This is a genomic window from Mesorhizobium sp. M0159, assembly GCF_040322295.1.
GTDB lineage: Bacteria > Pseudomonadota > Alphaproteobacteria > Rhizobiales > Rhizobiaceae > Mesorhizobium.
Genome location: NZ_JAMYTF010000009.1, coordinates 1 through 109576, shown reverse-complemented (window position 1 = coordinate 109576; position 109576 = coordinate 1). Strand labels below are relative to the sequence as shown.

111 protein-coding genes, 1 tRNA gene, 2 pseudogenes and 1 riboswitch are annotated in these 109576 nt (G+C 63.3%); of the genes and pseudogenes, 63 read left to right on the top strand and 51 right to left on the bottom strand.

Going from position 1 to position 109576, the window contains the following annotated elements; translation table 11 throughout:
* The first annotated feature begins 557 nt into the window (after positions 1–557).
* From NKJ32_RS12560 to NKJ32_RS12550, 3 genes are read left to right on the top strand one after another with little or no spacing between them, the layout of a single operon-like run.
* On the top strand, positions 558–1349 hold the full coding sequence (locus NKJ32_RS12560; protein WP_352754586.1) for a DUF3108 domain-containing protein: 792 nt from the start codon (positions 558–560) through the stop codon (positions 1347–1349).
* Between the two features lie 41 nt (positions 1350–1390).
* Entirely contained in the window at positions 1391–2278 is an 888-nt protein-coding gene (yddG, locus tag NKJ32_RS12555; RefSeq protein ID WP_352646686.1) for an aromatic amino acid exporter YddG, read from the top strand.
* Positions 2275–2946 carry a lysoplasmalogenase family protein gene (locus tag NKJ32_RS12550; RefSeq protein ID WP_352754585.1) on the top strand — a complete coding sequence of 224 codons (672 nt, stop codon included), beginning with the start codon at positions 2275–2277 and terminating at the stop codon, positions 2944–2946. The genes yddG and NKJ32_RS12550 overlap by 4 nt, the downstream gene beginning before the upstream one ends.
* Positions 2947–3277: 331 nt before the next feature.
* Here NKJ32_RS12550 and NKJ32_RS12545 read toward each other — a convergent pair whose 3' ends face one another.
* The 3 genes from NKJ32_RS12545 to gloB are packed head-to-tail and all read right to left on the bottom strand — an operon-like array spanning position 3278 to position 4788.
* On the bottom strand, positions 3278–3568 hold the full coding sequence (locus NKJ32_RS12545) for a hypothetical protein (RefSeq protein WP_352827690.1): 291 nt from the start codon (positions 3566–3568) through the stop codon (positions 3278–3280).
* A 5-nt stretch (positions 3569–3573) separates the two neighbouring features.
* Positions 3574–3999 (bottom strand): cupin domain-containing protein, encoded by a 426-nt coding sequence (locus NKJ32_RS12540; RefSeq protein ID WP_352754583.1) that lies wholly within the window; start codon positions 3997–3999, stop codon positions 3574–3576.
* A gap of 21 nt (positions 4000–4020) precedes the next feature.
* Positions 4021–4788, bottom strand: coding sequence for a hydroxyacylglutathione hydrolase (gene gloB / locus NKJ32_RS12535; RefSeq protein WP_352451211.1), 768 nt, complete (start codon positions 4786–4788; stop codon positions 4021–4023).
* 98 nt (positions 4789–4886) lie between these two features.
* Here gloB and NKJ32_RS12530 point away from each other — a divergent pair, with 98 nt between their 5' ends.
* From NKJ32_RS12530 to NKJ32_RS12520, 3 genes are all read left to right on the top strand, one after another.
* On the top strand, positions 4887–5669 hold the full coding sequence (locus NKJ32_RS12530; protein ID WP_352646682.1) for a class I SAM-dependent methyltransferase: 783 nt from the start codon (positions 4887–4889) through the stop codon (positions 5667–5669).
* 117 nt (positions 5670–5786) lie between these two features.
* Positions 5787–7619 carry an ABC transporter ATP-binding protein/permease gene (locus NKJ32_RS12525; RefSeq protein ID WP_352827687.1) on the top strand — a complete coding sequence of 611 codons (1833 nt, stop codon included), beginning with the start codon at positions 5787–5789 and terminating at the stop codon, positions 7617–7619.
* Between the two features lie 76 nt (positions 7620–7695).
* Positions 7696–8502: a DUF1194 domain-containing protein gene (locus NKJ32_RS12520; protein ID WP_352634047.1), complete on the top strand. Its 807-nt coding sequence runs from the start codon at positions 7696–7698 to the stop codon at positions 8500–8502.
* 18 nt (positions 8503–8520) lie between these two features.
* Here NKJ32_RS12520 and NKJ32_RS12515 read toward each other — a convergent pair whose 3' ends face one another.
* A complete protein-coding gene (locus NKJ32_RS12515; RefSeq protein WP_352754581.1) occupies positions 8521–9546 on the bottom strand; it encodes an RNA polymerase subunit sigma-70 in 1026 nt (341 codons plus the stop codon).
* Between the two features lie 42 nt (positions 9547–9588).
* Positions 9589–10335, bottom strand: a complete 747-nt coding sequence (locus tag NKJ32_RS12510; RefSeq protein ID WP_352452472.1) for an SDR family NAD(P)-dependent oxidoreductase — start codon at positions 10333–10335, stop codon at positions 9589–9591.
* Between the two features lie 234 nt (positions 10336–10569).
* On the opposite strand from NKJ32_RS12510, the gene NKJ32_RS12505 reads away from it, so the two are divergent.
* Positions 10570–10890 carry a DUF1330 domain-containing protein gene (locus NKJ32_RS12505; protein ID WP_352754579.1) on the top strand — a complete coding sequence of 107 codons (321 nt, stop codon included), beginning with the start codon at positions 10570–10572 and terminating at the stop codon, positions 10888–10890.
* A gap of 85 nt (positions 10891–10975) precedes the next feature.
* On the opposite strand, the gene NKJ32_RS12500 is transcribed toward NKJ32_RS12505, so the two are convergent.
* The 3 genes from NKJ32_RS12500 to metX form a co-directional block, all read right to left on the bottom strand.
* A complete protein-coding gene (locus NKJ32_RS12500) occupies positions 10976–11323 on the bottom strand; it encodes a hypothetical protein (protein ID WP_352471436.1) in 348 nt (115 codons plus the stop codon).
* Between the two features lie 130 nt (positions 11324–11453).
* Positions 11454–12068, bottom strand: a complete 615-nt coding sequence (gene metW, locus NKJ32_RS12495) for a methionine biosynthesis protein MetW (protein WP_352570637.1) — start codon at positions 12066–12068, stop codon at positions 11454–11456.
* A gap of 115 nt (positions 12069–12183) precedes the next feature.
* Complete coding sequence (gene metX / locus NKJ32_RS12490; RefSeq protein WP_352570574.1) at positions 12184–13353, bottom strand: homoserine O-acetyltransferase MetX; 1170 nt, start codon at positions 13351–13353, stop codon at positions 12184–12186.
* Positions 13354–13429: 76 nt separating this feature from the next.
* Positions 13430–13507: riboswitch (SAM riboswitch) on the bottom strand.
* A 139-nt stretch (positions 13508–13646) separates the two neighbouring features.
* Here metX and hisC point away from each other — a divergent pair.
* Both hisC and NKJ32_RS12480 read left to right on the top strand, forming a co-directional pair.
* Positions 13647–14756: a histidinol-phosphate transaminase gene (gene hisC, locus NKJ32_RS12485; RefSeq protein ID WP_352754578.1), complete on the top strand. Its 1110-nt coding sequence runs from the start codon at positions 13647–13649 to the stop codon at positions 14754–14756.
* A gap of 6 nt (positions 14757–14762) precedes the next feature.
* On the top strand, positions 14763–15698 hold the full coding sequence (locus tag NKJ32_RS12480; protein ID WP_352754575.1) for a prephenate/arogenate dehydrogenase family protein: 936 nt from the start codon (positions 14763–14765) through the stop codon (positions 15696–15698).
* Between the two features lie 134 nt (positions 15699–15832).
* Here the strand turns inward: NKJ32_RS12480 and NKJ32_RS12475 are convergent, their stop codons facing one another.
* A complete protein-coding gene (locus tag NKJ32_RS12475; protein ID WP_352570572.1) occupies positions 15833–16834 on the bottom strand; it encodes a DUF2125 domain-containing protein in 1002 nt (333 codons plus the stop codon).
* 113 nt (positions 16835–16947) lie between these two features.
* On the opposite strand from NKJ32_RS12475, the gene NKJ32_RS12470 reads away from it, so the two are divergent.
* Positions 16948–17481: a gamma-glutamylcyclotransferase gene (locus tag NKJ32_RS12470; protein WP_023677914.1), complete on the top strand. Its 534-nt coding sequence runs from the start codon at positions 16948–16950 to the stop codon at positions 17479–17481.
* Positions 17482–17500: 19 nt separating this feature from the next.
* Here NKJ32_RS12470 and NKJ32_RS12465 read toward each other — a convergent pair whose 3' ends face one another.
* A complete protein-coding gene (locus tag NKJ32_RS12465; RefSeq protein ID WP_352456700.1) occupies positions 17501–18481 on the bottom strand; it encodes a quinone oxidoreductase family protein in 981 nt (326 codons plus the stop codon).
* A 344-nt stretch (positions 18482–18825) separates the two neighbouring features.
* Here NKJ32_RS12465 and NKJ32_RS12460 point away from each other — a divergent pair, with 344 nt between their 5' ends.
* Both NKJ32_RS12460 and NKJ32_RS12455 read left to right on the top strand, forming a co-directional pair.
* Complete coding sequence (locus tag NKJ32_RS12460) at positions 18826–19773, top strand: aldo/keto reductase (protein WP_352827682.1); 948 nt, start codon at positions 18826–18828, stop codon at positions 19771–19773.
* A 78-nt stretch (positions 19774–19851) separates the two neighbouring features.
* Positions 19852–20472: a LysE family transporter gene (locus NKJ32_RS12455; protein WP_352456698.1), complete on the top strand. Its 621-nt coding sequence runs from the start codon at positions 19852–19854 to the stop codon at positions 20470–20472.
* A gap of 27 nt (positions 20473–20499) precedes the next feature.
* Here the strand turns inward: NKJ32_RS12455 and NKJ32_RS12450 are convergent, their stop codons facing one another.
* Both NKJ32_RS12450 and NKJ32_RS12445 read right to left on the bottom strand, forming a co-directional pair.
* Positions 20500–21300 carry a lysophospholipid acyltransferase family protein gene (locus NKJ32_RS12450; protein ID WP_352456697.1) on the bottom strand — a complete coding sequence of 267 codons (801 nt, stop codon included), beginning with the start codon at positions 21298–21300 and terminating at the stop codon, positions 20500–20502.
* Positions 21301–21407: 107 nt separating this feature from the next.
* Complete coding sequence (locus NKJ32_RS12445) at positions 21408–22316, bottom strand: LysR family transcriptional regulator (RefSeq protein ID WP_352827680.1); 909 nt, start codon at positions 22314–22316, stop codon at positions 21408–21410.
* Between the two features lie 131 nt (positions 22317–22447).
* Between NKJ32_RS12445 and NKJ32_RS12440 the strand changes: the two genes are divergently transcribed.
* The gene (locus NKJ32_RS12440; RefSeq protein ID WP_352570568.1) at positions 22448–23068 is read left to right on the top strand and encodes a pyridoxamine 5'-phosphate oxidase family protein; all 621 of its coding nucleotides are present in this window, start codon (positions 22448–22450) and stop codon (positions 23066–23068) included.
* Positions 23069–23083: 15 nt separating this feature from the next.
* On the opposite strand, the gene NKJ32_RS12435 is transcribed toward NKJ32_RS12440, so the two are convergent.
* From NKJ32_RS12435 to ftsE, 3 genes are all read right to left on the bottom strand, one after another.
* Positions 23084–23848, bottom strand: a complete 765-nt coding sequence (locus NKJ32_RS12435) for a YdcF family protein (RefSeq protein ID WP_352570567.1) — start codon at positions 23846–23848, stop codon at positions 23084–23086.
* 88 nt (positions 23849–23936) lie between these two features.
* The gene (locus tag NKJ32_RS12430; RefSeq protein WP_352456695.1) at positions 23937–24920 is read right to left on the bottom strand and encodes a cell division protein FtsX; all 984 of its coding nucleotides are present in this window, start codon (positions 24918–24920) and stop codon (positions 23937–23939) included.
* A complete protein-coding gene (gene ftsE, locus NKJ32_RS12425) occupies positions 24913–25572 on the bottom strand; it encodes a cell division ATP-binding protein FtsE (protein ID WP_023677923.1) in 660 nt (219 codons plus the stop codon). The genes NKJ32_RS12430 and ftsE overlap by 8 nt, the downstream gene beginning before the upstream one ends.
* Before the next feature lie 236 nt (positions 25573–25808).
* On the opposite strand from ftsE, the gene NKJ32_RS12420 reads away from it, so the two are divergent.
* From NKJ32_RS12420 to NKJ32_RS12410, 3 genes are all read left to right on the top strand, one after another.
* A complete protein-coding gene (locus tag NKJ32_RS12420; RefSeq protein ID WP_352456694.1) occupies positions 25809–26099 on the top strand; it encodes a hypothetical protein in 291 nt (96 codons plus the stop codon).
* A 184-nt stretch (positions 26100–26283) separates the two neighbouring features.
* A complete protein-coding gene (hpt, locus tag NKJ32_RS12415) occupies positions 26284–26826 on the top strand; it encodes a hypoxanthine phosphoribosyltransferase (RefSeq protein ID WP_254816654.1) in 543 nt (180 codons plus the stop codon).
* 197 nt (positions 26827–27023) lie between these two features.
* Positions 27024–27395 carry a response regulator gene (locus NKJ32_RS12410; protein WP_023677925.1) on the top strand — a complete coding sequence of 124 codons (372 nt, stop codon included), beginning with the start codon at positions 27024–27026 and terminating at the stop codon, positions 27393–27395.
* Positions 27396–27414: 19 nt separating this feature from the next.
* On the opposite strand, the gene NKJ32_RS12405 is transcribed toward NKJ32_RS12410, so the two are convergent.
* Positions 27415–28365, bottom strand: a complete 951-nt coding sequence (locus NKJ32_RS12405) for a DMT family transporter (protein ID WP_352696777.1) — start codon at positions 28363–28365, stop codon at positions 27415–27417.
* A 190-nt stretch (positions 28366–28555) separates the two neighbouring features.
* Here NKJ32_RS12405 and NKJ32_RS12400 point away from each other — a divergent pair, with 190 nt between their 5' ends.
* Complete coding sequence (locus NKJ32_RS12400) at positions 28556–29446, top strand: LysR substrate-binding domain-containing protein (protein ID WP_352827675.1); 891 nt, start codon at positions 28556–28558, stop codon at positions 29444–29446.
* A gap of 72 nt (positions 29447–29518) precedes the next feature.
* Here NKJ32_RS12400 and NKJ32_RS12395 read toward each other — a convergent pair whose 3' ends face one another.
* Complete coding sequence (locus NKJ32_RS12395; protein WP_352754572.1) at positions 29519–32134, bottom strand: TIGR02302 family protein; 2616 nt, start codon at positions 32132–32134, stop codon at positions 29519–29521.
* 210 nt (positions 32135–32344) lie between these two features.
* A complete protein-coding gene (locus NKJ32_RS12390) occupies positions 32345–33286 on the bottom strand; it encodes a threonine/serine dehydratase (protein WP_352646663.1) in 942 nt (313 codons plus the stop codon).
* Positions 33287–33349: 63 nt separating this feature from the next.
* On the opposite strand from NKJ32_RS12390, the gene NKJ32_RS12385 reads away from it, so the two are divergent.
* Positions 33350–33652, top strand: a complete 303-nt coding sequence (locus NKJ32_RS12385) for an ArsR/SmtB family transcription factor (RefSeq protein ID WP_352646661.1) — start codon at positions 33350–33352, stop codon at positions 33650–33652.
* Between the two features lie 10 nt (positions 33653–33662).
* Here NKJ32_RS12385 and lysA read toward each other — a convergent pair whose 3' ends face one another.
* From lysA to argH, 3 genes are all read right to left on the bottom strand, one after another.
* Positions 33663–34931: a diaminopimelate decarboxylase gene (gene lysA / locus NKJ32_RS12380; RefSeq protein ID WP_352646658.1), complete on the bottom strand. Its 1269-nt coding sequence runs from the start codon at positions 34929–34931 to the stop codon at positions 33663–33665.
* A gap of 15 nt (positions 34932–34946) precedes the next feature.
* Entirely contained in the window at positions 34947–35153 is a 207-nt protein-coding gene (locus NKJ32_RS12375; protein ID WP_023677931.1) for a hypothetical protein, read from the bottom strand.
* A gap of 71 nt (positions 35154–35224) precedes the next feature.
* Positions 35225–36625: an argininosuccinate lyase gene (gene argH / locus NKJ32_RS12370; RefSeq protein ID WP_352570557.1), complete on the bottom strand. Its 1401-nt coding sequence runs from the start codon at positions 36623–36625 to the stop codon at positions 35225–35227.
* 35 nt (positions 36626–36660) lie between these two features.
* Here argH and tlpA point away from each other — a divergent pair, with 35 nt between their 5' ends.
* Complete coding sequence (gene tlpA, locus NKJ32_RS12365) at positions 36661–37344, top strand: thiol:disulfide interchange protein TlpA (protein ID WP_023677933.1); 684 nt, start codon at positions 36661–36663, stop codon at positions 37342–37344.
* A 2-nt stretch (positions 37345–37346) separates the two neighbouring features.
* Here the strand turns inward: tlpA and NKJ32_RS12360 are convergent, their stop codons facing one another.
* Positions 37347–39779: a bifunctional diguanylate cyclase/phosphodiesterase gene (locus tag NKJ32_RS12360; protein WP_352827671.1), complete on the bottom strand. Its 2433-nt coding sequence runs from the start codon at positions 39777–39779 to the stop codon at positions 37347–37349.
* Positions 39780–40077: 298 nt separating this feature from the next.
* Here NKJ32_RS12360 and ugpB point away from each other — a divergent pair, with 298 nt between their 5' ends.
* From ugpB to ugpC, 4 genes are all read left to right on the top strand, one after another.
* Positions 40078–41388, top strand: coding sequence for a sn-glycerol-3-phosphate ABC transporter substrate-binding protein UgpB (gene ugpB / locus NKJ32_RS12355; protein ID WP_352754570.1), 1311 nt, complete (start codon positions 40078–40080; stop codon positions 41386–41388).
* An 81-nt stretch (positions 41389–41469) separates the two neighbouring features.
* The gene (gene ugpA, locus NKJ32_RS12350; protein WP_352754709.1) at positions 41470–42354 is read left to right on the top strand and encodes a sn-glycerol-3-phosphate ABC transporter permease UgpA; all 885 of its coding nucleotides are present in this window, start codon (positions 41470–41472) and stop codon (positions 42352–42354) included.
* Positions 42355–42362: 8 nt separating this feature from the next.
* Positions 42363–43211 (top strand): sn-glycerol-3-phosphate ABC transporter permease UgpE, encoded by an 849-nt coding sequence (ugpE, locus tag NKJ32_RS12345; protein ID WP_352827668.1) that lies wholly within the window; start codon positions 42363–42365, stop codon positions 43209–43211.
* A 7-nt stretch (positions 43212–43218) separates the two neighbouring features.
* Positions 43219–44286 (top strand): sn-glycerol-3-phosphate ABC transporter ATP-binding protein UgpC, encoded by a 1068-nt coding sequence (ugpC, locus tag NKJ32_RS12340; protein ID WP_352452447.1) that lies wholly within the window; start codon positions 43219–43221, stop codon positions 44284–44286.
* Between the two features lie 22 nt (positions 44287–44308).
* Here the strand turns inward: ugpC and NKJ32_RS12335 are convergent, their stop codons facing one another.
* The 3 genes from NKJ32_RS12335 to NKJ32_RS12325 form a co-directional block, all read right to left on the bottom strand.
* Positions 44309–45391, bottom strand: a complete 1083-nt coding sequence (locus NKJ32_RS12335; RefSeq protein WP_352577204.1) for an ABC transporter ATP-binding protein — start codon at positions 45389–45391, stop codon at positions 44309–44311.
* On the bottom strand, positions 45388–46971 hold the full coding sequence (locus NKJ32_RS12330; RefSeq protein ID WP_352577202.1) for an ABC transporter permease: 1584 nt from the start codon (positions 46969–46971) through the stop codon (positions 45388–45390). Before NKJ32_RS12330 ends, NKJ32_RS12335 begins: the two co-directional genes overlap by 4 nt.
* 169 nt (positions 46972–47140) lie before the next feature.
* On the bottom strand, positions 47141–48148 hold the full coding sequence (locus tag NKJ32_RS12325; protein WP_352754708.1) for an iron ABC transporter substrate-binding protein: 1008 nt from the start codon (positions 48146–48148) through the stop codon (positions 47141–47143).
* Positions 48149–48350: 202 nt separating this feature from the next.
* Between NKJ32_RS12325 and NKJ32_RS12320 the strand changes: the two genes are divergently transcribed.
* Together NKJ32_RS12320 and NKJ32_RS12315 are read left to right on the top strand one after the other, a co-directional pair.
* Positions 48351–48893, top strand: coding sequence for a sigma-70 family RNA polymerase sigma factor (locus NKJ32_RS12320; RefSeq protein ID WP_352570551.1), 543 nt, complete (start codon positions 48351–48353; stop codon positions 48891–48893).
* A 1-nt stretch (position 48894) separates the two neighbouring features.
* Positions 48895–49533 (top strand): NrsF family protein, encoded by a 639-nt coding sequence (locus NKJ32_RS12315; protein ID WP_352570550.1) that lies wholly within the window; start codon positions 48895–48897, stop codon positions 49531–49533.
* An 8-nt stretch (positions 49534–49541) separates the two neighbouring features.
* Here NKJ32_RS12315 and NKJ32_RS12310 read toward each other — a convergent pair whose 3' ends face one another.
* From NKJ32_RS12310 to NKJ32_RS12280, 7 genes are all read right to left on the bottom strand, one after another.
* Positions 49542–50420, bottom strand: a complete 879-nt coding sequence (locus NKJ32_RS12310; RefSeq protein ID WP_352570549.1) for a 3-hydroxybutyryl-CoA dehydrogenase — start codon at positions 50418–50420, stop codon at positions 49542–49544.
* A 114-nt stretch (positions 50421–50534) separates the two neighbouring features.
* Entirely contained in the window at positions 50535–51464 is a 930-nt protein-coding gene (locus tag NKJ32_RS12305) for an electron transfer flavoprotein subunit alpha/FixB family protein (RefSeq protein WP_023677946.1), read from the bottom strand.
* Between the two features lie 155 nt (positions 51465–51619).
* Entirely contained in the window at positions 51620–52369 is a 750-nt protein-coding gene (locus tag NKJ32_RS12300) for an electron transfer flavoprotein subunit beta/FixA family protein (RefSeq protein WP_023677947.1), read from the bottom strand.
* Between the two features lie 208 nt (positions 52370–52577).
* A complete protein-coding gene (locus NKJ32_RS12295; protein WP_352570548.1) occupies positions 52578–53381 on the bottom strand; it encodes a rhomboid family intramembrane serine protease in 804 nt (267 codons plus the stop codon).
* A gap of 25 nt (positions 53382–53406) precedes the next feature.
* Complete coding sequence (locus tag NKJ32_RS12290) at positions 53407–53988, bottom strand: cob(I)yrinic acid a,c-diamide adenosyltransferase (RefSeq protein WP_023677949.1); 582 nt, start codon at positions 53986–53988, stop codon at positions 53407–53409.
* Between the two features lie 29 nt (positions 53989–54017).
* Positions 54018–54209 (bottom strand): twin transmembrane helix small protein, encoded by a 192-nt coding sequence (locus tag NKJ32_RS12285; RefSeq protein WP_023677950.1) that lies wholly within the window; start codon positions 54207–54209, stop codon positions 54018–54020.
* A 24-nt stretch (positions 54210–54233) separates the two neighbouring features.
* A complete protein-coding gene (locus tag NKJ32_RS12280) occupies positions 54234–55100 on the bottom strand; it encodes an SDR family oxidoreductase (RefSeq protein ID WP_352827664.1) in 867 nt (288 codons plus the stop codon).
* A 57-nt stretch (positions 55101–55157) separates the two neighbouring features.
* Here NKJ32_RS12280 and NKJ32_RS12275 point away from each other — a divergent pair, with 57 nt between their 5' ends.
* Entirely contained in the window at positions 55158–56012 is an 855-nt protein-coding gene (locus tag NKJ32_RS12275) for a YihY/virulence factor BrkB family protein (protein ID WP_031212039.1), read from the top strand.
* Here the strand turns inward: NKJ32_RS12275 and NKJ32_RS12270 are convergent.
* Both NKJ32_RS12270 and gluQRS read right to left on the bottom strand, forming a co-directional pair.
* Complete coding sequence (locus NKJ32_RS12270) at positions 55979–56869, bottom strand: DMT family transporter (protein WP_352570546.1); 891 nt, start codon at positions 56867–56869, stop codon at positions 55979–55981. The genes NKJ32_RS12275 and NKJ32_RS12270 overlap by 34 nt on opposite strands.
* A 149-nt stretch (positions 56870–57018) precedes the next feature.
* Positions 57019–57894: a tRNA glutamyl-Q(34) synthetase GluQRS gene (gene gluQRS, locus NKJ32_RS12265; protein ID WP_352570545.1), complete on the bottom strand. Its 876-nt coding sequence runs from the start codon at positions 57892–57894 to the stop codon at positions 57019–57021.
* A gap of 122 nt (positions 57895–58016) precedes the next feature.
* On the opposite strand from gluQRS, the gene NKJ32_RS12260 reads away from it, so the two are divergent.
* Entirely contained in the window at positions 58017–58658 is a 642-nt protein-coding gene (locus NKJ32_RS12260) for a DNA-3-methyladenine glycosylase family protein (RefSeq protein WP_023677955.1), read from the top strand.
* A 129-nt stretch (positions 58659–58787) separates the two neighbouring features.
* Entirely contained in the window at positions 58788–59345 is a 558-nt protein-coding gene (locus NKJ32_RS12255; RefSeq protein ID WP_023677956.1) for an HNH endonuclease, read from the top strand.
* A gap of 151 nt (positions 59346–59496) precedes the next feature.
* Here NKJ32_RS12255 and NKJ32_RS12250 read toward each other — a convergent pair whose 3' ends face one another.
* Both NKJ32_RS12250 and NKJ32_RS12245 read right to left on the bottom strand, forming a co-directional pair.
* A complete protein-coding gene (locus tag NKJ32_RS12250; RefSeq protein WP_352570543.1) occupies positions 59497–60015 on the bottom strand; it encodes a disulfide bond formation protein B in 519 nt (172 codons plus the stop codon).
* 29 nt (positions 60016–60044) lie between these two features.
* Positions 60045–60632: a YqaA family protein gene (locus NKJ32_RS12245; protein WP_352570542.1), complete on the bottom strand. Its 588-nt coding sequence runs from the start codon at positions 60630–60632 to the stop codon at positions 60045–60047.
* A 378-nt stretch (positions 60633–61010) separates the two neighbouring features.
* Between NKJ32_RS12245 and NKJ32_RS12240 the strand changes: the two genes are divergently transcribed.
* From NKJ32_RS12240 to NKJ32_RS12230, 3 genes are all read left to right on the top strand, one after another.
* A complete protein-coding gene (locus NKJ32_RS12240) occupies positions 61011–62870 on the top strand; it encodes an ABC transporter ATP-binding protein (protein ID WP_352570540.1) in 1860 nt (619 codons plus the stop codon).
* Between the two features lie 126 nt (positions 62871–62996).
* The gene (locus NKJ32_RS12235; RefSeq protein ID WP_352570539.1) at positions 62997–63770 is read left to right on the top strand and encodes a CPBP family glutamic-type intramembrane protease; all 774 of its coding nucleotides are present in this window, start codon (positions 62997–62999) and stop codon (positions 63768–63770) included.
* 158 nt (positions 63771–63928) lie between these two features.
* Positions 63929–64013, top strand: a tRNA-Leu gene (locus NKJ32_RS12230).
* Between the two features lie 378 nt (positions 64014–64391).
* Here the strand turns inward: NKJ32_RS12230 and NKJ32_RS12225 are convergent.
* Complete coding sequence (locus tag NKJ32_RS12225; protein ID WP_352827660.1) at positions 64392–64823, bottom strand: winged helix-turn-helix transcriptional regulator; 432 nt, start codon at positions 64821–64823, stop codon at positions 64392–64394.
* Positions 64824–64973: 150 nt separating this feature from the next.
* Between NKJ32_RS12225 and NKJ32_RS12220 the strand changes: the two genes are divergently transcribed.
* Together NKJ32_RS12220 and NKJ32_RS12215 are read left to right on the top strand one after the other, a co-directional pair.
* Positions 64974–65792, top strand: coding sequence for an antibiotic biosynthesis monooxygenase (locus NKJ32_RS12220; RefSeq protein ID WP_352827657.1), 819 nt, complete (start codon positions 64974–64976; stop codon positions 65790–65792).
* A gap of 149 nt (positions 65793–65941) precedes the next feature.
* Positions 65942–66679 carry an SDR family NAD(P)-dependent oxidoreductase gene (locus tag NKJ32_RS12215; protein WP_245274743.1) on the top strand — a complete coding sequence of 246 codons (738 nt, stop codon included), beginning with the start codon at positions 65942–65944 and terminating at the stop codon, positions 66677–66679.
* A 95-nt stretch (positions 66680–66774) separates the two neighbouring features.
* Here NKJ32_RS12215 and NKJ32_RS12210 read toward each other — a convergent pair whose 3' ends face one another.
* From NKJ32_RS12210 to NKJ32_RS12190, 5 genes are all read right to left on the bottom strand, one after another.
* The gene (locus NKJ32_RS12210; RefSeq protein WP_352646633.1) at positions 66775–66981 is read right to left on the bottom strand and encodes a sugar phosphorylase; all 207 of its coding nucleotides are present in this window, start codon (positions 66979–66981) and stop codon (positions 66775–66777) included.
* Positions 66982–67163: 182 nt separating this feature from the next.
* Positions 67164–67640: a hypothetical protein gene (locus tag NKJ32_RS12205; protein ID WP_352621674.1), complete on the bottom strand. Its 477-nt coding sequence runs from the start codon at positions 67638–67640 to the stop codon at positions 67164–67166.
* 205 nt (positions 67641–67845) lie between these two features.
* Positions 67846–68454 carry a hypothetical protein gene (locus tag NKJ32_RS12200; RefSeq protein ID WP_352827654.1) on the bottom strand — a complete coding sequence of 203 codons (609 nt, stop codon included), beginning with the start codon at positions 68452–68454 and terminating at the stop codon, positions 67846–67848.
* Between the two features lie 209 nt (positions 68455–68663).
* On the bottom strand, positions 68664–69944 hold the full coding sequence (locus tag NKJ32_RS12195; protein ID WP_352827652.1) for a GNAT family N-acetyltransferase: 1281 nt from the start codon (positions 69942–69944) through the stop codon (positions 68664–68666).
* A complete protein-coding gene (locus NKJ32_RS12190) occupies positions 69944–71344 on the bottom strand; it encodes a lipopolysaccharide biosynthesis protein (protein ID WP_352827650.1) in 1401 nt (466 codons plus the stop codon). The genes NKJ32_RS12195 and NKJ32_RS12190 overlap by 1 nt, the downstream gene beginning before the upstream one ends.
* Before the next feature lie 269 nt (positions 71345–71613).
* Between NKJ32_RS12190 and NKJ32_RS12185 the strand changes: the two genes are divergently transcribed.
* The 4 genes and pseudogenes from NKJ32_RS12185 to NKJ32_RS12170 all read left to right on the top strand — a co-directional run bounded on the left by NKJ32_RS12185 (position 71614) and on the right by NKJ32_RS12170 (position 73189).
* Positions 71614–71799: a hypothetical protein gene (locus tag NKJ32_RS12185; protein ID WP_352456662.1), complete on the top strand. Its 186-nt coding sequence runs from the start codon at positions 71614–71616 to the stop codon at positions 71797–71799.
* 53 nt (positions 71800–71852) lie between these two features.
* A pseudogene (locus NKJ32_RS12180) lies at positions 71853–72010 on the top strand (IS1380-like element ISCARN79 family transposase); the annotation flags it as partial.
* 48 nt (positions 72011–72058) lie between these two features.
* Complete coding sequence (locus NKJ32_RS12175) at positions 72059–72214, top strand: hypothetical protein (RefSeq protein WP_352456661.1); 156 nt, start codon at positions 72059–72061, stop codon at positions 72212–72214.
* 24 nt (positions 72215–72238) lie between these two features.
* The gene (locus NKJ32_RS12170) at positions 72239–73189 is read left to right on the top strand and encodes a 2-hydroxyacid dehydrogenase (RefSeq protein WP_352456660.1); all 951 of its coding nucleotides are present in this window, start codon (positions 72239–72241) and stop codon (positions 73187–73189) included.
* Between the two features lie 287 nt (positions 73190–73476).
* Here NKJ32_RS12170 and secA read toward each other — a convergent pair whose 3' ends face one another.
* Positions 73477–76209, bottom strand: coding sequence for a preprotein translocase subunit SecA (secA, locus tag NKJ32_RS12165; RefSeq protein WP_023677972.1), 2733 nt, complete (start codon positions 76207–76209; stop codon positions 73477–73479).
* Positions 76210–76461: 252 nt separating this feature from the next.
* Here secA and NKJ32_RS12160 point away from each other — a divergent pair, with 252 nt between their 5' ends.
* Complete coding sequence (locus tag NKJ32_RS12160; RefSeq protein WP_352456658.1) at positions 76462–77379, top strand: peptidylprolyl isomerase; 918 nt, start codon at positions 76462–76464, stop codon at positions 77377–77379.
* Positions 77380–77422: 43 nt separating this feature from the next.
* Here the strand turns inward: NKJ32_RS12160 and NKJ32_RS12155 are convergent, their stop codons facing one another.
* Positions 77423–78079 (bottom strand): TetR/AcrR family transcriptional regulator, encoded by a 657-nt coding sequence (locus NKJ32_RS12155; RefSeq protein WP_352754707.1) that lies wholly within the window; start codon positions 78077–78079, stop codon positions 77423–77425.
* A 110-nt stretch (positions 78080–78189) separates the two neighbouring features.
* Here NKJ32_RS12155 and NKJ32_RS12150 point away from each other — a divergent pair, with 110 nt between their 5' ends.
* Positions 78190–78426, top strand: a complete 237-nt coding sequence (locus NKJ32_RS12150; RefSeq protein WP_352456657.1) for a putative antibiotic biosynthesis monooxygenase — start codon at positions 78190–78192, stop codon at positions 78424–78426.
* A gap of 3 nt (positions 78427–78429) precedes the next feature.
* Here NKJ32_RS12150 and NKJ32_RS12145 read toward each other — a convergent pair whose 3' ends face one another.
* Complete coding sequence (locus tag NKJ32_RS12145) at positions 78430–79656, bottom strand: caspase family protein (RefSeq protein WP_352827646.1); 1227 nt, start codon at positions 79654–79656, stop codon at positions 78430–78432.
* 179 nt (positions 79657–79835) lie between these two features.
* On the opposite strand from NKJ32_RS12145, the gene argJ reads away from it, so the two are divergent.
* The 7 genes and pseudogenes from argJ (at position 79836) to NKJ32_RS12110 (ending at position 84222) form a co-directional block, all read left to right on the top strand.
* Complete coding sequence (gene argJ / locus NKJ32_RS12140; RefSeq protein ID WP_352570526.1) at positions 79836–81077, top strand: bifunctional glutamate N-acetyltransferase/amino-acid acetyltransferase ArgJ; 1242 nt, start codon at positions 79836–79838, stop codon at positions 81075–81077.
* Positions 81077–81856 carry a GNAT family N-acetyltransferase gene (locus tag NKJ32_RS12135; protein ID WP_352682992.1) on the top strand — a complete coding sequence of 260 codons (780 nt, stop codon included), beginning with the start codon at positions 81077–81079 and terminating at the stop codon, positions 81854–81856. Before argJ ends, NKJ32_RS12135 begins: the two co-directional genes overlap by 1 nt.
* Positions 81853–82275, top strand: a complete 423-nt coding sequence (locus tag NKJ32_RS12130) for a (deoxy)nucleoside triphosphate pyrophosphohydrolase (protein WP_023677979.1) — start codon at positions 81853–81855, stop codon at positions 82273–82275. Before NKJ32_RS12135 ends, NKJ32_RS12130 begins: the two co-directional genes overlap by 4 nt.
* A gap of 127 nt (positions 82276–82402) precedes the next feature.
* On the top strand, positions 82403–82708 hold the full coding sequence (locus NKJ32_RS12125) for a hypothetical protein (protein WP_023677980.1): 306 nt from the start codon (positions 82403–82405) through the stop codon (positions 82706–82708).
* A gap of 113 nt (positions 82709–82821) precedes the next feature.
* Positions 82822–83573, top strand: a pseudogene (locus tag NKJ32_RS12120) (IS5 family transposase).
* A gap of 11 nt (positions 83574–83584) precedes the next feature.
* Positions 83585–83899 (top strand): DUF6678 family protein, encoded by a 315-nt coding sequence (locus tag NKJ32_RS12115; protein WP_352646616.1) that lies wholly within the window; start codon positions 83585–83587, stop codon positions 83897–83899.
* Positions 83900–84042: 143 nt separating this feature from the next.
* The gene (locus tag NKJ32_RS12110; protein ID WP_352453066.1) at positions 84043–84222 is read left to right on the top strand and encodes a Flp family type IVb pilin; all 180 of its coding nucleotides are present in this window, start codon (positions 84043–84045) and stop codon (positions 84220–84222) included.
* Positions 84223–84272: 50 nt separating this feature from the next.
* On the opposite strand, the gene NKJ32_RS12105 is transcribed toward NKJ32_RS12110, so the two are convergent.
* The gene (locus tag NKJ32_RS12105; protein ID WP_352577157.1) at positions 84273–85145 is read right to left on the bottom strand and encodes a methyltransferase domain-containing protein; all 873 of its coding nucleotides are present in this window, start codon (positions 85143–85145) and stop codon (positions 84273–84275) included.
* A gap of 54 nt (positions 85146–85199) precedes the next feature.
* Here NKJ32_RS12105 and NKJ32_RS12100 point away from each other — a divergent pair, with 54 nt between their 5' ends.
* The 4 genes from NKJ32_RS12100 to NKJ32_RS12085 are packed head-to-tail and all read left to right on the top strand — an operon-like array spanning position 85200 to position 87597.
* Positions 85200–86000 carry a ComF family protein gene (locus tag NKJ32_RS12100; protein ID WP_352570523.1) on the top strand — a complete coding sequence of 267 codons (801 nt, stop codon included), beginning with the start codon at positions 85200–85202 and terminating at the stop codon, positions 85998–86000.
* 28 nt (positions 86001–86028) lie between these two features.
* Positions 86029–86298 carry a glutaredoxin 3 gene (gene grxC / locus NKJ32_RS12095; RefSeq protein ID WP_352491813.1) on the top strand — a complete coding sequence of 90 codons (270 nt, stop codon included), beginning with the start codon at positions 86029–86031 and terminating at the stop codon, positions 86296–86298.
* Positions 86299–86308: 10 nt separating this feature from the next.
* Positions 86309–87175, top strand: a complete 867-nt coding sequence (locus NKJ32_RS12090; protein WP_352696737.1) for a carbon-nitrogen hydrolase family protein — start codon at positions 86309–86311, stop codon at positions 87173–87175.
* Positions 87172–87597, top strand: a complete 426-nt coding sequence (locus tag NKJ32_RS12085) for a DUF1178 family protein (protein ID WP_352696735.1) — start codon at positions 87172–87174, stop codon at positions 87595–87597. The genes NKJ32_RS12090 and NKJ32_RS12085 overlap by 4 nt, the downstream gene beginning before the upstream one ends.
* Positions 87598–87711: 114 nt before the next feature.
* Here NKJ32_RS12085 and NKJ32_RS12080 read toward each other — a convergent pair whose 3' ends face one another.
* The gene (locus NKJ32_RS12080) at positions 87712–88512 is read right to left on the bottom strand and encodes an SDR family NAD(P)-dependent oxidoreductase (protein WP_352696733.1); all 801 of its coding nucleotides are present in this window, start codon (positions 88510–88512) and stop codon (positions 87712–87714) included.
* A gap of 179 nt (positions 88513–88691) precedes the next feature.
* Between NKJ32_RS12080 and NKJ32_RS12075 the strand changes: the two genes are divergently transcribed.
* Positions 88692–89912 carry a winged helix-turn-helix domain-containing protein gene (locus NKJ32_RS12075; protein ID WP_352621692.1) on the top strand — a complete coding sequence of 407 codons (1221 nt, stop codon included), beginning with the start codon at positions 88692–88694 and terminating at the stop codon, positions 89910–89912.
* Between the two features lie 9 nt (positions 89913–89921).
* Positions 89922–90575 carry a Vgb family protein gene (locus NKJ32_RS12070; protein ID WP_352621693.1) on the top strand — a complete coding sequence of 218 codons (654 nt, stop codon included), beginning with the start codon at positions 89922–89924 and terminating at the stop codon, positions 90573–90575.
* 62 nt (positions 90576–90637) lie between these two features.
* On the opposite strand, the gene NKJ32_RS12065 is transcribed toward NKJ32_RS12070, so the two are convergent.
* Together NKJ32_RS12065 and NKJ32_RS12060 are read right to left on the bottom strand one after the other, a co-directional pair.
* A complete protein-coding gene (locus tag NKJ32_RS12065; RefSeq protein ID WP_023675145.1) occupies positions 90638–92131 on the bottom strand; it encodes an FAD-dependent monooxygenase in 1494 nt (497 codons plus the stop codon).
* A 69-nt stretch (positions 92132–92200) separates the two neighbouring features.
* Positions 92201–92686, bottom strand: a complete 486-nt coding sequence (locus NKJ32_RS12060; RefSeq protein WP_352542481.1) for a MarR family winged helix-turn-helix transcriptional regulator — start codon at positions 92684–92686, stop codon at positions 92201–92203.
* A gap of 101 nt (positions 92687–92787) precedes the next feature.
* On the opposite strand from NKJ32_RS12060, the gene NKJ32_RS12055 reads away from it, so the two are divergent.
* A complete protein-coding gene (locus NKJ32_RS12055; protein WP_352503215.1) occupies positions 92788–93678 on the top strand; it encodes a DMT family transporter in 891 nt (296 codons plus the stop codon).
* 19 nt (positions 93679–93697) lie between these two features.
* Here the strand turns inward: NKJ32_RS12055 and ubiG are convergent, their stop codons facing one another.
* A complete protein-coding gene (gene ubiG / locus NKJ32_RS12050) occupies positions 93698–94447 on the bottom strand; it encodes a bifunctional 2-polyprenyl-6-hydroxyphenol methylase/3-demethylubiquinol 3-O-methyltransferase UbiG (protein ID WP_023675148.1) in 750 nt (249 codons plus the stop codon).
* A gap of 214 nt (positions 94448–94661) precedes the next feature.
* Here ubiG and NKJ32_RS12045 point away from each other — a divergent pair, with 214 nt between their 5' ends.
* From NKJ32_RS12045 to NKJ32_RS12005, 9 genes are all read left to right on the top strand, one after another.
* On the top strand, positions 94662–95231 hold the full coding sequence (locus NKJ32_RS12045; protein WP_352577137.1) for a putative glycolipid-binding domain-containing protein: 570 nt from the start codon (positions 94662–94664) through the stop codon (positions 95229–95231).
* 198 nt (positions 95232–95429) lie between these two features.
* A complete protein-coding gene (locus NKJ32_RS12040; protein WP_352634310.1) occupies positions 95430–96683 on the top strand; it encodes an aspartate kinase in 1254 nt (417 codons plus the stop codon).
* A gap of 180 nt (positions 96684–96863) precedes the next feature.
* Complete coding sequence (gene ptsP / locus NKJ32_RS12035; RefSeq protein WP_352621697.1) at positions 96864–99134, top strand: phosphoenolpyruvate--protein phosphotransferase; 2271 nt, start codon at positions 96864–96866, stop codon at positions 99132–99134.
* An 8-nt stretch (positions 99135–99142) separates the two neighbouring features.
* A complete protein-coding gene (gene prfA / locus NKJ32_RS12030; RefSeq protein ID WP_352633855.1) occupies positions 99143–100222 on the top strand; it encodes a peptide chain release factor 1 in 1080 nt (359 codons plus the stop codon).
* Positions 100215–101093 (top strand): peptide chain release factor N(5)-glutamine methyltransferase, encoded by an 879-nt coding sequence (gene prmC / locus NKJ32_RS12025; RefSeq protein ID WP_352621700.1) that lies wholly within the window; start codon positions 100215–100217, stop codon positions 101091–101093. Before prfA ends, prmC begins: the two co-directional genes overlap by 8 nt.
* A gap of 331 nt (positions 101094–101424) precedes the next feature.
* Entirely contained in the window at positions 101425–102387 is a 963-nt protein-coding gene (locus NKJ32_RS12020; RefSeq protein WP_352570513.1) for a DUF4167 domain-containing protein, read from the top strand.
* 238 nt (positions 102388–102625) lie between these two features.
* Positions 102626–105232, top strand: a complete 2607-nt coding sequence (clpB, locus tag NKJ32_RS12015) for an ATP-dependent chaperone ClpB (RefSeq protein WP_352646612.1) — start codon at positions 102626–102628, stop codon at positions 105230–105232.
* 145 nt (positions 105233–105377) lie between these two features.
* Positions 105378–105743, top strand: coding sequence for an MmcQ/YjbR family DNA-binding protein (locus NKJ32_RS12010; RefSeq protein ID WP_352646609.1), 366 nt, complete (start codon positions 105378–105380; stop codon positions 105741–105743).
* 237 nt (positions 105744–105980) lie between these two features.
* On the top strand, positions 105981–107462 hold the full coding sequence (locus NKJ32_RS12005; protein ID WP_352577123.1) for a L,D-transpeptidase family protein: 1482 nt from the start codon (positions 105981–105983) through the stop codon (positions 107460–107462).
* A gap of 21 nt (positions 107463–107483) precedes the next feature.
* Here NKJ32_RS12005 and NKJ32_RS12000 read toward each other — a convergent pair whose 3' ends face one another.
* On the bottom strand, positions 107484–108116 hold the full coding sequence (locus tag NKJ32_RS12000) for a TMEM175 family protein (protein ID WP_352646607.1): 633 nt from the start codon (positions 108114–108116) through the stop codon (positions 107484–107486).
* Positions 108117–108284: 168 nt separating this feature from the next.
* On the opposite strand from NKJ32_RS12000, the gene NKJ32_RS11995 reads away from it, so the two are divergent.
* Positions 108285–109576: MFS transporter (locus NKJ32_RS11995; RefSeq protein ID WP_352827637.1), on the top strand; the 1292-nt coding region annotated here is incomplete at its 3' end.

Below are 109576 nucleotides of genomic sequence, written 5' to 3'. Positions count from 1 at the left end.
GCGCGGTTTCGGTCAGGCGGCCTCATGGAAAAAGTTGGCGTTCCATAGTTGCATTTCGCCGAGGCGTCAAGCTTGGGGTTGGTTAGTTCCAAGGGAATCAATCAAAAGATGACCGATGCCGGCGCTGCCCCTCATCCGCCTGCCGGCACCTTCTCCCCGTATAGTGACGGGGAGAAGGGGCTGGGCCGCAGGCTCGGCGCTTTCTGCAACTCCGCAAATTGGCGAAACCCTTTGCAAGGCGACCTTCTCCCCGTCCCTATACGGGGAGAAGTGCCCGGCAGGGCGATGAGGGGCTGCGCAAACCTGTCGCGATTTTCCAGGTGGCCACATTTTGTTCTTGCTTTGTGCCGGCAGCTATGCTACTAATTTCGGTATGGTGCTAATTGGCTCCAACGACCCGCCCGCCGAGGCGGGTTTTTTATTTTGGCCGTCAACCAGCCCCACCGTTGCCTGCCGACGGCGCCTTTCACATTAAGGCCGGAATTCAGCCTATAAGCGGTCGCACAGGGACATGCCAGACCGGAGCCGCCCGTCCGGTCGACAATCAAGGACCCGCCATGCCTCGTTCTTTCCTCCATGCCCTGGTCGTGCTGATGGCCGTCGCGCTGTCGACGACGGTTTCGGCCGCTGAGCCGCAATCCTTCACGGGCGAATATTCGGTGTCGTTCCTCGGCCTCTCCGTGGCCAAGGCGAAATTCTCCAGCCATTACGAGGGCGACACCTATTCGATCGAGGGCAGCGTTTCCGCCGCCGGGCTCGCCACTTTGTTCGACGATACCCGAGGCACGATCTCGTCGAAGGGCAAGATTTCGGGCAAGCAGTTGCAGCCGCAAGCGTTCCACGCCGACTACACGTCCGGCAAGAAGGCATCGATGATCGACATCCAGTTTGCCAACGGCGTCGTCACCTCGACCAAGGTCGTGCCTGAGCCGAAGAAGCGCAATCCCGAGAATTGGATACCGCTGGTCGGCAGCCATCTCGTATCGGTCCTCGATCCGATGGCCGCCACCGTCATCCATGCCGACAGCCTCGACCAGGTCTGCGGGCGCACGGTGAAGCTCTATGACGGCGAAATGCGTGCCGATCTCAAACTGACCTACGAGTCCAAAGGGTCGATCTCGGTGGCCGGCTACAAGGGCGATACGGTCACCTGCAGGCTGGGCTTCGAGCCGGTGGCCGGCTACCGCAAGAACCGCAAGGCGCTGAATTACCTGAAGAAACGCAGCCGCATCATGGTGACGTTTGCACCGGTCGGCCAAAGCGGCGTATATGCGCCGATCCGCGCCACGGTCAGCACGCAAATCGGCCCGTTGACGATCAGCGCGGAGCGGTTCGAAGCAAACGAATAGGCGTGATGGTGCGCCGCCAACGATGGGCAGGGGGCGACGGTATGGCGCGCGCAACACTGATCGGCTTCTCCGCGGTCGCCATGTGGGCGCTGCTGGCGCTGCTTACGGATGCTTCGGGCGCCGTGCCGCCGTTCCTGCTTTCGGCAATCACCTTTACGATCGGCACTTGCGTCGGGCTGGTTGCCCGGCTGTTCATGCCGGCAGCCGATGGCGCCGCGAAGATACCGCGCCAGGTTTGGGTGATCGGCATTGCCGGCCTGTTCGGCTACCACTTCTTCTATTTCACCGCGCTGCGCAATGCGCCGGCCGTCGAGGCCAGCCTGATCGCCTATCTGTGGCCGCTGCTGATCGTGCTGGGGTCGGCGCTGATGCCGGGCGAGCGGCTGGCCTGGAACCACGTCGCCGGCGCGCTGCTCGGCCTTGCCGGCACGGTCCTGATCGTCACCAAGGGCGGCGGGCTTGCCTTCGATGCGCGTTATGCCTTCGGCTACGCCATGGCCGGCGCCTGCGCGGTGTTGTGGTCGTCCTATTCGCTGTTGTCGCGGCGCTTCCCGTCGGTGCCGACCAGCATCGTCACCTGGTTCTGCGCCGCCACCGCGGCACTTTCGCTCATCTGCCATCTATTGCTGGAAGAAACGGTGCTGCCCAACGGCGCCGGCCAGTGGCTGGCCGTGCTCGGCCTCGGTCTGATGCCGGTGGGGGCGGCGTTCTATGCCTGGGACATCGGCGTCAAGCGCGGCAACATCCAGGTGCTGGGGGCGGCGAGCTATGCCGCGCCGCTGCTGTCGACGCTGGTGCTGATATCAGCCGGCTTCGCCGAGCCGTCATGGCGCATCCTCGCCGCTTGCGTGCTGATCACCGGCGGCGCGGCACTGGCGGCGAAATCGCTGTTCCTGCGCAAGAGGGCCACGAGCGAGGCAAACGCATGATGCCGTTTCCCGGCGGCATCGATGCCAATGCCAATGCGACGCTGCTGTTTTCGCTGGCGGCGGCGGTGATTTACGCGTTCAGCCTTGGCATGCCGCCGCGCCTTTCGCGGTCGGCGGCAAGGACATTGGCGGTGGCGATGCTGGCGGTGCTGGTCGCGCAGCAGGGCGGCCCATGGCTGCTCGTCGCCGCGCTCGGCGCCAGTGCCATCGGCGACGCCTTCCTGTCGCGCGACGGCGAGAAGGCATTTCTTGGCGGCACGGCCAGTTTTCTTGCCGCGCACGTGCTTTACGTCGTGCTGTTCCTGCGTGCCGGCGGCGGCCTCGGGCTGCTTTCGGCCGAGCCGTGGCGGGCAGCGATCGTGCTGGCGATGATCGTGTCGGCGCTGGCGATGCTTTTCGCGCTCTGGCGCCGCATCGGCCCGGCCTTGCGTTTGCCGATTGGCATCCATGCCGCGGCGCTGCTTGGCATGGGCATTGCGGCGCTCACCCTGAACAGCGTCGGGGTCGTCGGCGGCGTCGTCCTGCTCATGCTGTCCGACGGGCTGCACGCCGTGGAAAAGTTCCTGCTGCCCGCCATCTCGCCGCACCGCATTTGGGTGCGCCATGCGGTCTGGGCGCTGTATTACGTCGGCCAGCTGGCGATCACGCTGGGTTTCCTGCTGGGCTAGGTATCCAAGGACGCCAAATCACCGCCCCAATGGTCGCATGGCATTGTCGAGGTTGGCGCCGCCCCTCATCCGCCTGCCGGCACCTTCTCCCCGTATAGTGACGGGGAGAAGGGAGCTGGCGGCAGCACCAGCGCCCTTCTCGCAAACGCCGATGATTGGCGAAACCGTCGATGAGAGCGCTCCTCTCCCCGGTCCCTCTACGGGGAGAGGATGCCGGCAGGCAGGTGAGGGGCGGCGCGACGCTGAAAAGTCTTCTCTGCTCCGAAATGAAACAGCGGGCAAGCGAAGCGAACGCCGGATGAGCCGCACATCTTAGACTAGCTACTGTTCACTACCTCAACGTGGAACGCAGTGTCAGGTAAATCATGCATAAGAATCCGCCGAGGGCCACGACAAAAATCATGAAGAGCAAGCGTTTCTGAAGCGTCGGAAGTTGCTTCCATTCCTGAAACGTCATCCAGGACAAGAAGATCAAATAGGCTGCACCGAACACGGACATTAGAAAGAGCGCTACAAAGATGCTCTTCGGATAAATAGGGCGCAACAGAAGGCCTGCTATACCAATCGCGACGTAAGCGGCAATGAGCGCCTTGTTCCGCGCAGGAAGCCGATGATCATTCATGTCAATCATACTCCAGGCAGCCAGCCTGGTTCGGCGAGTTCGAAGGCGGCGAAATCGAAACCCGGCGCCACGGTGCAGCCGACCAGCGTCCATTCGCCGAGGCTGCGTGCCGACTGCCACCAGCCTGCCGGCACGACGATCTGCGGCCGCTCGCCCGCGGCAAGCGCCGTACCGAGGATCTCCTCGATGACGGGACCGCCTTCCCGATGTATCGACAGCGCCAGCGGCGCACCGTCATAGAAATGCCAGACCTCGGCCGCGTCCTTGACCCGGTGCCAGGCCGACAATTGGTCCTTCTCGAGGAGGAAATAGATCGCCGTCGAATGGCCGCGCGTGCCTGCCGCGCCGTCGCGAAAGGTCTCGGCATACCAGCCGCCTTCCGGATGCGGCTTCAGGCCGAGCAGGGCGATGATTTCGGCGGAACTGGTCACGACCCTAGCTCCTGGTGCCGCTCAGAAATTGTCCTTGCGCTTGCGGATCTCGGCGAACACTTCGGCGTCGGAGGCCTTCTCCAGGCCGAGATGCCTGCGGATCGCCGGATCGTGCCAGCGCAGGAACGGATTGGTCGACAGTTCCTCGCCGATGGTCGTCGGCAGCGTCGGTTTGCCGTCGGCGCGCAGCGCCTCGACCTTGGCGGCGCGCTCTTTCAGCGCCGAATTGGTCGGGTCGACGGTGAGCGCGAAACGGGCATTGGCCAGCGTATACTCATGGCCGCAATAGATAACCGTCTCGGCCGGCAGCGCCGCGAGCTTCTTCAGGGATTCGTACATCACCGGCGGCTTGCATTCGAGCAGCCGCCCACAGCCGAGCGCAAACAGCGTGTCGGCGGCGAAAGCCACTTTCGACGCCGGCAGATGATAGGTGACATGGCCGGCGGTATGGCCGGGTGTGGCGATGACCTCGATCCGTTCGTCGCCGAGATGGACGACCGAGCCTTGCTCGACAGTTTCGTCGATGCCGGGAATCTTTGCCTTTTCGGCTTCCGGCCCGACAATGCGCAGCTTGAAACGCTCCTTCAGCGCCAGATTGGCCTCGACGTGGTCGAGATGGTGGTGAGTGGTCAGGATCATCGTCGGGGTCCAGCCGGTGCGCTTGATCGCCGCCAGGATGGGCGCCTCCTCGGGCGCATCGATGAGCGCCGTCTGACCGCTTTTCGGGTCATGCACCAGCACGCCGAAATTGTCGCTGCGGCACATGAATTGTTCGATCTCGACCGGCATCGCATCTCTCCCTTTATTGCCGCAGACATAGGGCGCCTGCCAGCCGATGTCATCTGCCTTTGTTGAACTTGGACTGCTTCGAAGCTACCGTTCCGCGCATGCATTCAGACATTGTCGATCTCCGTTCGTTTTATTCGACCACGCTCGGCCGCCTGGCCGAACGCTCGATCACCATGGCGCTGTCCTCGATATGGGCCGTCGTGCCCAACGAGCGGCTGGTCGGCCTCGGCTACACCTTGCCGTGGCTGGAGCGCTTCGGCAGCGATGCCGAGCGCGTCTTTGCCTTCATGCCGGCGACGCAGGGCGCGGTGGTCTGGCCGGCGACCGGGCCGACGGCGACCGCGCTGGTCTTCGACGAGGAACTGCCGCTGGTTGATTCCTGCATCGACCGCATGCTCCTCGTCCATTCGCTCGAACATGTCGAGAACCCACGCGAGACGCTGAACGAGATCTGGCGGGTGCTGTCGCCGGCGGGCCGTGTCGTCATCGTCGTGCCCAACCGGCGCGGTGTCTGGGCACGCTTCGAGCATACGCCTTTCGGCAATGGCCGGCCGTTCTCGCGCGGCCAGCTGACCGAATTGCTGCGCGAAGCGAATTTCACGCCGGCGGCGTGGTCCGATGCGCTGTTCTTCCCGCCGTCGCCGCGACGTTTCATGATGCAGTTCCATAATGTGCTGGAACGCGCCGGCCGGCGCTTCTGGCCGATCTTCTCCGGCGTTATCGTCGTCGAGGCGCAGAAGCGGCTCTATCAAGGCGTGCCGGTTGCCCAGCGCGCGTCCCGCCGCGTCTTCGTGCCGGTTCTCTCGCCGCATGGCGCGCCGACGCTTGGCCGGGCTGTCGCGGGCCGAACACCCGGCACCGCCAGGATGACGCGTTCGTGATCCGAGACGTGCTTTTTCACGCCTATCTGACGATATCAGGTTTGCTGTCCGATTGAAGGCCGTGCGGCCGATCCCTATGACCGGTTTGGCATTGCTCCGAATGCAAGGATTTAACCGATGGATGATCGTCCGGATGTCGAGGCCAGCGCCCAGAAGCTTGCCACGTCGATCGAAGCCAGCAGCCTGCGTGAGCAGCTGGCAACAATCAAGATAGCGCTGACCACCTCGCCGGTGCGAAAACAATTGATTTGGGCATCGATCGGCATCGTCGCCGTCATCGTGGCGAGCTCGATCGGGCAGGTTCTGCTCAATCGCTGGAACCAGCCTTTCTACGACGCGCTGGCGCGGCGCGACATGCCGGCTTTCCTGCATCAGCTTCTGGTCTTTGCCGGCATCGCCGGCGGGCTTGTGGTGCTCAATGTCGGCCAGACCTGGCTCGACCAGATGCTCCGCCTGAAGCTGCGCGAGGCGCTGACGCTCGACCTGATCGACGAATGGATGCGGCCGGCGCGTGCCTTCCGGCTGACCCATGCCGGCGCCATCGGCGTCAATCCCGACCAGCGCCTGCAGCAGGATGCCGGGCATCTCTCCGATCTTTCCACCGGTCTTGGCATCGGCCTGCTGCAGTCCTGCATCCTGCTTGCCTCGTTCGTTGGGGTCCTGTGGTCGCTGTCTTCCGGCTTCGTCTTCCACATAGGCGGCCATTCGCTGGCCATACCCGGCTACATGGTCTGGGCGGCGATCCTTTATGCTGGCACCGCCTCCTGGTTGAGCTGGCTGGTCGGGCGACCGTTGATCCGCTTCAACAACGATCGCTATACGCGTGAGGCGGAACTGCGCTCCTCGGTGGTTCGCGTCAACGAGAATGTCGATGCCATCGCGCTGGCGCATGGCGAGGCCGATGCCAGGCGCCGGCTCGAATTCGATCTCGGCACGGTGCTGGGCGCCATGCGGCGCATCTACAGCGCCCAGATCAATCTTTCCTGGGTTACCGACACCTATGGCTGGATCACTGTCGTCGCGCCGATCCTGGTCGCCTCACCGGTCTATTTCGCCGGCGATATCAGCTTTGGCGGCTTGATGATGGCAGTCGGCGCTTTCAACCAGGTCCATTCGTCGCTGCGCTGGTTCATCAACAATATCGGCGGCATCGCCGATTGGCGCGCTACGCTGATGCGGGTCGCCGACTTCCGCATCGCGCTTGGCGACACCGACGCGCTGCACGATACGGAAAGGCGCATTTCGTTCGGCGAAAACCCGGACGGCAGCCTGACATTCGAGAAACTCGAGATCGCCTCGCCGGAGGGATGCACCAAGCTTGCCGAGCCGCATGTCGAAATCCGCGCCGGCGACCGGGTCATGATCACCGGAGATCCGGGCGCCGGCAAGACGCTGTTCTTCCGGGCCATTGCCGGTCTGTGGCCATGGGGCAGCGGACGGATCGGCATGCCGGCCGGAGAAGCGCCGATCTTTGTTCCGCGTACCCCCTATTTCCCGCTCGGCAAGCTGCGCGAGGTGCTCAACCATTCAGACGGCGCGGCGGAGGCGAGCGATGCCGAGATCTCGGAGGTGCTGGCCGATGTCGGGCTGCAACGCCTGTCGTCCTCGCTCGATCGCTCGGCGCGCTGGGAGCGTGAGCTCAGCGACGACGAGCAGCGTCTGCTGGCCTTTGCCAGGCTGGCCTTGCGACGGCCGAAATGGGTGATCATCGACGAGGCGCTGGACGCGTTCGACGGCCCAACGCTGAGGCAAGTGCTGTCGATGCTGGAGAAGCGCCTTCCCGACGCCGCGATCCTCAATATCGGCCGCGGCCAGCACAATGCCCGCTTCTTCCGGCGGGCGTTGACCATCGTCAAGGATGCCGGCCAGCCGCCACTCAAGCCGGCCCGTATCAGGGCAGGTGCCATCGAACCGCCCCCGGTTATCGTTTCGGCTGGCCGAAAGAAATAGAAGGCAAGCTTTATTTCGCCGCGATCGCGGCGAAAAACTGTCGCGATCGTTTCAGATGGGAACGTTCCGATCGGCCATGCTTGACGCTCTCGCCCTGCTCGCCTGCTTTGCCTGCACCCCGGCGGCACCTGCGGCCGCACCGGCCAATGCAATTGCCGTCGATGTCGAGCTGGTGCTGGCCGTCGACATCTCGCAGTCGATGGATGAAAGGGAGTTCGCCCTGCAGCGCGCCGGCTATGTCGCGGCGCTGCGCCACCCCGACTTCATCAACGCCGTGCGTGCCGGCACCTTCGGCCGCATCGCCATCGCCTATTTCGAATGGGCCGGCACCATCCGCGACGATGCGGTCATTGCCTGGCAGGTCGTCGACAGCAAGGAGAGCGCCAACGCTTTCGCCGACAAGATCGCGGCCCGCCCGTTCAGGAGCTTTCGCGGCACCTCGATTTCCGGTGCTGTGGCTTTCGGCGCCGAGCTTTTCAACGGCACGGCCTTCACCGGCAAACGCCGCGTCATCGACGTCTCGGGGGACGGCCCAAACAACACCGGCTTGCCGGTCACAACGGCACGCGATGCGGCGCTGGCGAAGGGCATCGTCATCAACGGGCTGCCGATCCTGATCAGCCCGTCACCCACCTTCAGCCATCTCGACCGGTATTATGCCGAATGCGTTACCGGCGGGCCGGGCTCGTTCGTGCTGCCGATCTATGCTGCTTCCGAATTCGCCACCGCCACTCGCCGCAAACTGATCCTCGAGGTCAGCGGCATCGAGTATCCCAAGCTGGATCCGAGGACGATCCGCATCGACGCACCGATCGACTGCCTGCAAGGCGAGCGCGACCGGCGGTTTTTCTCGGACCCATATTTCCCGGAACTCGACCGATAAGGCTGGCCCAGGGGTAAGCTAGGCTGGTGGCAGGCCGAAGGCCGGGAACAGAGATGGCCCGAGCGGCCCTATGAAGATCGTCAAGGAAGCGATCCCGCCCTCGGCTGCGTCGAACACATGCAGGGAATGGGCCCGCCATTCAGGGCCATCGTGGCTGCGGGAATAAACCCCGACCGCCGGCTGGGCATTGGCCCGGGTGGCCAGCGTGCGGAAGCCGCCAAACCTCGGCCAGACGGTCTCGAAGAAACCGCGGATCGCTTCGCGGCCTTGATACCATTCACGCCAAGGCGGCATTGTATAGATGGCGTCCTCACGCAGCAGCTCGATCAAGCTGTCGAGATTGGCGGCCTGCCAGGCCTGCATGTAGCGTTCGAGCAGCAGGCCTTCTTCGGGGCTGGGCCGTGATCGGCTGGCCGGCCGTCCCTGAGGATAGCGCGCCGCCAGCGTTGCGCGGGCCCGTTGCAACGCGCTGTTGATCGAAGCCGTCGATCCGCCCAGCAAACGCGCCGTCTCGACAGCCGACCATCCGAGGACGTCGGCAAGCAGCAGCGCGGCGCGCTGCCTGGGCGGCAGATCCTGGATCGCCGCGACGAAGGCGAGCTGGACGGCCTCGCGGCTCTCGTAACGGGCTTCCGGACCTGGCTCGCTGCCGGCAACGTCTGGAAGCTCGGCGTCGGGGTAGGGCTCCAGCCAGGCGATGTCGGCTACAGGCCCGCCTATGGCCGCCCCGTGCGAGGGCTGCCGTCCGGGTTCCCGGAGAATGCGACGCGCCCTCGACCTCGCCTTGATGGCGTTGAGGCAAGCGTTGGTCGCGATCATGTAGAGCCAACCGCGAACCGAACCTCGCCCGTCGAACTCCGATCTTGCGCGCCAGGCGCGAAGCAACGCGTCCTGGACGAGGTCGTCGGCCTCGTGCAGCGAACCCATCATGCGATAACAATGCAGCTTGAGCTCGCGGCGATGCGCGGCCGTGACCTTCTCGAAGGCCAGCCGATCGAGGATCGGCTGGCGTGATGGTTCCAGAGGTGGTTGAGCGTCTGTCATGTGGCTTGTGCGGTTACGAGCGAGCGTTGCATTACGCGCCCCTCAGGCGGCCGGGGCAAGCCCGCTACCGCTCACCATGAAGGAACTGCCTTGCGGCTGGCCGGTGGCGAGTGCGACCACCGCCCGTCCGACATCGGCCGGCGTTTGCATGTCGGTCATGGCGGCGATGAAGTCCGCCGGCTGGATGCCCATATAGGCCGCTATGCTGTCGACGCCGGCTTTGCCCACGCCGGTTTCCGGCATGATGCGCATCGGCGCGAGCGCCATGAAGCGCAGGCCGAGGCCAAGCCGGTCGGCCTCCTTCTGGCTATGACCGGCCAGGAACATCTGCATGCGTTTTGCGCCGGCATAGCCGCCGGCGTTCGGTGGTCCGCCGGTCAAAGCCGCGCCGCTGGAGATCAGAACGATCCGGGTCCCCGGTTTGAGCGGACGCCGCAGAGCGGCCCGGCAAAACAGGAACGACGCCTTGACGTCCGTGTCCCAATTTGCCGAGAACGCCTTCCAGTTCTGTTCATGCACCGGCGCAGAAGGGGCCAGCGCACCTGCGCAGATCACCAGTACGTCCGGCTCAAGCGCGGCGAAGACCTTATCCGGGGCGGAGTCCACCGTAGCATCGACCGCGAGCGTCTTCACGCCCGAGACCTCCCAGGCAAATTGCGCCAGGGCCTGTTTTCCGCGGGCGACGGCCAGCACCGTCGCTTTCTCCTTGAGAGCGGCCTCCGCGATCGAGCGGCCGACACCACGGCTGCCTCCGACGACGACGACATTCTGATTTTGCAACGATCCCATGGATCACCTCTCGTTCCCGGCCGCCGGACCATCCAGACGCGCTCATCGATAAGGACAGCGCAGGCGGGTGGAAATCATCGGTGCCAGGCGGAAATATCTTTCAGGTGACGGCAGCCGCGCGTCGCTTTTGTATTCAGTGTCATTACCTCTGGGGTAATCGACCAGCGCACTACGTCTCGGCAAAATGCTCCCATCAAGCCGGTTGTCCGGCCTTCGACCACAAGGAGACACGCCATGACCGCCTACGCCGTCGCCCATATGCGCCAGGTCACGCCGGGGCCGCAGATCGTCGAGTACCTGCACAAGATCGATGCCACGCTGGAACCGTTTGGCGGCCGCTTCGTGGTGCACGGAGGCGAGGTGGAAATCGTTGAAAACACCTGGCCGGGCTATCTCATAGTCATCGAGTTTCCCAACCGGCAGCAGGCACGTGCATGGTACGACTCGCCCGCCTATCAGGAGATATTGCCGCTGCGCACCGGCAATTCCCAGTCCGACGTGGTCTTCGTCGACGGCGTCCAGCACCCCCACAAGGCCACGGACGTGCTTGAATAGGGGGAATGATCGGGTACAACCGGCGTCTATGGTGCCGCCATCTATCTGGCGGCACCGAATTTGGATCGCGTCTGCATCGGCAGCTTCACCGCCCCTGCAGCACCTTGATCGCGTTGGACATGTCGCCATGCGACAATGCAGCCAGGTAATCCGAGTAGTTGATCCTCCCGTTCGCGAAGCCGTTCATCAATCGCGTGCAGAACGTGTGTTCCAATCCGGCATCCGGGACGTTCATGAGCGCGGCGAGGTTTGCCCTTTCAACCTTGCCGAACCGCATCTTGAATTTGGTCATGCACCGCTGGATCGCCTGCCGTTTCAGCGCCGGGCTGCCGCTCAACGCGACTTGTCCATTCTGGAAATCGGTCTTCGACGTCGTGCATCCGGAAATCAAAGTGGCCGACATCAAAGCTGTTGCTAATACTAACGTCTTCATTGCTTCCCCCAAACCAACCCGTTTGAGACCTGTTAAAGCAACAAAGAATGCCGGGCAACTTCATTGGATTGAAAATTGAAAATATGGTTTCTTGCGCAGGTCTGAGGTTCGTTGCTTCTGCCTGTCAAACCTATCGTTTCAGCAGGAATACCGCTTGCTGGCCGAAAAAGTTCCAGAACCACCAAGGCATGGAGAAGCCGATCCGCTGGCCGTTGGCGTCGAGCGCGGTTGCCTTTTCCACCGTCGCGCCAAGCTCGTCGCACAGATTGACGAAGTCGCGAATGGTGCAGAAATGGATGTTGGGCGTGTCGTACCAGGAATAGGGCAGGTCCTTGGTCACCGGCATGCGGCCGTTGAAGAGCAGCGAAAGGCGCACCCGCCAGTGGCCGAAATTCGGGAATGAGACGATGGCGCGGTTGCCGATCCGGAGCAGTTCGTCGAGCACCAGCTTCGGATTGCGGGTCGCCTGCAAGGTCTGCGACAGAACGACGAAGTCGAAACCCTTGTCGGGATAGAATTGGAGATCCTTGTCGGCATCGCCTTGAATAACCGACAGGCCGCGCGCCACGCATTCGTTGACGCCGCGCTGCGACAGTTCCAGGCCGCGACCGTCGACCTTCTTGGTCGCCTGCAGCAATTCGAGCAGCAGGCCGTCGCCGGAACCGACATCCAGCACCCGCGACTGCGGCGGGATGAGATCGGCGACGACTTCGAGGTCGACGCGCTGGGCGCGGTTGACGCTCATGCGTTCGCCTCTTGCCTGACGCATGACCCTGATCCGAAAAGCCTGCAACTTTTCGGGGTCATGCGCTGATGCCTGGCACATGGTCCTGATCCGAACAATCCGCAACTTTTCGGGGTCATGCGCCGAGCCCTCTCGCCCGCGCGGCCGAGGCGATGAAGCCCTTGATGGCGGCGAACAGTTCCGGTTCGTCGAGCAGGAAGGCGTCGTGGCCGCGGTCGGTCTCGATCTCGACGAACGAGACCGAAGCGCCGGCCGCGTTCAGCGCGTGCACGACCGAGCGGCTCTCCTCGGTCGGGAACAGCCAGTCGCTGGTGAACGAAACCAGGCAGAAGCGCGTCTTGGTGCCGGCGAAGGCATCGGCCAACCGGCCGCCATGGTCGGCGGCGAGATCGAAATAGTCCATCGCCCGGGTCATGTAGAGATAGGAGTTGGCATCGAAGCGATCGACGAAGGTCATGCCCTGATGGCGCAGATAGCTCTCGATCTGGAAGTCGGCATCGAAACCGAAGGTCAGGGCTTCGCGGTCCTGCAGGTTGCGGCCGAACTTGCGGTGCAGCGCTGCTTCCGACAGATAGGTGATGTGGGCGGCCATGCGCGCCACCGCCAGCCCCTTTTCCGGCCGCTTGCTGTGCTCGAAATACTTGCCGCCATGCCAGTCCGGGTCGGCCATCACCGCCTGCCTGCCGACCTCGTGGAAAGCGATGTTCTGCGAGGAATGGCGGGCGCCGGTGGCGATCGGCAGCGCCGAGAAGACGCGCTCCGGATAGCTGGAGGCCCATTGCAGCACCTGCATGCCGCCCATCGAGCCGCCAAGCACGCTGAACAGCTGTTCGATGCCGAAATGCTCGACCAGCATCAGCTGCGCCCGCACCATGTCGCGGATGGTGATGATCGGCAGGTCGAGCCCGTAGGGCTTGGCGGTGGCGGGATTGGTCGAGGCGGGGCCGGTGGAGCCGAGACAGCCGCCGATGACGTTTGACGAGATGACGAAGAAACGGTCGGTATCGATGATCTTGCCGGGACCGATCAGCACTTCCCACCAGCCCGGCTTGCCGGTCACCGGATTGGTGTTGGCGACATGCTGGTCGCCGGTCAGCGCATGGCAGACGAGGATGGCGTTGGAGCGCGCGTCGTTGAGCGTGCCATAGGTCTGGTAGGCGATCTGGAACGGCGACAGCAGCGTGCCGGCGTCGAGCTTGAGCGGCTTGTCGGCGCCGAAACGCAACACCGGGCTCGACGGCTGGTCGGCCTCGTTGTTGGTTTTTCGCGCGCGCAAAGCGACCATCACATCTCCTTGCCCGGCCTTCAGTTGTCCACCGGTCTGGGCAACAAAAAACCGGCCATGCCTTCGCAAAGCCGGTTACAAGATGCAAACGGCCCTTTAGCAAGTTGTTTAACGTGGCTGCAAGCCGACCGGCCAAATCACCACGGAACTGTAGCCGTTCTTCTATGACTCGCGCATGGCTTCGTCAACGGCAAGTTCTTGATCCCGAATTGCCGGCCCCTCGACATTCCGGGCCACGGCTTGTATTTCCGCTGCGGCTTCCGGATGGAGGCACTCTCGACGGATTTCATGAAATGAGCCAGACACCGGATCAGACACGTCCAAGGCCCCGCGCCGGCATCATGGACATCGAAGCCTATGTGCCCGGCAAGAGCGCGGCGCCTGAAGGTGTCGCCAAGGTCCATAAATTGTCGGCGAACGAGAACCCGCTCGGTCCTTCGCCAAAGGCGATAGAGGCCGCGCGCGCGGTCGCCGACAAGCTCGCGGTCTATCCCGACGGCAGCGCCAGGCGCCTGAGGGAAGCGATCGCCGAGGTGCACGGGCTCAACCCGGCGAACATCGTCTGCTCCAACGGCTCCGACGAGATTCTGGGCCTGCTGGCGCAGACCTACCTCGCGCCCGGCGACGAAGCCATCATCACCGAACACGGCTTCATGGTCTACAAGATCTACATACAGTCGGCCGGTGCCGTCCCGGTGACGGTCAAGGAGACCGATGAACGCGCCGATATCGATGCGATCCTCGCCGCGGTGACGCCGCGCACCAGGATCATCTTCCTTGCCAATCCAAACAATCCAACCGGCACCTACGTGCCGTTCCAGGAGGTCCGCCGCCTGCATGCCGGCCTGCCGCGAAACGTGCTTCTGGTGCTGGATGCAGCTTACGCCGAATATGTCCGGCGCAACGATTATGAAGCCGGCGTCGAGTTGGTGGGCAGCGCGGAAAACGTGGTCATGACCCGCACTTTCTCCAAATTGGGCCTGGGCGGGGCGCGGATCGGCTGGATGTATGCGCCAATGCACGTCATCGACGCGATCAACCGCGTGCGGGGACCCTTCAACGTCAATGCGACGGCAATCGAGGCCGGCATCGCGGCGATCCGCGACCGTGCCCACATCGAACGCAGCGTCGCGCACAACGAGACCTGGCTGGCCTGGCTGAGCGAGCAATTAAGCGGGCTCGGGCTGCGGGTGACGCCGAGCGTCGGCAATTTCATCCTCATCCACTTTCCCGAGGACAAAAAGCATTCGGCGGCGGCCGCCGACGACTACCTCAGTGCGCGCGGCTACATATTGCGGCGCGTTTCCGGCTACGGTTTTCCGAACGCGCTGCGCATGAGCATCGGCACCGAAGAGGCCAATCGCGGCGTTGTCGCAGCACTCGCGACATTCCTGAAAAGCTAGAACACCATGACCTCACCGATGTTCGAAAAGATCGCGCTGGTCGGCATCGGCCTGATCGGCTCGTCGCTGGCCCGCGTCATCCGCCGCGAGGGACTCGCCGGCCAAGTCGCGATTTCGACGCGCAGCGACGCGACGCTGGCACGGGCGAGCCAACTCGGCCTTGGCGACACCTATACGACGGATGCGAAAGAGGCGGTTCGCGATGCTGATCTGGTTATCGTTTCGGTGCCGGTCGGCTCTTCAGGCACGGTCGCCGCGGAGATCGCGCCGGCGCTGAAGAAGGGCGCCATCCTCACCGATGTCGGCTCGACCAAGGCATCGGTGATCGCGCAGATGCAGCCGCATGTGCCTGATGGCGTGCACTTCATCCCCGGCCATCCTTTGGCCGGCACCGAAAAATCGGGACCGGACGCCGGTTTTGCCGAACTGTTCGAGAACCGCTGGTGCATTTTCACGCCTCTGCCCGGTACCGATCCCGCAGCACTGGAAAAGCTCTCGGAATTCTGGCGCCGCTGCGGCTCCAACATCGACACGATGGACCCGCAGCATCACGACATGACGCTGGCCATCGTTTCGCACCTGCCGCATATCATCGCTTACAACATCGTCGGTACCGCCGACGATCTGGAGTCGGTGACCAAGTCCGAGGTCATCAAATACTCGGCTTCCGGCTTTCGCGACTTCACCCGTCTCGCGGCGTCCGACCCGACCATGTGGCGCGACGTCTGCCTGCACAACAAGGACGCCATTCTCGAAATGCTGGCGCGGTTTTCCGAGGATCTGTCCTCGCTGCAGCGGGCGATCCGCTGGGGCGACGGCGAAAAACTGTTCGACCTGTTCACCCGCACCCGCGCCGTCCGCCGCTCGATCATCGAGGCCGGCCAGGATATCGACGTACCGGATTTCGGTCGCCAGGCAGTCGAACACCCGCCGAGGGGATAAGCCGCGGCAGGCCGATCGCAGGCCAGCCTGGCTTACAGCGGTTCATCGTTTCACAGAAACGCCGAACCGCTCTATCTCTTTGTTTTTGCGCAATTCCGGACGGAAAACCGTTTCACACTTTTCCTGGAGTTGCTCTAGTCGAGCGGCTTGATCTTGCCGAGCGGGATGAAGCCGAGCGAGGCCTTGCCCCTGACGATCTTCAGCGGCATCGACGGCTGGTTGCCGAGCAGCGCCAGTCCGGCAAAGCCGGTTTGGATCTGTTTCTTCTGCTCGGGGATGGCGGTGGCGAGGATTGCCGCCACGGCCTTCGGATCATTGAGCCTGATTGTCAGGTCGGCATTTATGAGACCGTCGTCATCGACCGACAGCGGTCCGGAAACGGTGATGCGCGCGGTTCCGGACGACAGATCGAGCTTGTGGATTTCGGCGGCCTGGCCGCGAAGGCTCTTCGGATTTGCCTTGATCAGTGTCACGCCGTTCTTCAGCGTCAGGTCGCCGCTGCCGTCCAGCGGCGGCAAGACGCGCCCGTCGATGGCCGCCGCGTCGATTTCAAGATCGGTGAAATTGCCGGCATAGTCGATGTCCGGGCCGTTTGGGCGCAATTGTCCCGTGGCGGTTCCGGCGCTGAACAGCGAGACGGGATCGGTGTCGTCTGCCGGATCGGTCTGGCCGGACAGGCCTTCTGTCTGCAGCGAGAGGCGCCTCGGCAGCGGCCAGGACAGCTTCATGTCGGCCCGCAGATCATCCCAGTCGATCCAGAGCGGGGTCATGCCGGGAACTGAGGTCCTGAGCGGCCCCCTGAGCTCGGCGGCAGGCGACAGAAGCCGCGTGATCTGCGTGGCGGCGTTGATCTTGCCTGTCGATGCCGCGACGTTGCGGCTGTCGTCCTCGTAAGCCAGGCTGTCGCAGGAAACGGTGAAGCTGAAGGGATAGCCGCTGACCGCGAGATTGGCGCAGTCGGCCCTGATGCCTTTGTCGTCGAGATCGGCGACCGCCTTGTCGGTCGCGCTCTCGACCAGGTCCGCCAGGTAGAACCAGCCCGCGCTGTAGATGCCGAACAGCACGAGAATGAAAGCGGCAAGCCACAACAGGCGGCGACGTTGGCTGGGCGGCGGGCGCTCGTCACTTGACGTCATGCTGCGGCTTTCGTTAACGCGGGTGGCACGGGCGGGCTGTCGCTTGCGGCAACAACAGGTAGACGGACTGAAACACCACCGGTGGGTGGTTCGTCACAATCAGGCTTGGCGATATGGGCGATTTTTGGGTTTTTGGCTACGGCTCACTGATCTGGCGACCGGGATTCGCGCATGTCGAGACGCGGCGCGCCCGCCTGCATGGCTACCGCCGTTCGCTGTGCGTCTATTCTTTCGTGCATCGCGGCACGCGCGAACGGCCGGGCCTGGTGCTCGGCCTCGACCGCGGCGGCTCCTGCATCGGGCTCGCGTTCCGGGTTCCAGGCGAGCTGCGCAACGAGGTCATTACCTATCTGCGCGAACGCGAGCTGGTCACCAACGTCTATCTCGAACGTGTGCTCAGCGTTCGCCTCGACAAGGGTAAAACGGATGGGGGCGAGACGGTCGACGCCGTCGCCTATGTCGTGGACCGCAGCCATGAGCAATATGCCGGTGCGCTCGACGCAGCCGAGGCGGCGGCCGTCGTCCGCGGCGCCGTCGGCCAGTCGGGGAGGAATGAGGATTACGTGCTCAGCACGCTGGAGCACCTCGAAGCACTGGGTATAAGCGACCACTGGCTGGAAGACGTGACAAGACGGGTCGCGACGTAGCTTCGGTGTCGTGAGCGGGCTACATCCTGAAAATCTGTTTTCCAAGATCGGCGCGATCCAGGCTGTTTGCCACGGCAAGCTTGAACTCGGTCAGCGGGTGGAGACCGCCGACAGGAACGTGGAAGCCGGGCTGGCCGAAGGTGTCGATAATCTCGCGTAGCACAGGCCGGTCGGCTTCGGCCAGCGGCGAAAAGAAATAGCGATAGATATTCGCCCTGATCTCGACGCCGCTCAGCAAGACATCGAAATTGTGCAGCTCGAAGCGCTCGGCACTCATGCCGCCATTGATCACCATCTGCCCGCCGAGCGCCAGGGTGCGGATCAATTCGCCGCTGACAGGTCCGCCGACATTGTCGATAATCCCGTTCAATCCGGCGCCACCGGTGATATCCATCACCGCTTCCCGGATACTTGTCTTCAAGTCCGAAAGGTCAAGAATGGCGCCGACGCCAAGCGTCTTCAGGTCGAAGCTTTGGTGCGAGCGCCGCACAAGCGCGATGACGTTGATGCCGCGTCGTTGGGCGAACTGCATCACCATTGTCGAAATCGACGAATAGCCGGCCGTGACAGCCAGCCACTGGCCAGGCCGCACACGGGAATCCACCAGCAGATCCCACGCGGTAATGGGGTTCACCATCTGCCCGGCGCGTTCGACCGGATAGCCGGCAGGCAACGGGATCAGCCATTCGGCGGGAATCGCCGCGTACTCGGCCCAACTGCCATAATAGCTGAATGCGACAAGCGTGCCCGGTTCCAGCAAAACGTCCGCGCCAACGGCTTCGACGATGCCGGCGCCATGGTTTCCCGCGATCTGCCGGGGAAAATGCGGCTTCTTCGGTTCGGGATAGAGGTTCTGGATAAACAGGAAGTCGCCCGGATTGATCGAGGCCGAGACCATCCTGACCAGCACTTCGCCGTCGCCGATCCGCGGCATCGGCAGGTCGTCCACATAGAGCACGTCGCGCGGCGAGCCGATGGCGTCAAATACAATTGCTTTCATTCCGGTCTCCACAACAAACGATCCGGGGCAAACAGTCCGGGCTTGGCCAGACCGTGCCGAGATTTGCGTCGGCGCCGCGGAACCTATGGCCGGCCGGCAAAGGTCTGAATTGGCAGATTTGACAATCTATGTGCTAAACTTGCCAGATTGTTTCCTCAGAGGGTACTGGTTTGGAAATTCGGGACAGCGTCTTGAAGCCCGACACGGCGCGGCGGGTCGCGGTTTTGTGAAGCGCCGGCGGGCTGGAAAAGAGGCTATGCGTTTGACGTTGCCACGGTGCGACATAGGTTAGCTCGGTCGGCGGCTCCCACCCGCCCCAGCATGAATCACCATGGAGATCAGCCTTGCAGAAACGTCGTCTCGGTCGCACCGACCTATCCATCGCGCCATTGGTTCTGGGCGGCAATGTGTTCGGCTGGACCGCCGATGAGAAAACCTCGTTCGACCTGCTCGACCGCTTTGTCGACGCTGGCCTCAACGCCATCGACACGGCCGATTCCTATTCGCGCTGGATTCCCGGCCACGAGGGCGGCGAATCCGAAACCATTATCGGCAAATGGATGAAAAGCCGCGGCAACCGCGACAAGGTTGTCGTTATCACCAAGGTCGGTTCGGATATGGGGCAGGGCAAGAGGGATCTGTCCGCCGCCTACATCGAAAAGGCCATCGACGCCACGCTGAAGCGGCTGCAGGTCGATACAATCGATCTCTATCTGTCGCACTGGCCTGATCCGGCCACTCCCTATGAGGAAACGCTCGGCGCCTACCAGAAACTGCTCGACAAGGGCAAAATCCGTTATGCCGGCGCTTCCAACCTCGACGCCGCCCAGTTGCGGGCCGCACTCGACGTAGCAAGCCTGCGCGGCCTGCCGCGCTACGAGGTGCTGCAGCCGGAATACAACCTTTACGACCGCTCGTCCTTCGATGGTCCGCTGCGTGATCTGTGCGCGGCCGAGGACATCGGCGTCATCACCTATTTCAGCCTCGCCAAGGGGTTTCTGAGCGGCAAGTACCGCAGCGAGGCCGACCTCGGCAAAAGCCTGTGCGGTGGCGGTGTGAAAGGCTATCTCAACACCCGCGGCATGCGCATTCTCTCAGCGCTCGATGCCGTTTCAGCCAGACATTCGGCCAAGCCAGCGGAAGTGGCGCTTGCCTGGGTCATGGCACGGCCCGGCGTCACCGCTCCGATCGCCAGCGCGACGACGCTCGACCAGCTCGACAGCCTGGTGCGTGCCGCGTCGTTGCAGCTCAGCCCGGACGATATCGCCGAGCTCGACAAGGCCAGCGCATAGCCGCGCACGATCGTTCAAGACCGGCGCCGCTGCCTTGCCCTACCGTCCCTGCATCGTCGCAGGATGCAGGGACGTCGCATGGCCGGACAGGGTCTTCTCGATCAGCAGCTATGGCAGCAATTGCTGGCGCTTGTGCTGGCATCGGCCATCGTTATGGGCAGCCCGGGGCCGGCGACGATAAGTGTCACCGCGATCGGCGCCGCATTCGGCCTGCGCGATTCGCTCCGTTATGCCTCGGGAATCGTTGTCGGGACGGTCCTCGTGCTTTTGGTGGTGGCGACGGGCATCATGGCCGTTCTCACCGCGCTGCCGAAGCTCGCAGCGCTGTTGGCGGTCGCGTCAGCAGCCTACATCCTCTATCTGGCGTTCAAGATAGCGACGGCGCCGCCACTGGCGGCACGCATTGGTGGGGCGGCGCTTCCCACTTTCCTGGGCGGGTTCCTTCTGGCCGTTGCCAATCCGAAAGCCTATGTGGCGATTGCCGCCGTGTTTGCCGGCGCGTCTTCCGGCACCGGCGGTCTTGCTATTTCAGCCAAGCTGGCGGTCCTCGCCTTGATGATTGTTGCCATTCATCTCTTGTGGCTTCTCGCCGGCGCGGCTTTTGCACGTTTGTTGCGCAAACCCTTGGCGTCGCGGATCATCAATCTGGTGTTTGCCGTGACGCTGGTTGCGACGGCCGCGCTGGCTGCCCTGCCATAAGTCTTTGTGGCATCTGAGGCCGTTGTTTCAGCCTTTCAATTCAGGTTTCGCATCCAGCTCACCAAGCCGTTTCATTGCCGTCGGCGGCATCGGCGGCGGGTTCGGCGTCTGCGCCGCCTCGACGAGAAGCTGGTCGCAGGCGGCCTCCGTCTCGCCGATCAGCCGTTGCATAAATTCGTCCTTGCCGAGGCCGGGCGGGATCGGTGGCAGGAAGCGCGCCTTGATCGTGCCGGGATAGCGCAGGAACTTGCGGCGCGGCCAATAGAGGCCGGCGACGTGAGCGACCGGCACCACCGGAATGCCAAGTTGCGCGTAGAGTTCGACGATGCCGTATTTGTAGACCGGTTCGTCGCCCGGCGCCCGGCGGGTGCCCTCGGGATAGATGATCAGCTGGCGCGGATTGCGCGCCAATTCCTGTTTGGTCGCGGCGATCACCGTCTTCAATGCCTTCGAGCGGCTGCCGCGGTCGACAGGAATCATCCGCATCTTCAAAATGTACCAGCCGAAGAACGGGATCCAGGTCAGCTCCCGTTTCAATATGTAAACGGGATCGTCGAGATACGGCAGGAAAGCGATCGTGTCCCAGAAGGACTGGTGCTTCGGCGCCAGGATGAAGGAGCCTTCAGGCAGGTTTTCCTGGCCGGTGATCTCACTTCTGGTGCCGGCGATCTTGTCGTAGAGCCACATGCTGGTGCGCGACCAGAATTTCGGCACGAACCAGGCGCGATGGCGTGGCGACAGGAAATAATACGGGGTCCAGAGGATCATCTGGACGATCAAATTGAGGTAGAAGGCGAGATTGAACGCCAGCGAGCGGAAATACAGCATACAGCATGTGCCCGGTGAGGAGGTGTGCGTTGGTTACACCAAGCGCCGGCAAAAAGGAAACGCTGCGAGGCGGGCGATCGGCCCGGCCTTGCGATGGGCCGTCTTCTTCACGTTTGCCACGCGGCCTGCAGCAGGCGCTGTCTCAGGCGCGGGGCGGCGAAGTCGAGGAATGCGCGCAGCTTCACCGGCAGTAGCCCTTGGCCGGCATGGACGAGGCTCACCGGCCATGGGTCGGGCTCAAACTCTTGCAGCGCCGGGCGCAGCGTACCCGACCGGACTGCGGCGGCGATCTGGTAGGAAAGCAGCCTCGTCACGCCGACGCCGGCAATCGCCGCATCGATCGCTGCCTCAGCGGTGTTGACCCGTAGCCTGGAGCGGACCGGCACGGCGAATTCGGCCTTGCCGGTGGCGAAGGTCCAACTGGCAGCGGTGAGCCCTTCAAAGGTGATGGCACTGTGCGCTGCAAGCTCTTGCGGCGTTTTCGGCGTGCCGTGCTCGGCGAGATAGGCCGGGCTCGCGCAAACGACGCGGCGGATTGAACCCAGGCGGGTGGCGATCAGGCTCGAATCGGCAAGCTCGCCGATGCGGATGGCGAGGTCGATGTGCTCTTCGACCAACTGGGTTATCCGGTCGGCGAGTGTCAGCCGCACACCTACCTCAGGATAGACGGAGAGGAAGCTGGTGACGACCGGCAGCACATGCAGGCGGCCGAAGACGATCGGCGCAGTGACGATCAGTTCGCCGGTCGGGGCATTGTATTCGCCGGCGGCTATTCGCTCGGCCTCGCCGACCTCATCGAGAATGCGACGACAGGCGGCGAGATAGGCGTGGCCTGCATCGGTCAGCGACAGCTGCCGCGCCGAGCGGTTCAACAGCCGTGTCTTCAGGTGCTTTTCCAGGTCCGAAACCTTGCGGCTGACCGTCGTCAGCGGAATGCCGAAGCGGCGCCCGGCAGCCGAGAGGCTGCCTGTCTCTGCCGCGGCAACGAAAAGCGACATGGACTGGAGGCGATCCATAGCTCTCCCGAAAAGTTGCCCTCCCGAAAAACGGAAGGATAGATTGCAGATATGGCATCTGCATCTCGAAGATGGAAGGACCTATTTCCTGACTAGCAATGCAGCGCAGCTCGGCGCTTGAGGAGGCTTCCATGAACGCTCACACCAGCGATGTTGCTTTCACCCCGACGGTGAAGGCGATTCAGGCGCGCAAGGGCTCGCGCCAGGCCTATGCCCGTGTCGAGGAGCGTGGCGGCTGGCAGGCGGCAATCACGCCCGATCTCGCCGCCTTCATCGAGGCGCAGACCAGCGTCTTTCTGTCGACCGCCAATGCGGACGGGCAGCCTTACATCCAGCATCGCGGCGGGCCTGCCGGTTTCCTCAAGGTGCTCGACGAACGGACGATCGGCTTTGCCGATTTTTCCGGCAACAGGCAGTTCATCACCCAGGGCAACCTCAGCGACAACCCACAGGCTTTCCTATTCCTGATCGATTATGCGCACCGGCAGCGCATCAAGATCTGGGGCAAAGCGCAAGTCGTCGAGGGCGATGCCGAGCTGACGGCAAAGCTGATGCCGCAAGACTATAAGGCGCGACCCGAGCAGGTCATCCTGTTTACGGTTTCGGCTTGGGATTCAAATTGCTCGCAGCACATCCCGCAGCGTTTCGAAGCGGCCGACGTGGCGGCGGCGCTGGGCGAACGCGACAAGCGCATCGAACGGCTCGAACAGGAGATCGCACGCTTGCGCTCGGGTGCAGCAGCTAGGGAATAAAAGTGCCGGTGCCGTTCAGCTTCCGCCCGCGGCGTCGGCCAGCGTGACGCCGTTGGGCGATTGCTTCACCGGCATGATGCCGCGCGCCAGCGCCAGCAGGTATTTGTTATATTCGGTGAACAGCACGCGTAGCGCTTCTGGCTTGGTCAGCCAGCCGCCATTCTCGAGGTTGGTGTTGACCACCGGATAGGGTTCGAGCCTGGCGCCGTGCAGCAGCCGGCCCATTTCCAGCAGGCTGCGCGGCATGTGATAATTGTTGGTGACGAGAATGACCGTGCCGTAGGCATGGTCCTCGACCCATTTGGCACTTTCCTCGGCATTGCCGATCGTGTCGAGCGCGGCGCGGTCGATGTCGACGCAGCAGGAAAACAGCCTCTTGTCGCCGCCGGTCGCGGCCTGAAGCTGGCGGCGGCTGGCGGAGGGATGGACGCCGCTGATCAGCAGCCGCTCGCCCTTGCCTAACGCAAGCAGGCCCATCGCAGCGTCGAGGCGCGACTGGCCGCCGGTCAGCACGATGATAGCGTCGGCCCTTGCCGGATTGGCGGGCGTAGTCAGGCGGCTGACGGTATTGGCGAACCAGCCGAAGCCGGCGACAAACAGCGCCATAAAGGCGAGCAGAAGGAGAGCCGAGATGCGCAAAGAGCGGGCTGCCAGCAGCCGCCCATGTTTGGCGAACTGACCCGGCTTGGCAAATTCATCAGGCTCGGCGAATACAGGCGGGCGCGCAACCAGCACTGGCATGCATCCAGCGGTATCGGTCGAGTCCCGAACGTCCATCATGAAATGGTTAATCCCGAAATACGGCCTTTGGTAGGAAAAAAATGCAATTTTCGTGACGATGCGTTTTCATCCGTGATCGATCTTTCCTTTAGCCGGCGTCCGGCTGGCGAATGTCGATGTCGCTGAGATAGGTAACCACGGTGAAATGGGAGGTTGCCGCCGTCAGCGCGCCGATCACCAGCACCATGACAGCGACCCCGAGATAACCCGCCGAGCCGATGGCGAAATTGCCGAACAGGGCGGTCGCCTGGTCGGCCTGCGGCGTTGCCATGTTGCGTGACGACCACCAGGAGAAGACGATGAAGACCAGGATCGCCGCGCCGCCGCCTGCCGCGGCGCCCTTCATGCCGGTGACCAGAAAATGCCGGCGGAATTCGCGCGCGATGAAGCGCGCCTCGGCGCCGACAAAATGCAGCACCTCGATGATGTGGCCATTGCCGGCCATGGCGCCGCGCGTTGCGAACACAACGGTCAGCACCGTCGCCGACAGCATCAGCGCCAGCACTGCGACACCGATCGTTACCGTGGTGCGGGCCATGGCAACCAGCCGGTCGACCCAGGTGCGATGATCGTCGAGCGAGGCACTCGGCAGCTTCGGCGTGATCGCCGCGCGCAGTGCGGCGAAATCGGGCGGACTATTCTCGTCGATGGTGATGATGATCAAGCGCGGCACCGGCAGCTCATCGATGTTCAGGCCCGAGCCCAGCCAAGGCTCGAGCAGCCGGGCCGTCGCTTCGCGGTCGACGATCCGGGCGCTTTTCACGCCAGGGTATTCGCCGGCGATCTGCGAGGCCAGCGCAAGTGCGGCCTCCATGTCGAGGCCGTCGACCGGCTTGATCTGGATGGTCGCCTCGCGCGAGATCTGGTTCTCCCAGACGGAGGCGGTGTCACGCACCAGCGTGACTGCGCCAAACGTCAGACAGGACAGAAACGTCATGATGGCGATGACCAGCACCAGCGCCCGGCCGGCGATGTTCTGCGCCGGCACGATCGGCGCCATTTTGCGCTGGACGCGGGGCTTCGCCGCCGCGGCGTCGTGACCCTCGAAATGTTCGACGGAGAGCTCAGTCATAGATGTCCAGCCTTCCGCCGGCCAGGATCATTCGCCGTGCGTCGACCTGTTCCATCAGGCCGAGGTCGTGTGTGGCGATCACCACGGCGGTGCCCAGCCGGTTGAGCTCGATGAACAACCGCAGCAAGCGTCGTGCCAGCGGCGGGTCGACATTGCCGGTCGGCTCGTCGGCGAGGAGGATCTCGGGCTGCTCGATCAACGCCCGGGCGATGGCGGCGCGCTGCTTCTCGCCGCCAGACAGCACCGGCGGCAGCACATGCATGCGCTCGCCGAGGCCGACCCATTTCAGCAGCTCGGTGACGTCGGTGCGATAGGTCGCCTCCTCGCGGCCGCGCACGCGCAGCGGCAAGGCCACGTTCTCGTAGGTAGTCATATGGTCGAGCAGGCGAAAATCCTGGAACACCACGCCGATGCGACGTCTCAGATGCGGCAACTCGGTACGCGAGATGCGCGAGCGATCCTTGCCGAAAATGGTGATCAGGCCGCGCGTCGGCTTCAGCGACATGAACAAAAGCCGCAGCAACGTCGTCTTGCCGGCGCCTGAAGGTCCGCTCAGGAACTGAAAGGAGCGCTCCGGAATGTGCAAGGAGATGTCGCGGAGAATCTCCGGACCCATGCCATAGCGGAGGCCGACATTTTCGAAGCGGATCACTTTCGACGACCTGAAATTCTCGGCGGCAAGATGCCAGCCCCTTCCGTGGAAAGACCATCGGCCGGCATGGTTAACCGACGGTTAATTTGGGGGCTTTTCGAGCGAGTCACAGGGGTTCCGGTGGGGAAGCGTTAACCATTTCCGTTTACCCAAAAGAAACGAACAGCGAACAGGTGCGGTAGTGTTGGGCCATGATGGCTGAGGATCGAACCGCGCGCCCGGTTTCCGGCGAAATCATGACCGATCCGGCCGCCGAGCCGGAACGCATCATGCGCGACGTGACCGCCGAGGTCATCGATGCCGACTATGAGGTGCTGCCCCGCCATTTTACACGTCCAGACTTTGCGCCGCCGCCTGCGCGCATGATTTCCATGCCTTCGATCGAAGGCATGGACATGTTGCGCAAGCCCGAAACCGCCGTCGAACGGCCGTTGTGGGTGCATGGTGGGCCGATCTTCTGGATTGTCGGCGTCGGTGCCGCCTTTGCCGCCTTCTGGATTTCGGGCGGCCATGCGCTGGTTCGTTAGAGCGGCGCCAGAAAATCAACAGGTCACCAGATAAACGATTCGCGACGCTCTGGGACATCCGACCGTTCGCGGGCGCCCTGCGAAAGATTTGGCCTTGCCAGCCGGCTCGACATGCCTAGAAACAGGTTGAAGACCGTTTTCGGTCGGCTTCGCCTACAAGGCGATCATTGTGGGAGGGCAGCCAATGCCAGTTGTGCGCGGCAAGGACATCGAAGTCCTGTTTTCGGCGTCCGCCATCGCGCGGCGGAACCTGGAACTTGCCAAGGAGATCGCCGGGCACGACTACCACGACCTTCTGGTAATCTCGGTGCTGAAGGGATCGTTCATCTTCGCCGCCGATCTTATCCGTGCCATGCACGATGTCGGCCTGTCGCCGGAGGTCGAGTTCATCTTCATCTCCAGCTATGGCGCCGGCACGACCAGCGGTGAGGTGAGGGTGCTGCGCGACATCGACAACGAGGTCGCCGGTCGCGATGTGCTTTTGATCGATGACATTCTGGAATCCGGCAAGACGCTGAGTTTCACCCGCGACCTCATGCTGTCGCGCGGCGCGAGGAGCTGTGCCATCGCCGTGCTGCTCGACAAGCGCATGCGCCGCCAGACCACGCTCAACGCCGACTATGTCGGCTTCGACTGCCCCGATTATTTCGTCGTCGGTTATGGCATGGACGTCGCCCACGCGTTTCGCGAATTGCCCTTCGTCGGCATCGTCAAGGGCGACGCTTGAGGCCTTTTGATAATTCTACTCCGGCGGCCACCTGACGCAGTTTTCTGCGCTTCCGGTGCTCTCGGACTCGAACGTCCGCTCCGCTCCGGTTCTCGAAAACCACGCTATCTGACTTGGCGGAGCGAATTCTGAAAAGGCCTCATCGACCCTTGGCGCCTTCAGGAAACATCAACTTTTCCCCGCCAAATATCCTGCCCATGGCAAAGCTCCTGATCGTCGAGGACGATGAATCCGTCCGCACTCTCGCCGCTCGCGCGCTCGAACGCGCCGGGCATAATGTCACTGTTGCCGCCGACGGCGCACATGGCCTTTCTCTGATCCGGGCGGCGCAAGGGAGCTATGACCTTGTGCTGTCCGACATCCGCATGCCGGAAATAGACGGCATCGAGATGGCCAAGGCGGCAGCAGCGCTGTTCCCGGCGATGAAGATCATGCTGATGACCGGCTATGCCGACCAGCGCGAGCGCGCCGAGGAATTGGACGGCATTATTCTCGACGTCGTGCAAAAGCCGTTCACGCTGGCTGAAATCCGCGCCCGCGTCGAACAGGCGCTCGCCTGCTTCGCCTAAAGCCCAAGGCCGACCGCCTTCAGGCAGGGTCGCAGGTCGCCGTAATGGCTGGCGCGCCGCTCAGGCGCCGGCTGGCATTGAGCGCAAACAGGCCGGCGCCGATGATGAGGGCTGCGCCCGCCGCCGTCGCTGGTCGCGGCACTTCGGCAAAGAACAGAAAACCCCATAGCGGCGACCAGATGATACCGGTGTATTCGAAGGTGGCGACGCTGTTGGCGGGCGCCAGCCGGTAGGCCTGCGACAACAGGATCATGCCGGCCGAGGCAACGAAGCCGCATGCCCCCATCTTGAGGAGATCCGGCGTCGCCGGCCAGACCCATGGCCGGACGAGGAATTCGAGACTCGGATGCACGGCGTGGTCAATGCCTGCCAGCCAAAACAATGCCGCCACAAATGCGGCGCCGATCAGATAAGCGCCGTTCTGATAGAAAGCCATGACAGTCGAGGATTCGGTGTCGCCGATCTTGCGTGCCATCAGCTGCGAGAAACCGTAGAGCAGAGCCGAACCTAGCGACAGCAGCGCTGCCCAGTCGAACAAGCCGGCGCCCGGGCGCACCATCACCAGCACGCCGAGCATGCCGACCAGGACGGTGGCGAGCGCCTGCCAGGACACGCGTTCGCCGAGATAGGGGCCGGCCAACGCCATGATGAACAGCGGCGCCATGAAATAGAGCGCCACCGCGTCAGCCAGCGGCAGGGCGGCGATTGCCAGGTAGTAGGCCGTGTAGGAGGTGAACTGGATGAAGGCGCGCATCGTCAGCATGCCGAACCGCTTCGACAGGATCGCCTGGAATCCGACATCGGCGTGGACAAGGAAAACCAGGATCGGCAGGGCGACGATCGAGCGGATCGCCATCACCTCGGTGACCGGATAGTGGCTCGACACCGCCTTGACCAGCGGGTCCTGCAGCGAAAAGACCAGCACGCCGAGACAGAGGCTGAGGATGCCGAGCACAAGCCGATTCTGCATAGGCGCTCCTGTCTCCCGCGTGCGCGGCCGAAAGCAGGCCTGCATCCGGGTAAAAAGAACCCGCCACCGTTTCGGGCAGCGGGTACGAGTGAGGACTTTTGATTGGTCCGCAGCCGATTTCCCGGCCGCATATCCAATGGGTAAGGCGACTATCGTCCGCCGTTTGACATGTTGCAAACGAATTGGAATGATGCCAGCAATCAGATTTTCTTATGGCGGGCACAAGCGACCCAATCTCGACAGCGACCTGTTGCGCACCTTCGTGGCGGTCGCCGACACCGGCAATTTCACCAAAGCGGCGGAGCGGGCCGGCCGCACCCAGTCGGCGGTCTCGATGCAGATGAAGAGGCTCGAAGGCATGATCGGCGACAGCCTGTTCGAGCGCGGGTCGCGCGGTGTAGCGTTGACGCAGCGCGGCGGCGAACTCATAGCCAACGCCAGGCGCATCGTTTCACTGCTCGACGAGACGGCGGCATCGATGGTCGCGGCGCCGCTTGGCGGGCCGGTGCGCATCGGTATCCCGGAGGAATATGGCCACGCGATCCTGTCGCGGGCACTCGGCGCCTTTGCCAAGCGCCATCCTCAGGTCGACATCACCGTCCGCTACGCGCATTCCGGTGCGCAGATCGCGGCGCTCGCTGCCGGCGAGCTCGATCTGGCGGTGGTGTTCGAATGGCAGGATCTGTCCGGCGGTGAGGTGCTGATGCATGACCCGACCGTATGGGTGACGTCGGAGCTGCATCACATGCATGAGGAGCGGCCGGTGCCGATCGCGCTCTACAACCGTGCCGGTTGGTGCAAGGATTTCGCTATAAAGTCGCTGGAACAGCGCGGTCTCGCCTATCGTGTCGCCTACACCAGCGATACCAATGGCGGCCTGCGGCTCGCCGTCACCTCCGGGTTGGCGATTGCGCCGATCTCGCGCAGCAACATCCCGGCCGGCTGCCGCGAGCTTACGGCCGCCGACGGGTTCGGCGACATCGATTCCTCGAACGTGGTGCTGCGGCGCAATCCGAACGCTTCCGGCGAGGCCATCGACGGCATGGAAGAGGCGATCCGCGAGGCGTTCACCAACCGTTAAAAGTGCCGCTCAGTCCGGCGGTGGCGGCCTCCACGGACCGCACGGCGATCTTCCGAATATTGGGGGGCAGCCTTACTTCAGCTCCAGCAACCGCTCCAGATAGCTGCGCTCGATATCGGGGCTGAGTGCGTTGCCGAGCCGCTTGCGGATCGCTTCGAGGATCTGGCGGGCACGCTGCACATCGATCTCGTCAGGCACTCTCACCGAACTTCCGTCATCGGGACCCTCGCTGGTGCGGGGCCGCCCGAGCGGGTCACGGTCGGCATTCTGCTGGCGTCCGCCCTGCCCGTTGCCGCCCTGGTCGCCTTGCATCGCCTGCAGTTGCTTCATCATGTCCTTGGCGCCCCTGCGCAAGGCTTCCAATGCGCGGCCCTGGTGACCGACGGCCTGATCGCCTTCGCCCTCGCCGAGCGCCTGTTCGGCATTGCCCATGGATTTGCCGGCCTCGCCAAACCCCTCATTGGGGTCAAGGCCCATGCCTTCGAGGCTCTTCCTCAATTGATCGAGCTCGCTCTGCAGCTTGCCCTGGCCTTCCTGCAATTGCTTCAGCGCGTCAGCAAATTCCTGCGGCGTCATCGGCTTCGGCCGGCCGAGCGGATCGCGGTCGTCACCCGGGCCGGGCTTGCCCTCTTCGCCCATCGGGCCTGGCTCACCGTTCTCGCCGAGCTGCTCGTCGCGGTTCTGCCCGCGCTGTTGCTGGCCGCGCTGCATCTGGTCCATGCGGAAAGTGTCGTTCATCATCTCCTGCTGGCGCCGCATGATTTCGCCCAGCTTGTCCATCTGCTGGCGCATCTCGCTGTCCTGCTGACCGCCCTGTTGCTGGCGGCCTGCCTGCAGATTGTTCATCATGTCCTGCAGCTCCGACAGCAATTGCTGCGCCTGGTCGCGATTGCCGGATTTCGCCAGGTTCTCGATCTGGTCCATCATGCGGTCGATGTCGCTCTGGCGCAGTTCCTGGCCGTTCTGCTGCATCTGTGGCGCATTCGGATTCTGCTGCGCCCGCGCCGCGAATTCCTGCAGGAACTGGTTCATCGCCTCGCGCAGTTCCTTCATCGCCTTCTCGATCTCTTGGTCGCTGGCGCCGTTCTTGATCGCATCCTGCAGCGCCTGCTGCGCTTGGCGCAGCCGCTTCTCGGCCGCCGACAGATTGCCTTCCTCAATGCCGAGCGCGATCTCCCAGAGGTAAGCGACCTCGTCGCGCAACTGGTCGTCGCTGTCTGCCATCTTCAGCCGGGTGCGGGCGCTCATGATGGCGAGGTAGTGCGCCATGTTGTCGAACGTGTCTTCCGGCCTGAGCGTGATTGCATCCATCAGGTCGAGCACGCGGTCCTTGGCATAGGCGTCGAGCGCCAGTATGCGGCGCTGCTCGACCACAGCCCGCGCCAACGGGTTGGAGAATTGCCGCTCCGGCATCACCAGCGTCTTGGTTTCGCTGGTCGCCGTGTGTCCGGCACCGTCGGTGGCGACAAGCGACAGCTTGACGTTGCCACCTGCCCAGACATGGTCGGTCAGATCCTTCGTCGACTTAGCGGCATTGGCCTTGCCGCCGCGGCGCGGCAACGTCAGCGGCATTTCCGGCGGGCCATAGAGCGGATGCGCGTTGGGCACTTGCGGGTCGGCCAATGCGAAAACCGCCTTGGCGGAGGCCGCGCCATAGTCGTCGTCGATCTGGTAGTTGAGTTCGAAGGCGCCGTTGACGGCGCGCTTCGGTTCGCCGACAAAGCGGATCTGCGGCGGCTTGTCGGGAATTATGGCGAAGGCCCAGCGGCCGAGCTCGCCGTCGCTGGACTGCAGCGTCAGCGTGCCGTCGGCCGTTAACTTGCCGCTGAACTGGCGCACGGTGGAAGGCGTTGCCGGACTTGCCTCAGTCTTGGCGGCTTGCGGCCCGGTCGGATCGATGGCGCGGGTGTTGCCGCCGGTGTCGGCGTAGCTCAGCGTTTCCTCGCCCGAACCGCCGGTGACGCGCAGCGACACATCGCTGCCCTCCGGAACCGTGAAGGTCGGCAGCGCTTGAGTCGCGTTGTTGGCCAGGACCGGGGCGTTCAGGAATACCGGCGGCCTGCCGGTATAGGCCGGCGGCGTCACCCAGGCATCAATGCGCGGCGGCACGACGTCGCGGGCGGCACGGGCAACAAAACCGTCGCTCAGCCTGCCGCCCGATGGCCCGAAGGAGAAGGCAAAGGCAGTGACCAACAAAAGCGCGGCAACGGCGCGCAGCGCCCACGGGTCGCGTTCCGGCACGCGTGTGCGCGGCACGTCGCCGCCAAGCTCGCCCAGCCGGTCCGCCATGCGCCGCTGATGCTCGCGCCACAGGGCTTGCGAAAAAATGCTTTCCTTGCCGCTCGGGCGATCGGTCTGGACCTGCACCGGGCTGTGCAGCAATCGGTTGGCCGCCTCGATGCGGCGGTCGACCTCGGCACTGGATGGCGTGCGGAAGAAACGCAGTGGATAGAGTGCGGCAAGCGCTGCGACGCCGAATGCCGTGATAAGACCGATCCGCGCCAGATCGGGCAAAAATGGGAACAGGCCGAGCCACGAAATGCTGAGGAACAGGCTGGCGACGATGATCAGTGGCAGCAGCAATGGCCAGCCGCGTTCGACGATTATCGAGACCTGCGTCCCCAGCCGGCTCAAGGCAAGGCGCCTGGCCAGACTGCGATCGCTGGTGAAAATGGGTCGTTGTGTCATCGGCCCTTCCTGGCCGGGCGGGATAGCCCAGGCCTCACGAGTCTATCGCATGGGCCCGAAAAGTCGATTTTCGGGAAGCACGATGCGAAGACCTAAAATCTTAGCGCACTCCGTGCGTCCAAGCGGATGCACATCGCCCTAAGGATACCAACAAACACGGCGAAGGCGAGGCGGTTCCCCAAAACGTGAACAATAATGCCCCGGATATTGTCAGAATTTCGCCGGATTGGCGTTTGCGCCGCAGACCAGTACGGCAACGCGCTCGCCTGCAGCCGGTGCGTAGCGGCCGGACAGGAGCGCCGCGAAGGCGGCCGCACCGCCCGGCTCGGAGATGATTCGCACGCGGTCCCACAGCGCCGCCTGGGCGGCGATAATGTCGTCGTCGCCGACCAGGATCGAGCGCTCGACGAATGCCTCGGCGATAGGAAACATCATTTCGCCGACACGCTTTGGCGCGAGCGAATCGGCGGCGATGCCCTCAGCCGGCGCGTCGACGGGTCGGCCCGCCTCGAAGGCGCGATGAAGCGTCGGCGCACCCTCCGGCTCGACCGCGATTATCCTGATGCGGCCGGAAAACCAGGCAGCGATGCCGCCGATCAGCCCGCCGCCGCCGACGGCGACCAGCAGGGTGTTGAGCTTCGGCAGGTCGGCCTCGATCTCGAGGCCGAGCGTGCCTTGCCCGACCAGCGTCTCCTCCTGGTTGAAGGCGTGGATCTGCAGCGCGCCGGATTTTTCGGCGAAGCTCTCGCTGGCGGCCAGCGCCTCGGCATAACGGGCGCCGCCGACGATCAACTCGGCGCCGTAGCCGCGGATGCGGTCCAGCTTGGCCTGCGGGCTCACTTCGGGAACAAAGATGGTCGCCTTGTGGCCGAGCCGCATGGCGGCATAGGCGACGGCGGCACCGTGGTTGCCGCCCGATGCGGCGACGACGCCGGCCGCAGGAACCGGCCGTTCGAGGAGATTGGTGAACGCACCACGTGCCTTGAACGAGCCGGAATGCTGCAAGCACTCAAGCTTCAGGTCGACAGGCAGAGGCGGGCGGCCGAAATCGGCCATGTCGACGCGCAGCACCGGCGTGTGGCGCACGAAGGGCCGGATGCGGGGTTCTATCGCCGCAATGCGCTCGCGTGTGATCGTGTGGCCGTGCAGCATGCTTTCACTCCCAGAGTTGACATTCAGAGTTGACATAACTTAGTAACTTGGCAAAGTGCCTAAATGCAAGAGATCGATGTCTTCAAAGCAATCGCCAACGAGCGCAGGCTGCAGATCCTCGATTGGCTGAAGGACCCGCGAGCGCATTTTCCGTCGCAGACGGACGGCGATCTGGTCGAGGACGGCGTCTGCGCGCTGCTGATCGCGGAAAAGCTGGGGATCACCCAGGCAACGCTCAGCGAGCATATGCGCGTGCTCACCCAGGCAGGGCTTTTGCGCAGCAAGCGCATCAAGCAGTGGATATTCTATCGCCGGAATGAGGACAGAATCGCCGAGACCAGGGCGCTCATTCAGCACCGGCTGTAGCTGCAGAGTTCTACTCCAACCAGTCCGGCACCGAGTCCAGTCCGATCAGCTCGTCATAGGTCTGGCGCGGGCGCACAACGTGGAAGCGGTCGCCGTCGACCAGCACTTCCGGTACCAGCAGCCTGGTATTGTAGGTGCCGGCCTGAACGGCGCCATAGGCGCCGGCGGTGGAGACAGCGATCAGGTCGCCGGATTTCAGCCGGGGCAGGTCACGGTCGAGCCCGAGATAGTCGCCGGTCTCACAAACCGGGCCAACGACGTCGACCTTCATGCGTGGTGCAGCGGCCGGCTGCTGCGACACCGGCCTGATGTCGTGGAAAGCGTCGTAAAGCGTCGGCCGGATCAGGTCGTTCATCGCGGCGTCTACGACGAGGAAGTTCTTGGCGTCGCCCTCCTTCACGAAGATCACCTGCGAGACCAGGATGCCGGCATTGCCGACGATCAGCCGGCCTGGCTCGAACATCACTTTCAGCCCAAGTTTGGCAACATGCTTCCTGACGATCTGGGCATAGGCATCGGGCAAAGGCGGCGGGTTGTTGTCGACGCGGTAGGGAATGCCAAGGCCGCCGCCGACATCGATGTGCTCGATGGCATGACCGTCGGAGCGCAAGGCGCCGACCAACTCCACCAGCAGCGCAAAGGCGTCGTCGAAGGGCTGCAATTCGGTGATCTGGCTGCCGATATGGGTGTCTATGCCGGTGACCTTGATGCCCGGCAGCTCAGCCGCGCGCGCATAGACCTTCCGCGCATGCTGCCACGGAATGCCGAACTTGTTCTCGGCCTTCCCAGTCGAAATCTTCTTGTGCGTCCTGGCGTCGACATCCGGATTGATGCGCAGCGAGATCGGCGCGACCTTGCCCAGCGCGGTGGCGCGGGCCGACAGCAGCTCCAGCTCCGGTTCGGATTCGACGTTGAAGCAGAGAATGCCGGCCGAGAGTGCGAAATCCATTTCGCGCGCGGTCTTGCCGACGCCCGAAAACAAGATCTTGCTTGCCGGGATGCCGGCCGCCAAAGCGCGGCGCAATTCGCCCTCCGAGACCACGTCGGCGCCGGCGCCGAGCCTTGCCAGCACCCTCAGCACGGCCTGGTTGGAATTCGCCTTCATGGCATAGCAGACGAGAGCATCGAGCCCGGCAAAGGCCTCGGTGAAGACGCGAAAATGCCTGGTCAGCGTCGCCGTCGAATAACAGTAGAACGGCGTGCCGACGCTGGCGGCGATGTCTGATATCGCCACGTCCTCGGCATGCAGCGCGCCGTCGCGGTAGTCGAAATGGTTCACGAGATTGGTCCGAAATCAGAGCAGCGGGTCGAGGATGAATTTCTTGTCCTCGACAGGTTTTTCCGGCTCCGGCGGCAAAGGTTGCTTGGCCTTCTCGGCGTCCTTGCGGGCCTGCACGGCTGCCGCGTACGGCGTGTCGAGCGCAGCCTTCCTGCCGCAGGCCGCAACGGTGGCCATTGCCGCCAGCAGCGTCAGCGTCACCAAAATCCTGCTTCCGGTCATCGTGCCATCCGTCCGAAACTGTTGCCCGCAGCCGCTTCTAGCCGAGTTTTGCGGCCATTGCACCCCGCGTCTTACGCCTTGGCGAGCCGCTTTTTCCAGTAGCGGATCTGCTTGCGCACCTCGGACGGCGCGGTGCCGCCGAAGCTCGTGCGGCTCTTTACAGAATTCTGCACGGCAAGAACCGAAAACACGTCGGCGCTGATACCGGGGTGAATGGACTGCAGATCCTCCAGCGAAAGCCTGTCGAGCCCGATCTTCCTGTCCTCGGCCAGCGCCACCGCCCGGCCAGTGATATGGTGCGCCTCGCGGAACGGCAGGCCGAGCGTGCGCACCAGCCAGTCGGCGAGGTCGGTCGCAGTCGAATAGCCGGCGCCGGCCGCCTTTTTCATCGCAGCAGTGTTCACCATCATGTCGCGCACCATGCCGGTCATTGCCGCCAGCATCAGGTCGAGCGTCTCGGCCGCGTCGAAGACGGATTCCTTGTCTTCCTGCATGTCCTTGCCATAGGTCAGCGGCATGCCCTTCATCACCGTCAGCAGGCCGACGAGATGGCCGGTGACGCGGCCGGTCTTGCCGCGCACCAGTTCGGCAGCGTCCGGGTTCTTCTTCTGCGGCATGATCGACGAACCCGTCGAGAAACTATCCGATAGCCTGACGAAGCCGAATTGCGGCGTCGACCAGATGATGATCTCTTCGGCCAGCCGCGACAGATGCGTCGCGCAGATCGCCGCCAAGCCCAGGAACTCGAGCGCGAAATCGCGGTCCGAAACACTGTCGAGCGAATTGCGCATCGGCTCGCGGAAGCCAAGCGCCTTCGCCGTCTGGTGCCGGTCGATGGAAAAGCTGGTGCCGGCAAGGGCGGCGGCGCCGAGCGGGCTTTCATCCATCCGCTCAATCGCATCGCGGACGCGCGACAGGTCGCGTGCAAACATCTCGACATAAGCCATGCAGTGGTGGCCGAAGGTCACCGGCTGCGCCGCCTGCATGTGGGTGAAGCCCGGCATCACCGTTGCCGCATGCTCCTCGGCCCGATCCAGGAACGCCGTGATCAGGCCCTTCAGCGCCTCGGCGACACGAAAGCATTCGTCCTTGACCCACAGCCTGAGGTCGACCGCCACCTGGTCGTTGCGCGAGCGGGCGGTATGCAGGCGGCCGGCGGCGGGGCCGATCAAATCGGCCAGACGGGCCTCGACATTCATGTGGATGTCTTCCAGCCTGGTCGAGAACTCGAAGGTGCCGGCCTCGATCTCTGCCAGGATCGTGTTCAGCCCGTGAGCGATTTTTTCTTGATCGGCCGCCGAAATAATGCCCGTTTGCGCCAGCATCTGGCTATGGGCGATCGAGCCGCGAATATCCTGCGCATAGAGTTTGCGGTCGAACGAGATCGACGCGTTGATCGCTTCCATGATTGCGGCCGGACCCGAGGCAAAACGTCCGCCCCACATCTGGTTGCTGGCCTTCTTGTCGTTCATCGCTATAACCCGTGCTCCGGAGCAGTTTTTGCAAAATGGCAGACGGCAATAGATTTTTCCCGGCTTTGCGTCTCATCCTCGCCGCTTTGGTTGCGGGCGTGCTGGCCGGCGCGGTCGCGGTATATGTCAGGGAAAGCAGTTCTGGCAACAAGGCGCCCGCGCAAGTGGCCGCCGGCGGCGGCAAGGACGACGTCGCCTGCGCCGCCAAGACCGACCGTGCCAAGAAGATCGCCGCCGCTGCCACCGGCCAAGTTGCCGCGCTTTTGCCGGCGGATCCGCCGCAATCGCTGAAAAGCCTTGCCTTCAACGGCCCCGACGGCAAGCCGACGACGATCGCCGATCATGCCGGCAAGACGGTGCTGCTCAATCTGTGGGCGACATGGTGCGCACCTTGCCGCGCCGAAATGCCGGCGCTCGATGCGCTGCAGAAGGAGATGGGCAGCGATGCGTTTCAGGTTGTTGCCGTCAACGTCGATGCCGGCGACGATGCCAAACCGAAGAAGTTCCTGGAGGACACCGGCGTCAAGTCGCTCGGCTACTATCGCGATGCCACGATGGCGCTGTTCAACGACGTCAAGACGCGCGGCCTGGCGCTCGGTCTGCCGGTCACCATGCTGATCGATGGGCAAGGCTGCCTGATCGCCCATATGAATGGCCCGGCCGAATGGTCGGGGCCGGATGCCAAGCGTCTGGTCGAGGCGGCGCTTCAGCCGGGATAGGCTCAGACCGTGCGCAGGCGCGGCTTGAGCACGGCAATGCTTGCGCCGCGTCGGCTGGCGGTGCGGATTGCCGGAGAGGCCACGCCCGTCAGTTCCCCGAATGTCTCGATCGGAGCCGGTTTGCCGAGGTAGTAGCCTTGCCCGATCTCGCAAGCCTCGGCGTCCAGGAACTGCAATTCACCCGGCGTCTCGATACCTTCTGCCAGAACCGGTAGGCCGAGACCGCGTCCAAGCCCCAGCACGGCGCGAACGATCGCCGCGAACTGGGCGTTCTTGTCGACCGATTTGATGAACGACCCGTCGATCTTGATCTTGTCGAAGGGAAAGGCGCTGAGGTTGGACAGCGAAGAATAGCCGGTGCCAAAATCGTCCATCGCCACATGCACGCCAAGCGCCTTGACCTGCCTCAAGGTTGCCAGCGCGCGCGGCATGTCCTTCACCAGGGCCGTTTCGGTGATCTCCAGTTCGAGCCTGCCGGGGGCCAGGCCGGATCTCGTCAATGCGTCGTGCACCTTGCGGCTGAAGTTCGGATTGTGAAGTTGCACGGCGGAGACGTTGACGGCGACCATCAGCGGGTTTGTCCAGCGAGCAGCATCGTTACAAGCCGTCGTCAGCACCCAGTCGCCTATCTGCGCGATAGCGCCACTGTCCTCGGCCACGGGGATGAAAACGGCCGGAGAAATGTCACCCCGCTCAGGGTGCTGCCAACGGACCAGGGCTTCGAAGCCGATCATCCTGCCGCCGCGGATCTCCTTCTGCGGCTGATAGACGAGGTGGAACTCCTTGCGGGCGATCGCCTGGCGCAATTCATGCTCCATCACGCGCTTGTCGCGGGCCGCGGTGCCCATGGCTATCTCGAAAAACCGATAAGTGTCCCTGCCTTCGGTTTTGGCGCGATGGAGTGCCGTGTCGGCATGGCTGATCAGGCCGGCCTGGTCTTCGGCATCCAGCGGAAAGAAGGCGATGCCGATGCTGGCCGAGACGAGGCCGGAGCCGACCGAAACCCTGTTTTCCTCCCGGATCGCCGCCAGCAAGTCCTCGGCTATCCGGCCTGCGGCCAGGGGGTCGGGGAGGTTCGGAGCTATGATGGCAAATTCATCGCCGCCGAGACGCGCGAGCATCTGTCCGTGGCGCGGGATGCCGGAAATGCAGTGCGCCAGCTTCTGCAGCATAGCATCGCCGGCCCCGTGGCCATAGAGGTCGTTGACTTGCTTGAACCGGTCAAGGTCAAGCAGCAGGAGCGCCAGATGTCCATCCTTGCCGCCACGATCCATCGAGGCGAATTCTGCTTCCAGCCGGGAAGAAAAGCTCCGCCGATTGGCAAGCCCGGTAAGCGGATCGAAATGCGCGAGGCGGAGGATCTCTTGTTCTGCCTTCTTGCGCTCACGGATGTCGCGAACGGCAAGCACCGTATGAGGCCTGCCGCAGTAGGTTATTTTCCTGGCGATCAGCTCGACAGGAATTCTCGCCCCGTCGCTGCCTCTTAACTTCGCTTCCTGCGCCTGTTCGCCGAAGCCGGACATATCGGCTGCGCTCTGTCCGTCGAAAAGCTCGCCGAATTGCATCGTGTTCAGGGTGGCTGTCGCTGTTCCGGTCAGCTTCGCCATACTGTCATTGGCGCTGACAATGCGGGTGCCATCGCAAACGATCAGACCTTCCACCGCCGCATTGGCGAGATCGTGCATGCGATCGGCCTCGAGCTTCTGGCGGCGAAAGCGCAGGTCGATCCATAGCGCGGCACCCGATAGCACAAGGATTATCAGGCTGGCGACCGCTGCGGCAAAGGCTTGGGAAATGGGCTCGATGGAATGTTCGGATATTTCAATCGAGGAGTCCGGAATGATCGACACCGCGGCCATCGCGATGAAATGCAAGCTGCAAATCGCCAGCGTCAAAAGCGCGGCGCCGCCGAAAGTCGCGAGCGCTGACGGACGGCGCAAGACGACAAGGAGCGCCAGTGCCGCGAGGGTCACGCCGGCCAGAAGCGATATCGCGACAAGGAGCAGGTTCCATACGACCCAGCCTTCGACCTCGAAAGCTGCCATGCCGATGTAGTGCATCGTCGCGATGGCGCCGCCCAGAATGGCGCCACCGACGAGGAAATGGTCGATGCCGCGGCGCAAGGTGGCGACCCACATCCCAAGCGCGGTCATGATAACGGCGGCGGCAAGCGAAAAGGCGGATAATCCCGGATTGTATGCGTTCGGGATTCCCGGCGTAAACGCGGTCATGGCGATGAAATGCGTCGCCCATATGCCGAACCCGGTCGAGGCCGCGGCGATCATCAGCCAGACAAGCCGGTTTCGCTCGGTCGATCGGCCGACATGCTTAAGGAGATTAACCGCTGAGAAGCAAGAAATTCCACAGACGAGTGCGGCGAGCGCAACCAGTCTCGGATCGTGCTGACTTACAATACAATTATAGACCGTCAGCATCCTGGTTCACTCGGTCTGCCAAAACTAACAGGGGAGGTGTGACTGATTAGCTCTTGGAGATTTTAACGAATGGTTAACCCGCGGGCCATGAGGCGGGTCTTTTCGGGGGAAAACCGACGCGCCGCTGCGCCGAAAAGACGGTGATGTGATTTCTGGCGCCCGGTTTCGGTAGCGAGTGCACTTTAGGAAGGAATGATGTTCATTGATCCGCAATAAAACCGTTGTCCGATTGTCATCAGCGCCACATATTGGCTTTGCGGAAGTGCCCCTTTCGCCAATGACAAACGGGAGATGAAACATGAAGTTCTTCGGCTTTGCGGCCGGTATCGCCGCGACCGTGACCCTGCTTTCCACCACCTCCGCCTTCGCCGTCACGCAGATCAGCTGGTGGCACGCCATGACCGGCGCCAACGCCGAGGTCGTCGCCAAGATCTCCAAGGATTTCAACGCCAGCCAGAGCGACTATGAGCTCGTTCCGGTGTTCAAGGGCACCTATCCGGAGACGCTGAATGCCGGCATCGCTGCCTTTCGTGCCGGGCAAGCGCCCGATATCCTCCAGGTGTTCGACGTCGGCACCGGCGTGATGATGGCGGCCGAGGGTGCGATAAAGCCGGTGGCCGATGTGATGACCGGCGCCGGGATGACTTTCGACAAGAGCCAGTATCTGCCCGGCATCGTCGGCTATTATTCGAAGCCGGACGGCACCATGCTATCGTTCCCCTACAACTCTTCCTCGCCGATCCTCTACTACAACAAGGACATCTTCCAGAAGGCAGGCCTCGACGTGAACAATCCGCCCAAGACGTGGAACGAGGTGTGGGAAGCTGCCAAGAAGATCAAGACGAGCGGCGCCGCCCCTTGCGGCTATACCTCGACCTGGCTGACCTGGATCCACCTGGAGAATTTCGCGGCGTGGAATGACGTGCCTTGGGCCACCCAGCAGAATGGCCTGGCCGGCGGTGATGTCGAACTCAAGATCAATGCGCCGATTTTCGTCAACCACTTCCAGGCGCTCGCTGACCTGGCCAAGGACGGCACATTTAAATATGGCGGGCGCACCTCCGAAGCCAAGCAGATATTCCTCGCCGGCGAATGCGGCATCTTCACCGAATCGTCGGGCGGCCTCGGCGATATCGTCAAGTCCGGCATGAACTATGGCATCGGCCAGCTTCCTTACGACAGTGACGCCAAGAGTGCCCCGCAGAACACGACGCCGGGCGGTGCCAGCCTGTGGGTGTTCGGCAACAAGTCGGACGAGGAATACAAGGGCGTCGCGGCCTTCTTTGCCTATCTGTCCAAGACCGATGTGCAGGAATATCTGCACCAGAAGTCGGGATACCTGCCTGTGACGCTCGCCGCATACGAGGCGACCAAGAAATCAGGCTTCTATGACAAAAACCCCGGCCGCGAGACACCCATCCTGCAGATGACAGGCAAGGCGCCGACCGACAACTCGAAGGGCGTGCGCCTGCCGAATCTGCCGCAGGTGCGTGATATCCAGAATGAGGAGTTGGAGAAGATGCTGGCTGGCCAGCAAACCGCTCAGCAGGCGCTCGACAATGCCGTCGCGCGCGGCAACGTCGCGATCAAGGAAGCGCTGGAGAACTGACGGGATCATCTCGGTTAGTCGGTTGGAATATCGCCCACGCGGGCTCGCGTGGGCGACACCTGGATAGCGAGGGAAATCAGCCTGTCTCCACGCGTCGTCTTTCCCAACAAGATCCTGCCCTACCTGCTGGTGGCGCCACAACTCGCCATCACCCTGGTTTTCTTCTACTGGCCGGCCGGTCAGGCGCTTTGCCAGTCGATGCTCAGGCAAGACCCGTTCGGGCTGAAGAGCAGGTTCGTCTGGTTTGCCAATTTCCGGAAGGTGCTGGCCGATCCGGCCTACCTCAACTCGATCAAGGTCACAGTAGTGTTCTCTCTTGCGACCGCGATCGTTGCCATGGTTGTGGCCCTGCTGCTCGCGGTCATGGCCGAGAAGGCCGTGCGCGGCAAAGGCCTCTACCGCACACTGTTGATATGGCCTTACGCCGTGGCGCCGGCGATTGCCGGCATGCTTTGGCTTTTCCTGTTCAATCCCTCGATCGGCTCGTTGGCCTATTTGCTGAGAAGCCTCGGCATCGTATGGGACCCGCTGCTCAACGGCACCCACGCCATGATCCTGCTGGTGTCGGCTGCTGCCTGGAAGCAGATCAGCTACAACTTCCTGTTCTTCGTCGCCGGCCTGCAGGCGGTGCCGAAAACGCTGATCGAAGCGGCGGCCATGGACGGCGCCGGCGAAACCAAGCGCTTCTGGACCATCGTCTTCCCGCTGCTTGCGCCGACAACCTTTTTCCTGCTGGTCGTCAACACCGTCTATGCCCTGTTCGACACGTTCGGCATCGTTCATGCCGTCACTGGCGGCGGGCCGGGCAAGACGACCGAGACGCTGGTCTACAAGGTCTACAATGACGGCTTCGTCAATCTGATCCTGGGCGATTCGGCGGCGCAGTCGGTCATCCTGATGGCCATCGTCATTGCGCTCACAGCGATCCAGTTCCGCTATGTGGAACGCAAAGTCCATTACGGCTGAGGGCAGCGATGATCGGCCAGTCCCCGTTCCGCACCTTCATCGCCCATGCCGTGCTCATCCTCGGCATATTGATCGTGGCTTTTCCGATCTACTACACCTTCGTTGCCTCGACGCACACGCTGCAAACGATCCTCAGGCCGCCCCTGCCGCTCTTGCCCGGCGGCCAGCTATGGAACAATTACAGCGAGGCGCTGTTCGGCGGCATCGGTCGTATCGGCGGGGTCAGCGTCGGCAGGCTGCTCCTCAACACCACGATCATGGCGCTCGGCGTTGCGGTGGGAAAGATCTTCATCTCGATCCTGTCGGCCTACGCGATCGTGTTCTTTCGCTTTCCGCTGCGCATGACCTTCTTCTGGCTGATCTTCATCACCTTGATGCTTCCAGTCGAGGTGCGCATCCTGCCGACCTACAAGGTGATGGTCGATCTCGGCATGATCGACACCTATGCCGGCCTGATCGTCCCGCTGATCGCCTCGGCCACCGCAACGCTGCTGTTTCGCCAGTTTTTCATGACCATACCGGGCGAATTGGTCGAGGCGGCGCGTGTCGACGGTGCCGGGCCATGGCGCTTCTTTTTCGATATTCTGGTGCCGCTGTCGCGGACAAACATCGCCGCGCTGTTCGTGATCCTCTTCATCTATGGCTGGACGCAGTATCTTTGGCCGCTGCTCGTCACCAACAGCAACGACATGAACACCATCGTCATCGCGCTGAGAAAGATGGTTTCCTTCGCCGATGCCGACACCCAATGGCACCTGGTGATGGTCACGGCAATGCTGGCCATCGTGCCGCCGATCCTGGTGGTCGTGCTGATGCAACGCTGGTTCGTGCGCGGTCTGGTCGAATCCGAAAAGTGAGAAGCTGATGGCGACCGTGGATCTGAAGGATGTCAGGAAAATCTATCCCAGCGGCGTCGAGGCCGTGAAGGGCGTTTCCATCGCCATTCCCGACAAGGAGCTTTGCGTGCTGGTCGGCCCCTCCGGCTGCGGCAAGTCTACGCTGCTGAGGATGATCGCCGGGCTGGAGACGATTTCTGCCGGTACAGTCGCCATCGACGGCAAGGTGGTCAACGCCATTGGCCCGACCGAGCGCGACATCGCCATGGTGTTCCAGAACTACGCGCTCTACCCACATATGAAGGTCTATGACAACATGGCCTATGGCCTGCGCAACCGCGGCACGCCGAATGACGAGATCGACAGCAGGGTACGCTCGACTGCCAAGGTGCTGGAGCTTTCGGCGCTGCTCGACCGGCGCCCGCGCGAGCTTTCCGGCGGTCAGCGCCAGCGCGTCGCCATGGGTCGCGCCATCGTACGCAACCCGAAGGTCTTCCTGTTCGACGAACCGCTGTCCAACCTCGATGCGAAATTGCGCGGGCAGATGCGCATCGAGATCAAGAATCTGCAGCGCTCGCTTGGCGTCACCTCGGTTTATGTCACGCACGACCAGCTTGAGGCGATGACGCTGGCCGACATCCTCGTCGTCATGAACGCCGGCCTGGTCGAGCAGACCGGCGCGCCGCTTGATGTGTACGAGAAACCGGCCTCGACCTTCGTCGCTTCGTTCATAGGCGCACCGCCGATGAATCTGCTGGCGCTCACAGGGGCCTCCCCAAGCTCGGTATTGGCGGACGGTACTGTGATTGGCTTGGCGCCTCGACAGGGCAAGGCAGTGACACTAGGCTTTCGTCCGGAGGACGCCGACATCACCTTCGCGGCAGAGGCGCCGGCCGGCGCGCTCGCGCTGCCGGCAACAGTGGAAGCGGTCGAACCGGTCGGTGCCGAAAGCTTTCTCCATTGCGTGGCAGCCGGCAGCCGCATCGTGGTGCGCGTCTCAGGCCGCGCCAGCGCCAAGCCAGGCGACCAATTGCGCGTCGTGGCTAGGTCCGAAAAGCTGCATTGGTTCGATCAGGCGGGCAAACGGGTCGATTGAAGTCGGCCTTGCGCAAAACCGTTCAGGCAAACACATGCGCCTTGCCCGACACGGTCAGCCGGACGATCTCGCCGATCGCCGGCGCGTCCATGCCCGGCTTGCGCAGGATCAACGGCGTATTGCCGATGGCGGCGGCGTCGGGCGGATCGGGGCTGTTCAACAGACGCACCGCGATGGTGCACATCGAGCCGGCGAACTCCGATTCCGTCACCTCGCCGAACAGCATGTCCGGCGTGCCGGACATGCCTTCACGCGATGTGCGTTTCAGCAACACCTGCTCCGGCCGCAGCATGATGCGAGCGACGTCGCGCCGCTCCGAGCTGTCGACAGCGATGCGGCCGAGCGGCGAGATGGCGAAGCCATCGGCGATCCTTGCCGGCAGGACGATGGCGTCGCCAAGGAACTCGGCGACCATCCTGTCCTTCGGCTTGAAATAGAGCTCGCGCGGCGTGCCGACCTGCGAGAATTTGCCGTCGCGCATCACCGCGACCTGGCTGGCGAATGACAGCGCCTCGGCCTGGTCGTGGGTGACCAGGATGGTGGTGATGCCGGCGGTTTCAAGGAGCTCGGCCACGGCCTTGCGCATCGAGGCGCGCAGGCCGGTGTCGAGCGCCGAGAACGGCTCGTCGAGCAGCATCAGCCGCGGCTTCATGGCCATGGCGCGGGCGAGCGCGACGCGCTGCTGCTGGCCACCGGACAGTTCGTGCGGACGGCGCTTCAGGATACCTTTGTCCAGCCCGACGACATAGGCGAGCTCGGCGATGCGCTCACTGCGCTTTTCCTCGTGACGCCCCATGCCGAAGCCGATATTGGCGGCGATGCTCAGATGCGGGAATAGAGCGCCGTCCTGCGCCACCAGCCCGATGCCGCGGCGATGCGCCGGCACGGCCGTGTCGCCATCGGCCAGCACCTCGCCATCAAGCACGATGCGGCCCTGGTCCGGCGCCTCGAAGCCGGCGATCAGCCGCAGCAAGGTGGTCTTGCCGCAACCGGACGGCCCGACGACAGCCGTACGGCTGCCGCTGGCCACGCTGAGGTCGACGCCGGCAAGTGCTGCGACCGGCCCGTAGTGCTTGTGGATGCCGCTCAGCTCGAGAAAGCTCATCGCCCGGCCATCCGCTTCGACTGGACGTAGAGCAACCAGGTCAAAGGCAGCGACATCGCCACCATGATCAGGGCATAAGGCGCCGCCGACGCATAGTCGATCTCGCCGCTATAGGACCAGAACGCCATGGCCAGCGTGCGGGTGCCGTTGGGCGCCAGCATCTGGGTTGCGGTCAATTCGTTCATGATACCCAGCGCGACCAACGCCATGCCGGCTGCGGCGCCCGGCGCCGACAGGCGGATGGTCGTCGACCACAGCGCCTTGAGCGGCGACCGGCCGAGGCTGGAGGCGGCGCGTTCGAGCTCGACCGGCGCCTGTGCGATCGACGCCCTGAGGCTAATCAGGGCGCGCGGCAGGAACATCAGCGCATAGGCGACCAGGATGGTGAACAGGGTCTGGTAGAGCGGCATGGCGATACGCACGGCGATGGTGACCAGCGCCAGGGCGATGACAACGCCGGGCAACGCGCCGACGATATAGTTGCAGCCCTCCAGGACGCGTTGCAGCCGCCCCGGCGCGCGGATCGAAATCCACGCCATCGGCATTGCCGCGACGGTGGCGAGCAGCGCGCCGGCAATTGCTAGGAACAGCGTTTGGCCAAGCGCCAGGCCGATCTCGTCGAGCCGCCAGACATCGGCGCCGCCGGCCATGAGCCAGCGGCCGATAGTGGCGAACGGCACGCCGAGCGCCAGCAGCGTGGTAATGGCAGGCAGCAGCAGGCAAGGAATGGTGGCGCGCCCAAGGCCCGTGCGCTGCTGCTGGCGCGCAGCACCCGAACCGACGCGGGCATAGCGCTCCTCGCCGCGCACCAGCACCTCCAGCCCGAGCAGCACAAGGCAGCAGGTCACCAGCACGCCGGCCAGCATGTTGGCGGCGGGACCGTTGAAGGTCGACTGGAACTGGTCGACGATCGCGGTGGTGAAGGTGTCGAAGCGGATGAAGACATAGAGCCCGTATTCGGCCAGGAGATGCAGGCCGACCAGCAGGGAGCCGCCGCAAATGGCGAGCCGGAGCTGCGGCAGCACGACACGCCTGAACACACGCCACGGGCCGAGACCAAGGGCTGCCGCTGCATCCTCGAGAGCGGGATCGAGCCGGCGCAATGCCGCCGCCACCGGCAGATAAAGGAAGGGGAAATAGGCGATGACCGACACAAGCACGCCGGCCCACAGGCCGTGCAGTCTGGGCACCATGGTGACCCAGGCGTAACTGTGGACGAACGCCGGAATGGCGAGCGGCGCCACCGACAGCCAGGCCCATAGGCGGGCACCCGGCAGATCGCTGCGCTCGGTCAGCCAGGCCAGCATGACCGACAGCACGATCGAGATCGGCACCGCCAACACCACCAGCAGGCTGGTGTTGACCAGAAGTTCGCCGACGCGCGGCCTGAACACCAGCGCCGCCACCGTTTCCCAGCCGGTCTGCACCGCCACCCAGACGATGAAGGCAAGCGGCAGCAGCGCGAAAAGCGAGACAAAGACGGCAGCCAACGCAATCCATGAGACCGACCAACGACGTGCCCGCACGGCCGTGGCGTCGGCCGGCAAGCCTGGGCGTGCGAGATCGATCGCGGATTGCATCAGATCAGACGTTGCGCCAGCTCCGCCCGGAGGCGGAAACGATCGGCGGCGGATAATCTCGCGGGTAGCTTGTGGTCATAGGCAAATGCCATCTTGAAAACAGAGCGCTCCTGTGGAAAGCGAATTCCCACAGGAGCGCAGTCGGTTGCCCTTTTAGGACGAACGCCGGCTAAAGCAAGCCGGCCGCCGTCATCAGGTCGGTCACCTTTTTCGAGTTCAGCGTCGTCGGGTCGACTTTCGGCGCCTGCAGATCGGCCAGCGGCACCAGCTTCGGATTGGACTCGGCGCCCTTGCCGACTGCGTATTCGAACGAATCGCCTGTTTTCAGCACGTCCTGGCCGCCATTGCCGGTGACCCATTTCAGGAAAGCCTGCGCTTCCTTCGGGTGCTTGCTCGAGGCCAGCACGCCGCCGCCGGAAATCGAGACGAAACCACCGGGATCCTGATGCTTGAAATAGTGCAACTCGACGTTCTTGCTGTTCTCGCCGGTCTTGGCCTGATCGCCGTAGTAGTAATAGTGATAGATCACGCCGCCTTCGACCTCGCCGGCATTGACCGCCTTCATCACCGTGCTGTTGCCCTTATAGGTGGTAAAATTCTCCTTCATCGCCTTCAGCCATTCGGCCGTCGCCGCCTCACCCTTGAGCTGCAGAAGCGCGCTGACGATCGCCTGGAAATCGGCGCCGGAGGGCGAAGCGGCCCAGCGGCCCTTCCAGCTCGGATCGGCGAGATCGAGCAGCGATTTGGGCAGCTGGTCGGCGCTCAGCTTGGTCTTGTTGTAGGCAAAGACGGTGCTGCGCGCGGCGACGCCGACCCATTTGCCGCTCGCCGGCTGGTACTCCTGCGGAACCTGGGCCAGCGTCTCGGTGCCGACCGGTGCGAACAGGCCGGCCGCCTCGACTAATGCCATGGCCGGCGAATTCTCCGTCAGGAATACATCGGCGGGCGAAGCGGTGCCTTCCGCAACGATCTGATTGGAGAAATCGCTGTCGCCGCCATTGCGGACGGTAACCTTGATGCCGGTTTCCTTGGTGAATCCCTCCGCCCAGGCCTTGGTCAGGTTTTCGTGCTGGGCGTTGTAGACGACGATGCCCTCGTCCTCTGCTATTGCCGGGCCGGCGATCAGGCTGATTGCAAGTGCTGTCGCACCGGCAAGGGCGGAAAGAGCATATTTCATGGCGTCGTCCTCGATTTCGATGGTCTTTGGCTTGGCACGCTGCACCTACCAATACCTGACTGGTGCAGTCAACATTGCTGGCCCACTCAATCGCTCAAAAGGAGCAAACTTTCGTGATGCTCAGCTAATTTGCCTTGGACATTATTTCGCCGGCCCCGTAACAAATCAGCGCCGAGACGCGAATATCGGGGAGTGAACTCTTGTGAGCGGCAAGGACGAAGCCGAGCTTTCACGCCTGCTGCGGGCCGCGATCGCCGGAGACGAAAGGGCCTATGCCGACTTTCTGCACCGGATCGCCGCGCTCGTTCGTGGCTTTGCCCGGCGCAAGATCGTGCAGGGCGGGGTGGATCCCGAGGATGTCGTGCAGGAAACCTTGCTGGCCATTCATGTGAAACGACACACCTGGCGCCATGATGCGCCGGTGCTGCCTTGGGTCTATGCAATAGCCCGCTTCAAGCTGATCGATGCGTTCCGGCGGCGCGGTCGGCGGATCGAGATCGAGATCGACGAAATCGCCGAGACCTTTGCCGAGCCGGAATCGGAGACGGTGAGCGAGCGCGACATCAACCGGGCGCTCGACAGCCTGTCGCCGGCACAGCGTTCCGTCGTCTCGGCCGTATCGGTCGAAGGCCGGTCAATCGGTGAGACCGCGGCCAAATTCGGCATCAGCGAGACGGCTGTGCGGGTGTCACTGCACCGCGGGCTTGCCGCCATTGCCAAACGGTTCAGGGCGGGGCGGGAATAACATGAGGACCGAAGATCTCATCAAGGCGCTCGACGCCGATGCCCGCAGCAAGGCGCTGCCGCTAGGCACCACCTGGTGGCTTGCCACCGGCGCGGCCATCGTGATCGCGGCCGCGGTTTTCTGGCTGACGATCGGCCCGCGCCCCGACATTGCGATCGCCATGCACACGATGCGGTTCCTGTCCAAATTCGTCTTCACGATTGCTCTTGCCGCCAGCGCCTTTGTCCTGGTGCGTGGGCTGTCGACGCCCGGTGCATCGACCGGCCGGGCGGTGAGCTGGATGGTCGCCGCGCCGCTGCTGGTGATTGTGGCTGTGATTCTCGAACTCTTCGCCGTGCCTGCGTCCGACTGGGGCACGCGCCTGGTCGGCACGAACATGGTCATCTGCATGACCTTCATTCCGTTGATCGGGATCGGCCCGCTTGCCGTCTTTCTCGCGGTGCTGCGCCATGGCGCGCCGACAAGGCCGGTGCTTGCCGGTGCGGCCGCGGGCCTGCTTGCCGGCGGGCTGGCGGCGACCTTCTATGCGGCGCATTGCTTCGACGATTCGCCGCTTTTCGTCGGCACCTGGTATACGATCGCGGTCGCCATCCTTGCCGTGCTCGGGGCGCTCGGCGGACGACTTTATGTGCGCTGGTAGCGAGGCGATCAGCGTGTCGGAACGGGATGCTCGCCGCGATAGTCGTAGAAGCCGCGCCCGGTCTTGCGGCCGAGCCAGCCGGCCTCGACATATTTGACCAGCAGCGGGCAGGGGCGGTATTTCGAATCCGACAGCCCGTCATGCAGCACCTGCATGATCGACAGGCAGGTATCGAGCCCGATGAAATCGGCAAGCTGCAGCGGCCCCATCGGATGGTTGGCGCCGAGCTTCATGGCGGTATCGATGGCGTCGACCGAGCCGACACCTTCATAGAGCGTGTAGATCGCCTCGTTGATCATCGGCAGCAGGATGCGGTTGACGATGAAGGCCGGGAAATCCTCCGAGACGGTGATCGTCTTGTCGAGCTGCTTCACGTAGGTTTTTGCCGCCTCGAAGGTCTGGTCCTCGGTGGCGATGCCGCGCACCAGTTCGACCAGTTTCATCACCGGAACCGGATTCATGAAATGTATGCCGATGAAGCGTTCCGGCCGGTCGGTCTGCGAAGCCAGCCGTGTGATCGAGATCGATGATGTGTTCGTCGCCAGGATGGCCTCGGGGTTGAGCTGCGGGCAGAGCTGGGCATAGATCTTGCGCTTGACCGTCTCGTCCTCGGTCGCTGCTTCGATCACCAGATCGGCGCCCGCAAGGTCGGCCATGACCGGTGCCGCCGAAATGCGCGCCATCGCCTCATTGCGCAGCTTTTCCTCGAGTTTGCCGGAGCCGACCTGACGGGCCATGTTGCCGCTGATCGTAGCGATGCCCTTTTCGATGCGGTCGGGCGAAATATCGTAAACCAGCACCTTATAGCCCGCCAGCGCCGACACATGGGCGATGCCGCCACCCATCTGGCCCGCGCCGATGATGCCGATCGTCTCGATCTTGCTCATTACCCGATCCCGTCGAGGCCTTTGCGGCCCGTTTTTTGTGCAGTGCAAACTAAAAGGGCGGGGCGACTTCGTCTACCCCACCCCTCAGAATTTAATACGCTTTGGCAGAAGGCGTCAAAGCGCCTTTTGCAGTTCCGGCAGAATGACGAAGAGATCGCCGACGAGACCGTAGTCGGCGACCTGGAAGATCGGCGCTTCCTCGTCCTTGTTGATGGCAACGATCACCTTCGAATCCTTCATGCCGGCAAGGTGCTGGATGGCACCGGAGATGCCGACGGCAATATAAAGGTCGGGCGCTACCACCTTGCCGGTCTGGCCGACCTGCCAGTCGTTCGGCGCATAGCCGGCATCGACGGCGGCGCGAGATGCGCCAACCGCCGCACCGAGCTTGTCGGCGACCGGCAGGATGACCTCCTGGAACTTCTCGGAGGAGCCCAGCGCACGGCCGCCCGAGATGATGATCTTGGCCGAGGTCAGCTCCGGACGGTCGGTCTCGGAGAGCTTGTTCTCGACAAAGCTCGACAGGCCGGGATTGGCCGCCGCCTGGACCGTCTCGACCGGCGCGGAACCGCCCTCGGGTGCTGCCTGGAAGGAAGCGGTACGCACCGTGATGACCTTCTTGGCGTCACTGGACTGCACCGTCTGGATGGCGTTGCCGGCATAGATCGGCCGCTTGAAGGTGTCGGGCGACACGACTTCGATGATTTCAGATATCTGGGCGACATCGAGCAGCGCTGCCACGCGGGGCGCGACGTTCTTGCCCGACGAGGTCGCCGGCGCGATGATCGTCTCGTATGGCTCAGCAAGCGAAACGACGAGTGCCGCCAGCGGTTCGGCGAGACGCTCGGTCAGTTCGTCGGCGTCGGCGAGCAGCACCTTGGTGACGCCCTTGAGCTTGGCGGCGGCATCCGCTGCCGGCTTGGCACCTTTGCCGGCAACCAGCACATGCACGTCCGAACCGATCTGCAGCGCCGCCGAAAGCGCCTTGGCGGTCTGGTCGGAAAGCGCAGCGTTGTCGTGTTCGGCAATCAGAAGAATAGCCATGATGTTTTCCTGACTTTCGTCTTCGAGGCTCCTGAAATCCGGTCAGGCCGAGTCGAAAACGGTTGGTTTCGAGAACCGGAGCGGAGCGTACTTCAGTACGTGAGCACCGGAAGCGGAGAAACCGGCCGTTTGCAGGCCGGCCTCATCGGATTTCCTTAGAGCACGCCGGCTTCGTTCTTCAGCTTGTCTACCAGTTCGGCGACGCTCTTGACCTTGACGCCCGCCTTGCGGCCGCCCGGCTCCTCGGTCTTGATCACTTTAAGCCGCGGCTTGACGTCGGCGCCGTAATCGGCAGGGCTCTTCTCGTCGAGCGGCTTCTTCTTGGCCTTCATGATGTTGGGCAGAGACGCGTAGCGTGGCTGGTTCAGCCGCAAATCGGCCGTGACGATCGCCGGCATCTTCAGTTCCAGCGTCTGCAGGCCGCCATCGACCTCGCGCGTCACCGTGGCCTTGTCACCGTCGAGCACGATCTTGGAGGCGAAGGTGCCCTGCGCCCAGCCGAGAAGTGCGGCCAGCATCTGGCCGGTCTGGTTGGAATCGTCGTCGATCGCCTGCTTGCCGAGAATGACAAGGCCGGGCTGTTCTGCCTCGACGACGCCCTTCAGCACCTTGGCGACGCCCAGCGGCTCAGTCTGCTCGTCGGTCTTGACCAGGATGGCGCGGTCGGCGCCCATGGCGAGCGCCGTGCGCAAGGTCTCCTGTGCCTGCTGCGGCCCGATCGACACGACGATGATCTCTTCGGCCTTGCCAGCTTCCTTCAGCCGGATCGCCTCTTCGACCGCGATCTCGTCGAACGGGTTCATCGCCATCTTGACGTTGGCGAGTTCCACCGCCGAACCGTCCGCCTTAACCCGGACCTTGACGTTCGCATCCACAACCCGCTTCACGGGCACAAGGATCTTCATTTGCCTGTCACCTCTTTCACGATAGTCTCTTCACGCTCGTCGGGCGCGCTATAGCAGCGTGCACCTCTTCAGAGTTGTCGAAAGCCGACATTCCGGACGGAATTCTGGTCTTCGCCACGCCAGTAGGGTGGCGCTTCCGTAGTTGCGGCGACCCCGCGCGTCAATATCCGGGGCGCACTCGGATCCTCGGCGAAGCACTCAAATCGGTTCAGTCCGGACCGGAAACGGTCCCCCGGCCCCAGCGCGGCGCCGGCTGCGCAGGTTGTGGGTCGCTTGGCGCCGGCTCCACGGCTACGGGCACCGGACCGGCGACCACGGCCGGCTCCTCGTCTGCGCCGGCGAGTAGCGGTACGCCGCGGCTGCGCAAGACAAGCACCAGCACGGCTCCAGCGATGATGCCGCCGATATGGCAGGCCCAGGAAACCTGATCCTCGCCCCCCTGGGCGAACATGAAGATCTGGAACAGGATCCACAGGATCAGCGGGATGAAGGCCGGGATGCGCAACGGGATGCGCGCGAAGACCAGCACCCATACCTTCACCCGCGGATAAAGGATCAGATAGGCGGCGACCACACCGGCGATGGCGCCCGACGCGCCAATCAGCGGCACCGGCGAATCCCAGGCAACCAGACCCTGGAAGAAAGCGCCGGCGATGGCGCAAAGCAGGTAGAAGACGAGGTAGCGGACATGGCCGAGTGCATCCTCGACATTGTCGCCGAACACCCACAGGAACAGCATGTTGCCGCCGAGGTGGAAGATATCCGCGTGCAGGAAGGAATAGGTCAGATAGCTCAGGCTCTCCGGAATGACGACAAATTGCGGAGCGAGCTCGACGCTGTCATGCACAACCGACGGGATGAAACCGAGGCCCAGCACCGCGGCGTTGGCGAAATCCTCGCCGCCCAGTGTGGTGACAAAGTAGATCAGCACGTTGAGCGCGATCAGGCTGATCGTCACATATTGCAGCTTGATGTGCCGCAGCCGGTTGGTGTCGTAAAGCGGGATGAACATCGGGCCTCTCCCGCTTCCGGCGGATTCAGCGGTTCTTGCCGGGAACCCATAGCACGTCGGCATTTCCGTTGTCATTGACCGCGCGTGCGGCGACGAACAGAAAGTCCGAGACACGGTTGATGTATCTTATCGCCTCGCGGTTGACGTGCTCGTCCGGGTCTTGCGACAGCGCCACCATGATGCGCTCGGCGCGGCGGGCCACCGTGCGGGCGAGGTGAAGGGCAGCCGCTGCCGGCGTACCGCCGTTGAGCACGAAGGATTTGAGCGGCTCAAGGTCCTTGTTGAGGAGATCGATATCCTGTTCGATGCGGTCGGTCTGCGAGGCGATGATGCGCAACGGCTCGTAGTCGAGCGGCTTGCCATTATCGGGAACTGCCAGATCGGCGCCGAGGTCGAAAAGGTCGTTCTGGATGCGGCCGAGCATCGCATCGATCGCCGGATTTACTGCCGCGGTATGAATGCGGGCCATGCCGATGCAGGCATTGGCCTCGTCGACCGTGCCGTAGGCGTCGATGCGAAGGTCGGATTTCAGCCGCCGCTCGCCAGAGCCGAGGCCTGTGGTGCCATCGTCGCCAGTGCGGGTGTAGATCTTGTTGAGCTTGACCACGGGTTACCTCCCGGCTGGTGGCTGCTGCGTCACTTACGAGTGAAATACACCGCCAGCATGATCAGCACCAAGGCCACGAACTGCAACAGCACGCGCGTCTGCATCAGCTTGTTGGAGGTCATGCTGGAGCCGCCGCGCATCATGTTGATGAGGCCGCGGATCAGCACGATCACCACGGCGACCATGACGAGAACGGCGAGGATGTTGAAGACGGTTGCCATGGTGTGTTCCAGGTTGGATTGCGTTCAGGCGCGTTTGGCGAGCAGACGGTAGAGTACCGATGACGGCAGGATGCGTTTAAGGATCGCGCCGATCCTGGCCGGCACTGTTACCACATAATGCGGGTGTGGGCGCCGCGACAGAAGCGCATGGTGCAAGGCGGCATAAACCACCTCCGGCCCGGGCTTCAGCCGCGATGTGCTGCCGCCGGCCCGCAGCCGTTTGAGTTGCGCCGCATAGGCGAGGCGATGAACGGACTTCTCGTGATCGATATTCGCCAGGAACCACGCAAGGCTGTTGCTGGCGATCTTCGATTTCACCGGCCCGGGCTCGATCAGCGAAACATGGATTCCGCTGCCGAGGAGTTCTTGGTAGAGGGACAGCATCAGCCCTTCGATAGCGTGCTTCGATGCCGAGTAGGCGCCGCGAAAAGGCACCGGCGCCAGGCCGAGGATCGACGAGCAATGAACGAGACGACCATGGCCTTGGCGGCGCATCACCGGTACGACACGGCGAGTGAGGTCATGCCAGCCAAAGACATTGGCCTCGAACTGCTGCCGTAAAGCCTCGACCGGCAGGTCCTCGACGGCGCCGGGCTGTCCGTAGGCGCCATTGTTGAAGAGCGCATCGAGCCGGCCGCCGGTCCGTTCCAGCACCGACGCCACCAGCGCCTCGATCGATCCGGGCTCGGTGTAGTCCAGATAAAAGGCCTCGATGCCGTCGGCCTCGAGCGCAGCGATATCTTCAGGCTTTCGGGCCGTCGCGAACACCCGCCAGCCTTCCTTCTTAAGAGCATGGGCGCAATAGGCGCCTATACCGGAAGAGGCACCTGTGACAATGATGGTGCGCAACTCTTCACCGGGAGGAATGGTGGTTTGACCTAGGGTTGTCATTTACCGCAAACCCTTCCCATATTCGCGGCGTCGGGACAATCGAAGGGAACGCGGTTCTTGTTGCGGAAGATCGTAGCCCTCAAACGCGTCCTCTACGACGCGCTCGGCCATTTCAACACCGACGACGGCTGGGCAATGGCCAGCCATCTGGCGATCACCGCGCTGATGGCGCTTTTTCCTTTCCTGATCTTCGCCACGACGCTGGCGAGTTTTTTCGGCGCGCAGGCTTTCGCCGACACCGCCGTGCACCTTGTGTTCGACACATGGCCCGAGCAGATCGCCAAACCGATCGCGCGCGAGGTGCTCAACGTGCTTACCGTCCGGCGCAGTGACCTGTTGACCTACGGTATCGTGCTTGCCGGATATTTCGCCTCGAACGGCATCGAGGCGCTGCGCACCTCGCTCAACCGGGCCTATCGTGTCTCGGAAACGCGCGGCATCATCTATCGGCGGGTGCAGAGCATCATCTTCGTGCTGATCGCGACGGCCGGGTTTTTGGCCATCAGCGTGCTGCTGGTCTTCGCGCCATTGCTGGCACGGCTGGCCGAGTCGCATTTCGAATGGATAAAACCCTATATGGGCACGATCACGCTGTGGCGTTACGTCATCGCCTCTGTAGTCATCATCGGCGGCCTGTTCGCCGTGCATTTCTGGTTGCCGGCCGGCAAGCGCCGCCTCGTTTCGATCGTGCCTGGCATCATCTTCACGCTGGTCGGCTGGCTCATCGGGTCGACCATCTTCGCCGCCTATCTCGATCATTTCTCGTCCTATGTGACGACCTATGCCGGCCTCGCCTCGATCATGATCGCCGTCGTGTTCCTCTATATCGTCTCAGCGATCTTCATCCTCGGTGGCGAGCTCAACGCCGCGATCAGCCGCTATTTAGAGGCGCGTGCCCGCGTCGGCGGCTGAGCCGTCGCCAGCCCGACGCCGAGCGTCGCGATCGCCATGCCGGCGATCTGGAGCGGGCTCAAGTGCTCACCGAACAATGCCCAGGCGATGACCGCGGTGACAGCCGGGACGAGGTAAAACAGCGAGGCGACCTTCGACATTTCGCCGTCGCGGATCATCACCATCAACAGGAAGATGGCGCCGATCGACAGCACCAGCACGAGCCAGGCCATGGCGAAGATCAGTTCGCCGTTGACGAGGACCGTTCGGGTCTCGAAGGCGAGCGAGGCCAGAGCCATCACCGATGCGCCGCCGACATATTGCCAGAACGTGGCAGCCACCAGATCGCCGCCGGAAGCAAAGCGCTTCTGCCAGATGGTGCCGGCGCTCATGCCGAGTACCGAGACCAGCGAGGCGCCCAGTGTCTCGGCCGTCACGCCGCCGCCGAGCGCGCCGAGCTTCGGCCAGAGCACGATCACCACGCCGATCAACCCGAGGCCGAGACCGGCCCAGTGGCGCGGCAGGATGGCCTCGCCGAGAAGCCGGCCGGCGAGCACTGCCGTGATCAGCGGCTGCAGGCCGACGATCAGGGCTGAAAGTCCGGCGGGCATGCCCCGGTGGATTGCCCAGAACACGCCGCCGAGATAGATGCCATGCATCAGGATGCCGGCACCGGTCGCGTGCAGCGCCTCATCGCGGGTGGCGCGGCTCGAACCAAGTGCGGCCATCAAAGCGACAAGCAGGATTGCGGCCAGGACAAAGCGCGCGGCCAGGAACGTAAAGGGCTCCGCCCACGGCATGGCATAGCGCGCGCCGATGAAGCCGGTCGCCCACAGGACGACGAAAGAGGCGGGGATGAACCGCTTGAGGCTGTGCATTTCCGGAGGCCGCGATGAATTCGGGTGAGGGATCGACTGCGGCGACTGCTTAATGCCGTTCGGGCCGGCAAGCAAAACCAAACGGTTGATCCATAGAGTCATTTGAATTGAAGGAGCGCCGTTGATGGCCGCGAGCTCACCGGTCTAGTCTAGAGACCGACCAGCCGCTTGAGATCGGCGGGCGATGCGCCCGCCTTACGCTGGGCGGCAAGGCCGGTATTGCCAAGGCTCTTCGACAGTTTTCGTCCGTCCGGGCCGAGGATCAGGCGATGGTGAAAATAGGCCGGCTGCGGCAGGCCAAGCAGTTGCTGAAGCAGCCGCTGCACGCTGGCCGCGGAATAAAGGTCCTGGCCGCGCACGACATGGCTGACGCCCTGCAGCGCGTCGTCCATGGTGACGGCGAGGTGATAACTGGTCGGGATTTCGCGGCGCGCCACGACCACGTCGCCCCAATCCTGCGGATGGGCTTCGACACGACGCGTCGCGGAGAGCGTCTCGTCCGTGTATTCGGCCCATGACAGGTCCTTGCCGGCGCGCGCTATTGCAGCATCGACGTCCAGCCGCCAGGCAAATGGCACATTTTCGGCAACGCGCCGCTTGCGTTCGCTCGCCGTCAACGCCTTGTCGGCGGCGGGATAGAGCGGCACGCCGTCCGGGTCGCGCGGCCAGTCGCGGCCACGCTTCTCGCTGTCGGCGATGAAGGCGCGGATATCACTTCTGCTCATGAAGGCCGGGTAGACAAGTTCTTCCTTGATCAGCCGCTCGAGCATCGCCCGATATTCGGCAAAATGCTCGGACTGGCGGCGCACCGGTTCCTCCCAGCCAAGCCCCAGCCATTTCAGATCGCGAAAAATGCCTGCCTCGAATTCCGGCGTGCAGCGCGTCGTGTCGATATCCTCGATGCGCAGCAGCAGGCGTCCGCCCGCCGCCTTTGCCAATTTCTGATTGAGCAGCGCCGAATAGGCATGGCCGAGATGCAGTTCGCCGTTCGGGCTCGGCGCGAAGCGGAATGTCAGCAGTGTCATTGTCCGGCGGCAATCGGGTTGTGTGGCGCTTTCGCCAATTGCTACTTTGCGCCGGTGGCGTCGTGCGTCCAGAGGGACACGTGACGAAGCGTGCGGCACTTTTGATTTTGGAACAAGCAGACATGCAACGCATCGCCAGTCTCGACGACATTGCGCAAGGGCTGGATAGGCTATGCTTACTCGACCCACGCCTGGAAAAAGTGCGCGGCATGGCCGGCGAGGTGCCGCTCAGGCTGTCGGAGCCGGGGTTCAGGAGCCTTGCCTCGATCGTCGTTTCACAACAAGTGTCCCGCGCGAGCGCCGATGCCATCTTCGGCCGGCTGACGAGACTGCTCGATCCGCTGACGCCGCAGGCGATACTTGCCGCCGACGAGGCGATCTTTCGCGAGGCCGGGCTGTCGCGGCCCAAGCAGCGCGGCCTGGTTGCCGTCGCCCGGGCGGTGGCCGAGGGACTCGACCTCGATCACCTGTGCCGGCTCGATGCAAGCGAGGCGATCGCGGCCATGACCAAGGTGCCGGGCATCGGCTCGTGGACGGCTGAAGTCTACCTTTTGTTTGCCGCCGGACACCCAGATATCTTTCCGGCGCGCGACGTTGCATTGCAGAGCGCGGTCGGCCATGCACTCGGCATCGACCCGCGTCCGCCGGAGAAAATGCTGATCCGGCTTGCCGAATCATGGAGCCCGTGGCGCGGTGTCGCATCGCGGCTTTTCTGGGCTTATTATCGCGAATTGAAGGGCAGGGATGCCGCGCCTCCGGCCTGAATCCGCAAAAAAGCATTGAAATCATGCGTTTTTGAGACCCGGCATGATCGACAATCCGCTTCACATCCCTGTCATGTCGGGCTTACAGTATCCGCGTCGACCGGTTCTAGGGTGAAGGAGGTCAACGACGTGACGGTTGCCGTATCTCCGGATGGGCTTCCAGCGCTGGTGCTGAATGCGGATTACCGTCCGCTCAGCTATTACCCCCTGTCGCTCTGGTCCTGGCAGGATGCCATCAAGGCGGTGTTCCTCGAGAGGGTGAACATCGTCGCCGAATACGAACACGCCGTCTCTTCACCGACCTTTTCGATGAAGCTGCCGAGCGTCGTCAGCCTGAAGGCTTACGTGAAGCCGTCGAGGCATCCGGCGTTTACCCGTTTCAACGTCTTCCTGCGTGACCGTTTCCAATGCCAATATTGCGGCACGCCGGACGATCTGACGTTCGACCATGTCATTCCTCGCCATCGCGGCGGCGCCACGACCTGGGAGAATGTCGTCGCTGCCTGCTCGCCCTGCAATCTGAGGAAGGGCGGCATGATGCCGGCCCACGCCAAGATGTGGCCGCTGCAGAAGCCCTACCAGCCGACGGTGCATGATTTGCATAATAACGGCCGGCTGTTCCCGCCCAACCATCTACACGAAAGCTGGATGGATTATCTGTACTGGGATGTCGAACTCGAGCCATAGAGTTCGGCAGAAATCCGCCATACCGGTCGCCTGACGCAGCTTTCTGCGCTTCCGGTGCTCACGTACTTTAGTACGCTCCGCTCCGGTTCTCGAAAGCCACGTCATGCACTCCGGCCTGACGAATTTCTGGACGAACTCTGCGTTGTGCCGCTCAGTCGCGGGCGAAGGCGCTGCGGAAGGCTACGACTGCCAGGACAAAGCTGGCGATGGCGTTCCAGCCGGCCAGCGACAGGCCGAGGATGCGGAGCGCCGCCTTGTCGCAGGAGGGCGGGACGAATTTGTCGAGCGCATCGAGCACGCCCTTGCCGCCGGTGTCCACCGGCCCGGCGGCTGCAGTGCAATCGGTCGGGCCTGGCCACCACGCCCATTCGACGCCGGAGTGATAAACGCCGAGATAGACGCCGTAGAGCATCAGCAGGCCGCCAATAGCCAGCAGGCCACGGCTTACCCAGGCTGGCGCGTGAAGAGCCGACGCAAGCACCGCCAGCAGCATCAAGGGCACGCCGACGTAGTAAGGCGTGCGCTGCTCGAGGCAGAGCTTGCAGGGGATGTAGCCGCCGAGATACTGGAAGGCCAGCGCCGAGCCGACCGTGGCGGCCATGGCGACAGCGAGAAACAGGGCGGTGCGCAGCCGCTGGCGTCCGGTATCGGCATTCACGGTCGCTGTCATCGGACTCAGTCCATTCGGTTCGATGCCGTTCAGACGGCGTATTTGACGACGATATAGAGCAAAATCAGGGCAGCGGCGGCGGCGCCTGCAAGCTGGCCAAGGCGCTTTTCGATGAAGTGGCGGATCGGCTCGCCATAGCGGCGCAAGAGCCACGCGAGAAACAGGAAGCGAGCACCGCGCGCCACGATTGCCAGCACGATGAACAGCAGCAAGGGAACACCGATGACGCCCGACAGGATCGTCACAACCTTGATCGGCGGCAGATGGGCGAGGCCGGAGGTGACCAGCATCAGGATGATGAAGCCGACACCCGATGAGACGCGCATCGCTTCGAACTCGTCATATTTGCCATAAAATTCGAGGATCGGCCGCGCCACCGCATCATAGGCATAATGGCCGATGAACCAGCCGGCGATGCCGCCCAGCACCGAGGCGACGGTGGCGACCAGCGCGTAACGATAGGCGCGATCCGGCCGCGACAGCGCCATCGGCAGATAGAGGACGTCGGCCGGCACCAGGAACACCGAGCTCTCGACGAAGGCGATGAAGGCAAGCCACCATTCGGCCGATTTGCTCGCCGCCAGCGACAAGGTCCAGTCGTAAAGTCCGCGAAGCATCGGCACTCCTAATGCACGCCCAAACCAGAAGCGGTCTTGGGATCACGACATGTACAAACAAGACTTGGAAGCGCCCCGCATCAACCTCGTCGGACAAGGTGCGCTTCAATGACATGCGCCGCCTGTCTAGAAAGATTTTCCGCGCTGCACAATGGCAGCTGCTTCACGAAATCGAAAGGCTGAGGCTTGAGCGAGCCCAGATGTCGGGATTTGGCCAGTTGATTGACGAGCAAGCCATGGCGTCGAACACTTGCCTGCCTGAAGTGCGTCAAGGCAGTTTCCAATTACATCGTGGGTTTTCCGGCCGAACACGATCCGTGTTTAAATACCGGCGATTCCTGTCGCATCCTCTCTCCCTGCTTCGCCCTTTGCGCCGCCATGTCGTTGTCTGATTTCATTTATCGCGCCTTTGAGAAGCTCATCCGTCCGCTGGATATTCCACCCGCGCCGCTGCCTGCGAGCGGGCCGTTTGCGCTGCTCCTGCATTTTGCGCGGATGTTCCGCGGCACCCTTGCGGCCATTACCGTCCTGATGATGGCGGTCGAGGGGATCAACCTTGCGACGATTTGGGGGGCCTCGTTCGTCGTCGATGGGGTGAGCGCGAAGGGCGCGGCGGTTTTCCTGCAGGAGGACTGGCCGACGCTGGTCGTGCTCGGCGTGCTGGTTTTCCCCGTGCTGCCGTTGCTCATCTTCGTGGGCAATGCGCTGAACTCGCAGACGGTGGCCGTATGCATGCCGGCGGCGATGCAGTGGCAGGGCCACAAGGCGGTGGAACGTCAGGATCTTGCCTTCTTCCACGACCTCTTCGCAGGTCAGGTGGCGTCGCGCATTTCGCAAGTCGCATCCGCCGTGCAGCAGCAGATCGTCGTGGCCTTCTACAGAATACCGCTGTTTCTGGTGCAACTCGTCGGTTCGCTCGTTCTGCTTGGCGCGTTGTCCTGGCCGCTGGCGCTTCCGGTTTTCCTCTGGATCTCCGCCAACATCGCCATTGCGGTGGTGGCGGTACCCCAATATTCTAAGCGGTCGCGCCGCTCGGCGCGGGGGCGAAGCCTCGTGGTCGGCGCCATGACCGACCTCTACAGCAACATTCAGATGGTCAAGCTGTTTGCGGCGGAAGACAGCGAGGCGGGCGCGATGCGGACCGTGATGGAAAACGCCATCGAGACCCAGCAGCGCGAAAGGCGCATCTATCTGACGACCGATATGGGCGTCGTCCTGCTCAACGTTGCCCTCTTTCTCACCAACGTTGCCATAGGGCTCTGGGGATTTGTCGCCGGCTTCGTCACGGTTGGTCAGTTCGCCGCTTCGATCGCCATCGTGCAGCGGCTCAATGCCAACTCCCGTGCCTTCCTGCAGATGGGCCAGCAGATTTTCCAGGCGGTGGGCACGATCCGCGACGCAATGCTGGTCGTGACGACGCCGCCGACCATAAAAGACGCGCCGAACGCCAAGCCGCTCGACGTCACGGCCGGCGAAGTCGAGTTCAAGAACATCCAGTTCGAATACCGCGAGGGTCAACGGGTGATCGAAGACCTGTCGCTCACCGTGCGCGCCGGCGAGAAGGTCGGGCTCGTCGGCCTCTCCGGGGCCGGCAAGTCGACCCTTGTCAGCCTGCTCCTGAGGTTCTTCGAGCTGAAGGGCGGCGCGATCCTGATCGATGGGCAGGATCTCCGCAGCGTGACCCAGGCCAGCCTTCGGGAGAGCATCGGCGTCGTCACCCAGGACGTCTCACTGCTGAATCGCTCCGTCGGCGACAACATCCGTTATGGCCGGCCCGATGCCCCGCCGGAGGCGTTGGAGCGCGCCGCGATGCTGGCCGAGGCCGACGGCTTCATCGCCGATCTCAGAGATGGCGAAGGCCGCACCGGCTACGACGCTTTCGTCGGCGACCGCGGGGTAAAACTTTCCGGCGGCCAGCGTCAGCGCGTCGCGATCGCCCGGGTGTTGCTCAAGGACGCGCCAATCCTGGTTCTCGATGAGGCGACGTCCGCATTGGACAGCGAGGCCGAGGCGGCGGTCCAGGACAAGCTCGCTCTTCTGATGGAAGGCAAAACTGTGATCGCCATCGCCCATCGCCTGTCGACGATTGCCAGGATGGACCGGATCGTCGTCCTCGACAAAGGCCGCATCGTCGAGGAGGGAAAACCATCGGCGCTGCTGGAGCGCGACGGGCTCTATGCCCGACTGTGGAAGCTTCAGACCGGCGGCTATATTGCCGACGCCCTCGAGGAGATGTGAGCCGCCCTCGGTGATGATGTTTTGCTCATGGCCGGCTCGATACATTCTGCTTTCACTCCGGAAACCGGACTTGGCTGAACTCGTTTCCACCATAACGTTCGGAAGCCGATCCCAACTTCATCGATCATGAGCGAAGCCATAATCCCGAACTCCCGTGCCGCCATTCTCGAGCGGCGATCTGCCGGCGCGCTGACATGGTCCGGCCCCGCCCTGATGTTGTTCGCGCGGTCGGCTTTCGCTGTTGCCGCGCAGGGCCTGGTTGCGGCCGTGTACGCTGCGCACGGTTCGGCGACGCCCTGGCGCGACGCACGGGCTTGGCTGCCGGTATATGGCAGCTTGATCGACGCGGGCTGCCTTGGACTCCTTTGGTGCCTTGCGCGGCGCGAGGGCATCACGTTGCTCGATTTGGTCGGTTTCGATCGCAAACGCTTGGGGCGCGATCTGTTGTTGGGCGTTGCGCTCATCCTCCCGAGCCTCGTTTTCATCTACGCTGGGATCACCGCCAGCAGCCTGTTGGTCTATGGCAACCCTGACGCACCGCAAATATACGGACCTTTGCCGCTCTTGCCTGCGCTCTACGGGGTGCTGATCTTTCCGTTGGTCTGGGGCATTACGGAGCAGACCACCTATAACGGCTATCTTCTGCCGCGTTTCCAAGTCTTGTCGGGAAGCACGGGATTTGCCGTTGCCGTCGTAGCGTTTTCCTGGTCGTTTCAGCATGCGGTGATGCCGCTGACGTTCGACCCACACTTCATGCTCTACCGGCTCTTGGCACCCATCGCGCATTCGACATTCATCACCCTCGTGTACCTGCGCGTGCGCCGCATCCTGCCGCTGGCGACGGCGCATTGGCTCATGGATGGGGCGTCGGTATTCATCGGCATTCCGCTGTTGCGGTAGAAGGGTTCAAACGGGCTGAGATGCCCACTTTAGACCGAAGCCTCCGATCGACGAAATCGAAAGCCTGGGTTTGAGCTACATGGGGTCTCGGGAATTGGCCAGTTGACGAACAGGCCTCCAACCGTATAGTCCGCGCCCATCCAGGCCGCCCGGCCTGAGCCCCTATGGCGGAATTGGTAGACGCGCTCGACTCAAAATCGAGTTCCGCAAGGAGTGCTGGTTCGATCCCGGCTAGGGGCACCATTTCCTAAAATTCCCACGCCACTTCCTGTTAAATCCAATGGCGTGGGTGGGATCGTCCACGACGCTCTCGACGGCCACCGAATGGTTGCGTCTTGCCTGTTGCCGCAAGCTGCCCAAGCTTCCGCTGAACGGTGCGCGGACCAGCCCCAAGCGCAATCTGGCGTTCCTCACCGCACGCGATCAGGCGTGCCGCGGTCCCGCAAAAAGACGTTGCCGCAAAGTCGATCGCTGCCCGACGGACATGTTTCCTCCCGCGAACTACCCACCAGACCCGGCCCACAGATGCAACCTCGGGAGGTGAGATATGCGGTAACATTATGGCACGATGCGAAACAGCTTCGTCTTGGATCGTGCTGCGGGCCGGAGCCGCCGCCGTGCCTAGCGCAGGGCCGCCACGACGTCGGCGAAGTCGGCCCGCTTGCCATTGCCGGCGCGACGCAATTGCACCTCGACCGGCTTGCCGTCGGATTGGTCGCAGTAGACGATGGGTCCGGGCCGCACCCATTTGTCGCCCCACTCGGTCAGCGCGATAATGACCGTTTTGAATTCCAGCCCCTTCCGGGTCAGGACGTAGTCGGCCTGCTCGCCGGGGGCACCCGGGCGACGATCCATCAGGCCGGCCTCGACGAAATCCTCGAGGCGCTTGGCCAGGATGTTGGTGGCGATCCCCAGGCTCTTCTGGAATTGCGAAAAGCGCGTGCAGCCGCCGAATATCGCGTCGCGCAGGATCAACAGGCTCCAGCGCTCGCCGACCAGTTCCAGGGCGCGTGAGGCCGAGCAGTTTTGTTTTTCATAGAGACGACCAAGCATAGTGTGAACATACCCTATTGACTTGCATCATGCAAGTATGCATTGTGCTTGCATGATGCAAGCGACAGAGGTCGAGAGAGCGTCGCTCCACTTCATCGCCCGAGATTTCGGGTGTCCATCAACCAATCAGATCCAGACAGGAGATATGTTATGAAAAAGGAAGAAGATTACACGACGTCATTCGTCGTTAAGCAAAGCCCCGAAGAGGTTTTTGCCGCGGTTGTCAATCCGCGAGCCTGGTGGTCGGAAGATATAGATGGCGATACCAACAAGCTCGGTGCGATATTCTACTATCATTTCAAGGATATCCACCGCGGCACATTCAAGGTCACGGAGCTTGTGCCCGGCAAGAAGGTCGTCTGGCACGTCGTCCAGAACTACTTCAACTTCGTCAAGGATGCGACCGAGTGGACCGGCACGGACGTGGTCTTCGAGATCGCGCCGACCGATAAAGGGACCGAGCTGCGTTTCACCCATGTCGGGCTGAAGCCGAGCGAAGAATGCTACGACGTCTGCCATGACTCCTGGCGCTTCTATGTCGCGAGTCTTCGCGACCTGATTTCGACGGGCAAGGGGCAACCCAACAAGGGCGAAGAGAACGCCAACCCAACGGTCGTGCCGCAAAGTGAGGATACCCGCACTGCCGAGCGCAAGGCGGCAGGCGATGGCGCCGGGATGATCGTCATGACGACGGCAGCGGCGAAGCCCGGCATCGAAAGCAAGGTGCGGAATGCCCTGCGCGACGTGGCGGGGGCGGCCCGCAAGCAAAGCGGGTGCATCGACTATAGCGTCTTTCGCTCGGAGGCAGAGCCCCATGTTACCATCTGCGTCGAGCGCTGGGCATCGAAGCAGGAGCGCGACGCTTTTCTAAGCTCGGCGGACGCGAAGAATTTCGTTTCGGCCATAACCGGCGCCTTCCTGGAGCGGCCTTCGCCGATCTCTTACACGACGTTGGAAGTCGGGTCCTAGTTGCAAGGTTCGCCCGGCGACGGCGCCGGCTGCCCTGGAGCAATGCAACGGGGGAGACGGCGTCCAAGCGTGGGAACAGAAAACCATAGCCTACTTGCATGATGCAAGAACGAATGGCTTGCATTCATGCAAGAGGAGGAGAGATCGCCGTGCCGAAATCGATGGAAGTCACAAACAAAGCCGTTCTCGTGACCGGAGCCAACCGCGGCCTCGGCAAGGCGCTGGTCGAGGAAATATTGAGGCGGGGTGCCAAGCGCGTCTATGCCGGCGCGCGCAAACCGCTCGCCCACGCGGATCGGCGCGTCACGCCGCTGATCCTGGACGTGACCGATGCGGTGCAGATTGGGGCGGCTGTCGAGCGGATCGGGTCTCTCGATATCCTCATCAACAACGCCGGCATCGGGCTCTACGACGATCTTGGCGATCGTGCTGCGCTCGAGCGACACCTCGCCGTCAACCTGCTCGGCGTGCATGGCGTAACCCACGCATTCCTGCCGCTGCTCACGCATTCGCGCGGCGCCGTGGTCAACATCCTGTCGGAAGCGGCTCTCGTTCCGTTCCCGATTATTCCGTCTTACTCACTATCGAAGGCCGCCGCGTTTTCCATGACGCAATCGCTGCGTGCTCTCGCCGGCGCTCGTGGCGTGAGCGTTCATGCAGTCCTGTCCGGTCCCATAGACACCGACATGAGCAGAGACGCCGATATACCGAAGAGCTCCGCGGAGAGCGTCGCGAAAGGCATCCTGGACGGCATGGCGCGAGGGGAAGAGGAAATCTTCCCTGATCCAAAATCGGCATCCATGGCCGAGAGCTGGCGCGGAAGCGCGTTCAAAGCGCTCGAACGCCAGATGGCGGCTTTCGTCCAAGCCATGCCCGCCAAGCCATAGGCGACCGCCGCCATCGATGCGCTGCCAGCATTCGCAATTCAGCACGACACAGTGGAGCGGAACATCATGCTGTTGAACGCAACCTTCCCCGGTTTTCACCAGCGGATCACGATGACTTTCTCGGTCCCGTTGGCGAGTTCGACAGCTTCGGTGCCATCCGGTTTGCGGCTTTGGATTCTGGCGCTCTCGACAGCTTCAACGCCAACAACGTTGACTGCAAAGGCTTCATCGATTTCGGCGGCACAGACCAAGGTGTCCGGCGGCAGGTCCTTTACTTGATCCAACAACTCGCGAAGCTTCATGGTCGAATCTCCTTGGCGATAGCAGGAATGAGCAGCACGCTTTCGCCGCACATTCGGAACCATGTCCCTTGAGAAAGGTTCCCGATGAGGTGGAGATGCCGCAGAATGGGACCAGCGCGGCGATCCGCCCGTCGCGATGATGTGAACGCGCCGTGCGAAGCATCTGTCTCAAATCCCTGTCCCTAATGCTGCCGGCGCAATTCCTTGTTAATCATGCCGCCCATCGCTAGACCGACCGCCATCACCGCAAAAGTCGCCGCGATAGATCGCTTCGGCAGCACCGTCTCCCAACCTGGCGTCAACCGCTTCGGCACGAAGCCATAATCTGTTGCCGCGGCAATGGCCGCTGCCGCCAACGCATCGCGAAATATCAGAAGCGACGGACGCGGCGGCCTCGAGGCGAGCCATAGTTCGAAAAGGAATGCCCAGAAGATGGAGGAAGCGTGATGCGTGCCATAGCCGACGAGCGTGTGCGCCACGTCACCGCGCCGCACGGACGCGGCCTGTTCGCCGTAGAGCCAGTGGCTGGTCGCATTCGTGGGCTGCAGGGCGCCTTTGCCTTCCCGCCTTGCAAGCAGGGCCAGCGCAGCTGTCGTGGCGAAGCTGACGATCGTACCCGAAACGGCTGCGGACAATCCTGTCTGGATCAGACTTTTCACTTGGTCCTCCGTCGTTTCGCGGTCGGCTCCTTGGAACGCCTTTGTGAATTCGCGGCAGTGTCGTGATTGCCAAAACGGCAAAACGAGTCCGAAGTTCCGGGAACGGACTTTTGGTTGGACGTTATCCCAGGAGCGTCCTCTGGGATAACGCCTTTGAAGTCCGGCTGCCTTTCCTCGCAAGCTCGGATCGCAGCCCGGCCGCTATTTACATCGGCCCCGGCACCATCTTGGTCGGCTGCTCAGGCATCGGAAACGGATAGTTGTCGCATTTCACGTCCGGGTTCGTCGGGCTGAACATTCCGAGCGGGTTGTCCTTGAACAGCCAGGCGTGAAGGTCGTAGTGGTGGAACTCCTTGGGGATGAGCGGATAATGCCCCTCCATCGGCCCCTGGAATGTCTGGCCGAAGAGCTTCGGCGGCTCCTTTGTGTCCGGCGTCAAGGGCACGAGCCATTCCGCGCCGACCAGGCGCAATTCGCCGCCGACCGGCTCATAGATCAGCACATTGGGGCGCGTCGGATCCGCGGTCGGGCCGACAGTCGTGACGTTGACGAAATGGATGCCCATCGCGCCCTTCGGGTAGTCCATCGCCCCCTCTACCTTTTCGCCGCTGTAGAAGACGCATCCTACCGTCGATAGATAAAGCTCGCGAATGGCAACCTTGTAGTCTTCATACCTGGACAGCGATTTACGCAGGGCATCGATCTCGGCTTTGTCGGGTTCGGCCGCCCGAGGGGTGGCGGCGTTCAGACACGCGCCAATGAGACCTGCCAAGGTGAGGATACCGACACGCCTGAGGTAAGTTGTTTTCATCATGCATTCCTCCCAGATTTTTTTCTTCTGGCCGTGCAGGACCGAGGCGGCAGTGATGCTGGACGCGCGGCCGTAATTGATCGCCTCATCCCGGTTGGGACTGCGTCGATGCTAATCCTTTCCGCTGATCGGGAGAATTAACCCTGACGACCTAGGCCCGAGCGGGCCGACGGTGCGGAGACGGACGGCCGGGCCCGCTTTGGACCGATGCACTAGCGCCGGCGCAGCAGGCTCCTCATCCGGTTGCGCAGCAGGCGCGCCATGTTGCGGGTCTCGCGATAGAGGTGAAGCTGCGACGCGGCCTGGCGGGCGGGGCGGTCGGCATCCGGCGTCAGCCCGATCACCAGCGTGCCCATCGGCCTGTGTTCGCTCCACAGCCGGCTCATCACCGGATGGTCGGGCACCGCGCAGGAATCGGTCATCATGATGTTGGGGTCGTCGAGATGCTGCCTGGTCACCTCGATCATCAGCAGCGTGCCCGGCGAATAGGCGGCGAGCGTCTCGTCATAGGCGGTCTTCCAGGTGTAGGCGACGCCGGCCTCGACGAAGACGACCAGGCAGGCGATGGTGCGGCCGTCGAGCGTCAGCGAATGGATGCGGCAGAGATCCTGCTCGGCCAGCCGGTGCACCGCTTCGCGGGCGAAGGCGGCGCGGTAGCGGTCGATGGCCATGGCGGTGCGCTCGCGGCCTTTCCAGCCGGCGGCCTCCAGCGTCAGGAAATTCTCGATGGCATGGCGGATCTCGTCCGGCCCGCGCGCCACGACATGCTCCAGCCGGCCGAGGTCGGCAAGGCGGCGCTTCAGGCGGCGGAACTCGCGATAATGGTGGGCGCGCAGCGAAGCCTTCAGATACTCCTCGCCGTCGAGCTCGCTTTCGAGCACCGGGCGCTCGGCCTTGCCGGTGGTGACCAGCGTCAGGCCGCGCGTTTCGGCGACGCTGGCGAGCAGGCTGGCCACCGGGCCGTCCAGCCTTATGTCGGGCAGCACGAAGACCTTCGGCAGCTTGAGATGCGGCCGCGACAGCATCGAGAAGAAATCCTCGATGACGCCGATCGGATCGTCGCGATCGACCAGCGGCGTGCCGATCGGGCCGAACGGGCTCGACCAGGTGCGCATGACGGGAACGCCGAGCGGCACCATCGGCCGCTCGACCGAGAACGGCACCAGCAGGCGCAGCCGGTTGCGATACTGGTCACCGTCCCGGATGACGGCCAGCCGCACCTCGCGGTCCTCGAGCCTGGGCATGGCCGGCGCCAGGAAGCGCGGATTGAAGAAGACGTTGGACTCGATCGTGCGGGTACAGAGATAGTCGAGCTCCTCGACCAGGTCGAAGCCGGCGGAGGCCGGATAGATGGCAAGCTTGCGCTCGGGCCGGTTGTTGGCGAGGATCTCGACATGGGCGGGATCGGCTTCGCGGGCAAGCCCGGCAAGGCCGGACACCATGGCGCCGGCCGGGCCGCCGCTGGTTTCCTCGAGCAAGGGGACGGCAGCCATCAGGCGGCTCCTTTGGCGGGCACGAAAATGACCATGGCGATGCCGAGCTTGCGCCAGACCGTAAAGGACAGCGCGCCGGCCTCGAAGATCATGGCGAAGACGGTGGCCATCGCCGCGCCCCACAGACCGAAGAGCGGGATCAGCACGACGCTAAGCGCGATGTTGAAGGCCAGCGTCATGGCATAGACGGCGGCACAGATGTTCTGGTTGCCGCTCATGGTGAGCAGGCTTTCGCAAGGGCCGACGGCGGCCCGCGCGACGACGCCGAACACCAGCAGGAACAGCAGCGGATAGCCGGCGGAAAATTCCGGGCCGAACAGGGTCAGCATCGGCTCGCCCAGGGCCAGCACCAGCAGCGCCATCGCCAGCGACGGCCAGAAGGTCCACGACACGGTTTCGCGGGCGAAGGCGGCGAGCTTTTGCGGCTCGCCATGGGTGAACTGCGCATAGCGCTGGGCGACGCCGGCCTTGACCGCGAAATAGACGAAATGCACCAGCGCCAGCGTCTTGACGGTGGCGAAATAGACGGCGACGTCGTTGGGATCGAGATAGGCGCCGACCATCAGCACGTCGGCATTGGTGAGCAGGAAGAAGAAGCTCTCGACCAGGAAGATCGGCAGCGAGACGATGAACCATTGGCCGAAATGCAGCTTCATCGGCCCGGCCGGAATTCTTTTGTCGATGCGCGAGGTGACGCCGACGAGCTGACCGAGCGTGGTGGCGTAGGTGGCGGCGATCGCGGCGAAGATCGCCGTTCTGGCGTCGGGCGCGTAGCCCGCCAGCAGCATCAGCGCCATGAACGCCAGGATCAGCAGCGGCCGCACCAGGAATGTCGGCGACAGCGCAAACAGCGCCCAGGAATTGGCCCGCGCCAGCCCTTGCAGCAGGTCGGACATGGCGATCATCGGCAGGCAGATGATGCCGAGGATGAACGGCACGACATAATAGTTCTCGATAAAGGGCGACAGTAGCCAGACGCCGAGCGCGCCGAGGCCGGCGATCACCGTTGAAGCAACCAGCACGAACAGCCGGCTGGCCCGCACGATGCCGCGCAATTCGGCCAGCATGCCGCGCTCGCGATATTCGGGAATGAAGCGGATGATCGAGGTGTGGAAGCCGAGGCAGGCGAGATTGCCGACGATGACCATCGTCACCCAGACGAGGACGAAAATGCCGTATTCGAACGACCCCATCCAGCGCGCCATCAAAACCTGGCTGACGAAGGCTATGACGGCGCTGACGATGCGGACCGAAAAGGCGATCAGCGACATGCGGCCGGCCTCGCCGCGCGCGCCGGCGCTGAACAGCACGGCATCGATCAGGCCAAGCAGCGGCCTTATGCGCAGCGCAAGGCGCTGCGGCAGGAACCGCCCGGCTGTCGTCGCCGCGGAAAAGCGCACCCCGATACTCTCCGTTTTCCGCCAATTTACAGGGTGTTGGTGTAGCGGAGACACATTAAGAAACGGTTGGGTGGGCTTTCCTTCGCCCCGTCTCGGGGAGAAGGCGCCGGCAGGCGGATGAGGGGCGGGTGCGCTGCTTCATATTCATCATTCGCGCAACCCTTCACCCTGCTCGGTAGTGTCTCAGTTTGAAATACGCGGAAACGCCTATCTCGTTTGCCCCATATGCCAAAACGCCTATATGCTTAGCGGAACGCATGGCAGCAACAATGGTCTACACTGTCATCTGGTATGGAAGGCAGGGCATCGTCGACAAGGTGATCTTCGACGAGGAGAAGACCGCGAAAGATCATGCAACCTCCATGTTCCAAACCCGAAAGGGTGACGATGGAATCGTGTCCGTTGAAGTTCGTAAGGACAACGGCGCTGTCGTCTTTAGCCATGCGGAGAACTAGGAATGCCAACCGGACCTAAAGGCCAGGAAGGATGTTCTGCCACCACTTACCAGCTCACAAACAAGCTCATCAAGATCGGTGCCGAGGTTATCAGCCATGGGTGTTATGTCGCCTTCCAGATGCGGAGGTCGCTATCCCGAGGCAACTCTTCCCCGACATCCTGCGGCTGATCGCGGAACTCCGGCCATCGCCCTATCCATCACCGGCGTGACCGGCCCGGTTGTCATGCGTTTCAGCAAAACCAGGGGAGAACTATGCCTTGAAGAAAGCGAAATCGACATCCTCGGCCAGCAGCGGGCAGACATCACGACTTTGGCCGATCACCAACGCCATTTTTGCCGGGTCTGGTCTTGCAACTGGTGCCAGTTTGCGCAAACCTCAGTCTCAACAGACCGGTAATCCGGTGGATGCCTGATTACCTGAATCTGGGAGGGGCGAAGTGTTAGGCGAGCCCATTACCGTTCTGATGGTCAATGAGTATCCTGACTACATTGATGCACAAGTGTGGGCTGCTGAGCTGAAAACCCGTGTGCCGCAGCTGGAGTTCAGGCTTTGGCCAGACGCCGGGAACAAAAGTGACATAGATATTGTGCTGATCGACAAGGGCGCCAGTCCTGGCTTTTTTGATGCCATGACGGGGCTAAGCGCCGTCGTCTATTTGGGAGCTGGTGTCGAGGGTATTGATCTTCAGAGCTTTCCCAAGAGTGTTCCGCTCATCAGGCTCGCAACGCGTGAGCAGGCTTCGGAAGTGGTGCAGTACATCGTCCTTCGCGTTCTCTGCCAGCAACGGCATGTTGCGGATTACATTAGTCTACAAGCCCGCAAGTTGTGGAATCCGATCGCGCCGCGGAAGATCTCCGAGACAAGAATAGTTGTGCTGGGTGCGGGCCGGATCGGTGGCTGGGCCGCAAAGCTGTTTGCGGACTTGGGCTACGACACAGCAGTCTGGTCTCGTCATCAAAAGACGCTTCCTGGTATACACAGTTACTTTGGCCGTGCCCAGCTTGCGGACGCACTCACAAGTCGGGACTACGTTATCTGTTCACTTCCCCTGACTGGTGACACTCGTGGGATACTGAACTCGAGTGCCTTTGGAAAAATGAAGCGAGGTGCCTACCTTGTGAATGTCGGCAGGGGCGCGCATGTCAACGAAGCCGACCTGATCCGCGCTCTCGACGAAGGTCAGCTTTCTGGTGCTTGTCTTGACGTGTTTGAGCGTGAACCGCTGGAGGCTTCATCGCCGTTGTGGACTCATCCCAAGGTGACCGTCACACCTCATGTCGCGAGCTTCTGGGTGGATTCTGGAATCGACCAGGCCGCAGATCTCTGCGGTCAAGTCGCAAGAGGAGAGCCTCTGTCCAACAAGATCGACCTCGAACGGGGTTATTGAATCGAAGTAGTGTCTTTACCCACTTTAGCAAGTTCCGATCTTCATGAAGCGCGGACATCAGCGCGTGCGTCACCCGGCTATTAGATTTCAAACTGAAACACCACCGACGGTCGAGATACAGAAAATTCGAAATGCGTATTTTGGTGTCGGCGGGACAGCGCCCCCTGTGGCCTGCCGGCCATCTCCCCCTCAAATGGGGAGATCGACTAGTCGCCAACGCCTCTGCTGCCCCTCATCGCCCTTTCGGGCACCTTCTCCCCGTATGACGGGAGAAGGAAAGTAGGCGCTTACGCAAACGCCCCATGGCAATGCTTGTATTTCTTGCCCGAACCACAGGGGCAAGCCTCGTTGCGGCCGACCTTGCCCCAGGTCGCCGGGTTCTTCGGGTCGCGGTCTTCGGGGGCGACGATGGCGTTGGTCTCCTGGCGGACCAGCACGGCCGTCTCGCCGCCTTCGAAATCGTCTTCGCCGGTGAAGCCGTCGATGTGGCTGCCGAACATGTCGGGCGCCTCGGGCGGCGGCGCATCGGCCGCCTGGCGGACCAGCTCGACGCGCATCAATTGCGCGGTGACGGCCTGGCGCAGATTGCCCAGCATCGCCTGGAACAGCTCGAACGCTTCGCCCTTGTACTCCTGCAGCGGATCGCGCTGCGCATAGCCGCGGAAGCCGACGACCGAGCGCAGATGGTCGAGATTGACGATGTGCTCGCGCCACAGATGGTCGAGCGTCTGCAGCACCACCGAGCGCTCGACATAGGTCATCACGTCGGGGCCGAAGCGCTCGGCGCGTTCCTTGGCGGCGGCCTCGGCGGCCTGGCTGACGCGCTCGCGGATGTCGTCCTCGGCGATGCCTTCTTCCTTGACCCAGTTCTCGACCGGCAGATCGAGATTGAGGAATTCGGCGATCTCGGCCTTGAGGCCGGCGACGTTCCACTGCTCGGCATAGGCGTTTTCGGGAATGTTCTTGGCGACGATCTCCTCGATGACGCCTTCGCGCATCTCGGTGATGGTCTCGGACAGGCCTTCGCCGTCCATCAGCTCGATGCGCTGTTCGAACACCACCTTGCGCTGGTCGTTGGAGACGTCGTCGTATTTCAAGAGGTTCTTGCGGATGTCGAAGTTGCGCGCCTCGACCTTCTTCTGCGCCTTTTCCAGCGCCTTGTTGATCCAGGGGTGGATGATCGCCTCGTCTTCTTTGAGGCCGAGCTTCTGCAGCATGCCGTCCATGCGCTCGGAACCGAAGATGCGCATCAAATCGTCCTGCAGCGACAGGAAGAATTTCGAGCGGCCCGGATCGCCCTGGCGGCCCGAGCGGCCGCGCAACTGGTTGTCGATGCGGCGCGATTCATGGCGTTCGGTGGCCAGCACGTAGAGGCCGCCGGCGGCGAGCGCCTTTTCCTTCAGCCGGGCGATGTCGTCGCGGATTTCCTTTTCCCTGGCCTCGCGCTCGGGGCCGGCCGGCATGTCGCCAAGCTCCTCGGCGATGCGCATGTCGGCATTGCCGCCGAGCTGGATGTCGGTGCCGCGGCCGGCCATATTGGTGGCGATGGTGATGGCGCCGGGCTTGCCGGCCTGGGCGACGATCGCCGCCTCGCGCTCGTGGTGGCGGGCGTTCAGCACCTCGAAATCCTTGAAACCTTCCTTGCGCAGGCGTTCGGCCAGCTGCTCGGACTTCTCGATGGAAGTCGTGCCGACCAGCGTCGGCTGGCCCTTGGCGCGGGCTTCCTTGATCTCCTTGACGATCGCCTTGTATTTCTCCTCGACCGTCCGGTAGACCTCGTCGTCTTCGTCAATGCGGATGACCGGCAGGTTGGTCGGGATCTCGGTGACGTCGAGATTGTAGATGTTGGCGAATTCCTCGGCCTCGGTCAGCGCCGTGCCGGTCATGCCGGCGAGCTTCTTGTAGAGGCGGAAATAGTTCTGGAAGGTGACCGAGGCGAGCGTCTGGTTCTCCGGCTGGATCGCCACATGCTCCTTGGCTTCGAGCGCCTGGTGCAGGCCCTCCGAATAGCGGCGGCCGGGCATCATGCGGCCGGTGAACTCGTCGATGATGACGATCTCGCCGTTGCGCACGATATAGTCCTTGTCCCGCTGGAACAGCCGGTGCGCCTTCAGCGCGTTGTTGACGTGGTGGACGATGGCGACGTTCTCGACGTCGTAGAGCGACTCGCCCTTGAGCAGGCCGGCATCGCGCAGCATGTTCTCCAGCTTCTCGGTGCCTTCCTCGGTGAAGATCGAGGTCTTCTGCTTCTCGTCGATCTCGTAGTCCTGCGGCTGCAGCTGGATGATGAAGGTGTCGATGGTGTTGTACATTTCCGAACGGTCCTCGAGCGGACCGGAAATGATCAGCGGCGTGCGGGCTTCGTCGACCAGGATGGAATCGACCTCGTCGACGATGGCGTAGCTGTGGCCGCGCTGCACCATCTGGGCGCGCTCGTATTTCATGTTGTCGCGCAGATAGTCGAAGCCGAGCTCGTTGTTGGTGGCGTAGGTAACGTCGGCGGCGTAGGCGACGCGGCGCTCCTCGTCGGACAGGCCGTGGACGATGACGCCGACCTTAAGGCCGAGGAATTTGTAGACGCGGCCCATCCATTCGGAGTCGCGCGTGGCCAGATAGTCATTGACGGTGACGACATGGACGCCATTGCCGGCGAGCGCGTTGAGGTAGACCGGCAGCGTCGCCACCAGCGTCTTGCCTTCGCCGGTGCGCATCTCGGCGATGCCGCCATTGTGCAGCACCATGCCGCCGATCAGCTGCACGTCGAACGGCCGCATGCCGAGCACGCGGCGGGCGGCCTCACGCACGGTGGCGAAGGCCGGCACCAGGAGGTCGTCGAGGCTGGCGCCGTTGGCGATGTCCTGGCGGAATTTGTCGGTGCGGGCCTGAAGCTCGGCGTCGGAAAGCGCCCGCATCTCGTTTTCCATGGCATTGATCGCCTCGACGCGCGGCCGGGTCGATTTGACCCGACGATCGTTGGAGGAGCCGAAAACCTTACGGGCGAGACCGCCGAGACTGACCATCCAATGGCCCTTTCGATAGCATTCCAAGTCACTGCGACAGGCGCCGGCTGGCCCCATCAACTCCACGTGAACGCGGACAAACGCAAAAAGCGCCCGGAAAACGGTTCTGGACGCAAAGTCGTTGGACAGATAAGAGGGGGCTCATTCGATGTCAACGCCGCGCTCGCCCTGTCGACCGCGCCAAATTCCGCCACAATCTTGCTGGTCTGGAAGCCATTCCGCTCTAGCTACCCCGCTTTGGAGATAATCGTAATGTCAGTATTGTTCCGCCGCGCGTCGCTCGCCAGCCTTGGTCTGGCATTCGGGCTATCGGCCCTCTCGCTGTCGCCGCTGATGGCACAGGAGGCCGCCCCTGCCCAGCCGGCAGCACCCGCTCCGGCGGCCAAGCCGGTCGATCCGAACGCCGTGGTCGCCACCATCAACGGCCAGACGCTGACCGAGGCAGACCTTGGGCTTGCCGAGGGCGAGCTGTCACAGCAGTTCGCGCAGCTTCCGCCCGAGCAGCGCCGCGCCGCGGCGCTGTCGGCGGCGATCGAAATCCGCGTGATGGCGGCTCAGGCGGTGACCACCGGCCTCGACAAGGATCCCGACTTCCAGCGCCGCATGGCCTTCCTGCAGCAGCGCGCGCTGCATGGCGAAATGGTCGAGAAGGGCGTCGTCGACAAGGTTACCGATGCCGAGGTCCGCGCCCGCTACGACCAGGAAATCGCCAACACGCCGCCCACCAATGAGGTGCACGCCCGTCACATCCTCGTGAAGACGAAGGAAGAGGCAGACGCCATCATCAAGCAGCTCGACGGCGGCGCCGATTTCCAGAAGCTTGCCAACGAGCACACCAGCGATCCGAGCGGCAAGACCAGCGGCGGCGATCTCGGCTGGTTCGGACCTGGCCAGATGGTGCCGGAATTCGACAAGGCGGTGTTTGCACTGGCGGTCGGCAAATATACCGACCAGCCGGTGCAGTCACAGTTCGGCTGGCATGTCATCAAGGTCGAGGACAAGCGCACCAAGCAGCCGCCGGCCTTCGACCAGGTCAAGGACCAGGCGCGCCAGGCGGTCATCCGCGACAAGTATTTCGCGCTGGTCAAGTCGCTGCGCGCCAACGCCAAGGTCGACATCCCCGATGCGAACCTGAAGAAGACGGTCGACGCGCTGGAAAGCGCCAAATAGGCCAGATTGGGCTACGACAGGGCGCGCTGCCGCCCTGTCGCTTCTATTTGGTAGGGCGAGCGATGATGCGTCGACGTCGCCGCCGGACCGCCGTGGCGTCGCCGGCATCGTCAGCGACGATGCCTTTCAAGACATAGCCGACCGCCCTGCGCAGCGTCGCTTCGTCCTCGTCCAGGCGGTTCGTCAGAAGATGCGTCCAGGCGAACGAGGCAATCAGGTCGGCGACGACAGTGGCATCGACGTCGGCAGCTATTTCTCCCCTTGCCCTGGCGCGTTCGACCATCTGGCCGGTATGGACACGACGCCCTCTTGCGTATTCGGCAAGGGCGGCGGCCGCGTTTTCATCCGACTGCGCTTCGGCAATCAGCGATCGGAACACGCTGCCCGACGACGTGTCGCGCCAATGCGCGAACAAGCTCTTCAGGAAGCCGACGAGATCCTCCGCAAGGCTCCCGGTATCGGGATTGTCGACCCGCTTTTGCCGCTGGTAAACGTCGAGCAGCAAGGCGGCCTTGCTTGGCCACCAGCGATAGATCGTCGGTTTTCCGGCGCGTGCGCGGCGCGCCACCGCCTCGATCGAGAAGCCGGAATAGCCGGCTTCGACCAGTACCGCCTCGGCGGCATCGAGAATGGCATCGGCGCTTTCCGGGCTGCGCCGTGCGCCAGCCGACTTGCGCCCGGGATCGGTGATTTCGCCCATCTCTTCTTCCTTACCCGTGAGTTCAGCAGCCATCATATACAACTCTTGACGAAACGGAACGATCCGTTTTATATGTAACGGAACGTTCCGTAACGATGAGGAGAACGCCAATGACCTCGACCGCCGCCACGCGTTTTTCGCGCCTGCGCTTCGCCCTGCTGGTGCTGCTCGGCGTGTATCCGCTGATCACTGCCATTTTGTACGTGGTTTTTCCGCTGACGCAGGAATGGCAAATCTGGCAGCGCACGCTGGTCATCGCGCCGCTGATGGTCTCGATCATGATCTGGGGGCTGATTCCGGGCGTGCAGCGGGCGTTTCGCGGGTTCATCAACCCAGCGGTCCGCTGATGTTCATTCCAGCGCTTGCGACGTTTCCGAGGCAATGCGCCACGCGCCATCGGCCAGCACGAGTTCCAGCGTCACCCGCGCCTTGCCGGTCAGCCGCTGCGCCGATTTGTCTTTCGGCACATAGTCGTAGCGCATGGCGAAAACCACGTCGGCACGGTCCTGGCCGTGCGGCGTCACCTCAAGGCTGCCGGGTTCGAGACCGAACGACCACGATGCCCATTGCGCGAACCAGTCGGTCTTGACCTTGACGATCGCCTCGCTGTCGTAGCGCGTGCCGTAGATGGTGGCCGACGAACCGTAAAGCCGCTTGACGGTTTCGCGCATTCTCCTGGCATCAGGCGCCAGATAGTTTTCGCGCAAGAATTTTTCGATGGCGCTCTTGTCGCCGACGGAGCGTTCGAGCGCAGCCACCTGCGACGCGGGAGCCGGGCTGACGGCCGGTTTCGGTTGCTGGGCAGTGTCTGCGCCCGGAACGAATTCGAAACGCTCGAGCAGCGACCCCTGCTCCCAGGGACGCTGCGCCTCGCGCGTTGCAGAAACGACGTCGCGGCGCACCGCGATCATCATGTCGTTGATGCTCTGTCCGGGCTCGGCCATATGCCGCAAAAGTGCCGCCGCAAAGGGCGAGTTGCGCCCCGTCCCGTCCATTGCGACAGCGCCGGGCGCCGTCGAGAAGGCGATGAACGAGCCGCGCGTCGATTCGAACTGGGCGAGGCCGGCGAGAGCCGTCGCCGAGCGCGTCGTGGCGCTGCGGCTGAGGCTTCGGGCAAACGGGTTGTTGCGGCAGGCATCGAGAAAGACCAGGCTGACTTTGGTCTGCTGCTCCATGATGTCGAGGACCTCGTCGATCGGCACCGCCTCGAGCTGCAGCTTGACCGGCATGTCCAGCCTGGCGTCGACCGGCACGATGAAGTTGCGCCCGTCGACTTGCAGGCCATGGCCGGCATAGTAGAACAGCCCGGCACCGGCGCCTTGCAGCGCATCGGAGAATTCGCCGATCTTGCGTTCGAGCTCGCGCTTGCCGAGATCGTTGCCTTCGATCACCTCGAAACCGACGGCGCGCAGCTTGTCGGCGATGTCGAGCGCATCGTTGACGGGATTGGCCAGCGTGCCGGCTTCGGCGTAGCTGCCGTTGCCGACCACAAGCGCCACGCGCCGCGCCGTCTGCGCATCGGCGCGCAGCAGCAGAAAGCCCAGAAACGCCAGTGCCAAGACCACAAGCCTGCCCATGGGGCAGGATCATAGTGCTATCGGTCGCAGCGACGCCAACAAATTTGCAACAGCCTGCTTGCGGCCGCGGCAGGTGTCAGGCTTCCGGCACCCGTAACGGCTGTGAAACGCCTTGCGCCGGCGCATGCTATCGGGCAAACCGGCGTTCCTTTCGCGATTTTTCCCGCCCGGGGTCTTCCATGTCCACACAGGTTTCGCCGCTCGCGCCGAAGAAATATGCCAAGATGCCGGCCATCGAGGGTGTGCGCATCGCCACCGCCGAGGCCGGCATAAAATACAAGAACCGCACCGACCTGCTGGCCATGGTGTTCGACGCCGGCACCACCGTCGCCGGCGTGTTCACCAGGTCGAAATGCCCGTCGGCGCCGGTCGACTTCTGCCGGCAGAACCTCACGGCGGGCAAGGCGCGCGTGCTGGTCGTCAATTCCGGCAACGCCAATGCCTTTACCGGCCAGAAGGGCCGCGCCTCGACCGCACTCACGGGCGAGGTGGCGGCGAAGGCGGCCGACTGCACAGCGGGCGAGGTGTTCCTGGCCTCGACCGGCGTGATCGGCGAACCGCTCGACGCCGGCAAGTTCAGCCATCTGCTGGCCGGTCTGGTCAAGGACGGCAAGCCGGAATTGTGGACCGAAGCCGCCAAGGCGATCATGACCACCGACACCTATCCCAAACTGGCGACCGCGACGGTCAAGCTCGGCGATGCCGACGTCACCATCAACGGTATCGCCAAGGGCGCCGGGATGATCGCGCCCGACATGGCGACGATGCTTTCCTTCATCGCCACCGATGCGCCGATCGCAGCACCCGTGCTGCAGGACCTCCTGTCGCGCGGTACGGCCAAGACCTTCAACGCGGTTACCGTCGATAGTGACACCTCGACCAGCGACACGCTGCTGATGTTCGCCACGGGTGCTGCCGCCAGGCGCGGCGCGCCGGCAATTTCCGACCCCAAGGATGCGCGCCTCGGCGCCTTCCGCCGTGCCCTCGGCAAGGTGCTGAAATCGCTGGCACTGCAGGTGGTGCGCGACGGCGAGGGCGCCCGCAAGCAGGTCGAGGTCACCGTCACCGGGGCCAAATCGGCCCGCTCGGCCAAGCGCATCGCGCTGTCGATCGCCAATTCGCCGCTGGTCAAGACGGCAGTCGCCGGCGAGGACGCCAATTGGGGCCGCGTCGTCATGGCCGTCGGCAAGGCCGGCGAACCGGCCGACCGCGACCTTCTGTCGATCTGGTTCGGCGACAACCGCCTGGCCTATCAGGGCGAGCGCGACGCCGCCTATTCCGAGGAGGCGACTTCGGCGTATATGAAGCGCGACGAGATCCGCATCCGCGCCGATATCGGCATCGGCCGCGGCAAGGCGACGGTGTGGACCTGCGATCTCACCAAGGAATATGTCGCCATAAACGGCGATTATCGGAGCTGATGGCGTTGGCTTCCAGACATCCGGCAAGCGTGTTGGCGATCGTGCGCCGCTATGAGGCGGCCGGCTTTCGCGCCTGGCCGGCGGCCGCCGTCCATTATGACGGCACCTGGGTGGTTCGGCTGACGGCCGGCCACCCGGCCAAGCGGCTGAACTCGGTCAATCCGCTCGATCCGGGCGACATCCAGCACATTGCCGAGCGCATCGGCCGTGCCAGCCGCCGCTTCGACGCCTATGGCAGGCCGCTGACCTTTCGCATCTCGCCGCTGTCGGGGCCGGATCTTTCGAAGTACCTCGACGGCGAAGGCTGGAGCATATTCGCGGAGTCGCTGGTCATGCGGCTGCCGCTGGCGGACGCCGCGCTCGACGACGCCATGGACCAGATTCCGTTGAAGGACATCAGCCGTTTCATCGGCGCGGCGCTCAAGGTGAGCGGCTCGGATGTGTCGCTGCGGCCGGGCCTGTCGGAGATCATCGGCGCCATCCAGCCGGAGGCCGGGCTGTTTGCGCTGGAGGCCGGCAGCGAACCGCTGGCAACGTTGATCTGCGTGCATGACGGCGACCTTGCCGGCCTGTTCGAGATCGCCACCGACAGGTCGGTGCGCAACCAGGGCCATGGCCGCCATCTCATCCGGTCGGCGCTGAAATGGGCGCGGCTGCGCGGGGCGCGGGAAGCCTGGCTGCAGGTCGAGGCGGACAACGCGCCGGCGCTGGCGCTCTACCGTTCGCTCGGATTCGACGAAGTCTATCGCTATCGCTATCGCCGGCCACCCGGCGCATGAGCGGCTTGGATACGATCGGCAAACGCCTGCTCCTGGTCGCGGCCTGCGCGCTGGTCGATGCCGACGGGCGGGTGCTTTTGGCGCAGCGGCCCGAAGGCAAGCAACTCGCCGGCCTGTGGGAGTTTCCGGGCGGCAAGGTCGAGCCCGGTGAGACGCCGGAACAATGCCTGATCCGCGAATTGTACGAGGAGATCGGCATCGAAACCGACATCCCTTGCCTGGCGCCACTCACCTTCGCCAGCCATTCCTACGATGATTTTCACCTGCTGATGCCGCTATTCGTCTGCCGTCGATTCCGCGGCATTGCCCAGCCGAAGGAAGGCCAGGTGCTGAAATGGGTGCGGCCGCGCCAGATGCGCGATTTTCCAATGCCGCCGGCCGATGCCCCGCTGATCCAGTTCCTCATCGATCTGCTGTAACGGCCGACCTGCCGTAAATCGGGCAGCGCCGCAACGCGCTGGCAGCAGCGTTAATGAAAGATTTATCTGACCGTGAAAAATTGACGCTAGGCGGTTACGCCGATTCCACCGCTGGGGAGCGATTTGCATGAGCCTTGAAAAGGACTGGGACTCGCCTTGGCCCGACCGCCTTCCTGGCGCCGCCAATGCCGGCATGGGAATATTGCGCATCGCCCTCTTGTTCGGCTCGGCCGCGGTGGCTCTGGCCTTGATCGCGACGCCCTACCTCGACAGCCGGACCCGCTCGCAGTTTGCCCGCGACGGGCTTGATACGATGAGCACCGGCTCGATCGGCCAGCGCGACAGCTATACGCTACGCAAGAGCGTGCTGCAGCCGCTGCCCAGTTCGGTCTGCGTTATACGGGCCGATGGCAGAAGCAGCGGCGACTGCTGACTCCTCAACAGATCTCCAGGATTCGGCTGTTTCCTAGGGCCAAAACCCAATCAGCCCCTTGAAGGGAGGGCGCTTTCCTGATTCACCAGCGGGTGTGGATCAGGAAGAGCAGTATGGCTTTGTTTTGGCTATCGGACGAAGCATGGGCAACGATCGAGCCGCACTTGCCCAAGAACCAGCGTGGTGCGCGTCGCGTGGACGATCGTCGGGTGATTTCGGGTATCCTGCACGTGCTGAAGGTGGGTTGCCGCTGGTGTGATTGTCCTGCCGATTATGGTCCCTCGACCACGGTTTACAATCGCTTCAACCGCTGGTCGCGACGAGGCTTCTGGCTGAAGATGCTTGATGCGCTGGTTCAGGCCGGCGCAGTGACGAAAAGCACCGCGATCGACAGCACCTACGTCAAAGCCCAGCGGGCGGCATTCGGCGCAAAAGGGGGCGCCAAGCGCAGGCCATCGGCCGTTCGCGCGGCGGTTGGACAACTAAGGTCCATGCACTCACAGACGTCGTCGGCCGCCCCTACGCGTTGATGTTGACGGCAGAAAACGTCAGCGACGTGAAGGCAGCGCCAGCCCTACTCGAACGCGCTGGCCCGATGCGCTACCTATTGGGCGACAAGGGCCACGATGCGGATCGACTGCGCCGTTCACTGCGCGAGGGAAAGACTACGCCGGCAATCCCGGGACGGCGCAATCGAAAGAGAGCAATCCGTTACGACCAAGAGCGATACCGTGGACGACACTTGATCGAGAACGCCTTCTGCCGCCTCAAGGATTTCCGCCGCATCGCCACCCGCTACGACAAACTCGCCACCAACTTCCTGTCTGGGGTGGCATTGGCTACCATGATCTCGTTCTGGCTTTGAGAGGCGACGAAATGCTCAATCCGGCGATGAACAACACAAAATGGGATGAGCTTCGGCTAGAAATGTACGCGCTCACGCCGCCACCATCTTGGAGCACGCTTTCCACAAACGGCTACCACTCACAGCCCGACCGCGAGTGGTTCTACCACTTCAGGGAGGGCGGATACGAATCCATCCTTCACTTAGACATTCAGGTCGAAACGCCCGCCCAGCGAGAACTTGTCCGCTCGGCTCTCAAGAAGGTGCATGTGCCCGGCGAGGAAATGCCTGACGGCTTTCGCGTGTTCGGTTATCTTCAGGATGGTCAGGCCGCCGAGTTTATATGAGGTCTTCGTTGCTGACCTGATCGAGTCTGGACCCTAGAATGCAGCTGGTTCCTAGAATGCAGCTGGTTCACCGCGCGTTAAGCCTGTCGCATTAACCTTTCTTAACGGGTCGGCGCTAGGTTCGGGCAAGAGGGATGGCGCCCATGAAAATCTTGCTGCAACGATTTTTAGAAGACGAGAGGGGTGCGACGGCTATCGAATATGGTTTGATCGTCGCCGTGCTGTCGCTTGCCATTGTCGCGGGTATTGGCCAGGCTGCCGGCGCCATTCAGTGGTTGTTCAGCGACAACAGCAGCAAGCTTGCCAACGCTTTTGCACAGTGACCCGCTTAGCTTTTGCGTGGGATACGCTTAGCTTTTGCGCAAGGATCCGCTCAGGGGCCGCCGGGGTTTTCCAGGATTGTCTTCAGCGATATTTTTGCGGAGCCCGGCTTCAGCGGCTTTTGCTGAGAGGCATCGGGCGCCCAGCCTGACATCCAGACCACCGAGAAACTCGCCCTGACGCGGCCATCGGCATCCGAAAACCGCTCCGCATAGATTTCGGCGGCGCGCGCGAACAGCGCTCGCGTGCCCGGCCGCCTGCTGCGGTCGACAAGCGCGCTGGTCTCGCCCATAGCGCGCAGGTCGGCGACCAGGCCAAATAGCGAATCGTAGCGCACCGTGATCGTCTCGACGTCGGCAACCGGCAGTGCCAGGCCGGCGCGCTGCAGCAGTGCGCCGGCGTCGCGGACGTCGGTGAACGGGATCACACGCGGGCTGGCGCCGCCATAGAGCTCGGTCTCGGCGGCAAGCAGGCTTTCGCGCAGTTCGGAGAGCGTGCCTGTGCCGGCGAAGGCGCCAAGGAAAAGCCCGTCCGGCTTCAGCGCCCGGCGGACCTGCACCAGCATGCCGGGAATGTCGTTCATCGCCTGCAGCGACAGCAGCGACACTGCGAGGTCGAGGCTTTCCGGCTCGAATGGCACGGTTTCCAACGGCGCCAACAGTCCTGGCTGGCCACCCAGGAAAGCGGCGTCGGCCTCGACGCGCACGTTTTCCGTCACCTTGCCGCTTTCGGCGAGCACCTCTGCTGCAGCCGGCGTCTGGCAAAACAACGAGGCCGCCTTGCCGAACCTGCGTTCGACGGCGCCGAGCCGGTCGGCAAGATCCTCGGCCGCCCGCCGCATGAGGAAATCCGCGCCGGCGATGGGGCGGGCCAGTGCCCGGCGCTTGCGCGCCAGCCAGAGCGAGGTGTCAATTACAGGCTGCAATGGGCAGGTCCTTGTGCTTCGCTCTCTGATATAGTGATGCGGAGGACCAACCACGTGGCCGATCCCATGCCAGAGATCAAGCGTAGTGCGATCAAGAGCATTGCCCGCAAGGCATTGGGCTGGCCAGCGCGCCTCTTGTTCCCGCCGGTCTGTGCCGGCTGCCGCCGCCATGTCTCGCAGCCCGGCGTGTTGTGCGGCGCCTGCTGGCCGAAACTCAGGCTGCTGGAACGGCCGTGGTGCCCGGTGATGGGCACGCCGTTCACCCACAATATGGGTGAGGGTTTCCTGTCGGCGGAGGCGATAGCCGACCCGCCGCCGTTCGAGCGCGCGCGGGCGGCGGTCGCCTATTCCGGCGTTGCCCGCCAGATGGTGCAAGGGCTGAAATACCAGGACCGCACCGATCTGGCGCCGTGGATGGCGCGCTGGATGCTTCGCGCCGGTGCCGAGCTCATCGCCGAGGCCGACGTGGTCGTGCCGGTGCCGCTGCACTGGCGGCGTTTCTTCCGACGGCAGTTCAACCAGTCGGCGGAACTGGCGCGGGCGGTGGCGCAGCTCGGGGAGCGGCCTTTCGCGCCATCAGCCATCAGGCGCGTCAAACTCACGCGCCAGCAGGTCGGGCTTGAGCGGCGGGAACGCGAGGAAAATGTTCGCGCCGCATTCAAAGTGCCTGATGAGGCGGAGATCGAAATCGCCGGCCGCCGGGTGCTGCTGATCGACGATGTCTACACCACCGGCGCCACCGTCCGCGCGGTCGCCAAGGCGTTGAAGAAGGGCGGTGCCGGCGCGGTCGACGTACTGACCTTTGCGCGTGTGCTGCCGGGGGACTTTCGGGCCGACGAATCGGCGCCTATATAGCCTAGGAACGAGGCAGGATTGCTGACCGATGGTCGATGTGACGATCTACACGCGGATGATGTGCGGCTATTGCACCGCGGCCAAGCGGCTGCTCGACAGGAAGGGTGTGACCTACACCGAGCACGACGCCTCGTTCTCGCCGGAGCTGCGCCAGGAGATGATCTCCCGCGCTCACGGCCGTTCCACCTTTCCGCAGATATTCATCGGCGACACGCATGTCGGCGGCTCTGACGATCTCCACGAATTGGAGGCGGAAGGACGGCTGGACAAATTGCTCGCCAACGGCTCGGCCAGATAAGGACATGACGATGGGTGGTTTCAAGGCGGCGGCGATCCAGATGCGTTCGGGAACCAGCCCGGAGCGCAATGCGGTCGATCTGGAACGGCTGGTGCGCGAGGCGGCAGGCCTTGGCGCGACCTATATCCAGACGCCGGAAATGACCGGCGCGCTGATCCGCGACAGCCAGGCACGGGCCGCTTCCTTCACCTCCGAGGACAAGGACATCGTCGTCTCGACGTCGCGGCGGCTGGCCAAGGAGCTCGGCATCTTCCTGCATATCGGCTCGACCGCCATTCTGCGCGTCGACGGCAAGCTCGCCAACCGCGCGCTTTTGTTCGGGCCGGACGGCGCAATCCTTGCCGTCTATGACAAGATCCACATGTTCGACGTCGATCTCGACAATGGCGAGAGCTGGCGCGAATCCGCCGCTTATAAGCCGGGCACCGAGGCTGTCGTCACCGAAATCGAGGGCGCGAAGCTAGGCTTTGCCGTCTGCTACGATCTACGCTTTCCGCAGCTGTTCCGTGCCGAGGCGCTGGCCGGCGCCGATCTGCTCTCGGTGCCCGCAGCCTTCACCCGCCAGACCGGCGAAGCGCACTGGCACGTGCTGCTCAGGGCGCGTGCCATCGAGAACGGCGCCTATGTGGTTGCCGCCGCGCAAGGCGGCGTGCACGAGGACGGCCGCGAAACCTATGGCCATTCGCTGATCGTCGATCCCTGGGGCCGCATCGTCGCCGAAGCCGCCCATGACGAGCCGGCGGTGATCGTCGCCGAGATCGACCCGGCGCAGTCAGTCGCTGCGCGCAAGAAGATACCGAATCTCAAAAACGCACGCGATTTTGCCGTAAACGCCGGTTCGGCGGAGGCGCCGCGTCTCAGGGGTGCCGCCTCTTGATCCGCTTTTCCCTGCTCTGCGAGCACGAGCACGAATTCGAAGCCTGGTTCCGCAGCAACGACGATTTCGACACCCAGAAGAGGCGCGGTTTCGTCGATTGCCCGGCCTGCGGCTCGCACAAGGTCGAGAAGGCGCTGATGGCGCCTGCCGTCTCCACCGGGCGCAAGCGCGAAAGCATCGCGCTGGCCATGGGCGAGGCGCAGAAGCAGGCGCTGGCGCAGCTCAAGGCCATGGCCGACAAGGTGCGCGAGAATGCCGACTATGTCGGCGACAAATTCGCCGAGGAAGCGCGCAAGATCCATTTCGGTGAAAGCGATCCGCGCGGCATCTATGGCGAGGCGACGCTGGACGAGGCCAAGAGCCTGGCCGAAGACGGCGTCGAGTTCTTGCCGATTCCAAGCTTCCCCGACGACCGCAACTGATCCGTCAACCTGCTCCAGACATAGCGAGGCATCTCTTCGCCAGGCAGCGCCGTGAAGGTCGGGGCGGCGCCGAAGGGCGGCGATGCCGCCACCCCCGCACAGGCGTCTACAGTTTCAGGCCGAGCAGCAAGGATGGGGCTCGCGGGCAATCGTTTCGCTGCTTCTTTCATGCCCACTGCCTGACGGGCTTGCTTCACTTGACGGGCTTGCTTCCGCATAGGCTGCAAACTGGCGTTCAAGCGCCTTGACTGCACTGCTGCGCCAGCCCTCCGCCAGGGATTCCGACATGGGATCGGGGAAGATTTCCTCTTCGCCGTTCTCCACGCCGTTCAGGATTGCCCGCGCGACAGACTCCGCAGAGGCCTTCGCAATGTCCAGGCCCCGTGTCATGTCCGTGTCGACCGGGCCGGGAAGGACCCTGTGGACGCTGACACCCCGTCCGGCCAAAAGGGTGCGCAACGACTGCGACAGCGAGAACGAGGCCGCCTTCGAGATCGAGTAAGCCGGACTGAACGGCACGGCGGCAATCGAGGCCAGCGACAGAATGTTGACGATGGCTCCCCGCGACCGGGCCAGCAACGGCAGCAGAGCCTGGGTAACGTCGTACGAGCCGAAGAGGTTTACGGCGAGCTGTTGTTCGAGCACACGACGGTCGCTGAGGTCATCGAAGGGCGATACGCCGGCGTTGTTGATGAGGATATCGAGGGCATCGATCTTCTCGACCGCCTCCCGGATCTGCGCAGCGTTGGTCACATCCATGGTCAGGGACGTCACACGCCGGTCCGGGTGGGCCATGGCTTGGCGGGTTGCGGCATAGACGCGCTTTACGCCTCTGCTCAGGGCTTCCTCGACCAGTGCCCGACCGATGCCCCGATTGGCTCCAGTCACCAGGATGGTTGAACCTTCGATCTTCATTGCGTCTCTCCTAGTGCTTATCGTTGCGTTCGAGCTAGTGCACAATCTAGCCGCGACTCAAGGTTGGCGCGCCGCAACTCAGGTTGGCTACAGTCACCGTTGTCGATACGACTGGTTAGTGAGATGGACTTAGCGCCGGATGTCGAAGCCGTGGGAGTGACAAGTGTGACGGGATTCCGATGGACTCGCTGATCACGGCGGCGGCGCATGCGCTCGCGGCGGGCGATCCGCTCGGCGCCTTGAAGCGGGTTGCGCTGCGCGACGATGCGCCGGCACTGGCGTTGCGCGGTATCGCGATGGCGCAGCTTGGCGACCTGGTTCGGGCGAAGGTTCTCCTCAAGAGGGCGGCGCGCGCATTCAGCCCGAGGGAGGCCGTGGCCCGCGCGCGGTGTATCGTCGCCGAGGCCGAGATCGCGCTCGTCTCGCGCGACCTTACCTGGCCGGCCAAGGCACTCGACGCCGCACGGGCGACGCTTGAAAAGCATGGCGACCGCGTCAACGCCGCGCATGCGCGCAACCTCGACGTTCGGCGCCTGCTGCTGATCGGCCATCTCGACGAAGCCGAGCGCAGGCTGGACGGCTTCGATCCCTCGCCGCTGCCGCCGGCATCGCGGGCCGCCCACGAGCTGGCTGTCGCCGGCATCGCCATCCGCCGCTTGCGGACCGGCCCTGCGCGCGCCGCGCTTGGCCTGGCGGCGCGGGCGGCGCGCGCGTCCGGCATCCCCGCGCTGATCGCGGAGGTGGAGAGCGCATCGCTGGTGCTGGACACGCCGGCCGCACGCCTTGTCGCGCGTGGCGGGGAACGGCCCCTCCTGCTCGACGAAGTCGAAGCGCTCCTGGCGTCGGGGGCGCTCGTGGTGGATGCATGCCGCAATGTCGTGCGGGTCGCAGACACGGTCGTCTCGCTGGCGACCCGCCCGGTGCTGTTCGCGCTGGCCCGCGCGCTGGCCGAAGCCTGGCCGGGGGACGTGGCAAGATCGACGCTCATTGCGCGCGCTTTCCGCGGAAAGGACGCGGACGAATCACATCGCGCACGGTTACGGGTCGAAGTCGGGCGGCTTCGCGCGGAGCTTCGGAGCTTGGCGGATGTGAGCGCGACGAAGCGGGGCTTTGCGCTGGCCCCGCGCCGCGCAGGTGAGGTCGTCGTGCTGGCGCCACCCGTCGAAGAAGAGCATGCCGCCGTGCTCGCCTTCCTCGCCGACGGCGAGTCTTGGTCGAGTTCGGCCCTGTCGATTGCGCTTGGAGCCAGTTCGCGTACCGTGCAGCGAGCGCTCGAGCAGCTCGCCCAGGCCGGCAAGGTGCAGTCGTTCGGCCGCGGACGGGCGCGTCGCTGGATGACCCCGCCGCTGACGGGTTTCCCGACAATCTTGTTACTCCCCGGCCCACTGCCGGGCTACTAGGATGGAATCATGGAACGATCCGCAGCCGAAATCCTTCGAGAATATGGACCCTTTCCGGGTGTCGACCACGTGGACGGCGTTACCTTCGACGGTGAGCATGTCTGGTTTGCCTCAGGCGACAGATTGAACGCCTTCGATCCGGCGAGCGGCAAAGTGGTGCGCTCGATCGACGTCGCGGCACACGCCGGAACGGCCTTCGACGGCCATCACCTCTATCAGATCGCCGAGGATCGCATCCAGAAGATCGATCCGAGGAATGGCCGGGTGCTGGCGTCGATCCCGGCGCCTGGCAATGGCGGTGATTCCGGGCTCGCCTGGGCCGAAGGAACGCTCTGGGTCGGGCAGCATCGGGGCCGAAAGATTCATCAGGTCGATCCCGAGACAGGGGCAATCCTTCGCACCATCGTTTCCAACCGCGTCGTAACCGGGGTCAGCTGGGTCGACGGCGAGCTGTGGCATGGCACCTGGGAGGGCGAGGAGAGCGATGTCAGACGGATCGATCCTGAAACGGGAAAGGTCCTTGAGAAGCTCGATATGCCGCCGGGAACAGGCGTGTCGGGGCTCGAATCCGATGGCGGTGACCAGTTTTTCTGTGGCGGCGGAAACAGCGGCAAGATCAGAGCTGTTCGCCGGCCCAAACGAGGCTCTGCGACCAGAATCTGAGTTTTTGCCCTCCGTAGCCGTTTGATTTCGGGACCATTCGAGCTAACTGGTTTTTGCGGTTTTTAGCCCGGTGGTCCGAACCAGGTGTTCATCGCGTCTTGAAGACCATCCTGCGTCCTGTCGCCTACCCAAGCAACATATCCATCGGGTCGGATTAAAACTGCGGTTGGAGCGGAGACCAAACCTAGCGCAGGCAACTCCCATGGATCGTCCCATTTGGCGTAAACCAACTTAATGCGGTCTGACCACGGCTTGATGTCGAGGCTGCCCGGCGCGTCGAGATTCAAGAGCACTGGCCGCGCTTTTTGGAGGAGCGCAAATACGCGCATGGGACCATCAGGCGTGGCCAGGTCGAGGTCAGGAATGCGGCGGCCGACCAGCGGATGCCCCTGGCCGAGGTCGTAATGGATACCAAGTCCGGACATCTCGGCAGCGATCCGTTTGCGAGGCTCCTCCATCCCAAGGAGCTCTGATACGATTTCACGCAAGGCTTCAGTGCGATCATCAGTACGTTGCAATGCGACCTGTGCCATTGTCGTACGCAACACGCGGGCCGCAACCGGATGCCGCTCGATGTGATAAGTGTCGAGCAAGCGTTCAGGCGATGTTCCTTTCACCACTTGGGCCAACTTCCAACCGAGGTTCACCGCATCCTGCACACCGATATTGAGGCCTTGTCCGCCCACCGGGGAATGCACATGGGCGGCATCGCCCGCTAGGAGAACCCGGCCCTTGCGGTAAGCCGCCGCCTGCCGCGACATGTCCGTGAACCTGGAAATCCAGGTTGGGCTATGGATTCCGTAATCTGTTCCGCATGCGGCGACGAGCGCTTCGCGGAGATCGCGCAGCGTGGGCTCGGTCGTGGCGCCGACATTCTTTTCAGTGACCATGACGCCTATGGGACCTTTATCGGCAAAGACGACCTTGCCGTCACGAATTTCGTACTCTTCCCTGCCGAAGGCATGGATGCCAAGTGCGGTGCGATGAATGCCCAGTGGCGGCTCCTCCGCCATCTCGGCCTCGGCGAGGATGCTGCTGGTCGTCGCATCCCATCCTCGAAACTCAATGCCAGCAGCTTTGCGGACCAGACTGCGGCCTCCATCACACCCGACGAGATAGCTTGCCCGCAGCGACGCACCATCGGACAGTTCGATGGTGACGCCGGCGTCGTCCTGCACGAAACACGTTAATTCACGGGCGCGATAGATCGGCACTGCCAGCTCGCTGACCCATCCAGCGAGAATGCGCTCAATGTGTTTCTGTCTCAGCGCCAGCCCGTAGTTGTGGCGGGTCGGAAAATCGCTGATGTCTAAACGCATCGCCGCGAATCCCGTGACTTGGGCTATTTGTCCTTCGGCGAGGAACCGGTCCGCGATGCCGCGCTGATCGAAAACTTCGAGAGTGCGTGAACTCAGACCTCCAGCACGCGAACCGGCAAGCTCTTGGTTCGGGCGGCGTTCGACAATGGCTACGTCGATGCCTGCCAACGCCAACTCGCCTGCCAGGGTTAGGCCCGTCGGACCTCCTCCGGCAATCACGACTGCATGTTCTGTCATCGGCAAACTCCTCTGGCAGTTACGACTCCCAATGCAATGATCGCAGAGTCCCAGTGGTTGCCGTTTGGGTTAGTTCAGGCTCGCTATCAATTTTTCGAGCAGGCGAGCGAGCATGATCTGCTCCGGGCGTATCAGGCCGGAAAGTATCTGGTGCTCGTTGGCGACGTGAGCGGTAACCGCCTCGTCGATCAACGCCAGACCCTTTTTAGTCAGCTGCACGACAATGCCGCGGCGATCGTCGGGGTGCGGCCCGCGCTTGATCAGGCCGGATTTCTCGAGCCGGTCGAGGCGGTTGGTCATCGCGCCCGACGTCACCATCGTCGCCTCGTAGAGAGCCGTCGGCGTCAGCGCGTATGGCGGCCCGGAACGACGCAGCGTTGCCAGCACATCGAATTCTCCGGATTGCAGCCCGTAACTTGCAAACAGCGGCGCCAGCCGCTCTCGTGCGATCAGCGAGGCGGCCTCGTTCAACCGTCCGAGCACGGCCATCGGCGAGACATCGAGATCCGGCCGTTCCTTTTTCCATTGCCCGATCGCTTTTGCTGCGCGATCCATGTCTCTCACCGTTATGTATCTTTACGTGAAGAATCTTTAGCTTATCTTACCTCAGCTTGCGATATTGGCCAAGTGCCGCGAACGGGCGACGGGACGGTGCGATGAAATTTCTCTGGGACTCGGCGCTTGGCCTTCTGGTTGTCACCGGTGGACTGCTCGGCCTGACGCTGCCGTTCGGCAAGATCGCGACGGCGGCCGGCGTGGCCGCCATGGTCTGGGCCTTCGTCATCTCGCTTGGTGCCGGCGGCGTGCTTTTGTGCGCATTGCTGCTCAACGGGAAGCGCATGCGGCTTACGCCGCACAGGCTGCGCTATTTCTTCGTCACCGCGGCCGTCTCATATGCAATCCCCAATCTGCTGATGTTTTCAGCCATTCCGCATCTGGGCGCCGGCTACAGCGGCATCATGTTCACGCTGTCGCCGGTCGTCACGCTGGTGTTCTCGATGCTGCTCGGCGTCAGGCGCCCGACCATGCTGGGCATCGTCGGCATAGTCGTCGGTTTCGTCGGCGCAGTCATGGTGGCGGTGACGCGCGGCGAAGCGGGCCAGCCGGCCGAATTTTTCTGGGTTGCGATGGGCCTGCTCATCCCGGTCAGCCTCGCCGCCGGCAACATTTACCGTACCGTCGACTGGCCCGAAGGCACCGGCCCGATCGAGCTCGCCGTCGGCAGCCATCTGGCAGCAGCCTTGATGCTGTTTGCCGGCATTCTGGTCCTGCTTGGCGGCAATGCATTCGGCTCGCTCGGCGGCGTGCCGCTGGTCGCTGCGGCACAGGTGGCATCAGCCTCGGCGATGTTCGCCTTCTTCTTCCGCCTGCAAGCGGTCGGCGGCCCGGTCTATCTCAGCCAGATCGGCTACGTCGCGGCGGCGGTCGGGCTGTTTGCCGGGACCCTCTTCCTCGGCGAGCGCTATCAACTGCTGACCTGGGCCGGTGCCGTCATCATCACCGCCGGCGTGTTCATCACCACCAAGGCGCAAAGCCAGAGGCCATAGGGGCCAGAAGGCGTAAGCTTCAAACGGATGCCTTCTCCGCCAGCACCATGTAGTTGACGTCCATGTCCTTCGAGCGCTGCCAGCGGTCGGCGAGCGGGTTGTAGGTGACGCCGGTGCGGTCGATGACGGTCAGGCCGGCGCCGGCAAGCGCCTTTTCCAGTTCCTCGGGGCGCACCAGCTTGCCGAACTGGTGGGTGCCGCGTGGCAGCCAACGCAGCACATATTCGGCGCCGATGATGGCCAGGCCCAGGGCCTTCAGCGTGCGGTTGATGGTGGCGACGAACATGATGCCGCCAGGCTTGACCATCTCGCCGCATTTGGCCAGGAACAGATCGACATTGGCGACATGCTCGACCACTTCCATGTTGAGGATGACGTCGAATTTTTCGCCGGCATCGGCAAGGTCTTCCGCGGTCGTGGCGCGATAATCCACGCTCACGCCGACTTCCGCCGCATGCAGCTTGGCCACTTCGATGTTGGTGGCGGAGGCATCGGCGCCGACCACTTCGGCGCCAAGCCGCGCCATCGGCTCGCACAAAAGCCCGCCGCCGCAGCCGATGTCAAGGAAGCGCAGGCCTTCGAATGGCCGTGCCGCACGCGGATCGCGGCCGAAGCGGGCCGCCACCTGGTCGCGGATATAGGCAAGCCGGATCGGGTTGAACTTGTGCAACGGGCGGAACTTGCCGTTCGGGTTCCACCATTCGGCAGCAAGGGCGGAAAAGCGTTCCACCTCTCCGGCATCGATCGTCGATCGTCGGGGCTCTGGCATGGCGTGGTCTCCTCGGACGCTAGGAAGTCGGGCGCGAGGCTGCGAATGTCAAGGCGCGAAATTCGCCGCCGGCGGTGCGATGCGCGCGATGCCTTCCGGCGCGGCCTTTTGCCGGCTGCATTTGTGTCAGCACGTGTCAGTTGATGGTGTGCCGGAAGGAAACGCCTAGGCTTTGGCGGACGAAGCAGAGACATCGGGTTCGGAGGAGTGCGCAATGATGCGAACGGTTGCTTCCATTCTTTGGCGCCGGCTTGACCAGGAAGGCCACGACGCTTGCCTTCTGTCGGAAGCGAGTTCCGGGTGGAACCTCAGGGGACAGGCGCTTTTCGTCCAGGACGGCGAGCCGTGCAGCATCGCCTACGAGGCGGACTGCGACGCCGATTGGCATACACGATCGGCGCGCGCCGACGGCTTTCTCGGCACGCAAGAGCTGCATTACAGGATCGACCGGCTGACCGAGCGCCAATGGACGCTGAACGGCGAGCATCAAGCGGAAGTCGACGGTCTCATCGATGTCGATCTCGGCTTCACGCCCGCCACAAACCTTTTGGCGCTTCGCCGTTTTGCCCTCGATGTCGGTACGGCGACGCCCGCGCCGGCAGCCTATCTGACATTTCCCGAACTCAGGCTCGTTCGCCTCGAGCAAACCTATCAGCGCGTCGATGCTGCACATTACGCCTATGCCGCCCCGATGTTCGGCTACCACGAGACACTGGAGGTCTCGCCGCTCGGTTTCGTCCTCGATTATCCGCGCCTGTGGAGAGCCACGGCACAGCTGGGCTGAAGCGAGCGGCATTTGCCAAGAGGCAGTGCAGGCGTGACGCTGTGCTCGTGTGTCGCCTGGCCGGCAGCGGCGGCATGCCTTGCGAAACCGCGATCATTTGGCTAAGGAGGCCGCGCATTGAGCGCCCGGCCACAGCTTGGCGCATTTTTCCGCTTTTCGGCCTTCGGTCCGGCATCCAGTCAAAGGCATTTCGCTTCTATGGCGCGCATCGTGATGAAATTCGGCGGAACGTCCGTCGCCGACATCGTCCGCATCCGCAATGTGGCGCGTCATGTCAAACGCGAGGTCGACGCCGGCCATGAGGTCGCCGTCGTGGTCTCGGCGATGGCCGGCAAGACCAACGAGCTCGTGCAATGGACGCGCGAGGCCTCGCCGATGCACGATGCGCGTGAATATGACGCCGTGGTCGCCTCCGGCGAGCAGGTCACTGCCGGCTTGCTGGCGATCGCGCTGCAGAATATCGGCGTGCATGCCCGCTCCTGGCAAGGCTGGCAGATCCCGATCAAGACCGACAACGCGCATGGCGCGGCGCGCATTCTCGACATCGACGGCGCGTTCTTGATCAAGCGCTTCGGCGAAGGCCAGGTGGCGGTGGTTGCCGGTTTCCAGGGCATCGGGCCGGACAATCGGATCGCGACACTCGGTCGGGGCGGCTCCGATACCAGCGCAGTCGCCATCGCGGCAGCGGTCAAGGCCGACCGCTGCGATATCTACACCGACGTCGACGGGGTCTATACGACCGATCCGCGCATCGAGCCGAAGGCGCGGCGGCTGGCCAAGATTTCGTTCGAGGAAATGCTCGAAATGGCCTCGCTCGGCGCCAAGGTCCTGCAGGTGCGCTCGGTCGAGCTTGCCATGGTGCACAGGGTGCGTACTTTCGTGCGGTCGTCCTTCGACGATCCCGACGCACCAGGAATGGGGGATTTGCTTAATCCGCCGGGAACGCTTATTTGCGACGAGGAAGAGATCGTGGAACAGCAGGTCGTCACCGGAATTGCCTACGCCAAGGACGAGGCGCAGATTTCGTTGCGCCGCGTCGGCGATCGGCCGGGCGTCGCCGCCGGCATTTTCGGGCCGCTGGCCGAGGCCAACATCAATGTCGACATGATCGTCCAGAATATCTCCGAGGACGGCAAGTTCACTGACATGACCTTCACCGTGCCATCCGGCGACGTCGACAAGGCGCTCGCCGTGCTCGAGCGGCTGAAGGCGACGATCGGCTACGACGTGGTGCAGTCGGAAGCCGGCATGTCGAAGGTCTCGGTCATCGGCATCGGCATGCGCAGCCATGCCGGCGTCGCCGCTACCGCCTTCAAGGCGCTTGCCGACCGCGCGATCAACATCCGCGCCATCACGACGTCCGAAATCAAGATTTCGATCCTGATCGACGGTCCCTATACGGAACTAGCAGTTCGCACTTTGCATTCCGTGTACGGTCTGGATAAGCAGTAGCGGACTGCATCGGCCCGAAATCGGAATCGATTTTCGGAAGGCAGGATGCAGCGGATCGAAAATCTTGGAGCGGTCTTTATGCGTCCAATTGGACGATGGCGCTCTAATTGAGTTGTTGCGTTTGTGCCGCTGTGCAGGGCAACCTGCACCGGTTGAAACGCTATTGGAGAAGAAGCCGCGATGCGTGATTCGGCCAGTGGCCCGCGCGTTTTGCTGAAACGGCTCCGCGAGCTCATGCAAGAGCCGCTGGAGCCGCAGGAGCGGCTTGACCGAATCGTGCGCGACATCGCCTCCAACATGGTTGCCGAGGTTTGCTCGCTCTATGTGCTGCGCGCCGATTCGGTGCTCGAACTCTACGCCACCGAAGGCCTGAACCCGAACGCCGTCCACCTGGCGCAGCTCAGGCTGGGGCAAGGCCTGGTCGGCACGATCGCGGCCTCGGCGCGGCCGCTCAACCTCTCCAACGCACAGGAGCATCCTGCCTTCGCCTACCTGCCGGAGACAGGGGAAGAGATATACAATTCCTTCCTCGGCGTGCCGGTGCTGCGGGCAGGGCGGACACTCGGCGTCCTGGTCGTGCAGAACAAGACCATGCGCCATTATCGCGACGACGAGGTCGAGGCGCTGGAAACGACGGCGATGGTGATCGCCGAGATGATCGCCACCGGCGATCTGGAGCGGCTGACAAGGCCCGGCCTAGAGCTCGATCTGCGCCGCCCGGTAAGCTTTACCGGCCTGTCCTTCAACGAAGGCGTCGGGCTCGGCCATGTGGTGCTGCACGAGCCGCGCATCGTCGTCACCAATCTTTTCAACGAGGACAGCGAGGAAGAGGTCAGGCGGCTCGACGCGTCGCTCGGCTCGCTCAGGCTCTCCATCGACGACATGCTGGAGCGCCGCGACGTCGCCTTCGAGGGCGAGCATCGCCAGGTGCTCGAAGCCTATCGCATGTTCGCCAACGACCGCGGCTGGGTGCGCCGGCTCGAGGAGGCGATCCGCAACGGCCTGACGGCCGAAGCGGCGGTCGAAAAGGTGCAGAGCGACATGCGTGCCCGCATGCTGCACATGACCGATCCGTATCTGCGCGAACGGATGAGCGATTTCGACGATCTCGCCAATCGGCTGCTGCGGCAGCTGATGGGGCGCGGACCGGAGGACGTCGCGGCCTCGCTGCCCAAGGACGCCATCATCGTCGCCCGCTCCATGGGTGCTGCGGAGCTGCTCGATTATCCCAGGGACAAGCTGCGCGGGCTGGTGCTGGAGGACGGCGCCGCGACCAGCCATGTCGTCATCGTGGCGCGGGCCATGGGCATACCGGTCGCCGGCCAGATGAAGGGCGCCGTTTCCATGGCGGAAAACGGCGATGCCATCATCGTCGACGGCGAGGAAGGCGCGATCCATCTGCGCCCGCAGCCCGACCTCGAGGCGGCCTATGCCGAGAAAGTGCGTTTCCGGGCGCGGCGGCAGGAGGTCTACCGCGAGCTGCGCAAGAAGCCGTCGGTGACCAAGGACGGTGTCCAGGTCGACCTTCTGATGAATGCCGGGCTGGCGGTCGACCTGCCGCAACTGGCCGAAGCGGGCGCGGCCGGCATCGGCCTGTTCCGCACCGAGCTGCAATTCATGGTCGCCTCGACCTTTCCGCGCGCGGAAGCCCAGGAGCGCTTGTACCGTGACGTGCTCGAGGCGGCGCGCGACAAGCCGGTGACGTTCCGCACCATCGATATTGGCGGCGACAAGGTGCTGCCCTATTTCAAGGGCTCGATCCAGGAGGAGAACCCGGCGCTCGGCTGGCGCGCCATCCGCCTGACGCTCGACCGGCCTGGCCTGCTGCGCACCCAGATCCGCGCGCTGCTCAAGGCGTGCGGCGGGCGCGAACTGAAGCTGATGCTGCCAATGGTGACGGAACTCGGTGAGATCGTGCAGGCGCGCGAGATCATCGATCGCGAGGTCCGGCATTTGTCGCGCTTTGCCCATCATTTGCCGACCAGCCTTAAGGTGGGGGCGATGCTGGAGGTGCCGTCGCTGCTGTTCCAGCTCGACGAGTTGATGAAGGCGGTCGATTTCGTCTCGGTCGGCTCGAACGACCTGTTCCAGTTCGTCATGGCGGTGGACCGTGGCAATACCCAATTGTCCGACCGCTTCGACCCGCTGTCGACGCCGTTCCTGCGTGTTTTGAAGCAAATTGCCGATGCCGGGGCTCGCAACCAGACGCCGGTGACCCTGTGCGGCGAACTTGCCGGCAAGCCGATCTCGGCGATGGCGCTGATCGGCCTTGGCTATCGCTCGATCTCGATGTCGCCGGCATCGATCGGCCCGGTCAAGGCGATGCTGACGGAACTGCCGCTCAGCGAACTGGAAGCGTTCTTCGACGACAATCTGATGGCGCCGGCGCATGGCCTGCCGATGCGGGCGCTGCTGCAAGCCTTTGCCGATGACCGCTCGATACCGCTATAGACTTCGCCATGATCAACCTGCCCCGCGACCGTATGGATCAAGTCGTCAAGCGTTTCGACATGCTCGAAGCGCAGATGTCGGCCGGGCCAGCGCCGGACGCCTATGTCAGGATGGCCTCCGAATATGCCGACATCCAGGAGATGGTGGCAAAGATCAGGGCGCTGCGCGCCGCCGAGCGCGAACAGGCCGATCTGGAGGCGATGCTCGCCGACAAGGGCACCGACGCCGAGATGCGCGCCTTGGCCGAGGCCGACCTGCCGGAGGTCAAGCATCGCATCGAGGCGCTGCAGAAGGACATCCAGATCCTGCTGTTGCCCAAGGATGCCGCCGACGACAAGAACGCCATCCTCGAGATCCGCGCCGGCACCGGCGGCGACGAGGCGGCGCTTTTCGCCGGCGACCTGTTTCGCATGTACGAGCGCTATGCCGCGGCGCATGGCTGGCGTTTCGAGACGGTGTCGGCCAGCGAGGGTGAGGTCGGCGGCTACAAGGAAATCATCGCCACCGTTTCGGGCAAGGGCGTCTTTGCCCATCTGAAGTTCGAATCCGGCGTGCACCGGGTGCAGCGCGTGCCGACGACCGAGGCGGGCGGACGCATTCATACCTCGGCGGCGACGGTCGCGGTGCTGCCGGAAGCCGAAGAGGTCGACATCGACATCAGGGCCGAAGACATCCGCATCGACACGATGCGCGCCTCGGGTTCCGGCGGCCAGCACGTCAACACCACCGATTCGGCCGTGCGCATCACCCATCTGCCGACCGGCATCATGGTGGTGCAGGCGGAAAAGTCGCAGCACCAGAACCGGGCGAAGGCCATGCAGATCCTGCGCGCCAGGCTCTACGACCTCGAGCGCAGCAAGGCGGACGAGGAACGTTCCGAATCGCGCAAGTCGCAGGTCGGCTCGGGCGACCGCTCGGAACGCATCCGCACCTATAATTTTCCGCAGGGTCGCGTCACCGATCATCGTATCAACCTGACGCTCTATAAGCTCGACCGGGTGATGATGGGCGAACTCGACGAGATCATCGACGCGCTGATAGCCGATCACCAGTCGAAGCTGCTCGCCGATATCGGCATCGATGGCTGACAGCCTGCCCGCCACGCTGGCGCCGCTGCTGCGGGAGGCGCGAAACCGGCTCGCCGCAGCCGGGATCGCGGATCCGGCGCTCGATGCCAGGCTGATCGTCGAGCATTTTTCCGGCACCAGTCGCACGCAGGCCATCGCCGATCCCGGGCGCGCTGTCGATACGGACGTGACGGCGGTAATCGAAGCCGCCTTGCGGCGGCGCATCGCCGGCGAGCCGGTACACCGGATCCTTGGCTACCGCGAATTCTACGGCTTGCGCCTTTCGCTTTCGCCGCAAACGCTGGAGCCGCGGCCGGATACCGAAACGCTGGTCGAGGCTATACTGCCCTTCGTCAAGGCAATGGCGGCACGCGAGGGCGGCTGCCGCATCCTCGATCTAGGGACCGGTACCGGTGCCATCGCGCTGGCGCTGCTCAGCGCCGTTCCGGCCGCGACCGCCACCGGCGTTGACATTTCGCAGGAGGCGCTGGCCACAGCCATGCGTAATGCCGGGGAATTGGGGCTCGTCGGCCGGTTCACGCCGGTCAAATCCGACTGGTTTGAAAAAGTTTCTGGCCTGTACCATGTAATTGTCGCAAACCCTCCCTATATACCCTCAGACGACATTGGAAATCTGCAGGACGAGGTCCGCGGTTTCGATCCACGCCAGGCCCTCGATGGCGGCGTGGATGGTCTGAGCCCCTACAGGAAGATCGCCGCGGGAGCGGCAGCGTATTTGGAACTCCAAGGCAGGATTGCGGTCGAGATCGGCCATACGCAGCACCAACAGGTTACGGAGATATTCTCCGCGGCCGGGTACCGTTCGGTCGGGGTGTTTCGTGATCTCGGCGGAAACGACAGAGTTCTTGTGTTCGAACGGTGGAAGCCGTGATGCAGTGCGAAAAAAGCGCTTGGCAATACCGGGGAATGCGGCTAGGGTCGCGTTAACCGGATGAGACGAAGCAGGCAGTGCTCTTAGCGATTCGGTTTTCCTTGGAAATAGCTGCCTTCTTGCGCAAACGACGCCCAAGCTTCGTGCGGGAATCGTCCGGCAAGTGAAGTAACCGGAACAGGATGGCACGTGGCGCCAACGCAATTGATGCGGGCGAACGCCGGTGAAGGAACGAAACGGCTGGCCGTATGAGCGCCTCCGTTCGTGAAGAGTTTTTCGAAAATTTCAAAGTGAAGAGAGTCTAATGAGGCCACAACAGCAAAACAGGCGCATGCGCGGTCGCAACAACAGTGGCGGCGGCGGCAACAACAATAACAACAACAATCGTAAGGGGCCGAATCCCCTGACGCGTAACTATGAGAGCAACGGCCCGGACGTGAAGATCCGCGGATCGGCTCAGCAGATTGCCGAGAAGTACGCAACCCTTGCCCGTGACGCGCAAAGCTCCGGCGACCGGGTGATGGCGGAAAACTATCTCCAGCATGCAGAGCACTATAACCGCATCATCGCAGCCGCTCAGGCGCAGATGCCGATCCAGAACGCCCAGCAGAATCGCGACGATTTCGACGATGACGGCGACGAGGATCGCGACGAGTTCGACAATGCCGGCAACAACAATGCCAACGAGACGTCGGGTTCGGCGGTCAATCACGGGGCCGGCCCGCAGCCGGTCATCGATGGCACGCCGGCCGAGCTGGCGCTGAACCAGGAAAACAGCCGCGACAATCGGGGCGGCCGCGATAACCGTGACGGACGCGACAACAATGGCGGACGCCACCGCGACCGTCGCCCCAATGGCGGTTACGGCCAGAACGGCCAGCGCGGCGAGTATGGCGCGCGCGGCGAGCAGCAGGGTGGACAGCGCGTCGAACAGCCACGGCGCGACGAGACGCCGGCGCAGGCGGAGCCCGTGCCGGCCGCTGAGCCGGTCTTTGTGAGCGAGCCCGCACCGCAATTCGAAAACCTTTCGCCAGCGGGTCTCGCCGCCCAGGCCGAGCTCAACGAAGCCGCGGCCGAAAACAGCCCGGCACGCCGCCCCAGGCGTCCGCGCCGTCCGCGGCTCGATGTCGAACCGGCAAATGGCGGCAACGACAACGCCGGCCGTGACAGTGCCGAGACAAGCAGTGCCGAGACAAGCAATGCCGAGACTGGCAATACCGACGCTGGCAATGTCGATGCAGCGCCGGCTGAAGGCCCCGGCGGTCAAGCTGTGATCGCAGACGTCGAGAATTGATCGGAAAAACGTTCAGCCGATCTTAGCGCATCCTTTACCCTGGACGGCGGAGAGAAATCTCCGCCGTTTTTGTTTTGCGCGCTCGGAATATTATGCATTCGCCAGTGTCGAGGCGTCTTGAGGGTCCGTGGTTTGCGTCCCATATCTTGCGTGAACAGGATCCGGCTCGAACGGGCGGGTCCGTCACCGCAATCTGATCCGGTGCCGCGAAGCGGGCCGGTGACGGAAGGAGACAGGCATGAATCTTGAAAAATATTCCGAGCGCGTGCGCGGCTTTATCCAGTCCGCGCAAACCATGGCGCTTTCCCGCAATCACCAGCAATTCACCCCCGAGCATATCCTCAAGGTCCTTGTCGATGACGACGAGGGCCTGGCTGCGTCGCTGATCGAGCGCGCCGGCGGCAATGTCCGTGACGTCAAGCTCGGCGTCGAAACGGCACTGGAGGCAATGCCCAAGGTCGAGGGCGGCAATGGCCAGCTCTATCTGGCGCAGCCGCTGGCAAAGGTGTTTTCGACCGCCGAGGAACTGGCCAAGAAGGCCAGTGACAGCTTCGTTACCGTCGAACGGCTATTGCAGGCGCTGGCCATGGAAAAATCGGCCAAGACCGCCGACATCCTGTCCAAGGCGGGTGTCACGCCGCAGGCGCTGAACCAGGTCATCAACGACGTACGCAAAGGTCGCACTGCCGATTCGGCGAGCGCCGAGCAGGGCTACGACGCGCTGAAGAAATACGCGCGCGACCTGACGGCGGACGCCCGCGCGGGCAAGCTCGATCCGGTCATCGGCCGCGACGACGAAATCCGCCGCACCATCCAGGTGCTGTCGCGCCGCACCAAGAACAACCCAGTGCTGATCGGCGAACCCGGCGTCGGCAAGACGGCGATCGCCGAAGGGCTGGCGCTGCGCATCGTCAATGGCGATGTGCCGGAATCGCTCAAGGACAAGCAGCTGATGGCGCTCGACATGGGGTCGCTGATCGCCGGCGCCAAATACCGCGGCGAGTTCGAGGAGCGGCTGAAGGCGGTGCTTTCCGAAGTCACGTCTGCCGCCGGCGGCATCATTCTGTTCATCGACGAGATGCACACGCTTGTCGGTGCCGGCAAGGCGGATGGCGCCATGGACGCGTCGAACCTGCTGAAGCCGGCGCTCGCCCGCGGCGAACTGCACTGCGTCGGCGCCACCACGCTCGACGAGTACCGCAAGCATGTCGAGAAGGATGCGGCCCTTGCCCGCCGCTTCCAGCCGGTCTTCGTCAATGAGCCGACGGTCGAAGACACCGTCTCGATCCTGCGCGGCCTGAAAGAGAAATACGAGCAGCACCACAAGGTGCGCATCTCGGATTCGGCGCTGGTCGCGGCCGCTACACTGTCAAACCGTTACATCGCCGACCGCTTCCTGCCGGACAAGGCGATCGATCTCGTCGACGAGGCCGCGTCGCGGCTCCGCATGCAGGTCGATTCGAAGCCCGAGGCGCTGGACGAGATCGATCGCCGCATCATGCAGCTCAAGATCGAGCGCGAGGCGCTGAAGGTCGAGAAGGACGATGCCTCGAAGGACCGGCTCGCCCGGCTTGAGAAGGAACTCTCGAACCTGGAGGAGGAATCGACCGAGCTGACCTCGAAATGGCAGGCCGAGAAGCAGAAGCTCGGGCTTGCCGCCGACCTCAAGAAGCAGCTCGACGAGGCGCGCAACGAACTTGCCATTGCCCAGCGCAAGGGCGAATTCCAGCGCGCCGGCGAACTTGCCTATGGCAAGATCCCGGAACTCGAAAAGCAGCTGAAGCAGGCCGAAGCCAGGGATGGCAAGGCCGGCATGGTCGAAGAAGTGGTCGGCCCCGATCATGTCGCCCATATCGTCTCGCGCTGGACGGGGATCCCGGTCGACAAGATGCTGGAAGGCGAGCGCGACAAGCTGTTGCGCATGGAAGACGAGATCGGCAAGCGCGTCGTCGGCCAGGGCGAGGCGGTGCAGGCAGTGTCGAAAGCCGTGCGCCGTGCGCGCGCCGGCCTTCAGGACCCGAACCGGCCGCTCGGCTCGTTCATGTTCCTCGGACCGACGGGCGTCGGCAAGACCGAATTGACCAAGGCGCTGGCCAGCTTCCTGTTCGACGACGAGAGCGCCATGGTGCGTATCGACATGTCGGAGTTCATGGAGAAGCACTCGGTCGCCCGGCTGATCGGCGCGCCTCCCGGCTATGTCGGCTATGAGGAAGGCGGCGCGCTGACCGAAGCGGTGCGGCGCCGGCCCTATCAGGTCGTGCTGTTCGACGAGATCGAGAAGGCGCATCCTGATGTCTTCAACGTGCTGCTGCAGGTGCTCGACGACGGCCGGCTGACCGATGGGCAGGGCCGCACGGTCGATTTCCGCAACACGCTGATCATCATGACATCGAACCTCGGCGGCGAATATCTGGTCAATCTCGGCGAGGACCAGGATGTCGACGTCGTGCGCGACGAGGTGATGAATGTCGTCAGGGCTTCGTTCCGGCCGGAATTCCTCAACCGCATCGACGAGGTAATCCTGTTCCACCGGCTGCGCCGGCAGGATATGGGTCGTATCGTCGAGATCCAGCTCAAGCGCCTGGAAAACCTGCTTGTCGACCGCAAGATCGCGCTTTCGCTCGATCAGGAGGCGATCGACTGGCTAGCGGCCAAGGGTTACGACCCGGCCTATGGCGCGCGGCCGCTGAAGCGGGTGATGCAGAAGGAATTGCAGGACCCGCTGGCGGAAAAGATCCTGCTCGGCGAGATCCTCGACGGCTCGACCGTCAAGGTCACCGCTGGGTCCGACCGCTTGAACTTCCGCTCGAAGCCGGCAGTCGTGGCAACCGAAGCGGCCGCCTGAGCTCAAGCCAAGAGCCTGTTCCATCCCGATCGAATCGGGATGGAATTCCTATCTTCAATCTCGACCATGATCCTTTCCGAAAAACCGGCATACCCTTTTGTTACGCCGGCCTTCGGTTCATGGTCTGAAACTTGGTGGGGCGCAGATGACGTTGGACGACTACAATAGTTTCTGCGCCTCGCTGCCTTCGACGATCCATGTCGTGCAGTGGGGCGGCGCCCATGTCTGGAAGGTCGGCGGCAAGGTCTTCGCGATCGGCGGCTGGAGTGAGGGCAAGGAGCCGTTCGTTACCTTCAAATGCTCCGACATCGCCTATGACGTGCTGAGGGAGCAGCCGGGCCTTCGGCCCGCGCCCTATCTTGCCTCACGCGGCATGAAATGGATCCAGCGCCAGACCGGCGAAAGCATGGATGATGGCGCGCTGAAGGATTACCTGCGCGAAAGCCACCGTCTTGTCGTGCTGAAGCTGACGAAGCAGGCGCGCAAGGAATTGCGGCTCGCTGCCGGTTAATCGGTCAGAAATCCGCCATCTTCATGCCCGGTTCATATTGGAACCTTATCGTTGGCAACTGATTTGCTGGCGAAGGGGTTCGCCTACCACATCGGCCCGAAATCGAGTTTTGATTTTCGCAAAGCACGATGCGGAGATTTAAAGCGTTAGAGCGTCCTTTGCGCGTCGAAAAGACGCGCGGCGCTTTGAAGAGACAATGCCGGCGGCGGCAATTACGGACCGGAGAATTTGGCCATCATGTTGCGCACCATCTTCACCCTTTCAGCGCTTGCTGCCGGGCTGCTGGCGTCGAATGCGATGGCCTCGCCAATAGTGGATACCGCGCCACGGGTGGTTCGTGCCGCCAATGGCGGCGGCATTCTTGTAGCCCAGAACGGCAATCTCGATATCTACTACGATGCCAGGGGAAACCGCGTCATCGTCGATGCGGAGACCGGCAAGGTCATCGCCATCCAGCCGCCGCAGACCAGGCTCGACCGCCGCGCCTTGCGCCGCGAGCGCTTGCGCAACCTGGGACCGGTCGAGGACGACCCCTATTATCTCGACGACCCTGAGGACACGGCGCGGTTCCGCCGCAGGCAGATGGAAGACGAGGGCAGGGTCATCATACCGCCGGCTGACGAGTACGACCCCTATGGCGACAATTCGGTGGAAGCCTTCCCCGAAGCGCCACGGGATGACGGCTACGGCAACGGTTATCCGGAGGCAGCGCAGCCGGTAAAGCCGCGCACCATCGAGCGCCAGCCGCTCAACGAGGCCTCGATCGAGCCGGTCGAGCCGACGGTGCCGAACGAGCAGGCGGCCTTACCGCCAGACACAGCCCCGCCGCCAAGCACTGGCGGCAAGACGGCGGTCGACCCGTCGCTTGCGCTCGGCGCCCGCGAGGACGTGGCGGCACTGCAGGTGCTGCTCGACCGTGCCGGTGCATCGCCCGGCGTCATCGACGGACGCTTCGGCTCGAATGTCGACAAGGCACTCGCCGCCTATAACGAAATCACCGGCAGCAATCTGAAATCGACCGACGCGGTCGGTATCCAGGCGGCCCTGGCGCAATCCGGTGGCGATGCCTTCGCCTCCTACACGATCACGCCCGAGGATGCGGCCGGCCCCTATGTCGCCTCGATACCGGAGGACTACAGCCAAAAGGCCCAGCTCGATCGGATGGGCTACACGTCGGTACCCGAAGCGCTGGCCGAGCGCTTCCATATGGATGAAACCTATCTGAACAAGCTCAATCCGGACGCCAATTTCAATCGTCCGGGCACCATCATCAAGGTCGCCAATTTCGGCAGGCTGGTGGCGACGCCGGTGGCGCGCATCATCGCCGACAAGTCCAATAAGCAGGTCCGCGCCTATGATGCTGCGGGCAAGCTGGTCGCAGCCTATCCGGCGACTATCGGCTCGTCCGACACGCCGTCGCCGTCCGGCACGCATGCGGTGTCGCGTGTCGCATTGGACCCGAACTACACCTACAACCCGAACATCAATTTCAAGCAGGGCGAAAACGACAGGATCCTGACCATCCCGCCGGGGCCGAACGGCCCGGTCGGCTCGGTCTGGATTGCGCTGGACAAGCCGACCTACGGCATTCACGGCACGCCGGATCCGTCCAAGATCGGCAAGACCGAAAGCCATGGCTGCGTGCGGCTGACCAATTGGGACGCGCGCGAGCTTGCCAAGATCGTGACGCCCGGCGTTATCGTGGAGTTCGTCGACTAAAGCGCAACGCCTTCGCCCGAATCACCCGATGACCTTGCGCAGCAGTGGCGCGCGCAGCGCTGCGGCATAGATCAGCTGCACCACCAGGATGAAGCCGACGCTGAGCAACGGGCTGATCAGGCAGAGTGCAGCGCCGACGGCCCACAGGATCTGTGCCTTGACGATGCGCAGATAGACCGTTCGGGTGGTCTCCGCGTCGACACCTTCGGCCAGAAATCCGTTTTTGTCCGCGTAGCGCCAACTGGCGAGCAGCGTCAGTCCGAGCATCAAAAGATTGAACCAGTACACGAGCACCGCAGTCCTGAATTCGAGGAAGTCGGCGAGAAGGTCGGTCGAGAACGGCAGCAAGGCGATGAAGCCGAGGACACAGAGGTTCAGCGTGGCAAGCCGCCGGTCGGATTTTGCAATCAGCCCGTGTTGCGCCTGCTGGCCGAACCAGAAGATGGTCAGCGTCAGGAAGCTGAGCGCATAGGTCAGGAAGCGCGGCGCCAGTGCTGTGATCGCTGTGATCAACTCGCGTTCGGAATGCACCGTTTCATGCGCCGGCACCCTGATCTCGAGAACGATCAGGGTGAGCGCGATGGCGAACACGCCGTCGGTGATGCCGACGACGCGCCCGCGTCCTTCCGCCGAGGGTTCGAGCGGTCGTTTCATGCGGTATTTCCCCCTTGCCTGTAGCGCTGCGAGAAGCTTAGCACGGCACTTGCCGTTTGCACCCTGAGCGGCGTGATCCTGCCTGTGTGGCCAGGTTGGGCCTGGTTTCAACGAGAACAGCGTGCTGGCCGGTTGTCGCCGGCGCGCCGGCGATCTAGGTAAGGCGGCATGCACACGCCAACCAAAGTCGGTACCGGCGCCGTTCCCCTGACCGGCTCACTTCCCGCCGATACGTTCTGTCCGCAGGCGCAGCGGCGGTTCGTGCTGATCGCCGCGATCCTGGCTTCTGCGCTCGGCTTCATCGACGGGTCGGTCCTGGCCATTGCGACGCCGGCGATCCGCGTCGACCTCGGCGCCAGCCTCGCCGAGGCACAATGGATTTCCAATGCCTACGCATTGACACTCTCAGCCCTCATTCTCGTCGGCGGCGCCGCCGGCGATCGCTTCGGCCTGCGCCACTCCTTCGTCGCCGGCATCGTCCTGTTCATTGCCGCCTCGCTTGCCTGCGCGCTGGCGCCTAACCCGACGGTGCTTATTGCGTTTCGGGCTATCCAGGGTGTCGGAGCGGCCATCATGGTGCCGGGCAGCCTGGCCATTATCGCCAAAGCCTATCCGAAAAAGGAACGCGGCCGGGCGATCGGCATCTGGGCCGCAGCATCAGCACTGACGACGGCGCTCGGCCCGGTGCTGGGCGGCTTCGTGCTGTCGGCGTTCGGCGACGGCATCTGGCGGGCGATCTTCGCCATCAATCTGCCGCTCGGCCTTATCTCGGTCTATCTTCTGCTGGCCAAGGTCCCTGCCGACGCGCCGGCGGAAAAGCGCGGCCTCGATCTCGGCGGCGCTGCACTCGCCATATTGGCGTTCGGAGCTCTCGCTTACGGTCTGACCTCGATGAGCGGCGACGGGGAGGGGCTGATGTCCGGCCCGAGTATTGCCGCCGGTGCGGTTTTGCTCGTCGTGTTCATCGTCTTCGAGCGCCGGCGGCGCGAGCCGATGATCGAGCTGTCGTTGTTTCGAATCGGCGCGTTCGCGGGCGCCAATGTGGCGACCTTCTTCCTTTATTTCGCGCTGTCGGCCAATCTGTTCTATCTGCCGATGCTCATGATCGCCGGATGGGGGCTGAGCGCGGCCGAGGTCGGTTTCATCTTCCTGCCGCTTTCGGCATTGATCGCAGTGTTGTCCGGACCGGTCGGCCAGTGGTCCGACCGCATCGGGCCTCGCTTTCCGATCGCCAGCGGCAGTCTGGTTGTGGCTCTTGCCTTTGCCGGACTTGCCCTGCTGGCCTATTGGGGCATCCACAATTTCTGGATCGGGGTATTCCCGCTGATGGCTCTGATGGGGTTCGGCATGGCGCTGGTGGTATCGCCGCTGTCGCGGGGGGGGGGGGGGGCGGGGGGGGGCGGCGGGGGCGGCGCGGGGGGCGGGGGGGGGGGGGGAGGGGGCGGGGGGGAGGGCGAGAG

What these genes read in the sequence shown, in the direction of transcription:
- yddG (WP_352646686.1), top strand. Translation starts at nt 1,391, where the DNA reads ATGGCGCGCGCAACACTGATCGGCTTCTCCGCGGTCGCCATGTGGGCG.
- prmC (WP_352621700.1), top strand. Translation starts at nt 100,215, where the DNA reads ATGGCTGACAGCCTGCCCGCCACGCTGGCGCCGCTGCTGCGGGAGGCG.
- NKJ32_RS12115 (WP_352646616.1), top strand. Translation starts at nt 83,585, where the DNA reads ATGCTCAATCCGGCGATGAACAACACAAAATGGGATGAGCTTCGGCTA.
- NKJ32_RS12440 (WP_352570568.1), top strand. Translation starts at nt 22,448, where the DNA reads ATGAACGCTCACACCAGCGATGTTGCTTTCACCCCGACGGTGAAGGCG.
- hpt (WP_254816654.1), top strand. Translation starts at nt 26,284, where the DNA reads ATGCCAGTTGTGCGCGGCAAGGACATCGAAGTCCTGTTTTCGGCGTCC.
- NKJ32_RS12545 (WP_352827690.1), bottom strand. Translation starts at nt 3,568, where the DNA reads ATGAATGATCATCGGCTTCCTGCGCGGAACAAGGCGCTCATTGCCGCT.
- NKJ32_RS12130 (WP_023677979.1), top strand. Translation starts at nt 81,853, where the DNA reads ATGAGCGGCTTGGATACGATCGGCAAACGCCTGCTCCTGGTCGCGGCC.
- NKJ32_RS12375 (WP_023677931.1), bottom strand. Translation starts at nt 35,153, where the DNA reads ATGACCGGAAGCAGGATTTTGGTGACGCTGACGCTGCTGGCGGCAATG.
- NKJ32_RS12550 (WP_352754585.1), top strand. Translation starts at nt 2,275, where the DNA reads ATGATGCCGTTTCCCGGCGGCATCGATGCCAATGCCAATGCGACGCTG.
- NKJ32_RS12430 (WP_352456695.1), bottom strand. Translation starts at nt 24,920, where the DNA reads ATGACTGAGCTCTCCGTCGAACATTTCGAGGGTCACGACGCCGCGGCG.
- NKJ32_RS12530 (WP_352646682.1), top strand. Translation starts at nt 4,887, where the DNA reads ATGCATTCAGACATTGTCGATCTCCGTTCGTTTTATTCGACCACGCTC.
- NKJ32_RS12160 (WP_352456658.1), top strand. Translation starts at nt 76,462, where the DNA reads ATGTCAGTATTGTTCCGCCGCGCGTCGCTCGCCAGCCTTGGTCTGGCA.
- NKJ32_RS12240 (WP_352570540.1), top strand. Translation starts at nt 61,011, where the DNA reads ATGTCGTTGTCTGATTTCATTTATCGCGCCTTTGAGAAGCTCATCCGT.
- NKJ32_RS12480 (WP_352754575.1), top strand. Translation starts at nt 14,763, where the DNA reads ATGACCTCACCGATGTTCGAAAAGATCGCGCTGGTCGGCATCGGCCTG.
- grxC (WP_352491813.1), top strand. Translation starts at nt 86,029, where the DNA reads ATGGTCGATGTGACGATCTACACGCGGATGATGTGCGGCTATTGCACC.
- NKJ32_RS12185 (WP_352456662.1), top strand. Translation starts at nt 71,614, where the DNA reads ATGGTCTACACTGTCATCTGGTATGGAAGGCAGGGCATCGTCGACAAG.
- NKJ32_RS12450 (WP_352456697.1), bottom strand. Translation starts at nt 21,300, where the DNA reads ATGCTGTATTTCCGCTCGCTGGCGTTCAATCTCGCCTTCTACCTCAAT.
- NKJ32_RS12305 (WP_023677946.1), bottom strand. Translation starts at nt 51,464, where the DNA reads ATGGCTATTCTTCTGATTGCCGAACACGACAACGCTGCGCTTTCCGAC.
- NKJ32_RS12020 (WP_352570513.1), top strand. Translation starts at nt 101,425, where the DNA reads ATGCGCGGTCGCAACAACAGTGGCGGCGGCGGCAACAACAATAACAAC.
- NKJ32_RS12435 (WP_352570567.1), bottom strand. Translation starts at nt 23,848, where the DNA reads ATGATGGACGTTCGGGACTCGACCGATACCGCTGGATGCATGCCAGTG.
- NKJ32_RS12075 (WP_352621692.1), top strand. Translation starts at nt 88,692, where the DNA reads ATGGACTCGCTGATCACGGCGGCGGCGCATGCGCTCGCGGCGGGCGAT.
- NKJ32_RS12420 (WP_352456694.1), top strand. Translation starts at nt 25,809, where the DNA reads ATGACCGATCCGGCCGCCGAGCCGGAACGCATCATGCGCGACGTGACC.
- NKJ32_RS12285 (WP_023677950.1), bottom strand. Translation starts at nt 54,209, where the DNA reads ATGGCAACCGTCTTCAACATCCTCGCCGTTCTCGTCATGGTCGCCGTG.
- NKJ32_RS12445 (WP_352827680.1), bottom strand. Translation starts at nt 22,316, where the DNA reads ATGGATCGCCTCCAGTCCATGTCGCTTTTCGTTGCCGCGGCAGAGACA.
- NKJ32_RS12005 (WP_352577123.1), top strand. Translation starts at nt 105,981, where the DNA reads ATGTTGCGCACCATCTTCACCCTTTCAGCGCTTGCTGCCGGGCTGCTG.
- NKJ32_RS12225 (WP_352827660.1), bottom strand. Translation starts at nt 64,823, where the DNA reads ATGCTTGGTCGTCTCTATGAAAAACAAAACTGCTCGGCCTCACGCGCC.
- ptsP (WP_352621697.1), top strand. Translation starts at nt 96,864, where the DNA reads ATGCGTGATTCGGCCAGTGGCCCGCGCGTTTTGCTGAAACGGCTCCGC.
- NKJ32_RS12405 (WP_352696777.1), bottom strand. Translation starts at nt 28,365, where the DNA reads ATGCAGAATCGGCTTGTGCTCGGCATCCTCAGCCTCTGTCTCGGCGTG.
- NKJ32_RS12390 (WP_352646663.1), bottom strand. Translation starts at nt 33,286, where the DNA reads ATGCTGCACGGCCACACGATCACACGCGAGCGCATTGCGGCGATAGAA.
- NKJ32_RS12465 (WP_352456700.1), bottom strand. Translation starts at nt 18,481, where the DNA reads ATGAAAGCAATTGTATTTGACGCCATCGGCTCGCCGCGCGACGTGCTC.
- argJ (WP_352570526.1), top strand. Translation starts at nt 79,836, where the DNA reads ATGTCCACACAGGTTTCGCCGCTCGCGCCGAAGAAATATGCCAAGATG.
- NKJ32_RS12360 (WP_352827671.1), bottom strand. Translation starts at nt 39,779, where the DNA reads ATGCTGACGGTCTATAATTGTATTGTAAGTCAGCACGATCCGAGACTG.
- NKJ32_RS12330 (WP_352577202.1), bottom strand. Translation starts at nt 46,971, where the DNA reads ATGCAATCCGCGATCGATCTCGCACGCCCAGGCTTGCCGGCCGACGCC.
- NKJ32_RS12210 (WP_352646633.1), bottom strand. Translation starts at nt 66,981, where the DNA reads ATGAAGCTTCGCGAGTTGTTGGATCAAGTAAAGGACCTGCCGCCGGAC.
- NKJ32_RS12395 (WP_352754572.1), bottom strand. Translation starts at nt 32,134, where the DNA reads ATGACACAACGACCCATTTTCACCAGCGATCGCAGTCTGGCCAGGCGC.
- prfA (WP_352633855.1), top strand. Translation starts at nt 99,143, where the DNA reads ATGATCAACCTGCCCCGCGACCGTATGGATCAAGTCGTCAAGCGTTTC.
- NKJ32_RS12335 (WP_352577204.1), bottom strand. Translation starts at nt 45,391, where the DNA reads ATGAGCTTTCTCGAGCTGAGCGGCATCCACAAGCACTACGGGCCGGTC.
- argH (WP_352570557.1), bottom strand. Translation starts at nt 36,625, where the DNA reads ATGAACGACAAGAAGGCCAGCAACCAGATGTGGGGCGGACGTTTTGCC.
- NKJ32_RS12150 (WP_352456657.1), top strand. Translation starts at nt 78,190, where the DNA reads ATGACCTCGACCGCCGCCACGCGTTTTTCGCGCCTGCGCTTCGCCCTG.
- NKJ32_RS12000 (WP_352646607.1), bottom strand. Translation starts at nt 108,116, where the DNA reads ATGAAACGACCGCTCGAACCCTCGGCGGAAGGACGCGGGCGCGTCGTC.
- NKJ32_RS12510 (WP_352452472.1), bottom strand. Translation starts at nt 10,335, where the DNA reads ATGGGATCGTTGCAAAATCAGAATGTCGTCGTCGTCGGAGGCAGCCGT.
- NKJ32_RS12060 (WP_352542481.1), bottom strand. Translation starts at nt 92,686, where the DNA reads ATGGATCGCGCAGCAAAAGCGATCGGGCAATGGAAAAAGGAACGGCCG.
- NKJ32_RS12110 (WP_352453066.1), top strand. Translation starts at nt 84,043, where the DNA reads ATGAAAATCTTGCTGCAACGATTTTTAGAAGACGAGAGGGGTGCGACG.
- NKJ32_RS12155 (WP_352754707.1), bottom strand. Translation starts at nt 78,079, where the DNA reads ATGGGCGAAATCACCGATCCCGGGCGCAAGTCGGCTGGCGCACGGCGC.
- NKJ32_RS12455 (WP_352456698.1), top strand. Translation starts at nt 19,852, where the DNA reads ATGGCCGGACAGGGTCTTCTCGATCAGCAGCTATGGCAGCAATTGCTG.
- NKJ32_RS12515 (WP_352754581.1), bottom strand. Translation starts at nt 9,546, where the DNA reads ATGACAGACGCTCAACCACCTCTGGAACCATCACGCCAGCCGATCCTC.
- ugpB (WP_352754570.1), top strand. Translation starts at nt 40,078, where the DNA reads ATGAAGTTCTTCGGCTTTGCGGCCGGTATCGCCGCGACCGTGACCCTG.
- NKJ32_RS12270 (WP_352570546.1), bottom strand. Translation starts at nt 56,869, where the DNA reads ATGCACAGCCTCAAGCGGTTCATCCCCGCCTCTTTCGTCGTCCTGTGG.
- NKJ32_RS12125 (WP_023677980.1), top strand. Translation starts at nt 82,403, where the DNA reads ATGAGCCTTGAAAAGGACTGGGACTCGCCTTGGCCCGACCGCCTTCCT.
- NKJ32_RS12475 (WP_352570572.1), bottom strand. Translation starts at nt 16,834, where the DNA reads ATGACGTCAAGTGACGAGCGCCCGCCGCCCAGCCAACGTCGCCGCCTG.
- NKJ32_RS12310 (WP_352570549.1), bottom strand. Translation starts at nt 50,420, where the DNA reads ATGAGCAAGATCGAGACGATCGGCATCATCGGCGCGGGCCAGATGGGT.
- NKJ32_RS12235 (WP_352570539.1), top strand. Translation starts at nt 62,997, where the DNA reads ATGAGCGAAGCCATAATCCCGAACTCCCGTGCCGCCATTCTCGAGCGG.
- hisC (WP_352754578.1), top strand. Translation starts at nt 13,647, where the DNA reads ATGAGCCAGACACCGGATCAGACACGTCCAAGGCCCCGCGCCGGCATC.
- NKJ32_RS12045 (WP_352577137.1), top strand. Translation starts at nt 94,662, where the DNA reads ATGATGCGAACGGTTGCTTCCATTCTTTGGCGCCGGCTTGACCAGGAA.
- NKJ32_RS12260 (WP_023677955.1), top strand. Translation starts at nt 58,017, where the DNA reads ATGCAACGCATCGCCAGTCTCGACGACATTGCGCAAGGGCTGGATAGG.
- NKJ32_RS12520 (WP_352634047.1), top strand. Translation starts at nt 7,696, where the DNA reads ATGCTTGACGCTCTCGCCCTGCTCGCCTGCTTTGCCTGCACCCCGGCG.
- NKJ32_RS12145 (WP_352827646.1), bottom strand. Translation starts at nt 79,656, where the DNA reads ATGGGCAGGCTTGTGGTCTTGGCACTGGCGTTTCTGGGCTTTCTGCTG.
- clpB (WP_352646612.1), top strand. Translation starts at nt 102,626, where the DNA reads ATGAATCTTGAAAAATATTCCGAGCGCGTGCGCGGCTTTATCCAGTCC.
- NKJ32_RS12315 (WP_352570550.1), top strand. Translation starts at nt 48,895, where the DNA reads ATGAGGACCGAAGATCTCATCAAGGCGCTCGACGCCGATGCCCGCAGC.
- secA (WP_023677972.1), bottom strand. Translation starts at nt 76,209, where the DNA reads ATGGTCAGTCTCGGCGGTCTCGCCCGTAAGGTTTTCGGCTCCTCCAAC.
- ubiG (WP_023675148.1), bottom strand. Translation starts at nt 94,447, where the DNA reads ATGCCAGAGCCCCGACGATCGACGATCGATGCCGGAGAGGTGGAACGC.
- tlpA (WP_023677933.1), top strand. Translation starts at nt 36,661, where the DNA reads ATGGCAGACGGCAATAGATTTTTCCCGGCTTTGCGTCTCATCCTCGCC.
- NKJ32_RS12500 (WP_352471436.1), bottom strand. Translation starts at nt 11,323, where the DNA reads ATGAAGACGTTAGTATTAGCAACAGCTTTGATGTCGGCCACTTTGATT.
- NKJ32_RS12560 (WP_352754586.1), top strand. Translation starts at nt 558, where the DNA reads ATGCCTCGTTCTTTCCTCCATGCCCTGGTCGTGCTGATGGCCGTCGCG.
- NKJ32_RS12385 (WP_352646661.1), top strand. Translation starts at nt 33,350, where the DNA reads ATGCAAGAGATCGATGTCTTCAAAGCAATCGCCAACGAGCGCAGGCTG.
- NKJ32_RS12065 (WP_023675145.1), bottom strand. Translation starts at nt 92,131, where the DNA reads ATGACAGAACATGCAGTCGTGATTGCCGGAGGAGGTCCGACGGGCCTA.
- NKJ32_RS12220 (WP_352827657.1), top strand. Translation starts at nt 64,974, where the DNA reads ATGAAAAAGGAAGAAGATTACACGACGTCATTCGTCGTTAAGCAAAGC.
- NKJ32_RS12195 (WP_352827652.1), bottom strand. Translation starts at nt 69,944, where the DNA reads ATGGCTGCCGTCCCCTTGCTCGAGGAAACCAGCGGCGGCCCGGCCGGC.
- NKJ32_RS12090 (WP_352696737.1), top strand. Translation starts at nt 86,309, where the DNA reads ATGGGTGGTTTCAAGGCGGCGGCGATCCAGATGCGTTCGGGAACCAGC.
- NKJ32_RS12525 (WP_352827687.1), top strand. Translation starts at nt 5,787, where the DNA reads ATGGATGATCGTCCGGATGTCGAGGCCAGCGCCCAGAAGCTTGCCACG.
- NKJ32_RS12010 (WP_352646609.1), top strand. Translation starts at nt 105,378, where the DNA reads ATGACGTTGGACGACTACAATAGTTTCTGCGCCTCGCTGCCTTCGACG.
- metX (WP_352570574.1), bottom strand. Translation starts at nt 13,353, where the DNA reads ATGGTCGCTTTGCGCGCGCGAAAAACCAACAACGAGGCCGACCAGCCG.
- metW (WP_352570637.1), bottom strand. Translation starts at nt 12,068, where the DNA reads ATGAGCGTCAACCGCGCCCAGCGCGTCGACCTCGAAGTCGTCGCCGAT.
- NKJ32_RS12400 (WP_352827675.1), top strand. Translation starts at nt 28,556, where the DNA reads ATGCCAGCAATCAGATTTTCTTATGGCGGGCACAAGCGACCCAATCTC.
- NKJ32_RS12200 (WP_352827654.1), bottom strand. Translation starts at nt 68,454, where the DNA reads ATGATGAAAACAACTTACCTCAGGCGTGTCGGTATCCTCACCTTGGCA.
- NKJ32_RS12040 (WP_352634310.1), top strand. Translation starts at nt 95,430, where the DNA reads ATGGCGCGCATCGTGATGAAATTCGGCGGAACGTCCGTCGCCGACATC.
- gluQRS (WP_352570545.1), bottom strand. Translation starts at nt 57,894, where the DNA reads ATGACACTGCTGACATTCCGCTTCGCGCCGAGCCCGAACGGCGAACTG.
- NKJ32_RS12245 (WP_352570542.1), bottom strand. Translation starts at nt 60,632, where the DNA reads ATGCTTCGCGGACTTTACGACTGGACCTTGTCGCTGGCGGCGAGCAAA.
- NKJ32_RS12055 (WP_352503215.1), top strand. Translation starts at nt 92,788, where the DNA reads ATGAAATTTCTCTGGGACTCGGCGCTTGGCCTTCTGGTTGTCACCGGT.
- NKJ32_RS12300 (WP_023677947.1), bottom strand. Translation starts at nt 52,369, where the DNA reads ATGAAGATCCTTGTGCCCGTGAAGCGGGTTGTGGATGCGAACGTCAAG.
- NKJ32_RS12410 (WP_023677925.1), top strand. Translation starts at nt 27,024, where the DNA reads ATGGCAAAGCTCCTGATCGTCGAGGACGATGAATCCGTCCGCACTCTC.
- NKJ32_RS12070 (WP_352621693.1), top strand. Translation starts at nt 89,922, where the DNA reads ATGGAACGATCCGCAGCCGAAATCCTTCGAGAATATGGACCCTTTCCG.
- NKJ32_RS12325 (WP_352754708.1), bottom strand. Translation starts at nt 48,148, where the DNA reads ATGAAATATGCTCTTTCCGCCCTTGCCGGTGCGACAGCACTTGCAATC.
- gloB (WP_352451211.1), bottom strand. Translation starts at nt 4,788, where the DNA reads ATGCCGGTCGAGATCGAACAATTCATGTGCCGCAGCGACAATTTCGGC.
- NKJ32_RS12470 (WP_023677914.1), top strand. Translation starts at nt 16,948, where the DNA reads ATGGGCGATTTTTGGGTTTTTGGCTACGGCTCACTGATCTGGCGACCG.
- NKJ32_RS12280 (WP_352827664.1), bottom strand. Translation starts at nt 55,100, where the DNA reads ATGACAACCCTAGGTCAAACCACCATTCCTCCCGGTGAAGAGTTGCGC.
- ugpE (WP_352827668.1), top strand. Translation starts at nt 42,363, where the DNA reads ATGATCGGCCAGTCCCCGTTCCGCACCTTCATCGCCCATGCCGTGCTC.
- NKJ32_RS12295 (WP_352570548.1), bottom strand. Translation starts at nt 53,381, where the DNA reads ATGTTCATCCCGCTTTACGACACCAACCGGCTGCGGCACATCAAGCTG.
- ugpC (WP_352452447.1), top strand. Translation starts at nt 43,219, where the DNA reads ATGGCGACCGTGGATCTGAAGGATGTCAGGAAAATCTATCCCAGCGGC.
- NKJ32_RS12505 (WP_352754579.1), top strand. Translation starts at nt 10,570, where the DNA reads ATGACCGCCTACGCCGTCGCCCATATGCGCCAGGTCACGCCGGGGCCG.
- NKJ32_RS12135 (WP_352682992.1), top strand. Translation starts at nt 81,077, where the DNA reads ATGGCGTTGGCTTCCAGACATCCGGCAAGCGTGTTGGCGATCGTGCGC.
- NKJ32_RS12250 (WP_352570543.1), bottom strand. Translation starts at nt 60,015, where the DNA reads ATGACAGCGACCGTGAATGCCGATACCGGACGCCAGCGGCTGCGCACC.
- NKJ32_RS12080 (WP_352696733.1), bottom strand. Translation starts at nt 88,512, where the DNA reads ATGAAGATCGAAGGTTCAACCATCCTGGTGACTGGAGCCAATCGGGGC.